At 36.7% G+C, this 115,343-nt stretch carries 103 protein-coding genes and 2 tRNA genes (2 of these 105 cut by a window edge); 53 read left to right on the forward strand and 52 right to left on the reverse strand.

The window, feature by feature from the left end; genetic code table 11:
- A protein-coding gene (locus tag ACFSQJ_RS09200; protein WP_377766665.1) for a DUF5060 domain-containing protein crosses the window boundary here: on the forward strand, nt 1-1,131 show its 3' portion. It extends 1,704 nt beyond the left edge of the window; 1,131 of the gene's 2,835 nt are visible here — the last part of the coding sequence; the start codon falls outside the window, past its left edge; its stop codon occupies nt 1,129-1,131.
- Between the two features lie 16 nt (nt 1,132-1,147).
- Nucleotides 1,148-1,981 carry a 3-keto-disaccharide hydrolase gene (locus ACFSQJ_RS09205; protein ID WP_377766666.1) on the forward strand — a complete coding sequence of 278 codons (834 nt, stop codon included), beginning with the start codon at nt 1,148-1,150 and terminating at the stop codon, nt 1,979-1,981.
- Nucleotides 1,982-2,042: 61 nt separating this feature from the next.
- Here the strand turns inward: ACFSQJ_RS09205 and ACFSQJ_RS09210 are convergent.
- Nucleotides 2,043-2,116: transfer RNA gene (locus tag ACFSQJ_RS09210), tRNA-Met, on the reverse strand.
- 136 nt (nt 2,117-2,252) lie between these two features.
- Here ACFSQJ_RS09210 and ACFSQJ_RS09215 point away from each other — a divergent pair.
- Together ACFSQJ_RS09215 and ACFSQJ_RS09220 are read left to right on the forward strand one after the other, a co-directional pair.
- The gene (locus ACFSQJ_RS09215; RefSeq protein ID WP_377766667.1) at nt 2,253-2,636 is read left to right on the forward strand and encodes an START-like domain-containing protein; all 384 of its coding nucleotides are present in this window, start codon (nt 2,253-2,255) and stop codon (nt 2,634-2,636) included.
- Between the two features lie 54 nt (nt 2,637-2,690).
- Nucleotides 2,691-3,536 (forward strand): aminotransferase class IV, encoded by an 846-nt coding sequence (locus ACFSQJ_RS09220; protein ID WP_377766668.1) that lies wholly within the window; start codon nt 2,691-2,693, stop codon nt 3,534-3,536.
- Here ACFSQJ_RS09220 and ACFSQJ_RS09225 read toward each other — a convergent pair.
- From ACFSQJ_RS09225 to ACFSQJ_RS09245, 5 genes are all read right to left on the reverse strand, one after another.
- A complete protein-coding gene (locus tag ACFSQJ_RS09225) occupies nt 3,533-4,090 on the reverse strand; it encodes a YqgE/AlgH family protein (RefSeq protein WP_377766669.1) in 558 nt (185 codons plus the stop codon). The genes ACFSQJ_RS09220 and ACFSQJ_RS09225 overlap by 4 nt on opposite strands.
- A 118-nt stretch (nt 4,091-4,208) precedes the next feature.
- A complete protein-coding gene (locus ACFSQJ_RS09230; protein WP_377766670.1) occupies nt 4,209-4,481 on the reverse strand; it encodes an HU family DNA-binding protein in 273 nt (90 codons plus the stop codon).
- 177 nt (nt 4,482-4,658) lie between these two features.
- Nucleotides 4,659-5,624 carry a methionyl-tRNA formyltransferase gene (gene fmt, locus ACFSQJ_RS09235; RefSeq protein ID WP_377766671.1) on the reverse strand — a complete coding sequence of 322 codons (966 nt, stop codon included), beginning with the start codon at nt 5,622-5,624 and terminating at the stop codon, nt 4,659-4,661.
- Nucleotides 5,611-7,506: a RecQ family ATP-dependent DNA helicase gene (locus ACFSQJ_RS09240; RefSeq protein WP_377766672.1), complete on the reverse strand. Its 1,896-nt coding sequence runs from the start codon at nt 7,504-7,506 to the stop codon at nt 5,611-5,613. Before ACFSQJ_RS09240 ends, fmt begins: the two co-directional genes overlap by 14 nt.
- Nucleotides 7,506-8,069 (reverse strand): AAA family ATPase, encoded by a 564-nt coding sequence (locus ACFSQJ_RS09245; protein WP_377766673.1) that lies wholly within the window; start codon nt 8,067-8,069, stop codon nt 7,506-7,508. Before ACFSQJ_RS09245 ends, ACFSQJ_RS09240 begins: the two co-directional genes overlap by 1 nt.
- 85 nt (nt 8,070-8,154) lie before the next feature.
- Here ACFSQJ_RS09245 and ACFSQJ_RS09250 point away from each other — a divergent pair, with 85 nt between their 5' ends.
- From ACFSQJ_RS09250 to murA, 3 genes are all read left to right on the forward strand, one after another.
- A complete protein-coding gene (locus ACFSQJ_RS09250; RefSeq protein ID WP_377766674.1) occupies nt 8,155-8,442 on the forward strand; it encodes a DUF493 family protein in 288 nt (95 codons plus the stop codon).
- Nucleotides 8,443-8,524: 82 nt separating this feature from the next.
- Nucleotides 8,525-9,184 (forward strand): DUF4290 domain-containing protein, encoded by a 660-nt coding sequence (locus ACFSQJ_RS09255; protein ID WP_377766675.1) that lies wholly within the window; start codon nt 8,525-8,527, stop codon nt 9,182-9,184.
- Nucleotides 9,185-9,206: 22 nt separating this feature from the next.
- Nucleotides 9,207-10,514 carry a UDP-N-acetylglucosamine 1-carboxyvinyltransferase gene (gene murA / locus ACFSQJ_RS09260; protein WP_377766676.1) on the forward strand — a complete coding sequence of 436 codons (1,308 nt, stop codon included), beginning with the start codon at nt 9,207-9,209 and terminating at the stop codon, nt 10,512-10,514.
- Between the two features lie 63 nt (nt 10,515-10,577).
- Here murA and ACFSQJ_RS09265 read toward each other — a convergent pair whose 3' ends face one another.
- The 10 genes from ACFSQJ_RS09265 to ACFSQJ_RS09310 form a co-directional block, all read right to left on the reverse strand.
- Nucleotides 10,578-10,955 (reverse strand): DUF2200 domain-containing protein, encoded by a 378-nt coding sequence (locus ACFSQJ_RS09265; protein ID WP_377766677.1) that lies wholly within the window; start codon nt 10,953-10,955, stop codon nt 10,578-10,580.
- Between the two features lie 252 nt (nt 10,956-11,207).
- Nucleotides 11,208-11,705, reverse strand: coding sequence for a DUF4199 domain-containing protein (locus ACFSQJ_RS09270; RefSeq protein ID WP_377766678.1), 498 nt, complete (start codon nt 11,703-11,705; stop codon nt 11,208-11,210).
- A 112-nt stretch (nt 11,706-11,817) separates the two neighbouring features.
- Entirely contained in the window at nt 11,818-12,330 is a 513-nt protein-coding gene (locus tag ACFSQJ_RS09275; RefSeq protein ID WP_377766679.1) for a response regulator transcription factor, read from the reverse strand.
- Nucleotides 12,331-12,588: 258 nt separating this feature from the next.
- On the reverse strand, nt 12,589-13,590 hold the full coding sequence (locus ACFSQJ_RS09280; protein WP_377766680.1) for a pirin family protein: 1,002 nt from the start codon (nt 13,588-13,590) through the stop codon (nt 12,589-12,591).
- 60 nt (nt 13,591-13,650) lie between these two features.
- Nucleotides 13,651-14,514 (reverse strand): VOC family protein, encoded by an 864-nt coding sequence (locus ACFSQJ_RS09285; protein WP_377766681.1) that lies wholly within the window; start codon nt 14,512-14,514, stop codon nt 13,651-13,653.
- 16 nt (nt 14,515-14,530) lie between these two features.
- Complete coding sequence (locus tag ACFSQJ_RS09290) at nt 14,531-14,698, reverse strand: Lacal_2735 family protein (RefSeq protein ID WP_377766682.1); 168 nt, start codon at nt 14,696-14,698, stop codon at nt 14,531-14,533.
- Between the two features lie 14 nt (nt 14,699-14,712).
- Nucleotides 14,713-16,137, reverse strand: a complete 1,425-nt coding sequence (locus tag ACFSQJ_RS09295; protein WP_377766683.1) for an amidohydrolase — start codon at nt 16,135-16,137, stop codon at nt 14,713-14,715.
- Nucleotides 16,138-16,192: 55 nt separating this feature from the next.
- Nucleotides 16,193-17,497, reverse strand: coding sequence for a cryptochrome/photolyase family protein (locus ACFSQJ_RS09300; protein ID WP_377766684.1), 1,305 nt, complete (start codon nt 17,495-17,497; stop codon nt 16,193-16,195).
- Nucleotides 17,497-18,189, reverse strand: coding sequence for an SDR family NAD(P)-dependent oxidoreductase (locus ACFSQJ_RS09305; protein WP_377766685.1), 693 nt, complete (start codon nt 18,187-18,189; stop codon nt 17,497-17,499). The genes ACFSQJ_RS09300 and ACFSQJ_RS09305 overlap by 1 nt, the downstream gene beginning before the upstream one ends.
- Before the next feature lies 1 nt (nt 18,190).
- Nucleotides 18,191-18,688, reverse strand: coding sequence for an SRPBCC family protein (locus ACFSQJ_RS09310; protein ID WP_377766686.1), 498 nt, complete (start codon nt 18,686-18,688; stop codon nt 18,191-18,193).
- 216 nt (nt 18,689-18,904) lie between these two features.
- On the opposite strand from ACFSQJ_RS09310, the gene ACFSQJ_RS09315 reads away from it, so the two are divergent.
- Nucleotides 18,905-19,750, forward strand: a complete 846-nt coding sequence (locus ACFSQJ_RS09315) for a DUF2911 domain-containing protein (protein WP_377766687.1) — start codon at nt 18,905-18,907, stop codon at nt 19,748-19,750.
- 7 nt (nt 19,751-19,757) lie between these two features.
- On the opposite strand, the gene ACFSQJ_RS09320 is transcribed toward ACFSQJ_RS09315, so the two are convergent.
- The 8 genes from ACFSQJ_RS09320 to ACFSQJ_RS09355 all read right to left on the reverse strand — a co-directional run bounded on the left by ACFSQJ_RS09320 (nt 19,758) and on the right by ACFSQJ_RS09355 (nt 28,199).
- Nucleotides 19,758-20,225, reverse strand: coding sequence for a hypothetical protein (locus tag ACFSQJ_RS09320; protein WP_377766688.1), 468 nt, complete (start codon nt 20,223-20,225; stop codon nt 19,758-19,760).
- Nucleotides 20,226-20,313: 88 nt separating this feature from the next.
- Nucleotides 20,314-22,047, reverse strand: coding sequence for a sodium:solute symporter (locus tag ACFSQJ_RS09325; RefSeq protein WP_377766689.1), 1,734 nt, complete (start codon nt 22,045-22,047; stop codon nt 20,314-20,316).
- A 109-nt stretch (nt 22,048-22,156) separates the two neighbouring features.
- Entirely contained in the window at nt 22,157-24,694 is a 2,538-nt protein-coding gene (locus ACFSQJ_RS09330) for a PIG-L family deacetylase (RefSeq protein ID WP_377766690.1), read from the reverse strand.
- Between the two features lie 76 nt (nt 24,695-24,770).
- A complete protein-coding gene (locus ACFSQJ_RS09335; protein WP_377766691.1) occupies nt 24,771-25,322 on the reverse strand; it encodes a mechanosensitive ion channel domain-containing protein in 552 nt (183 codons plus the stop codon).
- Nucleotides 25,319-26,278, reverse strand: a complete 960-nt coding sequence (locus ACFSQJ_RS09340) for a septum formation inhibitor Maf (protein ID WP_377766692.1) — start codon at nt 26,276-26,278, stop codon at nt 25,319-25,321. The genes ACFSQJ_RS09335 and ACFSQJ_RS09340 overlap by 4 nt, the downstream gene beginning before the upstream one ends.
- Nucleotides 26,279-26,313: 35 nt before the next feature.
- Nucleotides 26,314-26,913 (reverse strand): Maf family nucleotide pyrophosphatase, encoded by a 600-nt coding sequence (locus ACFSQJ_RS09345; RefSeq protein ID WP_377766693.1) that lies wholly within the window; start codon nt 26,911-26,913, stop codon nt 26,314-26,316.
- Nucleotides 26,906-27,433, reverse strand: coding sequence for a KdsC family phosphatase (locus ACFSQJ_RS09350; protein WP_377766694.1), 528 nt, complete (start codon nt 27,431-27,433; stop codon nt 26,906-26,908). Before ACFSQJ_RS09350 ends, ACFSQJ_RS09345 begins: the two co-directional genes overlap by 8 nt.
- Nucleotides 27,417-28,199 carry a Rossmann-like and DUF2520 domain-containing protein gene (locus tag ACFSQJ_RS09355; protein WP_377766695.1) on the reverse strand — a complete coding sequence of 261 codons (783 nt, stop codon included), beginning with the start codon at nt 28,197-28,199 and terminating at the stop codon, nt 27,417-27,419. Before ACFSQJ_RS09355 ends, ACFSQJ_RS09350 begins: the two co-directional genes overlap by 17 nt.
- Nucleotides 28,200-28,308: 109 nt before the next feature.
- On the opposite strand from ACFSQJ_RS09355, the gene ccsA reads away from it, so the two are divergent.
- The 4 genes from ccsA to bshB1 all read left to right on the forward strand — a co-directional run bounded on the left by ccsA (nt 28,309) and on the right by bshB1 (nt 35,031).
- Nucleotides 28,309-31,479, forward strand: coding sequence for a cytochrome c biogenesis protein (ccsA, locus tag ACFSQJ_RS09360; protein WP_377766696.1), 3,171 nt, complete (start codon nt 28,309-28,311; stop codon nt 31,477-31,479).
- 164 nt (nt 31,480-31,643) lie between these two features.
- Nucleotides 31,644-33,056, forward strand: a complete 1,413-nt coding sequence (locus ACFSQJ_RS09365; protein WP_377766697.1) for an MATE family efflux transporter — start codon at nt 31,644-31,646, stop codon at nt 33,054-33,056.
- An 83-nt stretch (nt 33,057-33,139) separates the two neighbouring features.
- Nucleotides 33,140-34,309: a trans-sulfuration enzyme family protein gene (locus ACFSQJ_RS09370; RefSeq protein ID WP_377766698.1), complete on the forward strand. Its 1,170-nt coding sequence runs from the start codon at nt 33,140-33,142 to the stop codon at nt 34,307-34,309.
- Nucleotides 34,309-35,031, forward strand: a complete 723-nt coding sequence (gene bshB1 / locus ACFSQJ_RS09375) for a bacillithiol biosynthesis deacetylase BshB1 (protein ID WP_377766699.1) — start codon at nt 34,309-34,311, stop codon at nt 35,029-35,031. Before ACFSQJ_RS09370 ends, bshB1 begins: the two co-directional genes overlap by 1 nt.
- Here the strand turns inward: bshB1 and ACFSQJ_RS09380 are convergent.
- Nucleotides 35,028-37,112, reverse strand: coding sequence for an ATP-binding protein (locus ACFSQJ_RS09380; protein WP_377766700.1), 2,085 nt, complete (start codon nt 37,110-37,112; stop codon nt 35,028-35,030). The genes bshB1 and ACFSQJ_RS09380 overlap by 4 nt on opposite strands.
- Nucleotides 37,113-37,244: 132 nt before the next feature.
- Nucleotides 37,245-39,248, reverse strand: coding sequence for a sensor histidine kinase (locus ACFSQJ_RS09385; RefSeq protein ID WP_377766701.1), 2,004 nt, complete (start codon nt 39,246-39,248; stop codon nt 37,245-37,247).
- 126 nt (nt 39,249-39,374) lie between these two features.
- Between ACFSQJ_RS09385 and ACFSQJ_RS09390 the strand changes: the two genes are divergently transcribed.
- Nucleotides 39,375-39,451 (forward strand) — tRNA-His (locus ACFSQJ_RS09390).
- Between the two features lie 54 nt (nt 39,452-39,505).
- Here the strand turns inward: ACFSQJ_RS09390 and ACFSQJ_RS09395 are convergent.
- Entirely contained in the window at nt 39,506-41,068 is a 1,563-nt protein-coding gene (locus ACFSQJ_RS09395; protein WP_377766702.1) for a M28 family metallopeptidase, read from the reverse strand.
- 120 nt (nt 41,069-41,188) lie between these two features.
- Here ACFSQJ_RS09395 and ACFSQJ_RS09400 point away from each other — a divergent pair, with 120 nt between their 5' ends.
- From ACFSQJ_RS09400 to ACFSQJ_RS09420, 5 genes are all read left to right on the forward strand, one after another.
- A complete protein-coding gene (locus tag ACFSQJ_RS09400; protein WP_377766703.1) occupies nt 41,189-42,103 on the forward strand; it encodes a dihydrodipicolinate synthase family protein in 915 nt (304 codons plus the stop codon).
- Nucleotides 42,100-43,686 (forward strand): aldehyde dehydrogenase (NADP(+)), encoded by a 1,587-nt coding sequence (locus ACFSQJ_RS09405; protein WP_377766704.1) that lies wholly within the window; start codon nt 42,100-42,102, stop codon nt 43,684-43,686. The genes ACFSQJ_RS09400 and ACFSQJ_RS09405 overlap by 4 nt, the downstream gene beginning before the upstream one ends.
- A gap of 7 nt (nt 43,687-43,693) precedes the next feature.
- Nucleotides 43,694-44,704 carry a 4-hydroxyproline epimerase gene (locus ACFSQJ_RS09410; protein ID WP_377766705.1) on the forward strand — a complete coding sequence of 337 codons (1,011 nt, stop codon included), beginning with the start codon at nt 43,694-43,696 and terminating at the stop codon, nt 44,702-44,704.
- Nucleotides 44,705-45,958: an NAD(P)/FAD-dependent oxidoreductase gene (locus ACFSQJ_RS09415; RefSeq protein WP_377766706.1), complete on the forward strand. Its 1,254-nt coding sequence runs from the start codon at nt 44,705-44,707 to the stop codon at nt 45,956-45,958. It begins immediately after the preceding gene.
- 81 nt (nt 45,959-46,039) lie between these two features.
- The gene (locus ACFSQJ_RS09420) at nt 46,040-46,969 is read left to right on the forward strand and encodes a hypothetical protein (protein ID WP_377766707.1); all 930 of its coding nucleotides are present in this window, start codon (nt 46,040-46,042) and stop codon (nt 46,967-46,969) included.
- Nucleotide 46,970: 1 nt separating this feature from the next.
- On the opposite strand, the gene ACFSQJ_RS09425 is transcribed toward ACFSQJ_RS09420, so the two are convergent.
- On the reverse strand, nt 46,971-47,615 hold the full coding sequence (locus ACFSQJ_RS09425; RefSeq protein WP_377766708.1) for an alpha/beta hydrolase: 645 nt from the start codon (nt 47,613-47,615) through the stop codon (nt 46,971-46,973).
- Nucleotides 47,616-47,673: 58 nt separating this feature from the next.
- On the opposite strand from ACFSQJ_RS09425, the gene ACFSQJ_RS09430 reads away from it, so the two are divergent.
- From ACFSQJ_RS09430 to ACFSQJ_RS09470, 9 genes are all read left to right on the forward strand, one after another.
- A complete protein-coding gene (locus ACFSQJ_RS09430; protein ID WP_377766709.1) occupies nt 47,674-48,096 on the forward strand; it encodes a PaaI family thioesterase in 423 nt (140 codons plus the stop codon).
- Nucleotides 48,077-49,138 (forward strand): chorismate-binding protein, encoded by a 1,062-nt coding sequence (locus tag ACFSQJ_RS09435; protein ID WP_377766710.1) that lies wholly within the window; start codon nt 48,077-48,079, stop codon nt 49,136-49,138. The genes ACFSQJ_RS09430 and ACFSQJ_RS09435 overlap by 20 nt, the downstream gene beginning before the upstream one ends.
- Before the next feature lie 53 nt (nt 49,139-49,191).
- Nucleotides 49,192-50,931: a 2-succinyl-5-enolpyruvyl-6-hydroxy-3-cyclohexene-1-carboxylic-acid synthase gene (gene menD, locus ACFSQJ_RS09440; RefSeq protein WP_377766711.1), complete on the forward strand. Its 1,740-nt coding sequence runs from the start codon at nt 49,192-49,194 to the stop codon at nt 50,929-50,931.
- 32 nt (nt 50,932-50,963) lie between these two features.
- Nucleotides 50,964-51,305 (forward strand): DUF2853 family protein, encoded by a 342-nt coding sequence (locus tag ACFSQJ_RS09445; protein WP_377766712.1) that lies wholly within the window; start codon nt 50,964-50,966, stop codon nt 51,303-51,305.
- A gap of 69 nt (nt 51,306-51,374) precedes the next feature.
- Entirely contained in the window at nt 51,375-52,208 is an 834-nt protein-coding gene (locus ACFSQJ_RS09450) for a CvfB family protein (RefSeq protein WP_377766713.1), read from the forward strand.
- 175 nt (nt 52,209-52,383) lie between these two features.
- On the forward strand, nt 52,384-52,983 hold the full coding sequence (locus ACFSQJ_RS09455; RefSeq protein WP_377766714.1) for an SPOR domain-containing protein: 600 nt from the start codon (nt 52,384-52,386) through the stop codon (nt 52,981-52,983).
- A complete protein-coding gene (gene menA / locus ACFSQJ_RS09460) occupies nt 52,984-53,892 on the forward strand; it encodes a 1,4-dihydroxy-2-naphthoate octaprenyltransferase (RefSeq protein ID WP_377766715.1) in 909 nt (302 codons plus the stop codon). It abuts the gene before it with no gap.
- 34 nt (nt 53,893-53,926) lie between these two features.
- The gene (locus ACFSQJ_RS09465) at nt 53,927-54,685 is read left to right on the forward strand and encodes a LytR/AlgR family response regulator transcription factor (RefSeq protein WP_377766716.1); all 759 of its coding nucleotides are present in this window, start codon (nt 53,927-53,929) and stop codon (nt 54,683-54,685) included.
- Nucleotides 54,686-55,309: 624 nt separating this feature from the next.
- Nucleotides 55,310-57,301, forward strand: coding sequence for a histidine kinase dimerization/phosphoacceptor domain -containing protein (locus ACFSQJ_RS09470; RefSeq protein ID WP_377766717.1), 1,992 nt, complete (start codon nt 55,310-55,312; stop codon nt 57,299-57,301).
- 1 nt (nt 57,302) lies between these two features.
- Here the strand turns inward: ACFSQJ_RS09470 and ACFSQJ_RS09475 are convergent, their stop codons facing one another.
- Nucleotides 57,303-58,097, reverse strand: coding sequence for an SDR family oxidoreductase (locus ACFSQJ_RS09475; RefSeq protein WP_377766718.1), 795 nt, complete (start codon nt 58,095-58,097; stop codon nt 57,303-57,305).
- 42 nt (nt 58,098-58,139) lie between these two features.
- Between ACFSQJ_RS09475 and ACFSQJ_RS09480 the strand changes: the two genes are divergently transcribed.
- From ACFSQJ_RS09480 to ACFSQJ_RS09505, 6 genes are all read left to right on the forward strand, one after another.
- Complete coding sequence (locus ACFSQJ_RS09480) at nt 58,140-59,192, forward strand: o-succinylbenzoate synthase (RefSeq protein WP_377766719.1); 1,053 nt, start codon at nt 58,140-58,142, stop codon at nt 59,190-59,192.
- Nucleotides 59,183-60,142, forward strand: a complete 960-nt coding sequence (locus ACFSQJ_RS09485; protein ID WP_377766720.1) for a CPBP family intramembrane glutamic endopeptidase — start codon at nt 59,183-59,185, stop codon at nt 60,140-60,142. Before ACFSQJ_RS09480 ends, ACFSQJ_RS09485 begins: the two co-directional genes overlap by 10 nt.
- A complete protein-coding gene (locus ACFSQJ_RS09490; protein WP_377766721.1) occupies nt 60,120-61,163 on the forward strand; it encodes an AMP-binding protein in 1,044 nt (347 codons plus the stop codon). Before ACFSQJ_RS09485 ends, ACFSQJ_RS09490 begins: the two co-directional genes overlap by 23 nt.
- A gap of 92 nt (nt 61,164-61,255) precedes the next feature.
- On the forward strand, nt 61,256-61,864 hold the full coding sequence (locus ACFSQJ_RS09495) for a TonB-dependent receptor plug domain-containing protein (RefSeq protein WP_377766722.1): 609 nt from the start codon (nt 61,256-61,258) through the stop codon (nt 61,862-61,864).
- Between the two features lie 70 nt (nt 61,865-61,934).
- Nucleotides 61,935-63,281, forward strand: a complete 1,347-nt coding sequence (locus tag ACFSQJ_RS09500; protein WP_377766723.1) for a M24 family metallopeptidase — start codon at nt 61,935-61,937, stop codon at nt 63,279-63,281.
- 155 nt (nt 63,282-63,436) lie between these two features.
- Nucleotides 63,437-64,558 carry a carboxypeptidase-like regulatory domain-containing protein gene (locus ACFSQJ_RS09505; protein ID WP_377766724.1) on the forward strand — a complete coding sequence of 374 codons (1,122 nt, stop codon included), beginning with the start codon at nt 63,437-63,439 and terminating at the stop codon, nt 64,556-64,558.
- A gap of 91 nt (nt 64,559-64,649) precedes the next feature.
- On the opposite strand, the gene ACFSQJ_RS09510 is transcribed toward ACFSQJ_RS09505, so the two are convergent.
- Both ACFSQJ_RS09510 and ACFSQJ_RS09515 read right to left on the reverse strand, forming a co-directional pair.
- Nucleotides 64,650-67,829 carry a TonB-dependent receptor plug domain-containing protein gene (locus ACFSQJ_RS09510; RefSeq protein WP_377766725.1) on the reverse strand — a complete coding sequence of 1,060 codons (3,180 nt, stop codon included), beginning with the start codon at nt 67,827-67,829 and terminating at the stop codon, nt 64,650-64,652.
- A 118-nt stretch (nt 67,830-67,947) separates the two neighbouring features.
- Nucleotides 67,948-69,576, reverse strand: coding sequence for an acyl-CoA carboxylase subunit beta (locus ACFSQJ_RS09515; protein WP_377766726.1), 1,629 nt, complete (start codon nt 69,574-69,576; stop codon nt 67,948-67,950).
- Nucleotides 69,577-69,641: 65 nt separating this feature from the next.
- Here ACFSQJ_RS09515 and ACFSQJ_RS09520 point away from each other — a divergent pair, with 65 nt between their 5' ends.
- The 3 genes from ACFSQJ_RS09520 (at nt 69,642) to ettA (ending at nt 72,598) form a co-directional block, all read left to right on the forward strand.
- Nucleotides 69,642-70,625: a Gfo/Idh/MocA family protein gene (locus ACFSQJ_RS09520; RefSeq protein WP_377766727.1), complete on the forward strand. Its 984-nt coding sequence runs from the start codon at nt 69,642-69,644 to the stop codon at nt 70,623-70,625.
- A 62-nt stretch (nt 70,626-70,687) separates the two neighbouring features.
- Nucleotides 70,688-70,867, forward strand: a complete 180-nt coding sequence (locus ACFSQJ_RS09525) for a CAL67264 family membrane protein (protein ID WP_377766728.1) — start codon at nt 70,688-70,690, stop codon at nt 70,865-70,867.
- Between the two features lie 39 nt (nt 70,868-70,906).
- Nucleotides 70,907-72,598 carry an energy-dependent translational throttle protein EttA gene (gene ettA, locus ACFSQJ_RS09530; RefSeq protein WP_377766729.1) on the forward strand — a complete coding sequence of 564 codons (1,692 nt, stop codon included), beginning with the start codon at nt 70,907-70,909 and terminating at the stop codon, nt 72,596-72,598.
- Here the strand turns inward: ettA and ACFSQJ_RS09535 are convergent.
- The 3 genes from ACFSQJ_RS09535 to ACFSQJ_RS09545 form a co-directional block, all read right to left on the reverse strand.
- On the reverse strand, nt 72,595-73,278 hold the full coding sequence (locus tag ACFSQJ_RS09535) for a hypothetical protein (protein ID WP_377766730.1): 684 nt from the start codon (nt 73,276-73,278) through the stop codon (nt 72,595-72,597). The two genes, ettA and ACFSQJ_RS09535, sit on opposite strands and share 4 nt — an antisense overlap.
- Before the next feature lie 38 nt (nt 73,279-73,316).
- Complete coding sequence (locus ACFSQJ_RS09540) at nt 73,317-73,880, reverse strand: DUF1643 domain-containing protein (protein WP_377766731.1); 564 nt, start codon at nt 73,878-73,880, stop codon at nt 73,317-73,319.
- A gap of 66 nt (nt 73,881-73,946) precedes the next feature.
- The gene (locus ACFSQJ_RS09545; RefSeq protein ID WP_377766732.1) at nt 73,947-74,723 is read right to left on the reverse strand and encodes an MBL fold metallo-hydrolase; all 777 of its coding nucleotides are present in this window, start codon (nt 74,721-74,723) and stop codon (nt 73,947-73,949) included.
- Nucleotides 74,724-74,891: 168 nt separating this feature from the next.
- Between ACFSQJ_RS09545 and ACFSQJ_RS09550 the strand changes: the two genes are divergently transcribed.
- Complete coding sequence (locus ACFSQJ_RS09550) at nt 74,892-75,779, forward strand: hypothetical protein (RefSeq protein ID WP_377766733.1); 888 nt, start codon at nt 74,892-74,894, stop codon at nt 75,777-75,779.
- An 81-nt stretch (nt 75,780-75,860) separates the two neighbouring features.
- Here the strand turns inward: ACFSQJ_RS09550 and fumC are convergent, their stop codons facing one another.
- Nucleotides 75,861-77,258: a class II fumarate hydratase gene (gene fumC, locus ACFSQJ_RS09555; RefSeq protein ID WP_377766734.1), complete on the reverse strand. Its 1,398-nt coding sequence runs from the start codon at nt 77,256-77,258 to the stop codon at nt 75,861-75,863.
- Between the two features lie 140 nt (nt 77,259-77,398).
- Between fumC and ACFSQJ_RS09560 the strand changes: the two genes are divergently transcribed.
- Nucleotides 77,399-77,572 carry a hypothetical protein gene (locus ACFSQJ_RS09560; RefSeq protein WP_339334685.1) on the forward strand — a complete coding sequence of 58 codons (174 nt, stop codon included), beginning with the start codon at nt 77,399-77,401 and terminating at the stop codon, nt 77,570-77,572.
- A 32-nt stretch (nt 77,573-77,604) separates the two neighbouring features.
- Here the strand turns inward: ACFSQJ_RS09560 and ACFSQJ_RS09565 are convergent, their stop codons facing one another.
- From ACFSQJ_RS09565 to prfB, 3 genes are all read right to left on the reverse strand, one after another.
- Nucleotides 77,605-80,037: a TonB-dependent receptor domain-containing protein gene (locus ACFSQJ_RS09565; protein WP_377766735.1), complete on the reverse strand. Its 2,433-nt coding sequence runs from the start codon at nt 80,035-80,037 to the stop codon at nt 77,605-77,607.
- Between the two features lies 1 nt (nt 80,038).
- Nucleotides 80,039-80,491, reverse strand: coding sequence for a hypothetical protein (locus tag ACFSQJ_RS09570; RefSeq protein ID WP_377766736.1), 453 nt, complete (start codon nt 80,489-80,491; stop codon nt 80,039-80,041).
- A 100-nt stretch (nt 80,492-80,591) separates the two neighbouring features.
- A protein-coding gene (prfB, locus tag ACFSQJ_RS09575; protein ID WP_377766737.1) for a peptide chain release factor 2 occupies nt 80,592-81,690 on the reverse strand; the annotation gives its coding sequence in 2 pieces (ribosomal slippage) (nt 80,592-81,626 and nt 81,628-81,690; 1,098 coding nt in all).
- An 85-nt stretch (nt 81,691-81,775) separates the two neighbouring features.
- Here prfB and ACFSQJ_RS09580 point away from each other — a divergent pair.
- From ACFSQJ_RS09580 to ACFSQJ_RS09590, 3 genes are all read left to right on the forward strand, one after another.
- Nucleotides 81,776-84,178: a zinc-dependent metalloprotease gene (locus ACFSQJ_RS09580; protein WP_377766738.1), complete on the forward strand. Its 2,403-nt coding sequence runs from the start codon at nt 81,776-81,778 to the stop codon at nt 84,176-84,178.
- Nucleotides 84,179-84,186: 8 nt separating this feature from the next.
- Complete coding sequence (locus ACFSQJ_RS09585) at nt 84,187-85,212, forward strand: threonine aldolase family protein (RefSeq protein ID WP_377766739.1); 1,026 nt, start codon at nt 84,187-84,189, stop codon at nt 85,210-85,212.
- Nucleotides 85,213-85,458: 246 nt separating this feature from the next.
- Nucleotides 85,459-86,559 carry an OmpA family protein gene (locus ACFSQJ_RS09590; RefSeq protein WP_377766740.1) on the forward strand — a complete coding sequence of 367 codons (1,101 nt, stop codon included), beginning with the start codon at nt 85,459-85,461 and terminating at the stop codon, nt 86,557-86,559.
- Between the two features lie 47 nt (nt 86,560-86,606).
- Here the strand turns inward: ACFSQJ_RS09590 and ACFSQJ_RS09595 are convergent, their stop codons facing one another.
- Nucleotides 86,607-87,056, reverse strand: coding sequence for a thioredoxin family protein (locus ACFSQJ_RS09595; protein ID WP_377766741.1), 450 nt, complete (start codon nt 87,054-87,056; stop codon nt 86,607-86,609).
- 35 nt (nt 87,057-87,091) lie between these two features.
- Nucleotides 87,092-87,418, reverse strand: coding sequence for a YbaB/EbfC family nucleoid-associated protein (locus tag ACFSQJ_RS09600; RefSeq protein WP_377766742.1), 327 nt, complete (start codon nt 87,416-87,418; stop codon nt 87,092-87,094).
- Between the two features lie 55 nt (nt 87,419-87,473).
- Here ACFSQJ_RS09600 and ACFSQJ_RS09605 point away from each other — a divergent pair, with 55 nt between their 5' ends.
- The 3 genes from ACFSQJ_RS09605 (at nt 87,474) to ACFSQJ_RS09615 (ending at nt 92,102) form a co-directional block, all read left to right on the forward strand.
- On the forward strand, nt 87,474-89,612 hold the full coding sequence (locus ACFSQJ_RS09605) for a S9 family peptidase (protein WP_377766743.1): 2,139 nt from the start codon (nt 87,474-87,476) through the stop codon (nt 89,610-89,612).
- 69 nt (nt 89,613-89,681) lie between these two features.
- Nucleotides 89,682-90,722, forward strand: coding sequence for a PLP-dependent cysteine synthase family protein (locus tag ACFSQJ_RS09610; protein ID WP_377766744.1), 1,041 nt, complete (start codon nt 89,682-89,684; stop codon nt 90,720-90,722).
- Between the two features lie 120 nt (nt 90,723-90,842).
- Nucleotides 90,843-92,102: an aminotransferase class I/II-fold pyridoxal phosphate-dependent enzyme gene (locus ACFSQJ_RS09615; RefSeq protein WP_377766745.1), complete on the forward strand. Its 1,260-nt coding sequence runs from the start codon at nt 90,843-90,845 to the stop codon at nt 92,100-92,102.
- A 1-nt stretch (nt 92,103) separates the two neighbouring features.
- Here the strand turns inward: ACFSQJ_RS09615 and ACFSQJ_RS09620 are convergent, their stop codons facing one another.
- From ACFSQJ_RS09620 to ACFSQJ_RS09640, 5 genes are all read right to left on the reverse strand, one after another.
- A complete protein-coding gene (locus tag ACFSQJ_RS09620) occupies nt 92,104-92,646 on the reverse strand; it encodes a DUF4287 domain-containing protein (RefSeq protein WP_377766746.1) in 543 nt (180 codons plus the stop codon).
- Between the two features lie 4 nt (nt 92,647-92,650).
- Nucleotides 92,651-93,238, reverse strand: coding sequence for an SRPBCC domain-containing protein (locus ACFSQJ_RS09625; RefSeq protein WP_377766747.1), 588 nt, complete (start codon nt 93,236-93,238; stop codon nt 92,651-92,653).
- A 60-nt stretch (nt 93,239-93,298) separates the two neighbouring features.
- Complete coding sequence (locus ACFSQJ_RS09630; protein WP_377766748.1) at nt 93,299-94,129, reverse strand: DUF6597 domain-containing transcriptional factor; 831 nt, start codon at nt 94,127-94,129, stop codon at nt 93,299-93,301.
- Nucleotides 94,130-94,215: 86 nt separating this feature from the next.
- The gene (locus ACFSQJ_RS09635; protein WP_377766749.1) at nt 94,216-95,334 is read right to left on the reverse strand and encodes a GTP cyclohydrolase; all 1,119 of its coding nucleotides are present in this window, start codon (nt 95,332-95,334) and stop codon (nt 94,216-94,218) included.
- Nucleotides 95,335-95,485: 151 nt separating this feature from the next.
- Entirely contained in the window at nt 95,486-96,448 is a 963-nt protein-coding gene (locus ACFSQJ_RS09640) for a transporter (RefSeq protein ID WP_377766750.1), read from the reverse strand.
- Nucleotides 96,449-96,533: 85 nt separating this feature from the next.
- Here ACFSQJ_RS09640 and ACFSQJ_RS09645 point away from each other — a divergent pair, with 85 nt between their 5' ends.
- From ACFSQJ_RS09645 to ACFSQJ_RS09660, 4 genes are read left to right on the forward strand one after another with little or no spacing between them, the layout of a single operon-like run.
- Complete coding sequence (locus tag ACFSQJ_RS09645) at nt 96,534-96,791, forward strand: DUF4834 family protein (RefSeq protein ID WP_377766751.1); 258 nt, start codon at nt 96,534-96,536, stop codon at nt 96,789-96,791.
- Nucleotides 96,792-96,815: 24 nt separating this feature from the next.
- Nucleotides 96,816-99,254 (forward strand): YfhO family protein, encoded by a 2,439-nt coding sequence (locus ACFSQJ_RS09650; protein ID WP_377766752.1) that lies wholly within the window; start codon nt 96,816-96,818, stop codon nt 99,252-99,254.
- Nucleotides 99,254-100,540: a glycosyltransferase family 4 protein gene (locus tag ACFSQJ_RS09655; protein WP_377766753.1), complete on the forward strand. Its 1,287-nt coding sequence runs from the start codon at nt 99,254-99,256 to the stop codon at nt 100,538-100,540. The genes ACFSQJ_RS09650 and ACFSQJ_RS09655 overlap by 1 nt, the downstream gene beginning before the upstream one ends.
- The gene (locus ACFSQJ_RS09660; RefSeq protein WP_377766754.1) at nt 100,525-101,982 is read left to right on the forward strand and encodes a lipopolysaccharide biosynthesis protein; all 1,458 of its coding nucleotides are present in this window, start codon (nt 100,525-100,527) and stop codon (nt 101,980-101,982) included. The genes ACFSQJ_RS09655 and ACFSQJ_RS09660 overlap by 16 nt, the downstream gene beginning before the upstream one ends.
- A 365-nt stretch (nt 101,983-102,347) precedes the next feature.
- Here ACFSQJ_RS09660 and ACFSQJ_RS09665 read toward each other — a convergent pair whose 3' ends face one another.
- From ACFSQJ_RS09665 to ACFSQJ_RS09680, 4 genes are all read right to left on the reverse strand, one after another.
- Complete coding sequence (locus ACFSQJ_RS09665) at nt 102,348-103,571, reverse strand: hypothetical protein (protein ID WP_377766755.1); 1,224 nt, start codon at nt 103,569-103,571, stop codon at nt 102,348-102,350.
- A gap of 88 nt (nt 103,572-103,659) precedes the next feature.
- Complete coding sequence (locus tag ACFSQJ_RS09670) at nt 103,660-104,088, reverse strand: hypothetical protein (RefSeq protein ID WP_377766756.1); 429 nt, start codon at nt 104,086-104,088, stop codon at nt 103,660-103,662.
- A gap of 2 nt (nt 104,089-104,090) precedes the next feature.
- A complete protein-coding gene (locus ACFSQJ_RS09675; protein ID WP_377766757.1) occupies nt 104,091-105,419 on the reverse strand; it encodes a BNR-4 repeat-containing protein in 1,329 nt (442 codons plus the stop codon).
- Between the two features lie 35 nt (nt 105,420-105,454).
- Nucleotides 105,455-106,510: a bestrophin family protein gene (locus ACFSQJ_RS09680; RefSeq protein WP_377766758.1), complete on the reverse strand. Its 1,056-nt coding sequence runs from the start codon at nt 106,508-106,510 to the stop codon at nt 105,455-105,457.
- 254 nt (nt 106,511-106,764) lie between these two features.
- Here ACFSQJ_RS09680 and ACFSQJ_RS09685 point away from each other — a divergent pair, with 254 nt between their 5' ends.
- Both ACFSQJ_RS09685 and ACFSQJ_RS09690 read left to right on the forward strand, forming a co-directional pair.
- On the forward strand, nt 106,765-107,781 hold the full coding sequence (locus ACFSQJ_RS09685) for an alpha/beta fold hydrolase (protein ID WP_377766759.1): 1,017 nt from the start codon (nt 106,765-106,767) through the stop codon (nt 107,779-107,781).
- A 1,405-nt stretch (nt 107,782-109,186) separates the two neighbouring features.
- Nucleotides 109,187-109,849 carry a hypothetical protein gene (locus tag ACFSQJ_RS09690; RefSeq protein ID WP_377766760.1) on the forward strand — a complete coding sequence of 221 codons (663 nt, stop codon included), beginning with the start codon at nt 109,187-109,189 and terminating at the stop codon, nt 109,847-109,849.
- Nucleotides 109,850-109,962: 113 nt separating this feature from the next.
- Here ACFSQJ_RS09690 and uvrA read toward each other — a convergent pair whose 3' ends face one another.
- Nucleotides 109,963-112,740 carry an excinuclease ABC subunit UvrA gene (uvrA, locus tag ACFSQJ_RS09695; RefSeq protein ID WP_377766761.1) on the reverse strand — a complete coding sequence of 926 codons (2,778 nt, stop codon included), beginning with the start codon at nt 112,738-112,740 and terminating at the stop codon, nt 109,963-109,965.
- A gap of 248 nt (nt 112,741-112,988) precedes the next feature.
- Between uvrA and ACFSQJ_RS09700 the strand changes: the two genes are divergently transcribed.
- Together ACFSQJ_RS09700 and ACFSQJ_RS09705 are read left to right on the forward strand one after the other, a co-directional pair.
- Entirely contained in the window at nt 112,989-113,570 is a 582-nt protein-coding gene (locus ACFSQJ_RS09700; RefSeq protein WP_377766762.1) for an RNA polymerase sigma factor, read from the forward strand.
- A gap of 71 nt (nt 113,571-113,641) precedes the next feature.
- Entirely contained in the window at nt 113,642-113,785 is a 144-nt protein-coding gene (locus ACFSQJ_RS09705; RefSeq protein WP_377766763.1) for a hypothetical protein, read from the forward strand.
- 30 nt (nt 113,786-113,815) lie between these two features.
- On the opposite strand, the gene ACFSQJ_RS09710 is transcribed toward ACFSQJ_RS09705, so the two are convergent.
- Nucleotides 113,816-114,481: an endonuclease III domain-containing protein gene (locus ACFSQJ_RS09710; protein ID WP_377766764.1), complete on the reverse strand. Its 666-nt coding sequence runs from the start codon at nt 114,479-114,481 to the stop codon at nt 113,816-113,818.
- A gap of 47 nt (nt 114,482-114,528) precedes the next feature.
- On the opposite strand from ACFSQJ_RS09710, the gene bcp reads away from it, so the two are divergent.
- Nucleotides 114,529-114,993, forward strand: coding sequence for a thioredoxin-dependent thiol peroxidase (gene bcp, locus ACFSQJ_RS09715; RefSeq protein ID WP_377766765.1), 465 nt, complete (start codon nt 114,529-114,531; stop codon nt 114,991-114,993).
- A gap of 33 nt (nt 114,994-115,026) precedes the next feature.
- Here the strand turns inward: bcp and ACFSQJ_RS09720 are convergent, their stop codons facing one another.
- Nucleotides 115,027-115,343, reverse strand: partial view of a TonB-dependent receptor gene (locus ACFSQJ_RS09720; RefSeq protein ID WP_377766766.1) — the 3' portion only. The gene runs 1,150 nt beyond the window's last position; 317 of the gene's 1,467 nt are visible here — the last part of the coding sequence; its start codon lies beyond the right edge, outside the window; the stop codon is at nt 115,027-115,029.

A 115,343-nucleotide genomic window follows, 5' to 3' on the forward strand; every position in this document is an offset into this window, starting at 1 on the left:
GGGGCTTTAAACTATTTGGCTTCTGAAGGATTGAATTCCGTTTCTTTTTTAACCAATAATATTGAAGGCGATGATCAAAATGTTTTTCCATATATAGACTATGATACTTATGATAGAATCGATGTTTCTAAAATGGATCAATGGGAAATCGTTTTTTCGCATGCCCAGAAACTAGGCCTCTTTCTTCATTTTAAAACATTGGAGGTAGAAAATCAAGGTTTGCTTGATAATGGAGGAGTTGGTGCTAACAGCAAGCTCTATTACAGGGAGTTAATAGCAAGATTTGGTCATCATTTGGCATTGAACTGGAATTTGTGTGAAGAAAATGGGGAATGGATTCCTAACCACCCCACGCCTCCACAAGATACTGAACAGCGTTTGGCCATGACCCATTATTTTAAGAAGCACGACCCGTATCATCATCATTTGGTAATACATAATGGAGTAATGTACGATGATCTTTTGGGGCCTGATAGCGGACTTACAGGGCCTTCTATACAAACGCACACCTCTGATTTTAGAACTGTGCATAAAGAGGTTTTACATTGGCTAGATGCTTCTGAAAAAGCAGGTTTTCAATGGGCGGCAGCGGTCGATGAGCCAGGCGATGCACAGCATTCGCTGCTTCCAGACGATGAAGACCCAGATCATGATGTGGCCAGAAGAAATGCATTATGGGGTACCCTTATGGCCGGTGGCTGGGGAAATGAATGGTATTTTGGATATAAACACCCCAATTCTGATATAACATGCGAAGACTATCGATCTAGAGATTTATTTTGGGATCAAGCCGTTAATGCCATTAGGTTCTTTAAAGAAAATAAAATTCCTTTCTGGCAAATGGTCAATAAGAATGCGCTGGTTGGTAATTCTGATGATAATAATAAGCTATACTGTATGGCGAAAGAGAACGAAGTTTATTTAGTATATCTCAATACAGAACCAACTGCTACACTTGATTTAAGTAGTGCCAGTGGAAAGTTTACCATATACTGGCACAACCCTAAATTGGGAGGCAAATTACAAAAGTCAAAGGTAAAAGAAGTAAACGGAGGTCAAGAGGTTGCGTTGGGCAAACCTCCTAAATCCAATCAAAAGGATTGGGTAATTTTAATACAGAAAAAAGAGTAATTCGAATTATCATAAAATGATAAAAAAGATATTGATTGTGCTTAGCATTTTAGGTCTAGTTGGTTGTAAAACAGATCTAACCCAATTAAATGACAATGGCTATATTAATTTATACAATGGGCAGGATTTAAATGATTGGAATATCATGTGTCGTGATTTTAATAAAGAACTGGCAGAAAAGGTATTTACTTCAGGAGAAAATGGAGTAATGCACGTATTCAAAGATTTTGAAGATGAATTTGGATTTAAAGAAAATCGCAATGAAACCCATTGTATGTTCTTTTCGAATAAAGAATATAGTCGCTATAGTTTTAAGTTTGAATACAAATGGGGCGCTAAAAGATTTAACAATTTTGACACGTATCAATATGATGCAGGCATGTATTATCATGTTTTTGATGCAAAGGTTTGGCCCCAAGGTTTGGAATACCAGGTTCGTTATAACCATTTAGAAGATTTGAATCACACTGGCGATATTTGGAACTCAGGAGCGCAGTTTGACTGGTATGCCCAAGAGGGAGAATCTAGTACTAAGGAGTTAAGTTATTTGTCGCCTCAAGAAGGAGGGGTTGCGCAAAAATATAGAGGTGGCGAACACCGAGCCAGCAAAAAAACTGTTTATAATGGCTTAAATGGTAGGTGGAACAAATGTGAGGTAATTGTTATGGGTAACAAATATGCTGTTCATATTTTAAACGATAAAGTTGTTAATGTGCTTAGAAATCTAAGTCATAGTAAAGGCGTAATTGGCTTACAAGCCGAAACTGCCGAAATTTTTTATCGAAATATTGAAGTAAAAGAATTTAATAGCGATATTCCAATAGAAAAGGTTTTAGAAAAGTATAAATGAAATATAATATGGCCAGTAGATTAAAAAGAAATGCCCTTACTAGAGTAGTAAGGGCATTTTGTAGCGAGAGAGGGACTTGAACCCTCGGCCTCCGGGTTATGAATCCGACGCTCTAACCAGCTGAGCTACCTCGCCGTATTGCTTTTTAGCGGCTGCAAATATAAACGTAATTTTTGGCGCAATCAAAATTCAGAATTAATTTATTATTTTGAAATTTATTTTTCTATATTACCACACATATAAATCAATCTAAAGAAAATAAATAAACAGCATGGGTGATAAAGTAAAATTTGAAATTGAGTTTGTGATTCAGTCTTCACCTCAAATGCTTTACCAATATATTTCAACTCCATCAGGTCTTTCTGAGTGGTTTGCAGATAATGTAAATTCTAGGGGAGAACTTTTTACATTTATTTGGGATGGAACAGAGGAAGTAGCAAAACTATTGAAAAAGAAGAGCGATGAGTTCGTAAAGTTTGCTTGGGAAGAAAATGAGGATGACAGCTTTTTTGAAATGAGAATAATTGTCGATGAAATTACCAAAGATGTTTCACTTTTTATCTCTGACTTTGCCGAAGAAGATGAGAAAGATGAGGCTAAAATGCTTTGGGAAAATCAAATTGCGGACCTAAAACATGTACTTGGGTCTAAGTAATAAAATCTACTTTTGATAATGTATCTTTGGCCTTGATTTTTCAAGGCTTTTTTTATGATCAATTTTAATGGAAACCTTATTTCTTCTAAAGAGAAGTTCTTAAATCACGAAAACCGCGGTTTTAAGTACGGCGATGCTCTTTTTGAAACAGTACGTATTAGTAATGGAAAGTTGCTTTTTTGGGAGGACCATTATTTTAGATTAATGTCAAGTATGCGAATTCTTCGCATGGAAATTCCGATGGAGTTCACCATGGAGTTTTTAGAAGCGGAATTTATAAAGACTTTGGAGGTAAATAAGCTTTTAGGTTCAACGGCAAGAGGCAGATTATCGGTATTTAGAAATGATGGAGGCAGGTATACGCCGAAAACCAATGAATGCTCTTTTGTATTAGAGGTAGAAGAATTAGAAGTGCCTTTTTACACCATTGACGATACTTCGTATGAAATTGAATTGTATAAAGACTTTTATGTAAATGCCGATATGCTTTCAAACCTAAAGAGTACAAACAAGTTAATACATATCGTTTCTAGTGTTTATGCTAAAGAGAATGGTTATCAAAACTGTTTATTGCTAAATGGAGCCAAGCAAGTTGTTGAAGCTATTAACGGCAATGTTTTTTTGGTTTCGGGGAAGAAAATAAAAACCCCTCCTTTAAAAGATGGCTGTTTAGATGGAATCTTACGAAAAAAACTGACTGAAATTATTTCGAAATGGGATGATTTTGATTTAGAAGAGGTTTCAATTTCTCCTTTTGAGCTACAAAAAGCAGATGAGCTTTTTATTACCAATACCATCATAGGCATACAACCAATTACAAAGTACCGTAAAAAGCAATTCGAAACTACAGTAGCAAGAAGTTTGTTAGGCAGGTTAAATGCCTCGGCGCGTTTAAGCTAGTTTAAAGTAGGGTTTTCAGGCGCATTGGACCATATCAGGTAATCACCTCCTAATTCGACCATTTTCTCTTTCCAGAATGCGCTGGCCGATTTTTGAATGATATTACTTTCATACTCATTTTTAACCACTACCCAAGAATTAGAAGAAAGTTCTTGATCAAGTTGCAAAGAGTCCCAACCAGAATAGCCCAGGAAAAAACGAATATCGTTTTCGGTGATTATTCGGTCGTTTATAAGCTGAATGGTTTTTTCAAAATTCCCGCCCCAATAGATACCATCTGAAATTTCGATACTCCCTTCGATTAATTCTGGCACTTTATGTATGAAATAAAGATTGTCTTGCTCAACCGGGCCACCATTAAAAACTTTGAAAGGAATCGTAATCTCTTTGATAAGATCACTAATGTCATATTCCAAAGGTTTATTTAAAATAAAACCTACAGAACCTTCCTCGTTATGTTCAGCCAAAAGCACCACAGAGCGATTGAAAGAGACATCGCCTGTTATGGATGGTTCGGCAATTAGAAGTTTTCCTTTTTTAGGTTTCGGGTTCACTACAAATAAACATTAGCTTCTTAAATGTAGTATTTTAATTTATATTTTCAAAAAAGGGCTAAAACAATAAAAGCGCTTCTATTGTAGAAGCGCTTTCAAAGTACCTTAAAATATAGATTTAGTTTACAGCTTTTGCCAACTCAGCTCCTGCTTTAAACTTTACAACATTTTTAGCTGCAATTTTGATAGTCTGTCCAGTTTGTGGATTTCTACCTTCTCTTGCATTTCTTCTAGAAACAGACCAAGATCCGAAACCTACTAAAGAAACTCTACCACCTTTTTTAAGAGATCCTTCAACGTTTCCTAAGAAAGATTCCAATGCCTTTTTGGCTGCTGCTTTTGTGATGCCAGCATCAGCTGCCATTGCATCGATTAATTCTGTTTTGTTCATAATTGAATTAAATTAATTGTTGTTAAAATAACTTTAATGCTGAAACAAATTTATACGGATTTGTATTGGAAGCAAGTGAAATCAGGGGAAAATGGCGTTTTTGTTAATAACTAGGGGTGTTTGTTGATAAATGTGAGGTTTTTCTACAAATTTCCTTAGCCTAGTGGTAGTAAGGCTTTAGCCGACATATGCATTTTTTGATAGTTGAAGGCCATTTAGTACCTCGTGCGTTTTCATTTTTCGCTTTCCAGGTAGTTGAATTTCCAATAGATTTAAATACCCTTCTTTGGCAGCAACCTTTAAGGTCTTTTTAGTGGCAAATATTTTACCAGAGGTGTAGTCATGGTCTTCTTTCTCTAATTCTGTTTTAAAGACCTTTAGTTGCAATTCTTCTTCTTCATTATATAAGGTAGTCCATGCAGTGGGGTAAGGGCTAAGACCTCTTATATGATTGAAAATTTCAATTAAAGATTTTGACCAGTCTATTTCGCAAGTCTCTCTATGTATTTTATGTGCGGTTTTCAAATCTTTAAAACCCGGCTGTTTCTCAAGTGCTATTTCGTTTCGTTCTATTTTATCTACCGTCTTTAATATTAGGGAAGCCCCAAGCTCCATCAACTTATCGTGAAGCTCACCGGCGGATTCGGTAAGGCCAATCTCAATACTTTCTTGCAAAATTATTTCTCCGGTATCTATCTTTTCATCAATAAAGAATGTAGTAACCCCAGTTTTTGTTTCTCCATTCATAATGGCCCAATTAATGGGTGCGGCACCGCGGTATTGTGGTAATAATGAGGCGTGAAGGTTAAAAGTGCCATATTCAGGCATTTGCCAAACCACTTTTGGCAGCATTCGAAATGCAACTACTATTTGAAGGTTGGCATTTAAGGATTTTAATTCCTCTAAAAAGGCTTCATTCTTTAGATTAGTAGGTTGTAATACCTTAATTGCTTTAGAAACTGCATATTCTTTAACAGCCGATTGCTTTAATTTTCTCCCTCTACCTGCAGGCCTATCCGGAGCGGTAATTACACCGACCACCTGGTAACCTGCGGCTACAAGTTTGTTTAAACCTGCTACGGCAAAATCTGGTGTCCCCATAAAAATAATCCGTAGATTTCTCTTTTCCTTATATTCTTTCATATTCATTCTTATGGTTTATTTGTATCAATTCGTCTTCCAATAATTCTTGTATGGTTTTCAACACTTGACTTTCCTCAGTATTTAACTCTGCTATAATTGCTCTAGAGCTTAATTTTTGGCCGCTTAAGAGTGCTAACACTTCAGACTTTAATACCGAATCCATACTTTTTGAAGTGCCATTCTTTTTGCAAATATCACATTTTCCGCAGGCGGTAGTTGTTTGCTGGCCAAAGTAGTTTAATAAGAATGTGCTTCTACATGTTGTTTTATTTTCAATGTAGTGCAACATTTGATTGAGGTTTTCGGTTTTGGTATCGTTTAGCAGTTTTATGGTTTTGGCAAATACATTGATTGTTTTATCGTCTTCCCTTGGTACCAAAAAAGAAAGTTCCAAATCGTTTTTTGTCCTTGTGTAGGTTACCAGGTTATCTTTTTCCAATTTCTCCAATACTTGCATAACCTTTTCTTGCTGAATATTGGTTTTCTTGGCAATAAGGAAAGGATTGATTTTTGTTTCAAAATCAAATAGACCACCATATGTTCTTATTATGGACTGTATAATAGGTGCAATATCAGAATGCCTTTGTAAATAATCAAAAAGAACATCTTTTTTAGTTGTAAACTTTAAGGTGGTCTTTTGCTGAAAGTTCTCAGAAAGGCTCAACACCGAATTTTGATCTAAAACTCTAAGACCGTTGTAGGTAAGTAGCTGATTCAATTCGTATTTACTACAAAAAGAATTGAAGTTTAAGCTGAAAGTCTCGCCGCTTCCTTCTCCATAAGCAATCTGAAAATGACTGTTTAAACGTTTATACAGTAACTTAACAAATGTGACATCTGGTAAGGACTGAACAAATTGTTGTTTTGCCCATTTTTTATCTTCTAAATTACTGAGAATAATAGCTTTCGCAGGTTTACCATCTCTACCGGCCCTACCGGCTTCTTGAAAATAGTTTTCAATACTATCGGGTAGTTGGTAATGAATTACAATTCTAACCTTCGGATTATCGATACCCATGCCAAAGGCGTTTGTGGCCACCATAACTTTTGTTTTACCATTTAGCCACTCCGTAAGTTTTTTCTTTTTCTCCGTTTTTGATAAACCACCGTGAAAAAAAGTAGCACTGATATTTTTATTTTGAAGTAACTCTGATATCTGTACGGTCATTTTTCGCGTTCGCACATAAACGATGCCACTCTGGTCTAGGTTCTTTAAAAGACTAATTAATTGATAGCGTTTGTCTTCAAAAATCTTTACCTCAAAAGAAAGGTTCTTTCTTTCGAAAGAATCTTTCGTAATCAAGGGGTTCTCTAATTCTAAATTTTGAATAATATCTGCGCTCACTTTTTTAGTGGCAGTTGCCGTTAAGGCTATGATTGGTTTACTTGGTGCTAAAGTCTTTAATAAAGCACATTTTAGGTAAGCCGGTCTAAAATCATGACCCCATTGCGAAATACAATGGGCCTCATCAATTGCAATAAGACTCACGTTCATTTGTTGAATACGGTCCTGTATTAATGATTGCTGAAGTCTTTCTGGGGATAAGTATAAAAATTTATAGTTGCCGTAAATACAATTATCCAATAAATCGTTTAGTTCATCAAAAGAAATTCCTCCGGTAAGTGCAATGGCTTTTATACCTTTTTCTTTTAGGCTATCAACTTGATTTTGAATTAAAGCGACCAGTGGCGAGATAACGATACAGATACCTTCTAAATGCATAGCTGGTAACTGATAACAAACAGACTTTCCGCCCCCAGTTGGCATTAAGGCGAGTACGTCTTTTTTATCAAGAATTGTGGTAATTACACTTTCTTGAGAACCTTTGAAGGAGTCAAACCCCCAATATTTTTTAAGAATAGTTTGTAGCCCTTCTTGCACTAAATGCGTTTTAGTTCATTTAAGATAAAGGAAATACGTTCAGAAACTGAAGTTTTTGGAACAGAAATAGGGGAGTATCCAAATGCTTTATAGGTATTCATTAAGTTTTTATGCAATTTTTCAGCCTCGTCAAAAGTTTCTAGACGCTCATTATCGGAAACATAGATTTCTTTCCAAGGGGGCATTATAAAAACGACATCATATTTATGGTTTTCACAGGTATTTATAAAATCTTGCCCATACGATTGTTTAAAATAGTTCATGTAGGCCAATACATCTGGCATACCTCGGTCAAAAAAACTAACTTCTGTATCTAAATCTTGAGCCTCTTTGAAATGGCTTAAGCGACCTTGCAATAAGAGTTGATTAAATTTAAGAGGGTCGTCTACAAAAGCCAAGGGGTTTGATACAGGAGTTTTCTTTGTTCCATCAAGTTTGGCTTTGGCGGTCATACTTCTGATAATTTCATGAAAACAGCGATAACCTTGATTCTCAAGGCCGTTTATTATGACTGTTTTACCCGTTCCGGGGGCACCGGTAACCACTATTTTCTTAATGCTCAAAAAAAAGTATTTATGTTACAAAGTAATGAAATCGCTTTAAGGGAAAAAAATAGAAACTTAACGGATTATATTTGTAAAAAAAAGAATGGACGCGGAGAAATCACAAGAGTTTTACGATAGACTTAAAGAACAACTTTTAGAAAATAGTTCTTGGCCATCTAAATACCTTTATAAGTTTATTGTCCCCACCAATACCAATAAGATAGAACGTATAATAGGTATCTTTGATAATATAGGCGCAGTAATTGACTCTAAACAATCTAAAAAAGGCACTTATACCAGTGTTTCTATAACCGTTACCTTAGAAAATCCGGATGCGGTAATAGAGAAATACAAAGAGGTATCAAAAGTGGAAGGCGTAATTTCGCTCTAAATCCACTATAAATGCAATAAATTTCTTAATTTGCGCGATATAACGGAGACTTCCTGTTAGTAATAATCATAAACTTTCCAGTTTGAATTTAGTAGAAAATTTAGAATACAATACCGAGCGCCCTCAATTAATTATTCCTGAGTATGGGCGACACTTTCAAAAAATGGTAGACCATGCGGTTTCCATTGAAGATAAAGAAGAACGAAATAAAGTAGCTCAAGCTATTATAAGCGTTATGGGTAATTTACAGCCTCATTTACGTGACGTGCCAGATTTTCAACACAAACTTTGGGACCAGTTGTTTATTATGTCAGATTTTAAATTGGATGTCGATTCTCCATTTCCCATTACATCAAAAGAGGTTTTAAGACAACGTCCTGAGCCTTTAGAGTATCCACAAAACCATCCAAAATACAGGTTTTATGGCAATAATATAAAACGTATGGTCGATGTTGCCGTAAGTTGGGAAAAAGGCGATTTAAGAGATGGTTTAGAATACGCGATCGCTAATCATATGAAAAAGTGTTATTTAAACTGGAATAAGGATACAGTTGATGATGCAGCTATTTTTGCCCATTTAAAAGAGCTTAGTAATGGTGAGATCGATTTGGCTCCAAGTGGCGAAAGTCTTACCGAGAGCAACCAATTTCTTAAGAATAGAGTTCAAAAATCCAATAGAAGCTATAACAACAGCAAAAAGAACTCAAGAAACAATAACAACCGTAATAAAAAGCGGTACTAATTATTAGCATTCAATCAAGTAAATGGGGACATTTAGAATAGAAGGGGGGCACCAACTTAAAGGTGAGATTACCCCTCAAGGCGCAAAAAATGAGGCACTTCAAATTCTTTGCGCGGTTTTACTTACTGATGAAAAAGTAACTATACACAATATTCCTGATATCGTAGATGTCAATAAACTAATTGCGCTTTTAGAAGACTTAGGTGTAAAAATTCAGAAGAAAGGCAAAGGTTCGTATACCTTTAAATCAGATGATATTAATCTAGATTACCTACAGTCTGATCAGTTTAAGCAAGATGGTCGCGGTCTAAGAGGTTCAATTATGCTTGTAGGCCCTCTTTTAGGGAGATTCGGAAAAGGATATATTCCTAAACCAGGTGGTGATAAAATAGGACGCCGAAGATTAGACACCCATTTTGAGGGTTTTATCAAACTAGGTGCAAAATTCAGATATAATAAAGAAGAATATTTTTACGGGGTAGAGGCAAAGAAACTAAAAGGCACCTACATGCTTTTAGATGAAGCTTCTGTAACAGGCACTGCAAATATTGTGATGGCCGCTGTTTTAGCAGAAGGTACTACTACCATTTATAATGCTGCCTGTGAGCCCTATCTGCAACAACTATGTAAGATGTTGGTGCGTATGGGAGCCAAAATCACCGGTATAGGTTCTAATCTTTTGAATATTGAAGGCGTAGACCGCTTAGGGGGTACAGACCACTCGATGCTTCCGGACATGATTGAAATTGGAAGTTGGATCGGACTTGCCGCTATGACAAAAAGTGAGCTTACCATTAAAAATGTAAGTTGGGATGATCTCGGGCAGATACCTAATGCTTTTCAGAAATTGGGTATTCAATTAGAACGACGTGATGATGATATTTATATTCCGGCCCATAAAGACGGGTATGAAGTCCAGAATTACATAGACGGCTCTATTTTGACTATTGCAGATGCGCCTTGGCCGGGTCTAACACCAGATTTGTTGAGTATTTTATTAGTAGTTGCCATACAAGCAAAAGGAGAGGTGGTGATACATCAAAAAATGTTTGAAAGCCGTCTGTTCTTTGTTGACAAATTGTTGGATATGGGTGCCAAAATCATTTTATGCGACCCGCATAGGGCGACTATTATCGGTCACAATTTTAAGTCCACTTTAAAAGCAACTACCATGACCTCACCAGATATCAGGGCCGGGGTTTCTTTATTGATTGCGGCACTGTCTGCCAAAGGAACGTCTACCATTCATAACATCGAGCAAATAGACCGCGGCTATGAGAATATTGATGAAAGGCTACGCGCTATTGGAGCTAAGATAGATAGGGTTTAATTAAACAAAATGGTTGCCTAAGGTCGGGTTTATAAACTTTGGTTTTGACTTAGAACAGACCTATTAGTATTTTTCTGTTCGAAGAATTTTTTCCATTTTACGACCTTTTGCCAATTCATCAATCAGCTTTTCCATACGTCTACATTGTTTATATACTAAAAATTCATCTTCTATTTCTTCAATTCGATAACCGCAGACAACCCCTTTGATCAAGTGAGCGTTTGAATGTATTTTGGCCTTTTGAAAAAACATTCTAAAGCTTGCTTTTTGATCAATAAGTTCTTGTAAAGCATTTTGACCAAAACCAGTAAACCATTGAATTACTTGGTCAAGTTCTTCTTTTGTTCTTCCATTTTTCTCTATCCTCTTTAGGTAATGAGGATAGATAGATGCAAATACCATGTTGGCAACTTGTTCATTTTTTTCGGCTGTTGCTCTCATTTTAATTTAAATTAATTTGTTGAAAACATCTCGCTTTATACTAGGCTACGAAAACATTGCACGAGTTGTATTCTTAGCTGTTAATCTTAAAGAAATATAGCAAAATATTTTTAACGATGGTAAGGGAATTGGACCTCCGTACCCTTACATGATATTGTTCGCCAAAGTAGTTCGCACTAGTGGACGGATAGTTATAGTATTTTGTATTATCCTACAGATTCGTCAATCTGGTAGAGCGCGAAGATGATCTTGTTACTTTTTTTTGACTATAAAGGCGCTAAATAAAGCAACTATCATTCCTATGGGAAAAACTTCCATGTAGGTAATTAAAATAGCAAACAAAGGGTTCTTGTACATTTCCTTAAAGTTTGCCATTTGAGCGGTTGTAGCTTCAACCTCATCCGGAGCAGAATTTTTTATTAAATAGTCCGCATAAACATCAATAAAATCGGGTACAAAAAAATAATAATACAATAGACCGACCACAACATAAAAGGTAGAGGCAACAAAACAAATTAGTGCTCCTGTTTTAAATGCTTTAGAAAACCCGATTTTTCCATCAAGATAATTGTTTCTGTAATTGCGTACTCCAAAATAAATTAAAGAAAACATAATGACCAATGTGGCATACCCTATTATATCGTTTCCTTTATAATCAGGATTTGAAATCATCATATTCATATGGATAATCGCATTGACACTTAATAATATGCCTATTACTGCTCCGAAAATTAGAATGATTTTTTTCATAATTGTTGGATTTAGAGTTTGCCTCGAAACTATTATTTTAAACAATAACTTACTTCATACTTTGGTACCAATTGTTGAGCTTCAGCATTTTTATACCAAAGTACTAATTCCCTCACTCGACGATTTTAATTTCTTTGGCAACCGCAATTGCCCTAAACCTGCTTTTTACATTCATTTTGGTATAAAGGTTAGAAACATGGGTTTTTATTGTGCTAAGTGAAAGAAACAATTCGTCCGCAATCTCAGAATTACTATGCCCTTGAGCTATCAGCTTTAAAATTTGGTATTCTCTGTTTGTTAAATTCAATCTTTTTAAGCCAGCCTCATTTAATTTAAATTCTTTGGCTTGCGGAATCATATTTTGTTTATCTACTAAAATAGCTTGTGCTTTTGGTTTTATTAATTGAGAAGCTATCCAGGCACCCAACAAGGTGAACATAAGGGCAATCAATCCAATATAAATATCGATTGCGTTTTCCCTAATTATAAAATTCCATTGCAACCATTTCAATCCAAAAATTAAGCTAGCGGTTGCCAAACCATATAAGATGATGTGACTTGCACCACTATCTAAATGCATTTTACATGAAACTTTCTTACGGAGATTGTAGCTTTCTTTTTTCATGACCGATATAATGTTGCGCTATGTACAATGGCTGTGTAAATAGCGTTAGGGTTTTGGCATTGGTAATTAATTCTGAGGAAATATAGCAAAATACTTTTAACGATATCATGTGAAGTAGACCTCACCCTCACACGACAGGGTTCGTGAAATAGTTCAAGTTATCAGATATATGCTAATCCCTAAATAAAGAATCAAGTATGTTGTATGACATATTGAAATACTTTCGAAAATGTTATCCCAAATGTATATGTCAAACTATTATTTTTCTACCAAGTCCCCATCTGGGTATTTTGCGAAACGTCCTTTTTCTTTCTCATGCACATTATCGGGGTAGGGCCAAGGCCAGCCACCAAATTGCGTTGTGCGGTATTCGTCCATGGCCTGCTGTATTTCAGCATCGTTGTTCATTACAAAAGGACCGTATTTTGCAACTGGTTCGCCAATAGGTTTGCCCTGTAAGATTAAAAAGTGCGCTTGCTTTTGGCCCACCTGTATGGTAGTTTCTTGGGCGCCATCTAAAACTACACCAAAATTCGGTTTTATCTTTTTGCCCTCTATTTCAATTTCATCGCCTTCATAAAAATAGAGTGTTCTAGAAACCTCAGTGCTTGCTTTGGGTAAGATAAATTCGGTCTCGGAATCGATATGAATGTTCCAGACCGCAACTTCATTTTCATTGTTTGCCGCCCAAGAGTTGGGGGCAGGGTCATTGGCTTGGTTTCCCCTGTAATTACCGGCTATCACTTTTACAGTGGCATTGATTTCTTTGATAACGGGAATATCTTCATGCCATAACATTTTAAAATGAGGGTCTACAAACTTATCGGCTTTAGGTAGATTCAACCAGATTTGAAATAACTCTAATGGATTTTCTTTATCGTCATTCAGTAAAGGAAACATTTCGGAGTGTTGCACCCCACGGCCTGCGGTCATCCATTGCACATCGCCCTCTCCAAAACGCCCAGCTGCACCTAAAGAGTCGGAATGATCACAATAGCCTTTGTTGACTATGGTAATAGTTTCAAACCCTCTATGCGGGTGGTACGGAAAACCTGGTATTGTCGTACCATGATACATACGCCAACCATCTTTTATCCTAAAGTCGTTGCCAAGGCTTCTACCTTCTAGCAATTTGGGATCTGGCCCCAATTCTCCATTTCCTTTAGGATAATGGTCTAAGTGGTATACACAAAACAAAAAGGGATCTTGTGTTTGCCATGGAAAGCCTAAGGGAAATGTTTGTACTACGGAGTTGTTCATATTTTAGTCTTTCTTATTTTAAACAATTTTAGGTTCCGCTTGAACTATGGTAGATTTTTATTAGTGCTTTGCCGTATTGATTTCGATCCAATAGCCATCAGGGTCTTGCAAATAGATTTGTTTTACCCCATCACTGCGGTCGGTAACCGAACCTTTGTCACCTGGCCAATTATAAAAATCAATGTTCTTGGCCATTATATGTGCTATAAAGCCTTCTAAGTCTTGTGTTGACAAGCACAGGTGTATGCTCTTATCTTTTTTAAAGACGATAACATCTTTTTTTATGAGATGCAACTGCGAATTCCCTCTAATTTCAAACCAGCGAAAACCTTGGGCCTTATCGGGGTGGGGTATCTCTTTTAATTTCAATACATCACGATAGAAATCACCCGTTTCGATCAGTTTGGTCACCACCAATGATTCATGGTCAAAATGAAAATCAAAACCGTTGTCAGCTTTAAATTGCGTTTCTAAATAGGTCTGTTTCCATTCTCCATTTACATAGCTGCCAACTTTAAAATTATAGGTGTTATCATCAACATACTCCCAAGCATCGGTTACTTCGGTATCGCCATAAGTGTATTGATATAAAATATCTTTTTCATTGAATGACACCGTACCCTGGGTAACCCCTCCAAAAACATCAAATTCCCAGAACCGAATGGTGTTGCTTTCTGCATCGTATTTACGAATACCGTGATTGCGATGGCCGTATTCGGTCTGTTCTTTGTTTACAAAACCCTTGGATTCTGTTACAATGGTCTTACCCTCTAAAGAATACCTAAAATCTATCTCTTGTTTGAATTTTGACCCATCGCCCCAAGTGCCTTTTGCTTTCCAGGTTTTACCAACTAAATTTTCAAATCCGTTTAAAGGATTGTCTTGGGCAGTCATAAAAGTCGGCACTAGTAGCAATGCTGTCACTGCTAACAATAAACATTTACGATGTAAGTTCTTCAATTTGTTTTTGAATTTTATCAGCTTCCGCATATTTGGTATCGCTTTCACTTCTATTGATTTTAGAAAGATCAAAGGCCTCTTTCATGAGCTTTTGATACTTTTCTTGTAATTTTTCTAATTCTGTTTTCTTTTTAAATAATCCGAACATAGCAATTTTTGGTTTTAATCTTTTCCGATAGGTGGGGGACCGTCTATCATAGCCTCATAGACTTCATCTCCTTTTCGGGTTTTGTATTCTTCTTTTACTTTTTCAACAAGTTTTGGATTTGTAAATAAATCTACCATGGTCATACCCATAGCTTTTGAGGCATAGACCATACCTTTATGGCCAATACTCATTCCGCCGCAGGCTACAACTGCCCAAGAATGCCAAGGGGTATCTTTTGGCGCAACGGTAACGCCTAAATTGATATTAGGAACGTTCCAGCTTACATCACCTACATCTGTAGAACCTCCACCAGGATTTTTTTCGGTTTCTTTTAAAGGATAAATTTTACTATCCATACCTATCTCTGGCTTGCCAGTTGCTTTTTGTATCGCTTTGCCAAAAGCCGTTTCTTCTTCCGTATAGGTAATAGGGCCTAAAAGCTCAAGGTTTTTCTGCATAATTTCACCACCGGAGCGATTTACCAAGGTTTCATAAATACCCGAAACCAAAGAGATTTTATAATCAACATTGGCCATAATAGCGGCACCCTCGGCCATTTTTTTAACGCGTTCGTAGGTGGGCAGCATAATTTTCCGTTTTGGGTCACGTACCCGCACCCATAGTTTTGCATAATCTGGCACTACATTTACGACTTGCCCGCCATCTTGAATATGATAGTGGATTCGCGAAGTGGGCAAAATATGTTCTCTATAGTAATTAATACCAGTTGTATATAGCTCTAGGGCATCAGAGGCGCTACGTCCGTTCCAGGGATCTGCGGAGGCGTGAGCGGTTTGGCCATAGAATTCTACAATAAAGTCTATTAATGACAAGCCACTTTGCACATCGGCCTCTATGCCTGAGGAGGGGTGCCAGCTAATATTAACATCTACATCGCTCCAAAGCCCAGCTTCTACCATCCAAACTTTGGCAAAGAACTTTTCTTCTGCAGGAGTTCCTAAAAATTTGACAGTACCCTTTATTTTTCCTTGGTCCATAAGTTCTTTAATGGCTATTGCCGAACCTAAGCTTGCAGTACCGAACATATTGTGGCCACAACCATGACCAGCAGCTCCGGGTTGTAAAGGCTCTTTAACCGGGGAAGCTTTCTGTGAAATACCTGGCAGGGCATCGAATTCGCCAAGAATGCTTATTACTGGCTTGCCCGAACCATAAGTGGCCGTAAAGGCCGTTGGAATATCGGCGACCCCCCGAGTAACTTTAAGTCCGTTTTTTTCAGCATAGTCAGCAAGAATACGTGAAGATTCACTTTCGTTAAAAGCGGTTTCTGCAAGTGCCCATATAGAGTCACTGATCTTTATCAATTCGGCCTGGTGTTTTTCAATAGAGGCAATGATTGCTTTTTTGTTGGGGTTTAATTTTTGGCCTATGCTTCCAATACACGTAAATAAAGCGACAAATAGGATAATTTTTTTCATTTTTATAGGTGTTGGTTACTTTAAAAAACTGAATCTCTAAAGTAATGAAAAAGTATTAGCCAACCGCTTCTTTATAAACTTGTAAGCACCTTTCCCTCGCCATTTTATGATCCACCATTTTTTCAGGGTAGCTGAGCTCTTGAAGTTCAGGCACCCATTTGTTGATATAACCTTTTTGCTTATCAAACTTATCAACTTGGGTCATGGGGTTAAAAATTCTAAAATACGGGGCAGCATCAACACCACTGCCCGCAGCCCATTGCCAGTTACCGACGTTGGCACTCATATCATAGTCTAAAAGCTTTTCGGCAAAATAGGCTTCTCCCCAGCGCCAATCTATCAATAAATGCTTGCATAAAAAGCTCGCGACCAACATTCGAACGCGGTTATGCATATAGCCTGTAGCATTTAATTCGCGCATACCGGCATCTACCAAAGCATAGCCGGTTAGGCCATTTTTCCATTTTTCGAATTCCGCTTCATTATTGCGCCATTCGATACGGTCATATTTGGGTTTAAAGGCCTTTTTATGGGTATGCGGATAATGCCATAGAATTTGCATAAAAAACTCTCGCCAAATCAGTTCGCTCCAAAAAACTTCGTTTTCTTCGGCAATTGCCTTTTTCACCATTTTTCTTGCAGAAATTGTTCCAAATCTTAAATGAGGACCTAATCTAGATGTGCCATTTTTAATGGCCGGAAAGTTTCGCGTATCCTCATAATTTTGAATCAGGTCTTTTGTTACGACAAAATCGGGCACTTCAATATCTGATTCTTGAAAGCCTAGGTCTTCTAATTTGCAATCTGGAAAGCGTTTATTTTGTAAGAGGTTAGCAAAATCTGGTTGATATTCTACCAAGTCTACTGAGGGATTAAATTGTTCTTTCCATTTATTTTTAAACGGGGTATATACAACATACGGTTTGCCGTCACCTTTGACAATCTCACTTTTTTCAAAAATTACTTGATCCTTAAAGGTCTTAAAACCGATGCCTTTGTCCGTCAAGAATTCTGCAACTTCTTTATCACGCTGTTTCGCATAAGGTTCATAATCGTGGTTGGTAAATACCGTATCGATGCTAAATTCCTTAGACATGGCATCAAAAACCTCTACAGGTTTTCCATGATAAATGCCCAAGTCGCTATTAAAGTCTGACCGTAATTTTTTTCTGATTTTCACCAGTTGTTGATGTATAAAACCAACACGCGCATCGGTTTTAGGTAGTTTTTCTAAAATTTCAGTATCAAAAATAAAAATTGGTATTACAGCAGATTCGCCTTTTAAAGCATGGTATAGCCCCACATTATCATCTAAACGCAAGTCGCGCCTATACCAAAATACACTTGCCTTTTTCGCCATTAATTTACATTTAAGGTAGATATACCACCATCAATACCAATACTTTGCCCAGTAACCCAAGAACTATCCTCTTTGAGTAAAAAGCAGGCAAGATTGGCTATATCCTTTGCTTCACCAACTCTTTTTAAAGGGTGACGCTCGTTCATAAGTTCTCTTTTCCTGTCATTGTTTAAAAGACGTTTTGCCAGGGTCGTATCTACTAATGAAGGAGCTATCGTATTTACCCTAACCTTTGGCGAATACTCTGCGGCCAAAGACTTTGCAAACCCTTCAATTGCGCCTTTTGCTGCTGCTACACTAGTGTGAAATGGCATTCCTGTAGCGACTGCAACTGTGCTAAAGAACACCATACTTGAGCCATCTGCCATTTTAGGCATAACAGTCTTCACAACCTTGACCAAAGAAAAGAAGTTAAGCTCCATATCTTCTTTAAAAGTGTCAATAGATAGCATTTTAAAAGGCTTTAGATTAATACTACCCGGGCAATACACAAACCCATGTAGCTCATTTGGTAGTTCTGAATCTTCAAAGGTATCCGTGGTAGCATCAAATGAAATGTAATTAACTTCTAAATTACCAAGTTCATCGTTGGTTCTTGAGGCAACATATATTGTAAATTGGTCTTGAAGTGCTTTAGCTATTTCAAAACCTATACCATGTGATCCACCTACGAGTAGAATATTTTTTTGCATATTATATCGATTTTAATTCTAGACTGTTCTTTTTGCCTTCAAGCTTACCGAACAACTCGTTAAGCTTTGTTTCGCGGTACTCGAAGATTTGTTGTAATTGTTTTTTTACCACCAAAGGATAGGCCAATTGCCCCAAAAACCCGAACGGAATTTTATAATCAATGATGTCTTCCATTTCTACCCCACCATCAATTTCTTTTATAAAGTGCTTGTGGTGCCATAAGGCGTAAGGTCCAAAACGCTGTTCATCTACAAAATATTCGCCTTCTTTTACATGGGTAATTTCAGTAACCCATTTGGTACTATATCCTGCGAAAGGCCTAACTATATATTGTATAATCTGGCCTTGAAACATGGGCCTGTCAGCCCCGTCCAAAATTGTAAAACCCATGTGGTCTGGTGTTATTACAGCTAAGTTTTTGGGGTCAGATAAAAAGTTCCAAGCTTCTATCTTAGAAATTGGTAAGGCCTGTTTGGCTTTTAATTGGTAAAGTTTCATAAAAGAATTTTAACAAATATAATTGTAATTTTGTTTAATTTGAAATAAGAAAAGTTAAACAAAAATTAATAAACTTTTCATCTTAGAAAAAAAGGTTGACTTGGCAAGACCTGCTCATTTTTCAAATTAAAATGGCTTGTTATTTAAGCATTTGTTAACATATCCAGCTTTTCATTATAACTAGTTTTGTTTTCTAATCGATTAAACACTGATATCATGAAAAAATTAGTATTATTTTCTTTTGTGGCCCTATTGACATGTACCTTGAGTGCACAGATAACTACGCCACAACCAAGTACCTCTTCAAAAATTTGGCAGACGGTAGGTTTAACAGAGGTTACCGTTGATTACTCTAGACCATCAATGCGTGGAAGAACAATTTATGGTGATCTGGTACCTTTTGGTAAACTGTGGAGAACGGGAGCGAATGCCTACACAAAAATTGGTTTTGATAAGGATGTAACTATTGCAAACCAAGACGTTAAAGCTGGCACATACTCAATTTTCACAAAGCCTGGAAAAGAGAATTGGGAAGTATTCTTTTACACTGATACCCAAGGTGGAGGAACCCCAAGAAATTGGGACGATGCTAAGGTAGTAGCAAAAACTACGGTTCCGGTTTATAAAATGGATATGCCCGTAGAAACATTCACAATAACTATTGATGATGTTACCAATAATGGTGCTAATCTTGGTATTATTTGGGAGAACACTTATGTGGCAGTTCCTTTCGGAGTTAAAACAGATGCCGAGGTAGTGAAGAGTATCGAAAAAGTAATGGCAGGACCTTCAGCAGGTGATTATTATGCAGCTGCCGTATACTATGCCAATGAGGGCAAAGATATTGGAAAAGCTAAAGAATGGATGGACAAGGCTATGGCGATGGTTGAAAAACCAGCTTTCTGGCAGCTAAGACAACAGTCTCTAATTCTAGCAAAGTCAGGTGATAAAAAAGGCGCAATAGCGACTGCGAAAAAATCACTTGCCGCTGCCGAAGAAGCAGGCAATATGGACTATGTTAAGATGAACAAAGATTCGCTAAAAGAGTGGGGAGCTTTATAGTTAAAACTTAATTTTCGAATTGAACCCTGGCAATTGTGTCAGGGTTTTTATTTTCCAATACATTACAGTTAAAAGTTTTCCAATTAGATTTTTTGACAATTTCGGTTTCGTTGAAACTTTCTCCATCACCTTTTTGTTCGAAAACCAGGTTCTGAACATAGCACTTATCTTCTTTATTTGCTATCATTGAGGCGCTTCTAGACCTTGCAACAATTTGCCCGTATTCGTTAAAAGTTAACGCCCATCTTTTACTTGTAATAATAACTTCAGCAACTATGAATTCTGCACCCCTTTCATTTGCAGTTTTGATAAAATCTAGTTCTAAGGTCGTATCATAGAGCACTGCATTTGGCAAAACATCGACTTTGTCATAATGTTTGGGTACAGTTACTTGTTGTGCGATAGATTCCGATTTGCCAACAGAGTTACATGAAACAAGAATTGTAATACAAAGTAATGAGACTATTTTATGCATAACTGGTTTTTTATGCTAAAGTAGTCGGGATGGTAACCCACATAAACCCTGTTTTCAGGGATTTTGATAATCGTACGCTTTTAGAATATTAAACTTCGATAGGCGGTTTACGCAAGGTTCGGTCAAAAGCTTCGATAAGGGCGGCAACAGCGATAACGAGTCCGCAACCAATGGCATTAAGCCATAGATAGCCTAGTTTTTCTTGTCCACTTTCGTAAGGGGCAATCAAAACAAAGTATAGGATAAAGATGATAATCTGGGTGATAATTGCGGCGACAAATACCGCGTTACCTTTTACAAATTTGAAGAAAAACGCCAATAAAAATATGCCCAAAACATTACCATAAAATATGGAGCCAATAATATTCACTAGCTGAATCAAGTTATCAAAAAGGTCGGCAACACAGGCAATAAGAATAGCGATAATACCCCAAATTAAAGTGAAAAATTTACTAGCGTTCAAGTAATGCTTTTGGGTAAAATCACCCTTTTTATTTCTTTTATATAAGTCCAAGGCCGTTATAGTACCAAGTGCATTTAATTCAGAAGCAGTTGAAGACATTGCTGCAGATAAAATAACCGCCAATAGCAAGCCTACAAGGCCTATTGGCAAGTTGTTTAAAATGAAATGAATAAATACATAATCTTTATCATTGGTCTGCACGTTTTCATCTGCCTTACTAATTAAGTCTTTTGCCGTGTTTCGCCCAGCCATTTCTGATTTGTTAACCGCAATAACATCTATTTTGGCCTGTTCTATCGCATTTAAATCTTTAAGCTTGAGCGCCGAAGAAAACTCGCTTTGCGCCATCTTCTTTTCTAATTGTAATTCGATATGACCTTCTTGTAACGCTTTATAATCTTCTGAATACGCTGAGTTTAAAACCGCTTCGGTAGCCGCTGGATTAAAATTTAGGGGAGAAGGATTATACTGGTAAAAGATAAATACCATAACACCCACCAAAAGAATAAAGAATTGCATGGGTATTTTAAGAATGCCGTTGAAAATTAGGCCAAGTTGACTTTCCCTAACCGATTTTCCGGATAGGTAGCGCTGTACCTGGCTCTGATCGGTGCCAAAATAGGCCAGCATTAAAAAGAAACCACCGGTAATACCGCTCCAAAAGGTATATCTATTTTTTGGATCAAAATCGAAGTTTAAAATATTCAGCTTGCCATTTGCACCAGCAAGTTTTAAAGTTTCGCTAAAGGAAATGTCGGATGGAAGACTACCTAAAATAAAAAAGAAAACAAAAAACATCCCCGTCATAATTACGAACATTTGTTGCTTGTGTGTCACGCTCACCGCTTTTGTTCCACCGGAAACGGTATATAAGATTACAAGAACTCCAATTATAATATTTAGGGTCAGTAGGTTCCAACCTAAAACTGCCGATAAAATTATGGAGGGTGCAAATATGGTTATCCCAGCGGCCAATCCACGTTGTATGAGAAAGAGAATAGCTGTTAGGGTCCTGGTTTTTAAGTCAAAACGTTTTTCTAAAAGTTCGTAGGCGGTATATACCTTAAGCTTGTGATAAATAGGTATAAATACGCCGCAAATAACAATCATTGCGATAGGAAGACCAAAATAGAACTGAACAAAGCCCATTCCATCGTGAAAAGCTTGCCCGGGGGTAGATAAAAAAGTTATAGCACTGGCCTGTGTAGCCATTACCGACAGCCCTATAGTCCACCATTTGGTATCGCTTCCGCCTTTTACATAATCTTCAACGCTTTTGCTTCCCTTTGTTTTCCATACTCCGTATCCAACTATCGTCAAAAGAGTTCCTACGAGCACGATCCAGTCCAGTAACTCCATAAACTATAAATTTCCTTTCATTAAAAAGTAGAAAACCAGAATATAAAGCATGTTGAGGACTAACACGATGGTATATTCCTTTTTCCAAATAAATGATTCGGTATTGTCGCTACTTTCCTTTGATTCCATTTTCTGTTTGATGGTTTTCTTTTCCTATGGAAAGCATATTTGCAAATAATTTATAAGCCCCGGGAACACCTGCGGGCAGCTCTCTGAAAAAGCTCAAACCGGTATAAATATAGTTCCCTTTTCCGTAAGGTGCTACCAATAAACTTCCTGTTTTTGGATTTTCTCCCTCATCGTTCATAGACAAGATAGGTGTAAATTCTTTACTCCACTCATTCGGAAAGTATAAACCACGTTCTTGTACCCATCCATCAAAATCATTTTGGGTGATTGTATTAGGAAAATTAATCAATGAATGGTTCTTGGCCAATATCTCCACTTCCGCATTTTCATTGGTCACCCTATCGCGAGATATGGTAATAGGGTAGGGGGCTATATTTTTAAATTGCTCTCTCCAGCGCCCGGCGGTGTTGTATTGAATAATTAGGTTTCCGCCCTCTTTGACATAATCGAGTAAAAAAGCTTGTTTAAATTTAAGTTCTTCAACCACATTATACGCCCTAATTCCTACTACAATGCCATCATATTTGCTTAGCGAACCTTCTTGAATATTGTTAACCGCTATAGTTTCTACGTTGTATCCTATCTGTTCTAGACTTTCAGGAACTTTATCGCCAGCACCGACGACGTATCCAATATTATTTCCACTTTTTAGAATGTTCAAACGAACAACTTTTGTTTCTGAAGGCAGTAGTATGGATTGTTTAGGAACATGGTCGTAATTAATTTCGACCAACTTTCTAGTGTACGAGTTTCCATTTACCGTTATTATTGGAAAAATACTTCCTTCACTTTCTTGTTTTGGAGGGCTTACCTTAAAAAGAAAATTTTGGACATCATTTTTTTGAGCAATTTCAAAGTCGATTGAGGACGGACTAATAGACCAACCCTTAGGATGATTCAGAACTACCGTGCCTGAAATCTTATCTCTTCCTGCCCTGATTGAAAGCGTAATCTCTTTTGCACTATTATCGGCAAATAAAACAACGTCATCTTTAAAACTGGATGTTACTTCTGGCAGCACTACAAAAGGTTCATAAATTTCACCTTTGTCCGGTTTCGAATAGTGATAGACTATTGGTTTTTTAAAGTTTAAAATGCTACCGTTAAAGTCCAACTCATAATTTACCATAAATGCTGGCGGAGTTTCTGGTTTACCGATTAAAGATTTGTCGCTTACCTCATACATGCCCAGACTTCCTTTTGTATCAAGCCAATATGGGGTCGTAAATGCCGCGTTCTTTGGAATGGTAAGATCGAGCTCTAAGTTTTCTTTCTTGTTGGTTGCCAAATTTACCGCTTGCCGAATCGAAGCACCTGTGTTTTCGATTACCACAGCATTAAGTTTAATTTTAGAATTGCTTCGGTTTAAAGCCTCAACTACAATTTTTAAGGTCTCGCCTCTGGTGGCTGAAGAGCTAGATGCATTTGCCTCTAGATAAAGCCCCGAACATGCAAAAATAATATCCTTTAAATGCTCAGATTTAAGTTCTCTCCAATGCTTATCTTCAACCTTTTGGAGTAATGTATAGGCTTCTAGTAACTTAGGAATATGCGATGAAGGGTTTCTAAAGTCAAAATTCTTTTCAACTTCATATAAAATTTCACCAATTGCCTCACCGCCTTTCACTCTGGACCAAGTCGTATTAATACCATCAAAAATATTGTTTTTATTTTCTGGCAAATCACCTTTTAATAGTTCTATGTATTCATCTTGCGAACCTCTTGTTGATATGCGACCAAAACCTTGGCAGAGATGTTGACTGCTCGCCAAAGAAGCAATTTCATTATTTGATTTACCAAATGCAGGGTAGTAAACGCCAACATCCATTTTCAACATATTAGACTTGTCCACTTTATCAAATGCTTCTTGACTGCCATAACGCCACCATGAGGTATTATAAAAAAGACGTTTAGGTTGCCAAACATCTGTACTTTCTAAATGTTCTGGATATACATCTTCACTCGCTGCCAAATCAAAAGCCTCCATACTTAATATGGCAGAAGAGGTGTGGTGTCCATGGGTTCTGCCAGCTCTTCTGTGGTCAAATCGATTTATGATTACATCTGGCTTCAAGTTTCTAATTGTCCAAATAACGTCTCCTAAAACTTGCTCTTTGTTCCAAATCTCTAGTGTTTCATCAGGATGCTTTGAATAACCAAAGTCATTTGCGCGGGTAAATCGTTGTTCACCGCCATCAACTCTTCTTGCGGCCAATAATTCTTGTGTTCTTAATACGCCAAGCAATTCACGTAGCTCGGCACCGATCAAATTCTGACCGCCATCACCTCTTGTTAGCGATAAATATGCCGTACGCGCTTTGGTGTGGTTTGCTAAATAAGATATTAGTCGGGTATTTTCATCATCTGGATGCGCAGCTAAATAGAGTGCTGTACCCAAGAAGTTAAGCTTTTTAAGTTCGTGATGAATATCGTTAGATGATAGCTTTTTTGGAGTCTGGGCCGTAATACTTATACAGAGTAATAGACAGACTAGAACAAAAGCCCTTGTATATTGCATAGTTGGTTATTTAATTATCCCCAAATATAGAAAGATTAGCTACCTAGAAGTTTAGATTTAGAACTTCTTTAACAGCCTAAAAATGCTGTTCAAGGTCTTCACCCGTAGCTACTTGTTTTTGAATGAGTACCACACCTTTTTGCAACAACAAATTGTTAGGATAGGTAAGTAGCTCGCCATCATCCTTTTTAAGATTGATATTAAAGGCTTGAATATCTATAATAATGGCTTCTTCAGGAAAGTCTTTATCGAGTATTCGAATTCTATCTCCAATTTTAAAAGGAAAATAAAAGAATAAGATAATACCGGCAGTAATATTGCTTAAAATAGACCAGCTGGCGAACAAGGCAACACCTAAAACCGCAAAGAAAGATGATAGAATAAGACCTAACTCCTTAAAATCTACTTTCCAAATAAAAAGCAATGCAATAAGAATTAAAGTAATTAGGGCAAAGGTTAGGTACCTGCCTACCAAAACAGTTCTTACCTGATTGATATCGCTTTTACGACCAATACGTCTAATCGTTTTTACCAGTAAAAAACGAAGAAAAAGAAAAACAGCAAATGCAATAAAAGTACCTGCCAACTCACTTTGAAATTCTTCAACAAAGCTTTTTAATGCAATCATAGACCTAAACTATCTCTTAAGGCGATAAATTTATTTGAATTTTGCCTCCAATAAGGTGTTTTGATACTTTTTATTTTCGTTCCTGTTGAAGAAAGGATTTTCGCACTAGGACCATAACCGCTCTTGAACTCTTCCTTCCAGCTTTCTATTGAATATGGAAAATCTGTTGTGAAATTAATGGTCAGTTTGCGAATATCGGCACCATAGTCGATAGTATAAGAACTCATTCCGTTAGACGTTGTTAAGCTGGCCTCGGCCTTTAGCGCTTGCATATCTTGGTGCTTTGTTCTAAAAAACTCTAAGGATGGTACAATGTCAATTTCCCCAATAGGAAGGTTATCTGGGTTAATTCTAATTTTGTTCCATATTTCATTTTCAAGAATAACCTTATCTAATTTTAAATTTTGGTCTGCTTCCCCCTCAAAGTAGGAATGTGATGTAAATTCAAATTCTTCCCTATTGTTAAGTTGTGAATAGACATGGCCGCACCACTCTTGAACCGACAAACTAGTTTTTAGCGCATGTTGGTTGTCATGAACGGGATAAAAAGTACTGCTCATTATAGAATAGGGGTAAATTCCGGTTAAATATTTTTTAGTAGCATTTAGTTTTAGAACAGGAACATTGCTTGCATTACTTCCATCCGCTTTCACCTGAACTTCCGGTAGAAAAGGTTCCGTTACATAAATAAGCACAGCGGTTCCTTCTCTTAGTTCGCCATACCTCGCTTGCTGCAACTTGTATGATGTTATTTCAGCATTACCGGCATACCAATACTTTTTAAACGCTTCGGACAACGGTTTTTTTGGAGATTTTTTTTCAACCTTTTTTGTTTCTTCTGTATTTAGAGCCAATTCTTTAGAAGTTGAACCAGATTTTTCTTTACAGCTTTCAAATGTCACTATGGTTAATGCGAAAAGTACTATGAGAAGTTCAAATCGAATCCACTTTTTCATAACTAATGGTTTTTGCCAAAATTAACCAACAATACCTAGGCAACAATAGCCATTAACGTTTTGTAAACTAATTGCGTAGGTAAACCGACTACATTGGTGTAAAGGCCTCTAATTTCTTCGATACCAATAAGTCCGATCCATTCTTGAATTCCGTATGCACCAGCTTTATCATAGGGCTTAAAGGTCTCGATGTAGTATGCTATTTCTTCAACGGTCAATTCGGCAAGTTTCACTTTGGTTGTAGCGCTAACTACTTTTTGTTGGGTTTTGGTAGTAAAGCATACCGAAGTAATAACTTCATGCCATTGCCCTGATAATTTTTTGAGCATTTCTTTGGCTTCAACTTCACTTTCTGCTTTGGCCAGAGATTCATTCTGATGCCATACAACGGTATCTGAAGTAACCAAAATTTCGTTGGTCTTCAATCTATCCGTGAATACAGATGATTTTAGTTTAGCCAAATAAGAGGCTATTTCTTCTCCTTTAAGTTCTTTCGGATATACTTCTTCGACCGGTTTTAATTGTACCTCAAATTCTACTCCTAAATCCTCAAAGAATTTTTTCCTTCGGGGTGAACCAGAAGCTAAAATTAGCTTGTAATCCTTTAACTTTTCTGCCAGTGGATTTTTAATCATTCGCGGCACTAAAGTTTGAATTCCAATCCCCTCGAACTTTTAAAACCTGTTCTATGATATCTCGTACACAGCCTTCCCCGCCATTTTTATGGGAAACATAATCGCAAATCGATTTTACTTCGGCTACTGCATTTTGCGGACATGTCGCCAATTGCACCATCTTCATAGGAGGTATGTCAGGTACATCATCACCCATATATAGAACGTTTTCGGGCTTAATTGAATGGATGTCTAAATATTCATCAAGAGGGTTTTGTTTATGATGCGCACCTAAATAAATATCGGTTACACCAAGGGCCTTAAATCTATTACGAACCCCTTCATTATTGCCTCCGGAGATAATACAAACATTGTAACCTTTTTGCAACGCGGTCTTTAACGCATACCCATCTTTGACATTCATTTTCCGAAGCATTTCTCCTTTAGTGGTAATGAGTAAGGTACCATCGGTAAAAACACCGTCAACATCAAAAATAAAAGTAGTTATCTGGTTGAGGTATTCTTTATAATTTTTTTTCATTTTGCTCTTTAATAGATTCGCTTATCAGCTGATATAGTTTCTTCTGTATCGGATTTTCTAGTGCGTCTAGGTGCTTTTGCATGGTTAAAATGTCATTACGTTTCGCAGGACCTGTTTGTGCTTTATCGGGACTCAAAAATCGTAATTTATTGGCAGTTTCAGATATAAGAGGTTTTAATAAGTCAAAAGGAAGTTCTTCTTTACTACAGATTTCTTGACCTATGACGTACATATGATTGGTAAAGTTATTTACAAAAACAGCTGCCAGATGTAATTTCTCTCGCTGAGCCGATGATACTAGATGTACCCTTTCGGAAATTTTGTGTGCAAGTACTTCTAAAATTTTCAAATCTTGTAAAGTATCGGCTTCGATGCAAATAGGAATACTACTAAAGTCAACCTCTTTTTTAGGCGAAAAGGTTTGTAGGGGATAAAAAACACCTTTTCTGGCTGCTACTACATTATCTTTAGAAACGCTACCAGAGGTATGTACGACCATACCTTTTTTAGTTACCAATAGCTTAGAAACTTCTGAAATGGCGTCGTCATTTACGGCAACAATATAAACATCGGCATCTATAATATTTTCAGGAACAGAAGTAACCGCACATTTAGCCTCAAAAGAAGATAGTGAGCGGATGTTTCGTCCAAAAACCTGTATTACCTGAATATCTTCTTTGGGATAGAAAGCATCAAATAGATGGTGGGCCACGTTACCAGTGCCTATAAGTACTACTGAAAGCATGCGCAAAAGTACAAATTTCATTACGGGAACACATTGAGAAAGAATTAACAATTTTGTTGAACTATTTAGTGTGGTTTGTTCATTTTCAAAAAGCAAAAACGCCGTACTTTTGCATGCCAAAGACAGATTTATGTTCGACTTGCTCAAGAAAACGCTTTTCTCCACTCGTTTAATGGCAGTTCTCTTCTTGGCTTTCGCCGTTGCTATGGGTATTGGCACTTTTATTGAAACCTGGTATAGCACTGAAACAGCAAGAATATATATTTATAATGCCACTTGGTTCGAGGTAATCATGGTGTTTTTTGTCATAAATTTTTCGGGCAATATTTTTAGGTATAATCTACTACAGTGGAAAAAATGGCCAGTTTTAATGCTGCACTTATCTTGGATTCTTATCATAGTGGGGGCAGGAATAACAAGATATTTGGGTTTTGAGGGTATGATGCCGATTCGCGAAGGTAATGCCGAAAAGGTGTTCTACTCAGATAAAACCTATTTAACTGTTTTTGTAGATGGCGAGATTAACGGTGATACGCGTCGAAGGGTTTTAGAAGACGATATTTTAGTTACCCCTGAGGGTAAACGTTCAAGTCTCCCATGGAAGAGTGATTTTAACGGACAGCCTTTTCAAATAGATTTTATTGATTTTAAATGGGGCGCTAATAAAGAATGGGTTGCGGACGAAACGGGAAAAAATTATCTAAAAATAGTGGAGGCCGGTGATGGGCAACGCCATGAACATTATTTAGAGGATGGAAAAATTGCCAACATCCACAATATTCTTTTTAGCTTAAATAAAGAGACTCAAGGCGCTATCAATATATTCACTACCGATAGTGTTTATACTATCAAGGCTGCATTTGATGGGGGTTTTATGCGAATGGCGGACCAATTTAAAGGTGAAGTCTTCAAAGATAGTCTGCAACAACTTCAATTACGGTCGCTATATACCATGGCCGGAACTCAATTCGTAATACCAGAACCGGTAACAAAAGGTAAATACATAGCAGTACCATCAACAGTTCCAACGGCTAGAGATGGGGTTAAGGATACTTTGATTCTTGAGATAACTACTAATGGAAAAACCAGCATTCAAAAATTAACTGGTGAAAAGGGCATGTCCGATTTTTCAGATAAATTTTCACTAGGTGAACTGGATTTTTCTTTGAAATATGGTTCCAAAGCTTACGAGTTACCGTTTAATGTTAAGTTGAATGATTTTATTGCTGAAAAGTATCCAGGTACTGAGAGTAGTTATAAATCTTTTATGAGTAAAATTACCGTTGAAGATGAGCGCTCTTTTGATTACGACATATTTATGAATCATGTACTTGACCATAAAGGATATCGCTTTTTTCAAGCTAGTTTTATGCCCGATGAAAAAGGGACTATTTTATCAGTAAATCATGATAGGTGGGGCACTTGGGTTACCTATGCCGGTTATTTTTTGCTATACATTGGCTTGATGGGTATTATGTTCTTTGGTAAAACGCGCTTCAAAGATTTGACTAAATTGTTGGATAAATTGAAGGCTAAAAAAGAGACTTTATCCCTAATTGTATTTTTATTCTGTTCACTTGGTATTATTGCCCAAAATGCAAATGATGCTCACGCCCACAATGGCCTACCTACACAATTTCAGATAGACTCCGTTTTAAAGGCAACAACAGTCTCTAAGGAACATGCCGATAAATTCGGAACTTTAATTATTCAAGACGAAGGCGGGCGTATGAAGCCTATTCATACTTTTTCTTCTGAATTACTACGTAGAATTAGTGGTAAAAATTCATATAAGGATTTAAACTCAAACCAAGTCTTTATCTCGATGATGCTAAACCCAGTGCTTTGGTATAACACTGAGTTTATTTCTCTAGGGGAAAAAGGAAATGATAGTATTAGAAAAATTGTTGGTGTAGCGAAAAAGCAGAAGTTTGTTAAGGCCACCGACTTTTTTGATGCTAAGGGCAATTATAAGTTACAACCTTATATTCGAGAGGCAACTTCTACGACTAATCCTAATAAATTTCAAAAAGACTTTAAGAAAGCCTCTGAGCGGTTGAGCCTGTTAGATGTCGCTTTAAGCGGAAAGATGATGAAGATATTTCCCTTATTGAACGATGAAAATAATAAATGGATTGCTGCTGTTGAATATCGTTCTGGACAGTTTCAGGTACAAGACTCCTTGTATGCCAATTTTATGAATAATGCTATTCCGTATTATTTAAATACTGTTAAAAATGCCATTGTATCAGGTGATTATACCGAGTCTAATAAATTGTTGGAAGCCTTTCATCAAAATCAGAAAAATCATGGGTCTGAGGTTTTGCCTAGCGACCAAAAGATTAAAACCGAAATAATTTATAATAAGATAGGCATTTTTAACCGTTTATACCAATACTACGTAATGGTTGGGGGGCTGCTGTTCTTCATCTTAATTTTTAGAATATTTAAAGACCGTGAGATATGGAAAGCAGCCACATACTTCTTTAAGGGCTTAATTATTTTATTATTTGTTTGGCATACAGCGGGCTTGGTTTTGCGCTGGTATATTTCTGGTCACGCACCATGGAGTGATGCTTATGAAAGTATTTTGTATGTTTCTTGGGCTACCATGGGCATGGGTCTATTGCTTGGAATTCGTAAAAGTGATTTGACACTTGCAGCAAGTGCTTTTGTAACCGCCTTGTTGTTGTGGGTCGCGCATCAAAGTTGGGTTGATCCAGAAATTGCCAATCTACAACCGGTATTAGATAGTTATTGGTTGATGATACATGTTGCGGTAATTGTAGGAAGCTACGGCCCTTTAACCGTGGGTATGATATTAGGGGTAGTATCTTTATTACTGATCACGCTTACTAACAAAAAGAATAAAAAACGTATAGACATTAATCTTAAAGAGCTCACCACCATTAATGAACTAGCTTTAACAGTTGGTTTAGTTATGCTGACCATAGGAAATTTTCTTGGAGGACAATGGGCCAACGAAAGTTGGGGTCGCTATTGGGGCTGGGATCCAAAAGAAACTTGGGCCTTAATTTCAATAATGATTTATGCTTTTGTCCTACACATGAGATTGGTACCAGGCTTAAGGGGCAGATGGACTTTTAGTTTTGCAAGTATCGTAGCTTATGCAAGTATTATGATGACTTATTTTGGGGTAAATTTTTATCTCTCTGGATTACATAGCTATGCGAGCGGAGATCAAGTTATAACGCCAAATTTTATATGGTACACAGTTCTTGGGGTTTTTATTTTAGGAGGAATTAGCCTTTGGAGGTATAAGGTCAACTATTCAAAATAGAACTGAAAATTGGAGTTTTAATTTTTTTTGCCATCTTTGTATCATTATGAAGTTATAGAAATTATGTATTCGATAGATGTCACGGCCGCAAGGCGATTTAATTAGCTGAAACACTTTTTCGGCTAAGGCATCATTTTCTTTTTACTAACATAATTTCAGTCATAATGACATCACAACAACAACCTTTATCAATAAAAAAACTATTTCATTATTTTATAAGTGCCGTAACAGGTAAAGAAACGGAGTTCACTTCTGGTAGTATTCGTAAGGCAATTTTCATGCTTTCCATCCCTATGATTCTAGAAATGATGATGGAGTCCATTTTCGCCATTGTCGATATTGCCTATGTTTCTCAAGTGAGCGTTAACGCAGTGGCCACCATTGGGTTAACGGAGTCCGTTGTAACTTTGGTATATGCCGTAGCAATAGGGTTAAGTATTGCCGCCACTGCTGTCGTAGCACGCCGAGTGGGAGAGAAAGATATTCAAGGAGCTCGAAATGCCGCAGTACAGGCAATATTTTTAGGAGTTTTAATTGCCTTGGTAGTAGGTATAATAGGTTTTTTATACCATAAAGAGATACTTGCCCTTATGGGGGCAGAACCCGATTTGATTGCCGAAGGGGCAGGGTATACCAAATGGCTTCTTGGAGGTAATATTACCATTCTTTTATTATTCTTGATCAATGCTATTTTTCGCGGTGCCGGTGACGCATCCATTGCTATGTGGACCCTTATTCTATCAAACGGATTGAATATCATTTTAGACCCATTTTTTATATTCGGATGGGGTCCTTTTCCAGAATTGGGCGTTATGGGTGCAGCTGTCGCTACCAATATTGGCCGTGGATCTGCAGTTTTGTTTCAGCTTGGCATCCTATTTTTTGGTTGGGGCAAAATTAAACTTGTGTTAAAGGATATCTCGCTAAATATTGGTGTAATGCTAAATCTAATTAAAGTTTCCCTTGGTGGTATTGCGCAATTTTTAATTGGTACATCGAGCTGGGTATTTTTAATGCGTATCATGTCAGAATTTGGCAGTGAAGTATTGGCCGGGTACACTATTGCGATTAGAGTAATACTATTTACATTAATGCCCTCTTGGGGTATGAGTAATGCTGCTGCGACTCTTGTAGGTCAGAATTTAGGTGCAAACCAACCCGAAAGGGCGGAGACCTCTGTCTGGAAAACCGGCAAGTACAATGCTATCTTTATGGGTATTGTTTCACTTGTATATCTTCTTTTTGCTGAGCAAATTGTAGGGTGGTTCAATACAAATCCGGTGGTTGTCAAAAATGGGGCCCTCTGTTTACAGATTATTGCCTTGGGCTATATATTTTATGCTTATGGTATGGTCGTTACCCAAGCTTTTAATGGTTCGGGGGATACAAGAACACCTACAAGGCTTAATTTAATTGCCTTCTGGATGTTTCAGTTACCAATGGCATATCTTTTGGCTTTAACTTTTGATTTTGGGGCAATGGGCGTTTTTATCGCTATTACGGCTGCCCAAGTATTTTTGGCCATACTTTCTATGATTTGGTTTAAGAAAGGAAGGTGGAAAACAATACAAGTCTAGTAATTCTTTTATCTCCACAAATTCATAGCAAGTTTGTTACAAATGATTTCGTTAAATTTAAAAATTCAAAAAACGATTTCCTTATGAATAAAAGTTTTAAAGGAATTAATACGATTTGCACGCATGTTGGCGAAGTAAAAGATGAACAATTTAAAGGTGCTGTTTCCCCAATATATATGTCCTCTTCCTATGCTTTTGAAGATGTTGACGTCAAAAGATATCCAAGATATTTTAATACACCCAACCAAGAAGCATTGTCCAAGAAAATTGCAGCTTTAGAGCATGCCGAGAGTGCTCTTATTTTTGGTAGCGGAATGGCAGCAATAAGTCATGCCTTAATGGCATTTTTAAAAGCCGGCGACCATGTTTTATTGCAACAAACCTTATATGGTGGCACGTATAACTTTGCTGTGACCCAGTTTGAAAAATATGGTATTGAATACTCTTTCACTGAAGGTTGGACAGTTGAAGATTTTGAAAAGAAAATAAAACCGAATACTAAAGTAATTTATATAGAAACGCCTTCAAATCCGCTTTTAACGATTACTGATATGGAAGGGGTGGCAAATTTATCTAAACAGCATGGGCTCATTTCTATGATTGATAATACGTTTGCTAGTCCTGTAAATCAGAATCCGATTGATTTTGGTATTGATATCGTCCTTCATAGTGCCACAAAGTATATGGGCGGACATTCAGATATTTGTGCCGGCGCAGTTGTGGCATCTAAAGAACACATTCATACGATTTGGGAATCCTCTATTTGTTTTGGGGGAAGTTTAAGTGACCAAACTGTTTGGTTGTTAGAACGTAGTTTGAAGACTATGGGGTTGCGGATAAAAGCCCAAAATGAGAATGCCCAGAAAATGGCAGAGTTTTTGGCTTACCATCAAGATGTTGATGCGGTTTATTATCCAGGATTGGGAAGTCATCCTGACCATGAAATCGCAAAAAAACAAATGAACGGATTTGGCGGAATGCTTTCTTTTGAATTAAAAGAAGGCATAAATGCATCGGAGTTCATGAAAAATTTACAACTAATTAAACCTTCTATGAGCTTGGCCGGAGTGGAGAGTACGGTACTTTTACCCGTATTAACTTCGCATTCATTGATGTCGACCGAGGATAGGGCCAAGCAGGGTATCAAAGATGGACTAATCCGTTTTTCTGTTGGAATAGAGGAAGTAGAAGATTTGATAACAGATATTGAGCAAGCCTTGGCGCAGCTAAAGTCAAAAAAAGTTTTGGTATAATGAAGTTAGATATTTTGGTTTTTGGAGCGCACCCAGATGATGCTGAGCTAGGGGCAGGGGCAACTATAGCAAAAGAGGTGGCCAAAGGTAAAAAAGTTGGAATAATAGATTTGACCCGAGGGGAGTTAGGTACTCGTGGCACTGCTGAAATTAGGGATTCAGAGGCCAGTGCAGCGGCAAAAGTTTTAGGTATCTCCGTACGCGAAAATCTAGGTTTTGCAGATGGTTTTTTTGTTAATGATAGAACACATCAATTAGAAATAATTAAGATACTTCGTAAGTATAGACCAGAGATTGTTTTATGCAATGCTATCGATGACCGTCATATCGATCATGGAAAAGGTAGTAAGTTGGTCAGTGATGCCTGCTTTTTAAGCGGACTAAAAAAAATAAGCACCGAGCAAGATGATAATGGAGGGCTTCAGGAGCCGTGGAGACCTAAAGTTGTATATCATTATATACAGTGGAAAGATTTGGTTCCAGATTTTGTAGTGGATGTTACAGGTTTTATCGATAAAAAAACAGACGCTATTCTTGCCTATAGCTCACAGTTCTTTGACCCAAACAGTAATGAGCCTGAAACACCCATTAGTAGTAAGAATTTTATAGATAGCGTGAATTATCGGGCCCGAGATTTAGGGCGATTGATAGGTGTTGAGTATGCCGAAGGTTTTACAGTAGAGCGTTATTTGGCCGTTGATAGCATAAGCGATTTAATCTAGCCTGCCTGTTTGTATTTAGACCTTTCTTTAGGTAGGGTGAAATAGAATATAGATCCTTTGTTAACCTTGCTGTCTACCCATATTTTACCATTATTTTTTTCAACCATTTCTCGGCATAGTGATAAACCAAGTCCGGTTCCTTTTTCGTTATTGGTACCATAGGTGGTAACATTTGAATAATCGGATAATATTTTTTCTTGCATATCCAAAGTCATTCCTACCCCCGTATCTTTTACTTGAACTTTCCAATGGTTTCCATCGTCAACCGTAGAAATAGTAATTAACCCATTTTCTGGGGTGAACTTTAAAGAATTGCTAATGAGGTTTCTAATTACAATATCTATCTGATTTTGATCTGCCCATGCATTTGGGGCATCTTTAATGTGATTAATAATTTTGATGGATTTATTCTCGGCCATTTCAGATAATAACTTTATGTTTCTATCCACAAGATTGGTAATGGAGAAGTTTTTAGGTTTTGTCAATGAACCGTTCATTTGTGACTGCCCCCAAGACAATAAGTTGTTTAAGGTGAAGAATACATTGTCTACATCTGACTTTAATTTAGGAATGAATGAGTTCAGTTCTTCCTTCTTAATATCCCCGTTAGAGAACATACGTAATAATTCTTGTAAAGCTCCGATAGGACCTCTTAAATCATGACCAATAATCGAAAAGAGTTTGTTCTTGGTTTTATTGATTTCATTTAGTTCTATTTCTCGCTTTTGAATTAAGATTGTTTTATGGTTAAGTTTTCTGTTCAAACGTTTCTGCATGTTTTGACTACGGACTACGAGGAACATGATGGCGCCAAGTATCAGAACGATCGATAAGGTTGAATAGATTATGATACGTTGCTTGGCAAGAACTTTTTCATTCTCTTCGATAAGCAACTCTTTTTGTTTTTCATAGTTTAACTTTGCCTTTAACAATGATAAACTTTTCTTATTATCATCTCTTGCTAGAGAATCCGTTAGTTTCTTATGTAACTCATGATATAGTAGCGCGTTGGTATAATCGTTATTCTTTTTACTTATCTTGTATAGGGTATTGGCGCAGTCTTTTTGACCATTAATAGAGTTTATTGCGTTGGCCACTGCGTACCCTTTTTTAGCATATACCATTGCCAAGCTATCTTTTTCAAGACCTAAATAGGTTTGTGAAATTCCATTCAACATATCAATTTGGCCTCTTTTATCATCTATTTTATCATGAATTAGATTGCTCTGCTCGTACCAATATAAGGCCCATTTGTATTTTTTCTGGTCAAGGTAAATTCGTCCTTTAACTTCATAGGCAAAAGCCAGCCAATCAAGAATTTGATGTTTTTCGAAGACCGAGATACCCTTATTTACGTTAAACATTGCATAGTCAAACCTTTTCATTTGCGAATAGGTCCATGCCATATTGCTAAAAGTCTGAGCTGAAGGAATCTCCTCGCCAATTTCCTCATTAATGGCTACTGTTTTTTCGTAGAACTTTAAAGCCTGCGCATAGTCTTTTTGAGATGTATAAAGACCGGCAATATTTTCATTTATTATTGATAATAGAAATTTATCATCTATTTCGGTGGCCAGATCTATACCTTTTAGATAACTACTTAAAGCCTTAGAATAGTCTCCTAGATACCCATATTCACTAGCAATATTGTTTATTAAGTCGAGCTCTTGACTTTTTTTCATACCAGTTCTATCAATGGAGAGGGCTTTTTCATAGTTCTCTAGAGCGATTGCACTTTTCCCTTTTTCAGAGTAGTAATTACCGTAAAGGGCGTAACCTTCAATAATACCATATTTATAATCTGTCGCTATACTTAAGTTTAAGGCCTTCTTAGAAATTGTTAAAAGGCTATCCGAATTTGAAAAACGGTAATATTGACCAAGACTAATAATAGCTTTAATATAAGAACTATCTTTCTCTGAAAACCCCTCTTTTAACCGTAATTCTCTGATAATATTGGAAACACTATCGATTTGTTGCTGTTGCGCGTGAATAGATGGCAAGACAATACCAAAGAACATACAGAAGAGAATGTTCTTTAAAATGAATTTCCAAACAGTTTTTGGAATAAGCGTATTCATATTGACCAATGGTAGGTTTCAAAAGTAAATGTACTTTACATGTCTTTGGGGTACTAACAATTGTTGTGAACTACCGAATTTTGTGTGTTTTGGCATTAAAAACCTGTATTTCGTCGATGTTTTTACTATATTTCAGGTTTTAGGAATTGTAATTATAAAGCAGCTTCCATTAGGTGAATTGGGTTCAATTTTAAGCAGACTATTATTTTTTTGAAGTAGTTCCTTACATATAGAAAGACCAAGACCTGTTCCCTTTTCATTGTTTGTTCCCTTGGTCGAATACATTTTATCCTGATTAAAAAGTTTGGAGTATGTATTTTCATCGATGCCAATGCCCGTATCGCAAATTTTAATTGTAGTATGGATTGAAGTACTGTCAGAACAAATTTCTATTTCCCCATTATTAGGAGTAAATTTAATGGCGTTGCTTATAAGGTTTCGAAAGATTATTCTAAGATGCTCACAGTCGAAATCTACAATATACTCTGCCGTTATTTTATTTCTTATTTGAATATTTTTTTTAAGGGCTTCAATGCTGAAAACAGCAATGGTATCGGCTACTATCTTTGTGATATTCATTTTAGAAGGGTCGGCCCTTATGCCGTCCATTTGGCTTTGAGCCCAATAGAGTAGGTTGTTGAGGGTAAAAGTACTATAATCTACATTGTTTTGAATTCTTGGGGTTAAGGCTATCATCTCTTTAGGCGAAATAGCTTTGTCTTTAAATAATTCAAGTAGCTCTTTTAATGTATTTAGAGGTGTTTTTAAGTCATGGCCGATAATAGAGAATATTCTGTCTTTAGTGCTATTTATCTCTTTGAGTTTTCTATTTGCTTCTTTTTGATTACTATTATTTTGACGTATGAGCATTGCTATGATCAAGGATATGATCAGTGCAAATACGATAACCCGGTTAACCGATTTCTGTTGTGAGAGTTTTTTTTCGTTTTCTAGTTTTATCCGTAGCTGTTCCTTGTCAAATTCTTGTTTAGCTCTTAAAAATTTCAGATTATTAATTTTACCAGCCACATTTATCTTTAGACTTAGGCTGTCAAAGGCCCTTTGATAGGTAATCATTTTCGGAAGATTTCCTATTTGAAACTCTAGCTCCTTCAAATAAAAATAGGACTGTTTAATGAACCTTTGGTCGTTTATTTTTTTAGCAAGCGAGTGCATTTCAAGGATATATGGCTCCGCCTTTTTTAACTCATTCTTATTGATATAAATCTTGGAAAAGAGCTCATTAGCCTGCAGCTCATCCCTTGGGTTATCTATGAGTTTAAGTATACTGTCTGATTTCTGATTCCAACTTAGAGCGGTATCGAACATACGTTTGGCAACAAAGTATCTCGCATTCACTCTATAAATTCTTGAGATCCATAAAAGATTTTGTGTTTTTGCCAAAAAGTCAATGCTTTTATCTATATAAACCCTTGCCATTTTCAAGTCTCCTTTGTCTAAGGCATTTAGAGCAATATTTGATTTTGTAATTGCCAGATCCATTGCGTCTCCAGATATATTCCAGAGACTGTCGGCAATAATATATTCTTCTTGAGCTTCATCGTACAGATTATTTGACCAATATACGTAGCCTAGATTATGCCTTAATGTTGCTTCTGTTTTTTTAAGATTATTATTCTTGGCAATACTTATCGCCTTATATGAGCTATCAAAACCTTTCTTTATGTCTTCATTAAAAAAATGGTTCAAAGACATGCTCTTTAAAAGTTCCACCAATAATTTTGGATGCTCGTTGATTAGTAATTGATTTTGAATTGATTTGTAGACCTCATCGGCTTTTTTAGGATTTCCAATATCGGAATAATAGTCTCCTTGTCTTATGCTGGCCTCTATTTCCCCATCAAAATAAGATATTCTTTGACTACTATTCAGAGCTTTATCGGCGTAAAACTTTAAACTATCAGGATTTATAAATCGGTAAGAGTGTGCAAGTTTGTTTAAAATGGAAACATATTCTGTTGTCTCTGCGGCGTTTTCAGAAAATAACTTGAGTTTTAGTTGTAAACTGTCTCTTGTATTGGTTTGCGATATTAAGTGAGAAGACGAAAAAAAGAATATCAGGATGAAAAACAGTCTTTCTTTAGCGATTGAATAAAAATTAAACAATAATATCATTAAATGAAACTCCCTATTTTACATTAAGTAAGGAAGTTAGTAATAATTACACTTAATTTTTTATTAATCCAAACTTTTATTTTGAATGATAGAACAAAAAAAATTACATTTGCAACCGTAAAAATGGTGGTTGTAGCTCAGCTGGTTAGAGCATCGGTTTGTGGTACCGAGGGTCGCCGGTTCGAACCCGGTCTTCCACCCCAATAAAAATAAAGCCTCCTAATTAGGAGGCTTTATTCGTTTTCGAAGGTTTTTACTTATTTAGAAGCTTTATCCACCTCTGGTTTTTTATCCCTATTTGCTATTTCCCAAGCAGTATGAAATACTAGTCTGGTTCTGTTTTCTAGCAGGTCGTAGTTTATTTTATCAGGCGTATCCCCGGGTTTATGATAATCGGCATGTGTACCGTTAAAATAAAAGATAATCGGAATATTGTTCTTAGCAAAGTTATAATGGTCACTTCTATAGTAAAAACGATTAGGGTCGTTTTCATCATTAAAGGTGTAATCTAATTCTATATTGGTGTATTTAGCGTTAATTTCTTCAGAAAGCTCATGAAGTTCGGTGCTAAGTTTATCTGAACCAATGAGATAAACATAGTTTCTATTACCTTCTCTTTTCGGGTCGATACGACCAATCATATCAATATTTAAATTAGCCACTGTTTGCTCAAGCGGAAAAATCGGATTGTAATCTGTGTAATATTTTGAACCTAAAAGCCCTTTTTCCTCTCCCGTGACGTGAAGAAAAACAACCGACCTCTTTGGTCCGTTACCTTCTGTTGCCGCTTTTTTGAAAGCTTCGGCAATTTCTAAGAGCGCCACACTACCAGAACCGTCATCATCAGCTCCATTATTTATCTGTCCGTCCGCGGTTACCCCGATATGGTCTAAGTGAGATGATATGATAAGATATTCGTTAGGCTTTTCAGAACCTTTGATAATTGCAGCAACATTTTCTGAGTCAATTTTATCGTTTGCACTTTGCACTTCCAATTGCAAATCTACAGGTAACTTAGCGGGTTTGTTATCGCTATTGATATCATCTTTCAATGCAGATGCCGCTTTTTCGTTTAGAAGTACGATAAAGTTTTCTGATGTCTCAGCGGCAAGGCCCATTCTACCTGCGTCATTGGTCTTCATGTAATCAAAATAGCGCTTAAAACGACTGAAATTCTGACCGTCATAATACAAGGCTCCAATGGCCCCTTTAGAAAATGCAAGGGCAGATTTTTTACCCATTGCTTCTGACATATTGCTCCAGACCGATTTTTCATCAGAACCAGAAAGCACATAAGTGCCATCATCATTCATTGGTTCACCAGACTTTATTAACAAAATTTTGCCCGTAACATCTAAATTTTTGTAATCTGAGTAGTTTTCTTCTTCAACTCCATAGCCGACATAATCTATTTCTTGAGGATTACCTTGTGCCGAAGTAAATGTTAAAAGGTCTTCACCTAACTCATAGATATTTCCATTTATTTTGATGCTGCCTGTAGGGACTTTTCCAATTTCCAAAGGCACTTTCTGAAAATAATCACCATTGGTTTGCGCCGCGGGAATACCGAGTGTTTCATAGTGTTTCTTTAAATAGGCAATTGCCTTTTTCTGCCCGGGTTTGCCTGTTTCTCGGCCTTCAAACTCATCAGATGCATATGTATACAAATGCTCTTTCAATTCATCTTCGGTAATGGTTGCTGCATATGTTACAGGGTCTGCTTGCTGCACTGTAACAATATTCTCTTTAGTAGAAATAGTTTTTTGAGAAGAATTGCATGCAGCTACTAAACCTACAGCAATTAAAAATACTTTTTTCATCAGATAAATTTAAAAATGAAGTTGGCCAAAAATAACTAAAAGATTAATAAACTGATGATTCTCAGTTAATTTACTTTTCAAAGCTTTATGTATCTTGTTAAGAATTTTAAAACTATAAAAATGTACTTCAATTGGGAGGGTGTTATGCCCGCGGTGACTACCAAATTCACGGATGATGATACCTTGGATTTAGATATGTTCGCCGTAAATATAAAGGCACAAATTGATGCAGGCGTTCATGGACTTGTACTTGGCGGAACCTTGGGTGAGGCAAGTACGCTTACAGATGATGAAAAACGTGTTTTAATTGAAACAACTGTAGGTTTAGCAGATGGAAGGTTGCCTGTAATTATAAATATAGCGGAACAGTCTACCAAAGATGCCATCAGGGCGGCTGATAACGCCGATAAATATGGTGCTGATGGATTAATGATGCTGCCTCCAATGCGATATAAATCAACTGATTACGAAACTGTAACCTATTTTGAAACGGTAGCTAAAAGCACCGATTTACCAATTATGATTTACAATAACCCAGTAGATTATAAAATTGAGGTAACCTTAGATATGTTAGATCAACTTTTAAAGCTTGACAATATTCAGGCGGTTAAAGAATCTACTCGAAATGTTTCTAACGTCACACGAATTAAAAATAAGTTCAAAAATCGTTTGAAAGTTCTCTGTGGGGTAGATACTTTGGCCTTAGAAAGTATTCTAATGGGAGCTGATGGGTGGGTTGCAGGTTTGGTTTGCGCGTTTCCAAGGGAGACGGTAGCTATTTATGAACTCGCTAAAGCGGGAAGGATAGATGAGGCGATACGTATTTACCGTTGGTTTTTACCTTTGTTAGAGCTAGATATTAATCCGCAATTGGTTCAAAATATTAAACTGGCCGAGGTAGCTACGGGTATTGGAACAGAGAATGTAAGGGCACCAAGGCTTCCTTTACAAGGACCTGAAAGAGAACGAGTACTCGAAATCATCGAACAAGGAGTTAAAACTAGACCTGATCTACCAGATTACAAATCATTATGATTACAGGAAAAAATTATATCGGAAATAAGCTTTCCAGTTCAGGAAACAAAACCTTCACCACATTCAACCCAGAATCGAATACCGAAAATTATTGGAAGCTTTATGAAGCCTCTGACGCTGAAGTTGACGAAGCTATGCGACTAGCTCATGATGCCTTTAAAGTATACAAAACTATGCCAGGGAGGCGTAAAGGTGATTTTCTAAACCATATCGCCCTTGAGATAGAAGCTTTAGGCGATAAGCTGATAAAGGTATATTGTGAAGAAACCGGTCTACCTGAGGGTAGAGCAAAAGGGGAACGCGCAAGAACGGTAGGTCAATTAAGAATGTTTGCCAATTTAGTAGAAGAAGGTTCATGGGTACAAGCAACAATTGATACAGCTTTGCCCGATAGAGCTCCTATGGCAAAGCCTGATTTACGAAAAATGATGCTGCCTCTAGGACCTGTAGTGGTTTTTGGAGCTAGTAATTTTCCTTTGGCGTATTCTACGGCCGGAGGAGATACAGCAAGTGCATTAGCATCTGGCTGTCCAGTTGTGGTGAAAAGTCACCCCATGCATGCAGGTACCGGAGAATTAGTGGCTTCGGCAATTATAAGGGCAGCAGAGAAAACAGGTATGCCAAATGGCGTTTTTTCTAACCTCAATAGTAGCGGTATCGAAGTTGGCAAGAAGTTGGTAGAACATCCACTCTCGAAAGCAATCGGTTTTACGGGAAGTATTAAGGGGGGAAGAGCACTCTATGATATGGCAGCTAATCGTGAAGAACCAATACCTGTTTTTGCCGAAATGGGAAGCGTAAATCCAGTTGTATTTCTTCCTCGGGCATTAAAAGAGAAAGGCAAAACTTTGGCAAAGACCTACGCTGGTTCGATTACTTTGGGGGCAGGGCAGTTCTGCACTAATCCTGGGTTGCTTTTTGCCATAGATAGTGTTGAGTTGGACTCATTTATTGAAGAATTGGCCACAGAAATAGTAAAAGTCAAGCCTTTTTGTATGCTAAACCCTCAAATAAAGAAGTATTACCAGGCCAATAAGTCTAAAGTTCAAAGTGAGACCGGTGTGCAAATAAAAGCTAGTTTAGATGACAGTCCAGATAATTACGCAAATCAGGCATTGGCAATAGTTTCGGGTTCTACATTTATAGTGAATAAATCATTGCAAAATGAAGTTTTTGGGCCGTTTTCGATGATTGTAAAATGCAGTAGCATAAAGGAACTCGAAAGTGCAATAACTGTTTTAGAAGGACAATTAACAGGAACTATTGTTTCTGAAAACAATGAAATTTTCTACTATAAAGAAGTAGTGGCCGCTCTTCAAAACAGGGTAGGGCGTTTAATTTTTAATGGTGTTCCTACCGGAGTAGAGGTTTGTTCGGCTATGCAACACGGTGGGCCATATCCGGCATCGACTGACAGTCGGTTCGGTGCTGTTGGTTCACAGGCCATATACCGATGGGTAAGGCCGGTAAGTTTTCAAAATTGGCCAAATGAATTACTACCGCTGGAGCTTCAAGATGATAATCCACTCGAAATCAACAGAACTTTAAATGGTGATTTGATTCAAAACAATAGTAAACGATAATTGAAGAATGACACTCCATAAATTTAAATGTATAGATGCCCACACATGTGGAAATCCAGTTCGCTTGGTTGTTGAGGGAGGACCGAATCTAATTGGTTCCTCAATGAATGAAAAGCGACTACATTTTTTAAAAGAGTTCGATTGGATAAGAACCGGGTTAATGTTTGAGCCACGAGGACATGATATGATGAGCGGAAGCATTTTATATCCACCACATAATCCCAAGAATGATGTTTCGGTATTGTTTATCGAAACATCTGGATGTTTGCCTATGTGTGGGCATGGAACTATTGGAACTATTACAATAGCTATCGAAAGAGGTCTAATTGTGCCTAAAGTTCTTGGGAGAATTAGAATGGAAGCACCGGCGGGCTTAGTGGAGATAGAATATCATAAACCAAAAGACAAAGTTGAATGGGTAAAGCTTACTAATGTAAAGAGTTACTTAGCTCATGAAGGATTGGAAGTTAACTGTCCTGAATTAGGAGAGTTAGTTTTTGATGTTGCCTATGGCGGAAATTTTTATGCCATTATTGATCCGCAAACCAATTTTAGTGGAGTACAAGATTTTTCAGCAAGCAAGTTGGTTCAGCTTTCGCAAAATATTAGAAATCTGATAAATGAAAAATACCCAGACCAATTTATTCACCCAGAAAATGATTCAATTCGCGACGTTTCCCATCTACTTTGGACCGGAAATCCCTTAAATGTAAATTCTTCAGGTAGAAACGCAGTTTTTTACGGCGATAAAGCAATCGACCGTTCGCCTTGTGGAACTGGCACTTCCGCAAGACTAGCCCAACTATATGCAAAAGGCAAGTTACAAGTAGGAGAAGAGTTTATTCATGAGAGTTATATAGGTTCTACTTTTATAGGAAAAATAGAGCGTGAGACACAATTAGACGGTGTAAAAGCTATTGTTCCTAGTATAAAAGGCTGGGCAAAAATATATGGTGAAAATACTATTACAATAGATACCGAAGATGATCCGTACGCGCACGGATTTCAAGTTATTTGAATGGGCAAAAGAATTATTATTATTGGAGGCGGAATTATCGGGCTGTGTTCGGCTTATTATCTTGAGAAAGACGGGCATGACATTACCATAATAGATAAATCTGAAATGAATTCTGGGGCATCTTATGTAAATGCAGGTTATATAACCCCAAGTCATATTATTCCCATGGCATCTCCAGGAATGATTTCGAAAGGATTACGGTATATGTTTGATTCAAGTAGTCCTTTTTACATGAAGCCAAGGCTAGATAAGGATTTTATTAAGTGGGCCTGGTATTTTAAGAAGTCGTCAACTATAGAAAAGGTTGAAAAAGCAATTCCTTTGATTAAAGACCTTAATGTGTTGAGCAGAGAGTTGTTTATGGATATTAAAGCATCCGGAGATTTAGGAAACTTCCACCTTGAGCGTAAAGGCTTGTTGATGTATTACCAAACCCAAGCTGAAGGAGACCACGAGATGCTAGTAGCCGAAAAAGCTAAATTTTTAGGTTTGGAAGTTAAGCAATTAGATGCTGCAGGGATACGGAAAATAGAACCAAATATTTCCGTTAACGCCATAGGTGCTGTGCATTATGAGTGTGACGGGCATACCACACCAAATGAGTTTATGCAAAAGATGAAGAACTATCTTGAGGGGAAAGGAGTTCGTATCTACACGAATGAAGAAGTTGTAAGTTTCAAAGCTTCGAATGAAAAAATCGCTACAGTAGAAACAACTAAAAATGTATACAAGACCGATGACCTTGTTTTTGCTGCAGGGTCATGGTCATCGAACTTGGCCAAAAAATTAGAAATTTCGCTACCAATTCAAGCAGGTAAAGGGTATCGAATCGATGTAAAAGAACCAACGGGTATTACAATGCCTGCTATACTAATGGAAGCAAAAATGGCGGTAACGCCTATGAAAGGTTTTACGCGTTTTGCGGGTACTATGGAATTTTCAGGCATAAATTCGAAGATTAGAAAGAAAAGAGTAGCGGCAATAGCAAATAATGCTTCAAACTATTTTAAAGGCCTTCAAATCTCTCAAAGTGATAGAGCAAAAGCGCAATGTGGGTTACGACCAGTGAGCCCAGATGGTCTACCTTACATCGGTAAGGCTTCTGGATATAGAAACCTTGTTATCGCTACGGGCCATGCTATGATGGGGTGGAGTTTAGGGCCCATAACAGGTAGTTTAGTCGCTCAGTTAATTTCTAACTCTAAAACTACTTTAGATATAAAAGCATTGCATCCTGAGCGAAAATTCAAGTAGAATTTATTCTATTGGGCATAATTTCGATGTTTGGCACTTCATTTGCTTTCCATTTGTTTTAAATCAGAGTATTTTTGTAGTATGATAAAAAATTACCCCTGTATCATTTTTATGTGCTTATTGTTTAGTTCTCAATCTTTTGCGCAAGACTTAAAACTTTTTGAGTTAGCCGATTTTGATTTGAACGGCAATGTAAAAACCTGTACCGTTATTACGGCTTACGGTAAAGAAGTTTTTGAATTTAACGAAGAAGGTTTTTTAATAAAGTCTACCACTGCCTACAATGAAGCCGATCAAGATATTACCACCTATAAATATGCTAATGGTTTTTTATTGGAAAAACGAATGGAGAGCTATAAAGACAATGTGTTGGATGAGGCAAGCTCAATGGCAAATTTTTATGAAATCGATACTACAGGGCAAAAAATCATAAAAGAGCAAATTATATCTTACGATAAAGAATTTTTAGAACAGCAAGAATTTATTTTCGGAGAAGAGGACAGAATTTTCAAAATCATCACTTCTCACGAAAATGCAGTAGATGAAACAAGGATTGATTATACAAGTTTTAAAAATGAACTAACTAAAACACGCTTTACAAACGGCGTCATAGAAAAATCGATTAGAACATCTACTAAAAAATCTAAATTGAAGGGAGACCAGAAAATCGTTTTGACCAAAGATTTCTTAGATGGCGAGCCCAATAAGGCAATTGAACAGCGTTTTGATGAAAGTGGTAAACTTATTTATGAAGAACTGTTTTTAAATGACCTCGTTAAAGGCAGCTTTGCTAGTCAAGAAATTCATCTTTTCGAATACGATGAAGAAGGAATTTTGAAAAAAGAAACCATCAAGCAAAAAAATGCAATAGCTACCAAAGAATTCGTTTTTCAGTTTGATGATAATGAGGAAAAAAACTGGGTAAAGAAGATAGTATTGCCCGACAATACCTATACTACACGAAAAATAGAGTACTTTCCAAAATTAGAAATAGAGGAATCTCAAGAATAAGCTATTCAAACTGTTTTAATACACTAGGTTTTATTTCATGTCCGCCTTGAAATACCTGTATTTCGTAATTATCCTTAAAAAGATAATCACTTTTTTCTTTCTCAAGCTTAAGCCGTTCCTTGGTTAAATAGTCATCCGTATCACCATAAACAAGATGAATTGTAGATTTTTTATAATCTATAAAACTGAAATCTTTGTGTTTTAATTCAGAAGGTATTCCCCCGGCATATAGAATAAGACGGTCGAAGATTATCTTTCTTTTTGCTATCCATCTTGAGGCTATTGATACCCCCTGAGAAAACCCTAAAATAATAAGTCTTTTGTCTTCTGGTATTTTTTCAGATTTCATGACTGCATCTAAATATGACAGTACATTATCCATTTCGGTTTGGGTATCTTCTTTGGTTAGCCAACTCGCGCCAACATATTTGTATTCCCCATTTAGATAATACTTTGATGGGGCCTGTGGTGCAATAATGTAGTTTTTTTTTGGATTTAATTCTTTAAAAAACCTAAGAAAATAACGACTTAAAAAACCAATACCATGAAACACAATCCAAACGTTCTCTGTCTGTGAGGTTAAATAGTTAAGAGTTTCATAAGAATTCGTATTGGTAAAGGCAACAGTTTTCTTGGTACATTCCATAGCTTAAAAATAGCCTCTTTTATTATAGGGGTAATGCTTAATTTTACAAAAAATAATAATGGATCAGCACAAAGAAAAAATACTTTCCGTTTGTAACGAAATTTGCAAAGGAACCTTAATGGAAACCTTGGCTATTGAGTTTGTGGATGTAGGAGAAAATTTTCTAATTGCAAGAATGCCTGTTAATTCTAAAGTTCATCAGCCAGACGGAGTGCTGCATGGTGGCGCAACAGTAGCTTTGGCCGAAAGTGTGGGTAGTGCAGCTTCTTATATCTTTTTAGATGGGAATAAATTTTATGTTCGAGGCATAGAAATTTCTGCTAATCATGTGAAAAGCATAAGTGAGGGTTTTGTTTATGCCAAAGCACAGATTATCCATAAAGGCAGAACCACACAACTTTGGGAAATTAAGGTGACCAATGAAGCTGATGAACTGATTTCTAACTGTAAATTAACTACAATTGCCCTCCCAAAAAAATAAAGATTTTTATCAACTCTTTGCCGAAGCCCGTTTTCAAAAAGAGAAAGACTTACCCTTTGTTATATATCAGAGGCCCAATGAACTTTTGGTAAAAGCTATACTCCCCAATACTTCTAATTTAGTGCATGCTTCAGACTTTTTTGAATCTGGTTTTGTTTTTGCACCATTCGATTCTAAAGAAAAAGCAATACTACTTTTCAGTAAAAAAATACTACAGGCGGATTATGAAATAACTCCCGTAGTACAAAATCAGATTATTGGCTCAACTGATAATGGAAAGGAATTCCATTTAGATTTGGTGAATAAGGCAATGGCTTCTATTAAAAACGGAGCTTTGAAAAAGGTGGTTGTCTCACGTAAATTAATTTCAGAAACTAAAAAAGATGCTTTTAAGTTATTTGAGGCATTGCTGAACTACTATCCTGAAGCTTTTAAATACCTTTGGTATCATCCAAAAGCAGGAATGTGGTTAGGGGCCACACCGGAAACCTTGCTCAAAATAGATGGAGCCGTTTTAACAACTACCTCACTAGCAGGAACACTTCCTGTACAAAGTAATCAAGCTCCCCAATGGAGTTCCAAAGAAGTGGAAGAGCAACAATTGGTAACCGACTACATTGTAGATGCACTTTCTGATAAACTAATTGATATCAATGTCACTGAGCCAACTTCAGTAAAAGCCGGTAAACTATGGCACTTAAAATCTCTTATAACCGGCTCCTTGCCAAAAGAACTTGGTTTGAATAGTATTATCGATGCCTTACACCCAACTCCCGCTGTTTGTGGGATGCCCAAGATTGCAGCTAAAGAATTTCTTATTGCGAACGAAAATTATGATAGGGAGTTTTATACCGGTTTTCTTGGCGAACTTAATCTTGGTGTTTCTAGAAAAACACATTTATGTGTGAATTTGCGTTCTATGAAACTAGAAGACACAAAAGCGAGCATTTTTATTGGGGGAGGTATCACGGAGGAGTCCAATGCCGAAAGCGAATGGATGGAAACCCAGCATAAAAGCAAAACAATGCTTAGTTTGCTGTAACCAAACGGGTTTTTTCTCGGTTTTAGTTATTTCAGTTCGTATTTTTGTCAGGCATGAAGCAGTCAAATATACCCTCGGCTATAGCAGTAGTTTCAGCATGTCAAGCTAGGGGGATAAAGAACATTGTTATTTCCCCAGGATCGCGAAACGCACCCCTGACTATCAGTTTCACCGAAAATCCTTTTTTTAATTGTTTTAGTATTGTAGATGAGCGTTGTGCCGCATTTTTCGCATTGGGTATGGCGCTACAGCAACAAAACCCTGTCGCCGTTGTATGTACTTCTGGAAGCGCTTTGTTAAACTATTATCCCGCAATTGCAGAGGCATTTTATAGCACGATACCATTGGTGGTAATTTCTGCTGATAGACCACCCTATAAGATTGACGTAGGTGATGGACAAACCATTCGCCAAGATCATGTTTTTCATAGACATATTGGTTATTCGGCAAATCTTAAGCTCGATGTTAGTCATGCCAAAGAGCGCATAGAGCGCTATGCTCCTCATTTGTTGGCGCAACAACAGATAGAAATCGAAAACCACAATACTTCTGAAGTAAACGAAGCGCTTTATGTAGTTTTAGATAAACAACTTCCTGTTCATATCAATGTACCTTTTGAAGAACCCCTGTATGATACTCAAAAGGTTGGCGAAGCATACCAAAACCCAAACGATGGTATACAAAGTAATGACAGTGTTTTAAATGATATCAAAAAGTATCGTGACCTTTGGAATTCTTCAAAAAAGAAAATGGTACTTGTCGGGGTCAACCATCCTAATGCAATAGAAAAAGAGCAATTGGCAGTTCTAGCTAATAATCCCTCGGTACTTGTTTTTACTGAAACAACTTCTAACCTACATCATCAAAATTGTTTTAAAAGTATAGATAGTATTATTTTTCCTATTGAAAAATCTAAAAATACGGACGAACAGTTTAAAGATTTACAGCCAGATATCTTGCTAACCTTCGGGGGCTTAGTAGTTTCAAAAAAAATCAAGGCTTTTTTAAGAACCTACGCTCCTAAGCACCATTGGCATGTAGATGAGGTAAAGGCTTATGATACCTATTTTTCTTTAACATATCATTTTAAAACCAATACGAGCGCTTTTTTAGAGGCTTTATTATTGGATAATAAACCGGTAAATAGTACTTATTTTGATAAATGGAACTCGGTTAAAAATTCATATGAAGCTAAAAGGAGTAGGTATCTTGAAGAAATTCCGTTTACCGATTTTTCTGTTTTTCATCAGGTTTTAAATAGTATCCCTAATAATTATCAAGTACATTTAGCGAACAGTTCTACTGTGCGGTATGCCCAACTTTTTGATATTAACCCTACCTTAAAATTATTTTGTAATCGCGGTACAAGCGGTATCGATGGCAGCACATCTACCGCGATAGGAGCTTCTATGTACGAGAACGGACCAACACTTTTGATTACAGGTGATCTGAGTTTTTTTTATGACAGTAATGCCCTTTGGAACAGTTATATCAAAAAGAATTTTCGAATAATTTTGATCAATAACTCCGGTGGTGGAATTTTTAGGATTTTACCAGGAGCAGAAGATTCAGAAAACTTTTCAACCTTTTTTGAGACCCGGCATGGTATGAATGCGGAGCATTTATGTAGGCAGTACGGTTTCGAATATGAAAGTGCTAAAGATGAAATTCGGCTTAAAGAAAAATTGTTAGATTTTTACGTTAACTCAGAACAACCAAAAGTATTGGAGGTTTTTACTCCTCGAGAGTTAAATGACAAAATTTTGCTTGGTTACTTTGATTTTATATCTTAGAAGAATTGTAAACTATAAGAACACTAACAATCATGAGTAAAAGAGACGAATTAATTGAAAAGTATGCCGCTGACATCAAAAGCAAATTTGGCGAAACCCCTGACATGGACTTGCTAACCAAAGTTGCTATTGGATTAGGCCCAGCGATTTACAACCTTGATGCCTCAAAGGTTTCGGGCAGTGATGACAAAGAGCTGGAGACGGTAAAGAAGAATTTTTTAATGAAAAAATTAGGTCTTGCCGATAGTCCAAAACTAATGGATGCTATCAACACTGTAATAGAAAAGTATGGCAAGTCTGAAAAGAACAAACACCGTGCAGTAATCTATTACCAATTGGCAAGACATTTTAAAAAGGAATCTGTTTATAACTAGAAACAAATTTTATAGAGATATTTGACCGCTCAGAATTTTGGGCGGTTTTTTTATTTCTACTTTTACCGAATGATACAGTTAGGAAATTTCAACACGCTAGAAATATTGAGAAGTACGAGCGTAGGTCTTTTTTTAGGCGATGACGAGGGTACTGAGATATTATTACCCAATAAATATGTGCCAGACCCTATAGAAATTGGTCAAAAATTAACGGTCTTTTGTTATTTAGATAGTAGTGAACGACCTGTATCAACAACACTGAAACCTTTTATTATTAGAAATGAGTTCGCTTTTTTAGAGGTAGCGGAGTTAAGTACTTATGGGGCATTCATGGATTGGGGTCTAGAAAAGCATTTGTTGGTTCCTTTTCGTGAACAACGCTTAAAAATGGAGCAAGGAAAAAAATACGTAGTCCATTGCTATTTAGACGAACAATCGTTTCGATTAACGGCATCTAATAGGTTGGATAAATTTCTGGATAACGAAAACATCACAAAAAATGTAAATGATGAAGTTTCACTTTTAATAAGTAGAAAAACCGATTTGGGGTGGGAAGCTGTAGTAGATAATAAGCACAAAGGCCTTTTGTTCTTTAGCGATGTATTTAAAGAAATACAAATAGGCGATAGCATCACGGGCTTCATAAAAAATATAAGGGAAGATAAAAAAATGGATGTATCCTTACTCCCCATTGGTCAAAAGATGCTAGAACCCACCGCACAACGAATACTAGAAAAGATTAAGGAAGCAGACGGATTTTTAACATTGCACGATAAGTCTTCTCCTGAAGAAATAAAACAAGAACTTCAGCTTAGCAAAAAGGCATTTAAAAAAGGGGTAGGTACACTTTACCGAGAGCGAAAAATTCTTATAGAACCTAATGGAATTCGTTTGGCTGAGTAATCTACCAGTCCTCATTTGTAGGTAAAAACCTGCTTTTTAACGGTTAATAATAGATTTAATCTGGCTTTATTTTTTTCTTGGTGCAAATATTTTACATTTGTAAGAATTTTTACATTTAAGTGATTGATAGTTATTAGTTTAGAGCCTATTAATCAAAATTAATATCCATTTATATATGCCATTTATAGAGGAGAGCGATTTACTGGATTTACACAAGGATATTGAGAAATCACAAATAATCAATGAGCGATTATTGGATCAAGTAGGTTTCAAAAATAAAGACCTTAGAAAACTTCGAATACAGCGTAATGTGTTGGCCGGTATTACTTTAGTCTTTTTGTTGTTGACATTTGGTTTTTGGGCATTTTTCTCCGGTCTTAGAACTTCGAACGAATTTAGAGGTCAAGAAGTCTTGGCTGAAGCTGAAGATAGCATAAACTCATTCAGAACCCGAATTAATTTTCTTAAAGAAAGAAATGAAGAGTTAAGCCTAGTTAAGGAGTTTTACTTGGCAAAGGAATTTTTAGAAAAAGAAAAAATATATTCGGTTCAGGTTAAGTCTTTTGTTGAAAATAACGCTACTCTAGCCTCTGAGGCACTTACGAATACTTTATTTGTAAAAACAAATCCGTTTTATGCCTATTCTTTGGGTAATTTTGAAACTTTAGAGGAAGCACGACGCTTTAGAAAACAGCTTGTAAATATGGGCTTTAAAGATGCCTTTGTTGCCTCTTATCAAGATGGAAAGCGTGTAAAAATTGAAGACCCGTTTTAATTGAATAAATTAAAAGCATGGGTAAGCGCTGCGCGTCTTAGAACTTTACCCTTATCCATTTCAGGTATTTTAGTGGGAACGGCCCTTGCGAATCTTCAAGGTTATGCTGACATGGTTGTTTTTTGCTTAGCACTGCTAACGACCATGGCTTTTCAAATCACCTCAAACTTTGCCAACGACTATGGCGATGGGGTTAAAGGCACCGATTCAGATGACCGTGTAGGCCCTAAAAGAGCTTTACAAAGTGGTGCCTTAAAAAAAGGAGAGCTTAAATCTGGAATAATAATTAGTGTTGTTTTTTGTCTTTGTCTCACGCTTCCATTAATTTATAGGGCTTTTGGTATTGAGAACTGGCTTAACCCACTTCTTTTTCTTGCCTTAGGAGGATTTAGTATTTGGGCTGCAATTCGCTACACAATGGGAAACACCCCTTATGGATATAGAGGTTTAGGAGATATTTTTGTTTTTATATTTTTTGGATTGCTAGGCGTTTTGGGCTGCTTATTTCTTTACACTAAGACGGTAAATTATTTGGCAATATTACCTGCAATAGCTATAGGGTGTTTATGTGTCGGAGTTTTAAACCTTAATAATCTTAGGGATGTTGATTCCGATAGAAATCATGGTAAAAACACATTGGTAGTTAAAATGGGTTTTCAAAATGGAAAAAAATACCACTACGCACTAATTTTAATTAGCCTTGTGGCAATGCTAACCTTCCATTTTATTAGTATTAAAAGTACTACTCAACTTTTTTATTTTGTGGCTTATATTCCTATTATCTTTCATCTAAAAAAAGTACATGTAACCAAAGTTCCTGCTCAACTAGATACTGAATTAAAGAAACTTGCGTTAAGTACATTCCTGCTATCCTTTCTGTTTTACGTAGCAGTTAATTATTTTTCGTAATTTTATTCTAAAGAATAATGTAAACCAACTTATTTTGGAACACCCCATAAAGATTCTTATTGTAGAAGATAATGTCATTATTGCAGATGACATGCAATCCATGTTAGAGGAAATAGGTTATGAAGTTGTAGACAATGTGATTGTATACGAACAGGCAGTTGAGGTTTTAAAGAACAATCATATAGATTTGGTTCTTATAGATATAATACTGGCATCTGATAAAACCGGAATAGACTTAGGTAAGCACATAAGAGACGTATATAACATACCTTTTGTATTCGTTACTTCCAATTCTGATAAGGCAACAGTGGAAAATGCTAAAACGGTTAAACCAGATGGTTATTTGGTAAAACCTTTTGAGCAACAAGATCTTTATACCTCTATTGAAATTGCCCTATCAAATTTTAATTATTCGAACAAAACAAATAATAATACCGATGTTGACAATGATGAAGGTGATAGTTTTATGTCCAATTCAGTCTTAAAAGACTCCATCTTCGTCAAAAAACAGCATCTATATTATCGAATACAGTTTGGTGACATTCAGTTTATAAAAGCTGATAATGTTTATTTAGAGGTCAATACTGTTGACAAGAAATTCTTGGTTAGATCTCCTTTAAAGGATTATTTGGAAAAGTTACCTAAGGGAAAGTTTTACAGGGCCCATAAGTCATACATCGTTAATGTGGATCATATTGATGCTATTAACTCAAAGGATATTATGATCAATAATACCTTGATTCCAATTTCTAAAGATTTTAAAGAATTTATTATTTCTTCAATGAATTCTTAAGAACAAGATATTTAAGATAGTAAAATGCCCTTTCAAGGGCATTTTTTGTTTAATGATGTTGAACAGAAATGCTTTTTAGAAGTATAAACCACATGTAATAGCAAGTTCACAACAATAATTTCTTTTCATCCTCAAGCTACAATACTTTTACTATGTAATAATTAAGAAAGTAAATTTTTTCATTTTCATATAGTGTTCTCGTAAAAGAGCCTTATCATAAGCGATAAGGCTTTTTTTTGTTTCTAAATTGTAGTATAGCTCTCAGATAGTCTTTAAAATGCATAAAACATCGATAAAATACGCTTTCACATATGACAGCGTTAGTTTCACAACATAATTTGGCACTTTCACAACATTTTCGAACCAAGGCATGGGTTTCATCCTAATTTTGATAGAAATTTATCATGTGCCAAATCTTACGACATTATAATATTTAAAGGACTATACTTTTTGTATGGTCTTTTTTTAGATATGATGTTTAAGTTGTTGTTAAAATCTCCTCAAACTAACTATTCATTAGTGCCTTTGGCATTAAACCTTAGAGATTTTAGGCGTAGAACATCATTTTTATGATGCACAAGATTAATTTGAACATGATTCATACCAAATACAAGTTATTTGAATATGAAACGTTTTCTAAAGTATAGAATGCAAATAATGCCAAAGCAAGCTAAAATATATCTTCTAATCACCCTTTTTTCATTTGGGTACATAGCTGCACAATCTATTCAAAAACAAGAGGTTGATTTGCTTGAAGCTTTTAGGGATAGTGAAAGTGCTTCAGAAAAGTTTGATTTCTTTTTTGAAACCCCTAATAGATACACACAAGATTCAGCTTATGATTGGTTAGACGATGTAAAAGTGTATTTAAATAGTGCCGAGAAAATAAATGATTCTTCCGCTATTAGACTGTACAAACTTATTAAAGCCCAGTTGTATTTTGATATTGGTGACTATAACAAGAGTATTGCTTTTGCAAAAGAATTACCGAAAAGTAAAGACACATTAGGGCAAAAGCCCCTAGAAATTTTACTGACCCTACTAGACGAAAACTATAGAGAACTTAAAATGTTCGATGAACAGATTAAGGTCAGGGAAGAAAAAATTGAATTGGGCTTTACTGAAGGTGTTGCGTTTTATGACATTTATGAAAAAATGGGGCTTTACAGACGAGCAATGAATAAATATGTTCAGACTGTTGGCCCTACAATTGCAGATAACGACCATTTAGGAAAAGCTAAATACCACAATAAGATCGGAAATTTTTTAAGGTTAGAGAAATCAGAACCGACGGCAATAGGAGAATTAAATAAAGCAAGTGGTTTTTTACAGGTTGCAGTTAATGATATCACTATCCAAAAAACGGAAAGTGATCTTTTTGATATTGAATTTTTAAATGCAGAAATTGAAGGGAATATTGGTAAGTGTTATGTCGGCCTAAAACAATACAAGGAGGCCTTACCCCATTTGCAGGCAAGTTTAAAAATTTTCGAAGAATTTAGTAACGGCAAATATGCAGATCAATTGGTTGACAATACCTTAAGTTTCGCCAATGCACATTTGCAACTTGGAAATTACAAAACGGCCAAAAAACATCTTGACAAGGTTTATCAGGTTGAGGACATTCAACAGCAATTAAACCTGAATCATTTATTGGCAAGCTATTATGATAAAACTGAAAATTATAGAACAGCTAACACTTTCTATAAAAAGAACCAACGAATTTCAGACTCTTTAAAAGCGAATGAACAGTCAATTTTAAAGCAGCAATTGGTTGCTATTGTCGGTACCTCTGACTTAGAGAATTCTCGTAGATTGGTAAATGAACAAAAGGCTTCTAATGAGAAGTTCAGAAGTGAATTACAACAACAAAGCGAACGTACAAATCTTGTAATTATCTCTTTAATTTTCACATTACTTGGCTTTGCAGGTTTAGTTTATGCTTATTTAAAGAGTATTAAAAATCAGCGATTAATAGCTCAGCAAAAGCATATTATTGAAGATTCACTAAAAGAAAAAGATTCTTTACTTAAAGAGATTCACCATAGGGTTAAGAACAACTTGCAAATGGTTTCGAGTCTGCTTAGCCTTCAAACAAAAAACACAAGGAGTAAGGCTGCGATTGAAGCACTTGAAGAAGGTAAGAGTAGGGTGAAAGCCATGGCCCTTATCCATCAAAAATTATATCAGAACGAAGACCTTTCGGTTATTGAAATGCAGGGATACATTGAAAGTCTTATTAATAGTGTGCAATCGGTATACAAGAAGGGCGGTCATAATATCAGTATTACTATCGATGCCGAGGGTACTGAGTTAGATATTGATAGAGCCATCCCTTTTGGATTAATTTTAAATGAATTGGTTTCTAATTCTTTTAAATATGCATTTCCGGAAAGTGATGAAAATGGAAAAATTTATATACACTTAAGAAAGAACGGTGATCAGGGGTATTTTGAATATACTGATAATGGAGTAGGCTTACCAGAGGATACGGATGAACGTGCAAATTCTTCAATGGGTATTCGTTTAATGAATCGTTTGGTGAATCAATTACAGTCAAAATTGAATGTGGATAAAACCGGCGAAGGTGTCCGGTTTTGGTTCAACTTTAAATAATTTATTTGACTTCGCTTTTTAAAACTAGCTTGTGAAGCAGTTTTGGAAAAAAACGTTTTACATAAACACCTTTGGTTTCTTTTCCACCTATATAAGCTTCGTAACTCTTTTTCTCGATCGCCCTTATCATTTTGCGACTTAATTTAGTAGTCGAAATTCCATTTGCAGTGGCCTTGTCATTTTTACCTTGAGCAGAACCATTACCGGTAAGCGCACTTTTTGCAATATTGGTGTTTACGAAACCTGGGCATATCATAGTTACATCGATATTGTCTTTTTCATGTTCCATACGCAAAGCGTCAAAGAAGCCGTGTAAAGCATGTTTGGCCCCACAATAACCGGAACGATAGGGAGAAGAAAATTTACCCATTAAGCTACTTACGGTGATAAAGTGACCTGATTTTTGGGCTACAAAGTACGGCAAGATGGCTTTTGTCAATGCAACCGTACCTAAATAATCGACATCTATCATTTTTTGATACACACTAAAATCGGTTTCTGCGATCAAAGACCGTTGGCTAATACCGGCGTTATTGATTAGAATATCGATCTTTCCAACGAGTTCTATGGCTTCCTTAACTTTCTTTTCCATGATAGAAAATTCAGTGACATCTAATGGAAGTACAAAGACATTACTTTTATTAATACAAGAATTTCTAACTTCTTCAAGTGCTTCTTTTCGCCTAGCGGACAAGATGAGCCTACAATTTTTAGAAGCAAGTTGATATGCTAGTTCCTCTCCAATACCTGAAGATGCTCCGGTAATCCAAACTGTTTTTCCATCAATTCTTGCCATAAGAGTTTATTTAGGCTTAAAATATAGCTAATTTTGAACTAGATGATAGCATTCTATAAACGTCATGAGCTTATTTTTAAACGCCCAAGTGGAACTTCGAGAGGTGTTTTAAAGAAAAAAGAAACTTGGTTTTTAATTTTAAAGAACGGCCAAAATTATGGAATAGGAGAGTGTGGACTTTTAAGAGGATTAAGTTTTGATGATGTTCCACATTATGAAGAAAAGTTAATCTGGGTTTGTGAAAACATAGATCTAGGTCTCAAAAATTTATTAATAGAGCTAATAGATTTTCCTTCAATACAGTTTGGTTTAGAGCAGGCTTTTTTATCGCTTCGAGCTAAAAATCCATTTCATCTTTACCCAAGTAATTTCATATTAAATGAGTCTCCTATTGAAATAAATGGACTTATTTGGATGGGTAGCAAAGAATTCATGCTCGAACAGATTTCAGAAAAGCTTGAATCTGGCTTTACCTGTATTAAAATGAAAATTGGGGCCATTGATTTCGAGACTGAACTGTCGTTGCTAAGTTCCATCAGAGAGGTATATGGCAAAGAAGAAATTGAACTGCGTGTTGATGCAAATGGCGCTTTTAAACCAATGGAAGCCTTATCTAAGTTAAAAACCTTATCCCAGTTTGAATTACATTCCATTGAACAGCCAATAAAGCCAGGTAACTTGCAAGAGATGGCCCGTTTATGCAAAACAAGCCCGTTACCTATTGCTCTAGATGAAGAATTAATCGGCGTTGTGAGTTTACAGGAAAAACGAAAAGTACTTGAATCCATAAATCCCCAATATATTATTCTTAAACCAAGTTTGATTGGCGGTTATAAAGGTTCACAAGAATGGATAGACCTAGCAGAAGCGCTTGATATAAAATGGTGGATTACGAGTGCATTAGAGAGTAATATCGGGTTAAATGCAATTGCACAATGGACATACACCCTCAAAAGTAATTTACCACAAGGATTGGGAACCGGTAGTCTCTTTACCAACAATTTTGAAAGCCCTTTGCATGTTGCAAAAGGCAAGTTGTTTTATGGAAAAGATTTATCTTGGCAGCAAGATTTAATAGAACAGTTATGTATATAGAACAGGGGTATAAAGGATTGCATGAAGGCTGGAGATACGTAGTCGGTGTTATTGCAGTTTTTTTTGGTTGGCAGTTTATAGGAGGAATCCCTTTAGTAATTGCATTAATATCAAAGTCAGGGCTTGATTCTTTAGTGACAACTCCAAGTGGAATGTCTGAATTGCTTGGAGCTAATGTTTTTCTATTCTTGATGCTACTAGCTTTTGTTTTCGGCATTTTATTCTTGTTTATTTTTGTTAAATACGTTCATAAGCAATCCTTTAAATCTTTAACAACCTCAAGAGAAAAGATAGATTGGAAAAGAATAATTTTCGCATTTTCATTATGGTCTATAGTTTCAATTTTATTTATTTTATTGGACATTTACCTATCTCCGGATGATTACGTTTTAAACTTTAAGTTTGAAAAGTTTTTGATACTGGCCGCGATTGCGATAGCATTAATTCCGATACAAACTAGTATGGAAGAATATTTTATGAGAGGTTATGTAATGCAAGGATTGGGAATCGCTGTAAAAAACAAATGGATACCTTTAATCGTAACATCTTCAGTTTTTGGATTGTTACATATTTTTAATCCTGAAGTTCAGAAACTTGGCTACGGAATACTTGTTTTTTACATAGGTACTGGTTTTTTTCTGGGAATTATGACATTAATGGATGAGGGACTCGAACTTGCTTTAGGTTTTCATGCCGCAAATAATTTAACAGCAGCACTATTGGTAACTGCAGATTGGACCGCTTTTACAACAGACTCAATATATAGAGATGTTTCTGACCCAGTACTGGGTTGGGATGTTTTAGTTCCAGTTTTTATTGTATTTCCAATTTTACTATTCATTTTTTCAAAAAAATATAAATGGACCGATTGGAAGGGAAGACTTTTCGGAAAAGTCATGAGTAAAGAAGAATTTTTAGCTGTTGAGAATGGAAATCCATCCGAAGTTTAAACTTAATGGCGAGTCGTATTCTGTTCAAGAACTTAAAGAAGTTGCATATAGTTTAGTTAAAGAAGGAAAACCTTTTGAAGTTTCTATTGGTAACTTTCTGCTCAACTGGTTGAGTACATCTAAAACACTTACGGTTTCTACTTCTGGGTCAACAGGTACAGCAAAACAAATTCAACTTCAAAAAACACAGATGGTCAATTCTGCATTGGCTACAGGAAGTTTATTCAACTTAAAAGCGGGAAATTCTGCTTTGCTTTGTTTACCATGTAATTTTATTGCAGGTAAAATGATGCTGGTAAGAGCTATGGTTCTAGGTCTGGAAATGGATAGCGTTGAACCGAGTTCAAATCCATTAAGAGAAGTTATAAAAACTTATGATTTTGGAGCTATGATTCCGCTTCAAGCTCAAAATTCACTAAAAAAATTACAACTAATTGATAAGCTTATTTTAGGTGGAACTCCACTCAATCAAAAACTGAGAAATCAACTCAGCCCTTTAAATACATCTATTTACGAAACTTATGGTATGACCGAGACTATAACACATATAGCTGTTAGAAAGCTCGAGGCTGACAAATTCGTAACCCTTCCAGATGTAACAGTTGTTCAAGATTCAAGAGAATGTTTGGTTATAAATGCCCCAAAGATTTTGACTGAAGAAGTGATTACCAATGATGTAGTAGAATTAATTTCTAATACCGAATTTAAATGGCTAGGTAGATACGACACGGTAATTAATTCCGGAGGAATTAAACTGATTCCCGAACAAATTGAACTAAAACTCTCAAAAATTATTGATAATCGTTTTTTTGTTGCCGGAATACCTGATGAAACTTTAGGTGAAAAATTGGTTTTAGTGGTTGAAAGCTCAGAAATATCAACCTTAGCAGAAAAATTGAAATTTGTAGAGGGGCTTTCAAAATTTGAACTGCCAAAAGCCATTTATTTCATTCCTGAATTTAAAGAGACCAAAAATGGAAAGTTGCATCGCTCCAAAACTATGAAACTTATAAAAAATTAGCTTTACTCATTAAGAGTGGTCTTTTACTCATTATGGCTTTTAAGGCTTTCGATACTCATGTAGGTTTGTCCAAAACAATAAATAAAACCATCATGAAAAGAATATCCATCCTTTTTTTATTTTGTCTATTGCCTTTATTCGGCGAAGCTCAAGAACAAGTTTCAGAGGAACACTCAGCTCAAATCACCATAAGATGTACATGCACGAAAATCGTCGATAATTCACCATTATATATTTTAAACGGAGAGCCAATTCAAAAAGAAGGACTTACCAGTATTTCTCCAAAAAGTATAGTTTCTATTGCTGTTATAAAAGACTTGGAGGCCTTAAATCGTTACGGTACACAGGGTGAATGCGGGGTTGTTTTAATCAAAACGAAAGAACGCAAAAATATAAAATGTAATGCTAAGGTGTATCCTTTTAAGACTTATATCATTAAAAATAATAATTGGGTACTTCAACAAGATATGTATAATGCAATTGAGGCTAACGTACCTTCAGTTAGGGTAAGCAATAGGAATAACATTACTAAAAGGCCATCTGTCGGTATAAGAGGAGATTTCAATACTACCGTAATTGTGGATGGAGTTAGGTTTAATGCATCAATCTTAAGTACATTAAATCCTAATGATATAGAATGCATTAAAGTCGCCCCATCTATTGTCGCCACTAATTACTTTTTAAATAATCTACAGAATTAATATGACTGGTTGAGAGTGTTGATGTTTTAACATAGGTTTATTTCGTATTTTTCATTATCAATTAACTCAAATGAAAAATACACTGCTAATACTTAGTTTTATTCTTCCTTTTCTTTTAACATCACAACAGATATTGCCCGAAAATGAACGGGCTAGGGTAGTAGATGAAATTTTAGAAGACCGTTTTAATAACCTTTTGCCACAATTGATGGATAAGACGGATATTGATATGTGGATTCTAATTTCAAGAGAATATAATGAAGATCCTGTATTACGTACTATGCTCCCAGCCAAGTGGTTAAATGCACGGCGCAGAACTATTTTGGTTTTTTATAGAAATAAAGAAAAGAATACAATTGATAAACTTGCCGTTGCCAGGTATAATGTTGGTAAGAGTATTCAATCTGCTTGGGACAAAGAAAAGGAGCCTAATCAATGGAAACGATTAATGGAGCTTATAGAAGAACGGAATCCTAATAAAATTGGATTAAACTTTTCTAAAGACCACAATATTGCAGATGGGTTGGATAAAACCGATTATGCTGAGTTTATTAAGAATCTTCCAAGCAAGTACAAAAACAAAGTCGTTTCAGCAGAGCAGTTAGCAGTACGTTGGATAGAGACAAGAACAGAAAGGGAAATGGTCATTTATAACCAATTGGTAGCTATTACTCATGATATTATAGCCGAAGCATTTTCCGAAAAAGTGATTACTCCTGGTATTACCACTACGACTGAAGTGGAGTGGTGGATGCGGCAAAAAGTAACGGATTTAGGCCTAGAGACATGGTTTCACCCAACAGTAGATGTACAAAGAACAAGTGAAGAATTGGTCGGTCATTTGTATTCATTTTCCGGTAGGCCCGATGATATGGTAATTCTGCCGGGCGATTTATTGCATTGTGATTTCGGAATAACTTATTTACGCCTAAATACTGATTGTCAAGAATTGGCTTATGTACTAAAACCAGAAGAGAAAAAGGCGCCAGACTTTTTGGTTAATGGTCTTAAAGATGGAAATCGAGTTCAAGACTTTTTAACCAAGAATATGATTAAGGGAAAAACAGGTAATCAAATTTTAGCAAAATCACTTTCGGAAGCTAAAGCTGCTGGCCTAAGACCAGCAATTTATACGCATCCGCTTGGTTCATATGGCCATTCTGCGGGAACTACCATAGGAATGTGGGATTCTCAAAGCGGGGTAATGAAAGATGATGGTGAAAACTATCCGTTAAATCCAAATACGGTTTATGCTATCGAATTAAATACGACCATAACAATTCCTGAATGGAAAAGAGACATTCGAATTATGCTTGAAGAAGCAGGTTTTTATGGTGAAGACGGATTTAGATATGTGAATGGCAGACAAACAGAATTATTGCTTATACCAAGAGTTAAAGCACAACAGGGCAATTAGATAGGTATATTCTTTATGCCGATTATGTTAATCAGTGAAAATTCTATTTAATGATGACATTACTTCTAGCTAAATTATGTAGGAATAGTTTTTTAGTAGCAAACCTTCTTCTTTCTTGTAATAATCTCATTGCCCAAAAAGAATACAGGGGCAAGGTGATTGATTTTAATACTAAAAAACCAATACCTTTTGTAAATATTGGCATTATTGATGCAGGAGTTGGGACAGTTAGTGATGAAAAAGGGTTATTTAAATTAACTTTAGAAGTCCAGCAATATCCTAAGGATGCACAAATTCTTTTTTCTGCTTTGGGTTATGAAACATTTTTTATTCCTACATCAAACATTGTACAATATAATGACGAATATCTAGAGGTACCACTAAAACCCTCTTTTCTAAAATTAAATGAAGTTATTGTTTCCAATAAAGACGGACGATTTATCGATGATAATGTAGGTTACAGAAACTATGGAGAGAAAAGTTTTGGTTATTGGAAAAATAATATCGCTTTAGGAGGAGAACTAGCAACAAAAATTAAAGTAAAAAAAGGTTTAAGAAGACTTAAAAAATTAGAATTTGAAGTTTGGAGCAACCCTTCGGACAGTTTATTACTAAGAATTAACTTTTACGAAGATGATGGCAATCTAGGAAAACCCAAAACTAATCTTAATACCTCTCAAAAAAATATCTATTGTACAATTACTGATAAAGATCATATTGTAAAAGTAGATTTAGAGCCATTCGACATTTATGTAAAGGATAATTTTATAACATCATTAGAGTTGTTAAAGGTTTACGGTGAAAATGAGCTGGGGCTTATTTTGGCCGCTGCCCCTCAGTACACAAAAGAGGGCGAAAATTTACAGAGAAGAGGTGTCACTTTGTTAGAGTCAGACGGTAATGGCTCTTATAGAAAATATTCAAGTCAGGATAAGTGGGAGTTCTTATCAGATTTAAATATGGCTTATTATATAGAATCCGAATTAATGGTCTCGGAAAAAGTTGCAAATCGTTTTGAGCGAAGAATGCAAAAGAAAAAAAAGAAACAACAAACTATTTCTGGTTTTACCTTATTTAATGGGAGAATGGTTTCTGGAGTTTCGATTTTTAATACCAGAACAAAAGACAATGTCATTTCAGATGATAAAGGAAGATATAAAATACCTGCAAAAGCTAAGGACACTATATCATTTTCAAAAAGAGGATTTATTAAATTGTATGTTCAGGCTACGGCTAAGCCTTCACTTAATGTAATGATGAAAGCTGAAAGTAATTAAGCTATGAATTTTAAACATTTCATCAATACCCAATATCAAGAAGCATCAGGGGGAATTAATTTATGACTCCCCTGATGGTTTTGCTTTAGATTTATTTACCTACCTGGTCCCCTATTTTTTCGAGCGATACTTTCTGGTTAAGTTTTGAGAGTTCGACCAATTTGGTTGTTGCGGTCTCGTTAGGTGAGCCATAGTTTCGGTATACGGTACATTTCACGAATATGGGAAAGTTTTCTTCTTCAATGGACTTGTTCTCGATATTGACCAACCAGGTCCCTTTTTTCGATTCCTCGATAAGGAACTGCTCGGTCTGGTAGCCATGCTCCGTTTCATTGAGCAGTCGTTCTTCGTTCTTCTCATAGGTATGGCTCCAGGTATCGAACTTTCTGTTGGGGTTTACGAACTGTACCTCAAAAGGGGCCGCAGCGACGTTCCAATCGAAAACGATACGCGTATCAAGGTTCAGGGCTTTTTCCAAAAAGGTATCCGGCAGTTCCCAGTAGGGTACCTTGGACTTATGCTTTGTGGTCAGATGTCGAATTTCTATGGTCACCGTTCTAATGATGTCGGCATCCAATGTGGCCCCTAAGATTCGGCCGGAGAGCATTTGTTTGTAAAGCCCGAAAGCTTTTTTATAGTCTTTTGTTTTCACCAATGCCCTTGCCATATCGAGGTAGCTCTGTGTTCTGTCCGGTCTGAGGTTTGCTATTTTCTTATAGAGTTCAAGGCTTTTGTCGTGCATACCCTCGCTTTCATAGAACATGGCCTTTGTTTTCATGAGTGTGATATTGGTCTCACTTTCACCTAGTTTGGCAATGGTCTTTTCTAGGGAGACATTTTTAAAGCTGGCCGCATCATTGGTATAACTGTTGCCCTGCACCAGAGCGGATGGATTTTTCGCGACTTCTTTTTGCCTACCGTTCTTCGCCTTGTTGGTCGTTTCGATAAGTATGACCCCTCCGCGGCCCAGACTCCCGTACCTATTGGTGCCCGCCAGGCCATTGATAACGGTAGCCTTGGTTATGGTATTGGGGTCGAGAAAATTCGGTGGGGTGGTGAACGGAATATCGTCTACAACGAACAAAGGGGGAGCTTCAAATTCTATGGACGTTTCGCCCCTTATCTGATAGGTCTCTTCCCCAATAAATCCCGATACTATTAGCCCGGGGAACTGCCCGGAAAGATACCTGCCGAGCGAAGTGGCACTTTTTGAGAGCTCCCTATCTTCTTTGGTTGTTACCCCAAAACCCAGGCTCCTGCTTTTTCTTTTGCCCAGGGCCGTTTCGATTTCCTCTTCACCGGCCTGCTCTAAAGTATTCTCCGTTACGGTAACCTCTTTTAGTTCGGTATATTTGGGGTCGAGCTCAAAGTCGATCACTTCTTTTGTTACCTGTAGGCTTTTCGGCTTAAGGTTAAAGAAGTTAGCGGTCAAAATGTCGCCATAATCCGCATTTATGAGATATTCACCGTTGCCGTTGGTCTCAACCTGGTCATAACTGCCCTGTACATTTATTTTAACGCCCTGTACGGGTTTGCCTTTTGAGGTGACCCTGCCACTAACCTGATTTTCGGTGGAGGCCGATACAACGGCACTCTCCGATAACGACACCGCATCATCGGTGTAGGTGTTTTTGTTTAAAAGAGAGTTTCTAAGTGTTTTTGGTCCTTTTACTGAATGAATATTGTTTATGGTGTTAATAAACAAGGTGCCATCTTTACCCCCCGCACCGAATGTTGAAGCGGCCGAAACTCCAGGTACAAACATAACACTTTCGATTATCTCTGGCGGAACAAGCATCGAAACGGATAATCCAGAATTGACCCCAGGAACACCGATAGGGGGATCGTCATTTATAAGAACACCATCGATAACTACCCTAACCTTTTGACCATCTCTACCTGAAAAAACTTCTTGGTTTAAGGGGCCTTTTACTTGAAGTGCAGGAAAGCGGCCACGTACCAATTGCCCAAAAGAGATGGCCCCTTTTGAGAGTTCATCCTTAGTTTTTATGTGTGCGGTAACGCCTATACTATTTCTAGATTTGAGGCCAAGGGGAGTAATAACTTTCTCATTGCCATAGTCTTCCTTGCGTTTTTCGGTGACGACCACTTCCTTAAGCTTTTCATACCTGGGCTGCAATTCAAAATCGACTACCGCATTGTCACCAACTTTTTTTGTTTTGGACTTAAGGGTAAAAAAATCAGTTTCCAAGACATCGCCATATTCGGCGTTAACGGCATACTCACCATTGCTATTGGTCTCGACCTGATCCAGACTGCCCTTCACCCTTATTCTAACGCCTTGAACCGGTTCTCCGTTTACGGTCACCTTGCCCGTTACCGATGCCTGTTTTTTTAAACTTTTTTGATAGTTGCCCTTAACTTCTTCTTTAGTGGTAGTTTTTGTTGCAAACGAATCGGGAAAATTTTCACGATAACCTACCTCTACCGAATAGGCCATACCCATGGCCGGGTAGGTGACCCAGTTAGATTGGCCATTGAATCTGCTAAAGACCGAGCTGCCATCATTGGACATCGCCAGTTCTATTTCTGGGGTATCTCCTTTTACCTCTATAAGTTGTAGGCTCACAATGATATCGCCTTGAGCGATAACACTTTCATCAGAAATATCAATAATTTGGTCTTCTTCATTTTTAGTTATCCAATGGGTAATTGAATTTTTTAGTAAAGATTTATTGGGTAGTTTATTTTGAATATCGTAGACATTTAGTCTTAGTTGAATACTATCGGCCAAGTTTTTGGTCACCTTAAAATATACTTTTTCGATAATAGCTTCGTCATAGGGTATATTAACTTGTGATGCCAATTCACTGCCGTTGAATAATACTTTTGTCAACGGAACACTGGCATACAAGTTTTTGGTAGTTCCACCCAGAATAGTTTTTTTATTAAAATTAGAATTCGCCTCAACAGTTTTTTCAGTTTTAATGGGTGTTAAGAGAATAAATTCTCTTTCAGAAAAGTATTGTTCGATTTTTGTAATTGGTATAGCCCAATTATAATAGCCCAAGGATGATACAACTAATATATCTTTTTCACTTAAAGATTCACTAGGCAGGTCGATTTTAAAATATCCGTCTTTATCCGCGATACCGCCCCAATCTTTTCCCTTTATTCCAATTTCCGCATGTGCAATTGGGCTTTGTTTAAATCGATCAAAGACCATCGCGTCTATTTCAATCTGTTTCTGTGCAAAACCGGTAAAAAAATTAATAAGAACTAAGGCGACTAGTATCGTGGTCTTTTTCATGGCGAAGGTGATTTTATTTCTAAATATAAGAATTATACCACAATTTTTATGCCATGAAAAGCTATTTTAATGGACTAAGTTGAACAATTATGTTTAAGCTACATTTAATCCTAAATCGTTACACCTGTAGTACTCCCAAATTAAATTGTTTTTCAATTGGAGCATGGTTGGCTGCCGCTATACCCATTGAAACCCACTTTCTGGTATCTAAGGGATCAATAATGGCGTCCGTCCATAGACGAGCCGCAGCGTAATAGGGAGAAACCTGATTATCATAGCGGTCTTTTATGCTTTTAAAGAGTTCTGCTTCTTTTTCTTGAGTAATTTTTTCACCTTTTTTTTCTAAGGAGGCCTTCTCTATTTGCAAAAGTACTTTGGCGGCTGAATTACCACTCATAACGGCTAGCTCTGCACTTGGCCACGCAGCGATTAATCTTGGGTCATAAGCTTTTCCGCACATAGCATAGTTGCCCGCTCCATAACTGTTGCCAATAATAATTGTGAATTTCGGTACAACGGAGTTACTGACCGCATTGACCATCTTCGCACCGTCTTTAATTATACCGCCGTGTTCACTTTTGCTCCCTACCATGAATCCGGTAACATCTTGTAAAAATACCAGGGGTATTTTCTTTTGGTTACAATTGGCTATAAAGCGGGTGGCCTTATCTGCAGAATCTGAATAAATAACACCGCCAAATTGCATTTCACCTTTTCCGTTTTTCACTACTTTTCTTTGATTGGCAACAATACCTACTGCCCATCCATCAATTCTGGCATAGCCGGTCAATATGGTCTTTCCGTAATCAGCTTTGTACTGCTCAAATTTTGAATCATCGACAAGCCTTTCAATAATTTCTAGCATATCATACTGGTCAGAACGCGAACTAGGCAAAATACCATAAATGTCTTCTTGCTTCTTGGCAGGCAATTTAGATGTTGTACGATTATATCCGGCTTTATCAAAATCTCCAATCTTACCCATTATATTTTTTATGGTCGATAAAGCTTCTGCATCGTCTTTCATTTTGTAATCAATTACACCACTTATTTCAGAATGAGTGGTAGCACCTCCCAAAGTTTCATTATCTATACTTTCACCGATTGCCGCTTTTACCAAATAACTTCCTGCTAAGAAAATACTACCCGTTTTGTCTACAATTAAAGCCTCATCGCTCATAATTGGTAAGTAAGCTCCCCCAGCAACGCAACTTCCCATAACGGCAGAAATTTGGGTAATTCCCATACTGCTCATAATGGCGTTGTTTCTAAAAATCCGACCGAAGTGTTCTTTATCGGGAAAAATTTCATCTTGCATGGGCAAGTAAACTCCGGCACTATCAACCAAATAAATTATGGGTAGTTTATTCTCGATAGCAATTTCTTGGGCACGTAAATTTTTCTTTCCAGTTATGGGAAACCAAGCCCCGGCCTTAACGGTCGCATCATTGGCAACTATCACACACTGTTTGCCTTGAACATAACCGATTTTTATAACAACACCACCTGATGGGCAACCACCATGCTCTTCATACATTCCTTCACCGGCAAAGGCCCCTATTTCAATCGCATCTTTAGCATTATCCAAAAGATAATCAATTCGCTCTCTTGCGGTCATTTTTCCTTTTGCATGATGTTTTTCGATACGGATTTTACCCCCACCTAGTTTGACCTTGGCAAATCGTGTTCTTAGTTCTGATACTTTTAGCTTATTTTGGTCTTCGTTTTTATTGAACTTGAGGTCCATAAATGAAATTCTTGTTACGTTTATGGCTTAAAGATAAGCACTAATACTGATTTGTTTATAGCACTATGAAAAGTAAGATAAGATGGGGAATAGTCGGTCCGGGTAAGATTGCAAAAGAGTTCGCAGATGATTTAATGCAAGTTGTTGATGCAGAACTTACTGCGGTAGGTTCTAGAAATATGGACAGGGCTATTGCTTTTGCAAATGTGTACAAGACACCTCACATTTTTGATGACTACGACCATTTATTTGCCTGTCCTGATGTTGATGTGATTTATATTGCTACCCCACATACTTTTCATAAAGATTTAGCCATTAGGGCAATGAAGGCTGGTAAGCACGTATTGTGTGAAAAGCCTTTAGGTATTAATGTTACGGAGGTTAAAGAAATGATAGCTGCCGCCTCAGAGAATAAGGTGTTTTTAATGGAGGCATTATGGTCGCGGTTTAACCCTACGATACAAAAAGTAAAAGGCATTACAGAAAGTGGAGCTCTAGGTGAGCTCCGATATATTAATGCTGATTTTGCCTTTTACGCTTTGGATAAGCCGAAGGAATCAAGGCTCCTTAATTTGGATTTGGCGGGGGGGTCTATTCTAGATATCGGAATTTATCCGGTCTTTCTTTCGTATTTACTTTTGGGCATGCCTAAAAGAATAGAAGCAATTTCAAATTTCAATGATGATGGCACCGAAATTCAAACTTCTGTTATTTTTCAATATGAAAATGCGCAGGCTATATTGCATAGTAGTTTAGCCAATGAATCGAGAATGAGCGCTGAAATTTCAGGAACAAAAGGTAGCATTGCATTAGACCCACGATTTCATGAAACTCAAGGATATCATTTAAAGGCAGCTAACGAAATTCGGCACTATGAGTTACCTACAAATGGCAAAGGCTATACTTATGAAATTATCGAGGTTAATAATTGTATAAAGGAAAACAAGACTGAAAGCACCTTATGGTCTCATAAGAATAGTCTAGAACTTATTATTTTGTTGGACACAATACGTCAAAAAACCGGTGTTAGTTTTCCTTTTGAAAATTAAAATATAACAAAAGGTTGTTCATTTTTTACGATATTTGATTTTACACATAAAATTAGAGCAAATTGAAGGATAAGAATACAGTTTTGAGTTGGGCAGTTTTTATTATGATTTTTGTGGGAATGGGAATGATTGCCTTAGGTGCCTTTAAATATGATGAAGTAGCTGGATATGGTTTTGCTGCCGTGGGCGTTGGTTTTTTTGCCATCGCTTGGGTTTTTAATGCACTAAAGGGGCGTGTATAGTTTTTAATTTTTCTTCCAATTTTAATTTCAAAATAGACAATGTCAGACGATAAAAAAGTCATTTTCTCAATGTCTGGGGTAACCAAGACATACAAAAATGCAAACACACCGGTTTTAAAAAATATTTATCTGAGCTTTTTTTATGGTGCTAAGATTGGTATTCTTGGTCTAAATGGTTCTGGTAAGTCCACCTTATTAAAAATTATAGCTGGGGTCGACAAAAACTTTCAGGGCGATGTGGTTTTTTCACCTGGTTATAAAGTGGGCTATCTTGAACAGGAGCCACAATTAGACGAGAATAAAACGGTGCTTGAAATCGTAAAAGAAGGTGCTGCCGAAACGGTTGCGATTCTAGATGAATACAACAAAATAAACGACATGTTTGGCTTGCCCGAGGTATATGAGGATGCAGACAAGATGCAAAAACTCATGGACAAACAAGCGGAACTTCAAGATAAGATTGATGCAAGTAATGCATGGGAACTTGATACTAAGCTCGAAATAGCAATGGATGCCCTGCGCACACCAGATTCAGATAAAAAGATAGGCGTGTTGTCTGGTGGTGAGCGCAGGCGTGTGGCTTTATGTAGATTATTGCTTCAAGAACCGGAAATCTTATTATTAGATGAGCCAACCAACCATTTAGATGCAGAATCTGTTCATTGGTTAGAGCATCATTTGGCGCAATATAAAGGAACCGTAATTGCAGTTACTCACGATAGGTATTTTTTGGATAATGTTGCCGGTTGGATTTTGGAGTTGGATAGGGGAGAAGGTATTCCTTGGAAAGGAAATTACTCAAGTTGGTTAGACCAAAAATCAAAACGATTGGCGCAAGAGAGCAAGCAAGCATCAAAACGTCAAAAAACTTTAGAAAGAGAATTAGAGTGGGTGCGTCAAGGAGCTAAAGGGCGGCAAACCAAGCAGAAAGCTAGGTTGAAGAATTACGACAAACTCATGAGTCAAGATCAAAAACAACTTGACGAAAAATTAGAGATTTATATTCCTAACGGCCCTAGACTTGGAACAAATGTAATCGAGGCCAAGGGAGTCAGTAAGGCCTACGACGACAAATTACTATATGAAGATTTAAATTTTAATCTTCCTCAAGCAGGTATTGTTGGTATTATTGGCCCTAATGGAGCTGGTAAAACAACAATATTTAGAATGATAATGGGAGAAGAACAAGCCGATAAGGGCGAATTTATTGTTGGTGATACCGCTCAATTGGCCTACGTAGACCAGAGTCATTCTAACATTGACCCAGATAAATCGATTTGGGAAAATTTTAGCGATGGTCAAGAGTTGGTCATGATGGGGGGCAGACAAGTGAATTCGAGAGCGTATTTAAGTCGGTTCAACTTTTCAGGAAGCGAACAGAATAAAAAAGTTAGTATGCTGTCCGGAGGAGAGCGTAACCGCCTTCATTTAGCGATGACCTTAAAGGAAGAAGGAAATGTACTTTTATTGGATGAGCCTACCAATGACCTAGATGTAAATACATTGCGAGCCTTGGAAGAGGGGCTAGAAAACTTTGCCGGTTGTGCAGTTGTTATTTCGCACGATAGATGGTTTTTAGATCGAATTTGCACACATATCTTGGCTTTCGAGGGCGATTCTCAAGTCTATTTTTTTGAAGGTTCTTTTTCCGATTATGAAGAGAACAAAAAGAAACGTTTAGGGGGCGATTTAATGCCAAAACGTATCAAGTACAAAAAACTGATTCGTTAATTTTCGGTCTTTAATTTTTCTAAAGTCTTTTGAAGTAGTTTTTTGCTTCGGTCAACGTACATTTTCTTTTGTAACTCTACTGCGCTTGATGATTTAGGTTCATCGGCATTTAGTGTTTTTAGCAATCTATTAAGTACTTGTTCTGCCGCTTGAAGGCTTTTATCCACTTTAGAAATGTATTTTGCCAATTGCAAAGTTTCCAAATCTTGGTTCTCAAGATTTGAAGAAGATACAATTGTCTCACTTGAACTTTCTTCTTCAGAATAAGACTTAGAAGTAGTATCATCCTCGCTATCAGATTTCTGTAATTCTGACATGCTACATTCGTCTAAAGCAGTTATTAATTCATTGATTAGGGACTTTGATTTTTTTGTAAAAAACCTGCCGGCATCCCAATCTATAGGTTCAATAGCTTTATTCAGGTTTTTTAAAATAGAAAAGGTTTTGTCTTCTGCTTCACTGCAACCGCAATCATTCCGTAGCGCTTCCGCTTTTTCCATCGCGATAAGTGCTCGTTCGGCGTAATACATTTGATGTTCAAAATTTGTTGCACTAAGGGCCTTATTAGAATGTGAAAGGGCATAAGTTACTTTAGAGTATAAATTATCACAGGCACTTGACTCTTTTGAATAATGGAAAAATGGATTTAAAAAGATAAAAAGAATGTAAAGATATTTCATGGGGTTTAGGCTAGCATTGCATGTTGGTTTTTATGAATTCAATCCTGTTTCATTTGATGAATGATTGGTTTTAGCTTTGTATTAACGTAGTTTTCAACATTAAATTTTTTTAACTCTGATTTTGTTGCTTTATATAACGGATGAGCAGGATGTCCTTTTTTTGTTGGAACACCGATTATTTTCCAATTTAAGTCTAGGTCTTTTAAGTTTTCATGGATGCTTAGCATACAAAGAGAAAGGTATGTGCGTGATTCTATGAGATTACCAAAGGCGAGCCATATGGTATCAATTTTTAATTCTAAAATCGATTGTTTAATGGCATAACTATTTTTCAAGCGCAAATGATGGTTTACTTCTTTATCCAAAAGGCTAGGGTCGGTACTTCGTTGCGGATATAGGTTATACATTACCCAACCGTCGTAGCCATTAAAAGCGGCAATACGTTTGACCGATTTAAGTGTATTATCTAAATCATTTGGACTTGCAGTACTGGGATTTATACCGATACAGGCAATCGTATTACTGGCTTTTTTTCCCAATACATATCTAACTGTATTGCAGGCAGAATTGCTGTATACCCATTCTATGTTTTCAAAGGCCATTTAACATAACTTGAAAAGAGTGCTCAAATAACGAACGCTGAAAATAGTATTGTAGTATATTTCTTACTAAAAATCATTATTTGGATACCAATCCAACTGCACCACTTCAATCTTTTGATTGGTTTTATGAACGAGGCTTCTGAACTTGGTCACATCACTAATATCTGGTCGGCCCCTATAATGGTATGGATAAACCTGCTTTGGTTTAAACTCAAGAACAGCATCGGCTGCACTTTCCTCAGTCATGGTATAGGGTAGGTTCATACAGATGAAGGCCATGTCTATATTCTTAAGAGCTCTCATTTCAGCAATGTCTTCAGTATCGCCGGAAAAATAAAGGCGTTTACCATCCATATTCAAGACATAACCATTACCTCTGCCTTTCGTATGAAACTTTAGGGCTTCTTCTCGCAAATTATACATTGGTATGGCTTCGACGGTAATACCGAAACGTTCTTTTGACTCCCCGTTGTTAAGCACATCGATCTGTGGAGTAAATTCTTCAGGTATTTTATCGGCAACAGCCTGGGGTACTATGATTTTAGCATTCTCGGTATTCAAAGCTTGAAGCGTTTTCAAACTAAAGTGGTCGCCGTGTATGTCAGTAATCAAAATAAGATCTGGTTCTGCATAAGGTTTAAACTTTTCGAGACCGCCAACTGGATCAATATAAATGGTAAATTTCTTCCATTCTAAGACTGCAGTTGCATGTTCTATAGGATGTATTTTCACCTCTTCTTCAACCGTCATGACCGATTTTTGAGTTGTTTTTCGAGAAGATTTCTCCTTACATCCAATCAAAAAGAAAAGAAGCAGAACGATATAGACATTAGATTTAGTCACTTTACAAAAGTTTAACATTCTCTTTAAAGGTACATTATGACTAGGTTGGAGAAAAAAAATTAACATTTTAATTATTTAAAACATCCAAAAGAAATCTTGTCACGTAAATAGACCAGAAGCAAACAACATAGGTTTGTTTTAAAAGAAAGATATTAAAATCAAATTATTATGACAGACACTAAAAGTAACAACAGTTTAAAAGTGATAGCAGGTCTACTAGGGGTTATCCTATTAGGAACTATCATTTTCGCGGTAACTCAATATAACGAGAACAAGAAGAACACCGCAGCACTTACTCAAGAAAAAGAGTTGGTAGTTGAAGATTTAAATAATCTTAAATCAGAGTATGACAAAGCAATTTTAGAAAGCAATGCAACAAACGAAGAGTTGGTAGCTGCAAGAGATAACATTGCGCAGTACATTGATTCTGTACAAAGTATGAAAGCTGATATTGCTTCACTTTCTAGATACAGAAGACAAGTAAGTGTTTTAAAAGCAGAGCGTGAAGAGTTATTGAGACAAGTTGATTCGTTGTCACAGTCTAATACTATGTTGGCTATGCAAAGAGATAGTACATTCGTTGAATTGGAGAAGCAAACCGTATTCAACGATTCTTTAGTTGTGCAGAATACACAATTAGCTGATGCCGTAGAAAGAGGTTCAGCTTTAAACTTGACTACACAAAGTGTTGATGCAGTAAAAGAAAGAAGCAGTGGTAAATTAGTTTCTACATCTAGAGCTAAAGCAACCGATAAATTTAGAGTATGTTTCACTGTAGCTCCAAATACCATTGCTCAGGCAGGAGATAGAGAATTCTTTATCGAAGTATTAGACCCACAGGGTAATATCTTAGGTGAGAGCTTGAGCAAGTCTAATGAAAGTGGCTCTTCAATTTCATATACGAAAGGAACACAATTCTATTATGAGAATGGGGCCTTAGACGTATGTGATTATGTAAATAAGCCAGCTGGAGATTTCCAAAAAGGAAACTATATGGTGAATGTATATGACGATGGATTGAAATTGTTAGGTACATCAAAATTCACGTTAAAATAAATTACGTAAACACTATCCACGTAAAAAAAAAGGGACGTCTCTAACGAGCATCCCTTTTTTCTTTGAAAACTTCTTGAAAATCTATTTAAGGCTCCCTACCATTTTTTCAGGTTTTACCCATTCATCATATTCTTCAGGTGTAACATAGCCTAGATTAACCGCTTCCTCTTTTAAGGTTGTTCCATTCTTGTGGGCGGTATTTGCAATTTCAGCAGCTTTGTAGTAGCCAATCTTTGTGTTTAATGCAGTCACCAACATTAAAGAGTTATTCAATAATGTCTTTATAGTTTCGTGATTAGGTTCTATACCCGAGGCACAGTTTACATCAAAACTTACGCAGGCATCGCCCAATAATTGTGCTGATTGTAAAATATTTGCGGCCATCATTGGTTTGAACACATTTAATTCATAATGCCCTTGGGTGCCACCTACACTAATGGCAACATCGTTTCCGATGACTTGTGCGCAGACCATCGTCAATGCCTCAGATTGTGTAGGGTTGACTTTACCAGGCATGATAGAACTACCAGGTTCGTTAGCAGGAATTATAATTTCCCCAATACCTGAACGCGGTCCAGAAGCCATCATTCTAATATCGTTGGCAATTTTATTTAAGGAAACGGCTAACTGTTTTAGTGCTCCATGACTTTCAACAATGGCATCATGGGCAGCTAAGGCCTCAAACTTATTTTCTGCAGTTACAAAGGGAAGTCCACTGAACTCGGCAATATACTTTGCAACTAGAACAGCATAGCCTTCAGGAGTGTTCAGACCCGTACCTACAGCGGTTCCACCAAGTGCTAGTTCACTCATATGGGGCAAGGTATTCTTGAGCGCCTTTAGACCATGGTCTAGTTGCGAAACATAACCTGAAAATTCTTGCCCTAAGGTCAGGGGAGTGGCATCCATTAAATGCGTACGCCCAATCTTTACTACATCTTTAAATTCGTTCACTTTTTTGGCAAGGCTATCCCGTAATTGTTGTACTCCAGGTATGGTAACTTCAATTATCTTTTTGTAGGCAGCAATATGCATTCCTGTAGGGAAGGTATCGTTTGATGATTGTGATTTGTTTACATCATCATTAGGCTGTATGGTTTTTTCTCCCTCACCAATTCTTTTACCTGCTAATTCATGCGCCCGATTGGCAATAACTTCATTCACGTTCATATTACTTTGGGTACCTGAACCAGTTTGCCAAATGACCAAAGGAAATTGGTCATCATGTTTGCCTTCTAGAATTTCATCGCATACATCAGCAATAAGGTCGCGCTTATCTTTTGGCAAAACACCTAGTTCGTGATTGGTATAAGCGGCGGCTTTTTTTAGATAAGCAAAACCATAAACAACCTCTAAGGGCATTGAGGCCGGCGCACCAATTTTAAAGTTATTTCTTGAGCGTTCCGTTTGAGCACCCCAATATTTATCTGATGGCACCTTTACTTCGCCCATCGTATCTTTTTCAATTCTATAACTCATAGTTCCGTAATTATGGTAACAAAGGTAAAGTTTAGTCCTTTTATTTTTTGGAGATTGGGTATAGTTTTAAAATTTTATTAGCAACAGATTTGCAATTTTGCACCTTTTCAAGGTATCTTTGTAGTATAAATTAAATTTTCATGGTAGAGTTTGACCAATATCTCGGATTTTTAGCTTTTTTGACCATACTTACGATTGGATTCTGGTTAATGATTTTTCTATTAACTTTTGTAGTTCCTTATTGGTTAGGTGGAAATTTACTGGAAATGTGGAAAGAAAGACGCGAGGCTAAAAGAGCTAAGCGCAACGAATAAAAAAAGGAGCCATTTGGCTCCTTTTTTGTTTATTATCCTTCAAATTCTTCTCCGCCCCCGTCGTCACCCTGTCTTCCTTGGCTTCGTTTCTTCTTTTGGTTAAAGCGATAGGTGAAAGAAAGATTATAACTTCTTACCCTCCATTGAAATTTACTATCACTGTTGAAAAATGGAGTTACTGTCTCACTAACTCTTCTTTGGCTATTAAAAACATCACTTATATTAAATGCAAGGGAAGCCTTTTCTTTAAATAAGTCTTTACTAAAGGCCAAACTCATAGAGAATATGCCCTGATTTTTTGTTTGTGCGGTTTCAGAAGGTCCTCTGTAGAACAATCTGGTTTGCCAGTCGACCTTTCCTGGCAAAGTAATCTTATTGTTCAATCTGACAAACCAACTTAAATTGTCAGCATCGAAGTTTTGACCATTAAAATCACCTCGGGTAATCAAATTGAAAAGATTTACATTACCATTAATGTTCCATTTTTTTGTTGGTCGGTAATTGGCATTCATTTCAAAACCATAACGATCATTCTTTGCTAGATTAACAGGCGTTCTTCTAATAATACTTACTTGTTCCCCGTCAAAAACAGTATCCTCTTCCGTATCTTCAGTAATGAATGTAATAACATCTGTAGCTCTTGCGAAGTAGATAGAGCTATTGAGGGTTAACTTTTTATAACGTTTTAGGTATCCAAAATCCACCTGATTAGAAAATGATGGGGTTAAGTTCGGATTCCCTTGGAAAAGATTGGTAGGGCTTGACCTGGAAGGGAAAGGATTTAAAAAGCGAGACCTGGGCCTTCTAATTCTTCTGTTATAACCGAACTGTAGGCTTTCCATTTCATTAAACTCATAGTTTAAGTTTAAAGTGGGGAAAAGACCATCAAAATTATTTCTATTAAAATCTCCTGTTTCAATTTGATTGATAATCAATCTTGTAGATTCATAACGAAGACCACTTAAGAAAGAGAATTTTTTAATTTTTGTTCCGAATTGGGTGTATACTGCATTAATGGTCTCTTTATAGTCGAGTACATTGCTTGGGTTGGTAATGCCCAGTTCAGCTATGGTCGGGCTAATAAAGACAACATCATAATCCGTATTTAGTTTATTAAAGTCCCCACGATACCCCAGTTCAAACTGGCCGTTTTCACCAATGGGAACAACATAATCAGATTGCATAAACACCCTGCGTTGATCTTCAATGGTTGCAACACTTTCACTATCAAAACCATTTTGAATAATTAAAGACTCTTCAGATTCATCACTGGTTTCGTATTGAAACGCAAAGGTCAATTTGTGGTCAGAATTGCCATTGAATTGTTTATCATAATTCAAAGAATACTGAAAAGTTTTATCATCTTCAGTTTCTGGGTCAAATCGAAATCCAGAACTTGTATCGCCCAAAGCATCGGTTTGAAAAAAGGTATTTGTTGTTTCACTGCTATTGTTAGAGCTTCTTAGAAAAATGGACTGCGTAATAGACGAAGTTTTATTTACATACCATTCAACTCCAAAATTTACGTTGTATCCTTTTCTTTCTCGTTCGATGTCGCGTTCTTCTCTGATGGAATTTGTGAAAGCGCCTGTTGCATCGAAAAAATTAGTGGCATTAAAAGAATTTCCGGGGCGTTGTCGATAGTTATACCCTGTATTTGTAAAAATATTTAGGTCTCCGGTTCTATAATTTAAATTTCCGTTTATGCCAGCGGAGTACGGATATCCTAGATTGGTGGTCAATGCTCCGTTTAAACCTTGTAGTTTGCTTCGTCTTAAAATAATGTTGATGATTCCGCCAGAACCTTCTGCATCATACCGAGCCGAAGGAGAGGTGATGACCTCGACTTTTTCTATAGATTCAGCAGGTAGTTGGCGCAAAGCATCAGTACTGTTTAGACCGGTAATAGCAGAGGGCTTACCATTGATTAAGATACGAACATCATCATTTCCCCTGAGTTGAACATTGCCTTCAACGTCTACGGAAACTGAAGGCACATTGTCTAAAACGTCGCTTACCGTACCACCACTAACGGTAAGGTCTTTGCCAACATTATAAATCTTCTTATCTAATCGTAATTCTACTGTCGTGCGTTCGGCAATGACGTCTACTTCGGCTAGTTGTTCTACATCTATGGAAAGGGTAATCGTACCTAAATCAGTGTCTGAACGGAGTAGTTGCTTCTCTTTTCTAAATGTTTTATATGAAATAAATTCAACGGATATGTTGTACATGCCAGCAGGTGCTTCTACTTCAAATACACCATCTAAATTGGTGATTCCTCCTGTTACCTCTTGTGGGTTGCGAACGCTTTGCAGTACGAGCGTGGCATATTCCAATGGATCGCCAGAACCTTTTTCGATTACCTTTCCTGTTACTTTTATGTTTGGTCTCTGGCCTTGGGGTCTTTGAGCTATTAACGTTGTTAGGTTTAAAACAAGCGTTAAAAGTAACAGTTTCTTCATATTAGGATTTTGATTTCTTTTTCTTTTTTTTCTTCTTCGCCTTGAATTGGTTCTTTTGTAAGTTCAAGTAGGCATTGTATTTTTCTTCGGGAAGTCCAGCCTTTATTTCTTCATCTTGAAGCTTTGCAAGTTTCTCATATTCTTCTTTCATTTTTTTGGGCTCGAGTTTCAGTATTTGAAGCTCCATTCTTTTCTGCACATATTTAATTAAAGTGGTACGAACCACGGCCTCTTCAAAAGGGTCAAGCTCTAATGACTCAGAAATTTTGGGCATTTGTTCATCAACTACTTCGTCTGCAGTTTTTGCTTCTGGTTCTTTTGGAGGCGTTTGAGCCTGAGGTATGGCACTTCTTCCGCCCTGTCTGCCATAGCGATTACCATAACCGTATTGTGCTTCAACGGTATAAGTGCTTAAAAGAAAAAATAAAAAAGCAAGTTGTAGTAGTGCTTTCATAATATTAAGATTTCAAAATTAGAGTAAGGTTTAAACTAGCTTGGTTAAATGTATGTTAAATGAATCGATGTGTACAAAACAATATTTGTGCCGAATCTTATTATTCCTCTGTTTTTTGCCCCATCATCATTAAAAATGCTTTTAGAAACCTATCGATATCCCCGTCCATTACGGCATCTACATTACCGGTTTCCTCAGCTGTTCTTACATCTTTGACCAACTTATAAGGGTGCATTACATAATTTCTGATTTGTGAACCCCATTCAATCTTCATTTTTGAGGATTCTATCTCTTGTCTAGCTTCTTGTTTTTTTCTCAGTTCTATTTCGTAGAGCTGCGATTTTAACATTTTCATTGCCGTAGCTCTATTGTCATGTTGCGAACGTGAATCAGAACAGGAAATTTGAATGCCAGTAGGCTTATGAACCAATTGCACCTTGGTTTCAACTTTATTTACATTCTGTCCACCAGCTCCACTAGATCTCGCAGTTGTAATTTCAATATCAGCAGGATTGATATCAATTTCTATAGTATCATCTGCTAAAGGATAAACATAAACCGATGCAAATGAAGTATGACGCTTGGCATTACTATCAAATGGCGAGATTCGGACCAAACGATGCACTCCGTTTTCCCCTTTTAACCAACCAAAGGCATAATCCCCCTCAATTTCAATGGTAACCGTTTTTATTCCGGCTACATCTCCTTCTTGATAGTTTAGCTCTTTTACTTTATAACCATTCTTTTCGCTCCACATCAAATACATACGCATCAACATGGCCGCCCAATCACAGCTTTCGGTACCTCCGGCACCTGCAGTTATCTGCAGAACAGCTGTAAGTTCGTCCCCTTCATCCGAAAGCATATTCTTGAACTCCAAATTTTCAAGAAGTTCGACCGCCTTGTCGTGTTTTTCAGAAACTTCTTCCTCACCGACCTCCCCAGCCTCTTGAAATTCCAATAAAACTTCTAAGTCGTTGATAAGGGTCTTGGCCGAGTTAAAACTTTCGACCCAATTCTTCTTAGATTTTATAGATTTCATCTGAATTTGGGCCTCTTTCGGATTGTCCCAAAAGCCAGGAGCTAAGGTTTTCTCCTCTTCGTTTTCTATCTGAATAAGCTTGGCATCAATGTCAAAGATACCTCCTTAACGCACCAAGGCGATCCATGAGATCTTTATGTTGATCTGTAGTTACCATATAAAATGTTTAGAACAAAAATAGGCTTTGCACTATGGCTAGGCAATCAATTTTATATAAATTTAGAATTCCAATAAAACCAAACATGAAAAACAGCTTGACTTTTATTTTCGCAGTGGTATTTTCAATTTCATCTGCACTTGCCCAAAGTTTTGACAAGACAAAGAATTTTCAAAAATTTAATGGCTATTTCAACTTTTACTATGATGATGGTAATGATAAGATGTACTTACAAGTAGATGATTTAGAAAAGGAATTTCTCTATGTATATTCTTTAAGTAGTGGTATCGGCAGCAATGATATTGGTTTAGATAGGGGGCAGCTCGGTAATGAGCAGGTTGTTTTTTTTAGAAAAGCAGGAACAAAATTGATGCTCGTTCAGCCGAATCTAAAGTTTAGGGCCCTCACCGAAAATGACTTAGAACGTAAATCGGTTGAACAGGCCTTCGCAAAATCTATTTTACATGGATTTAAGATTATTGAGGAACAGAAAGGAAGCTATTTAATCGATATCACTGATTTTTTAATGCGTGATGCCCATGGCGTGAGCGGCAGGTTGCAACGTAGTAAGCAAGGTTCTTATAGCCTTGATAAAAGTAAAAGCGCTTTGGCGTTAGAACGTACAAAAGCTTTCCCCAAAAATATAGAATTCGATGTCACTTTAACTTTTAAGGGACAACCCAAAGGAAATTATATCAGATCGGTTACACCCAACGCAAATTTGGTTACGGTTGCCCAGCACCATTCCTTAATTGAATTACCAGATTCGAAGTATGAAAAACGCGTATTTGACCCAAGATGTGGATCTTATCCCTTTTCATATTATGATTATGCCACTCCAGTGCAAGAGCCCATTTTAAAGCGTTACATTACAAGACATCGTTTAGAAAAGAAAAACCCTAACGCCGAGCTTAGTGAAGCTGTTGCCCCGATTATTTATTATTTAGATAATGGTACACCAGAGCCTGTGCGCTCCGCATTATTGGATGGAGGACGTTGGTGGAATCAAGCTTTTGAGGCCATTGGCTATAAAGACGCTTTTCAACTTAAAATTTTACCAGACGATGCAGATCCAATGGACGTGCGGTATAATGTAATTCAATGGGTTCATCGTTCCACACGAGGTTGGAGCTATGGCAGCAGTATAACCGACCCAAGAACAGGTGAAATCATGAAAGGGCATGTGAGTTTGGGTAGTTTACGAATACGGCAAGATTTTTTAATAGCCCAGGCGCTGATGAACAAACCTTTTGCCGAGCGTGACGATAACTACCAGCCTATGTTAGAAATGGCCTTGGCTAGAATACGTCAGCTATCTGCCCATGAGATAGGGCACACCCTAGGTTTTGCCCACAATTTTGCCGCAAGCACCAATGGCCGGGCTTCGGTTATGGATTATCCTCACCCTCAATTCAAGTTAAATGGTGATGAAATTGACTTTTCGGAGGCTTATGCCGTAAATATTGGTGATTGGGACAAAGTAACCGTGGCATATTCGTATTCCGATTTTCCAAGAAATTCTGAGCAAGAAGGATTGCAAAATATTTTGAAAGATGCTCAAAATGCAGGTTTGCGATATATATCTGACCAAGACGCAAGGCCAATGGGAGGCGCCCATGCTTTGGCACACCTCTGGGACAATGGAAATAATATAAGCATGGAACTCGAAGAGGTTTTAAAAATAAGGAAAACAGCTATCAACAATTTTTCAATAGACAATATTAGAAGGGGAGAACCAAACTCTGTCTTAGAAGATGTTTTTTCACCGCTTTATTTTTTCCATCGCTATCAAACAGAAGGCGTGGCTAAAATAATTGGAGGGTTGGATTATAATTATGCAGTCAAAGGTGATGGTCAAAAAACCGTTTCTATGGTAAACAAATCAACTCAAGAAGAAGCGCTTAAAAGTATATTAAAAACCTTAGATGCTGCACAGATTGCCATTCCTAGTGAAAAGTTAGCATTGTTTCCACCAAGGGCAATCGGGTATGGCAGGTCAAGAGAATCATTGAAAGGAAAGACTGGTGTTTCTTTCGATGCACTTTCTGCGCCAGAAACTGCCGCCGATATGACCCTGGGATTATTACTGCATCCAGAACGTGCTTCTCGACTTATTCAACAAAATGCTACGGACACTGATAATCTGGGCTTGCAGGAGGTTTTGGATGCGCTTGTTGATAGCACTATTAATAGGTCTATAAAAAACCCGTATTTAAATGAAGTTCAGCAAAACATTAATTTTAGGGTGTTGTTCCATATAATGAATTTAGCTTCGCATACAGAAGTTCATCCTCAGGTAAATGCAATAGCAAATCAAACGCTTAGAAATCTTTCTCAGAAAATTGCTTTAGCGGGATTAAAAAATCCAATTAAAGCTGAGATGTCTCGAAGAATAAGTGATTTTTATGCACATCCTGAGCAGTTTCAGGTTATTCCAACACCTACGATTCCTGATGGCTCACCTATAGGAATGGCCTGTTTTAATTAAACGGTTTTATGGAAATAAATTTAATAAGTGACACGGTCACAAAGCCAACTGCTGGAATGCTTGATGCGATGATGAATGCGGAAGTAGGGGATGACGTCTTTAAAAATGACCCTACCGTAAATCAATTGGAAGCCAAGGTTGCCGAATTGTTTGGCATGGAAGCATCCTTATTTTTTCCGAGTGGCAGTATGACCAATCAAACGGCAATAAAATTGCATACTCAACCTGGGGAACAATTGATCTGTGATAAGTATGCCCATGTATACAATTATGAGGGCGGTGGTGCTAGTTTTAATAGTGGTGTTTCCTGCAAACTTGTAGATGGAAATAGGGGAATGATGACAGCTGAGCAGGTGGAAGCCGGTATAAATCCTCCTGATTTTTATCATAGCCCTCTAACTAGTTTGGTCTGTATTGAAAACACAACCAATAAAGGTGGTGGCGCTTGTTGGAGTTTTGATGAGCTAAAGCGAATAAGAAAAGTATGTGACGACAATAATCTTAAATATCATTTGGATGGTGCCCGACTTTGGAATGCGATGGTTGCAAAAGGTGAAACGCCCAAGCAATATGGTGCATTGTTTGATTCAATCAGCGTTTGTTTGAGCAAAGGTCTTGGATGCCCAATAGGCTCCGTTTTGGTTGGTAGCGAAAAACTTATTCATGAAGCGGTAAGGGTGCGTAAAATTTTAGGAGGGGGAATGCGACAAGCTGGGTTTTTAGCCGCTGCAGGCATTTATGCTTTGGATAATCATGTTGAAAGATTGGCAGATGATCATCGACAGGCCCTAGAAATAGGTTCTGTTCTAAACAATCTTGAGGTAATAAAGAAAGTCGAGCCTATTGAAACGAATATCATCATTTTTGAGGTAGAGGAATCTTTAATTTCTGCAGATGTGTTTGTAAAAAAGCTTGAAGAAAATAATATTTCGATCATTAGTATGGGTCAGGGTAAACTAAGAATCGTCACGCACCTAGATTATACGAATACCATGCATCTTAAATTTTTAGAAATCCTTGAAGATTTATTTTAATTCTGATTTTATCGACGAAAAATCAGAAGTTAAGTGATAAACTATTGTATTTTAAATAATTACAAGTGATACTAACTTTTGATTTAAGCGATTTTTATTGAATTATTCGTAACGCATTCCTTGTACTTGATAAATTATTTTCAAATTTTGTGACTTTTTTAAGAAATAGGGTTCTTAGTTATTGATTAGGATATATATTGTATATCACTATAAATTTAATTAACTAACACAGTAACACTAACTATTATGAAAAAAGTTCTATTTCTTTTGGCAGTATTTGCCACCGCCGCAATTAATGCGCAAGATTTACCTACAAACCCAGAACCAGGTAAATGTTATGTACGTTGTACTACCCCTGATGTTTACACCAATGAAACAATGACAGTAGTAACAAAGCCTGCTTATAAGGTTTTAAAAACAGTTCCTGCAACTTACAAGACAGTTACAGAAAGAGTATTGGTAAAAGAAGAAGGTAAGAGACTTGCTGTAATTCCGGCAAAATGGGGAACTGAAACAGTATCTTATGTTTCTAAAGAAGCAGGAAATTCTTTAAGAATTACACCTGCTAGTTTTAGAGCCAGTTCTGAAACAATTGAGGTTAAACCAGCCTATGCTCAATGGGAGCTTGGTTCACCAGCCCCAGATTGTGCTTCTGGAAACCCTGATGATTGTCGCTACTGGTGTTATAAAGGTTACCCAGCAGAATACACTACGGTAAGCACTCAAGTTCTTGCAAATGATGCATCAACTGAAAAGATTGCCGGTTCAGTAAAGAATGCTACATATACCAAAAGAGTAATGTTAGAGCCAGCCAAGGTTGTTGAAGAGGTAATTCCTGCTGAATATGCTACCATTACTAAAACGGTATTGGATAAAGATGCCTACACTGTTGAAGAAACTGTGCCAGCTGTAACTAAGACGATTACTAAGGAAGTATTAAAAACTAAAGGTGGATTAACTACTTGGAAAGAAGTTGAATGTTCATTGGTCGAGTACCAAGCTTTACCTATCAACTGGAATTTAGGAAGCGCAAGCTTAACTGCTGAGGCTAAAAGAATCATCGATTCTAGATTAATGCCTGTATTACAACAAAATCCTGGTACTAAATTAGAGATCGCTTCTCATACTGATGCCAGAGGTGGCGCAACATCTAACCAAAGTCTTTCTGAAAGAAGAGCTAAGGCTGTTGCCGATTACTTAATTTCTAAAGGTGTTAACTCTAGCTTATTGGTAGCTAACGGTTACGGAGAAAGAAAATTGAAAAATAGATGTGCCGATGGCGTTTCTTGTACTGAAAGAGAGCACTCTGCAAACAGAAGAACTGAATTTAGATTGATTAATAACTAAACACTACTATTCAATCATTAAAAAGCCTCCTTTTCGGGAGGCTTTTTTTATTTGTTCTTTTTTAAAAAATCGAGGTGGTATTTTACCTCTCCATTCATGCTATACCCGGAATAATCATCAAGCAATACCCCATTAGGGCTGAGTACTGCCATTAAGGGGAAAACACCTTTTTTATTGTATTTGGGCAGTAGCTCCTTATTTTTTGCGTATTGTTCTGGTGTGAGGATATCTTTATTCCTTGGAATGTCAACATATAATAGCACATATTCTGCAGACAATTCACGAAATTCATTGGTGTCAAATAAATCTTTTTTGAGCATCTTACATGGAGGGCACCAATCACTTCCCGTAAAATATACCAATACATTCTTTTTATTTTTTTTAGCCTGTTTTAAAACAGTCTTATAATCCGTTTGCCATTCTACAGAAGTCAATTCTGTTTCCGAAACCTTCGGAACCAGAAACAGAAAAGTTAAAATATATAATAAGGTTTTCATTTCTTTTTATTTTCTATGGGCAAAAAGCTTGCCGTTTATTTAAATAACGAATCCATTCCCGGAATATTGGGCATACCTTCCTTGGCCACTGCAGCAAGCTCTGTCTCGTTTATAGCTGTTGCTTTTTCAATGGCCTTATTTAGGGTAAGCACTAAATAATCTTCTAATTGCTCCTTATCTTCCAAAAGATTGGCATCAATGCTTATATTCTTTATGAGTCTATTGGCGGTAAGCGTAACTCTTAATAACCCATCCGATGAGGCTTCATCTACCATTACCGTATCTAAACGTGCCTTTGTTGTTTTTACTTTTTCTTGGGTGTCTTTAAGCTTACCCATCATACCCATTAAATCACCAAACATAGTTTTCAAGATTAAATTCAATAACAAAATTACTAAATTGGTGAAAATTCAAATAATGAGACAAGCTATACAGCAACTACCTATTCTTTTTTTCTGCCTTATTTTTGCCGCTTCTTGTATAAATGAGAAAAAAGAAAATACTTCAATGACTTTACCGCAAGCAAAGAAAATTCCGAAAAACCTTGAAATTCATGGTGATACCCGAGTGGATAATTACTATTGGTTAAATGACCGCGAAAATGATGAAGTTATAGCGTATTTAGAGGCTGAAAACGAATATTATCAAGAGCAAACAAAGCACACCAAGTCTTTTCAAGAAGAGCTCTTTTTAGAGATGAAATCGAGAATAAAAGAAGATGACGAGTCCGTTCCTTACAAAAGAGATGGGTATTATTATCTCACGCGATATGAAAAAGGAAAAGAATATCCCATTTATTCACGAAAAAAGGAATCTTTGGATACTGAGGAAGAAATTTTGTTCAATTGCAATGAATTAGCTGCAGCACATGATTTTTTTAATCTAAGGGGAGTTTCGGTTAGTCCCGATAATAAATTAGCTGCTTTTGGTACCGATACGGTTTCTAGAAGACAGTATTTTATTCAGATCAAGAACCTGGTTACTGGAGAAATTTATCCAGATAAAACTGAGAATACAACAGGAGGCTCCGTATGGGCTGCGGATAACAAAACCCTATTTTATACCAAAAAAGACCCGATAACATTGCGTTCAGATAAAATTTACAAACATCGATTGGGTACCGACGCAGAAGAAGATGAATTGGTGTTCCATGAAGAAGATGATACGTACAATACCTTTGTTTACAAAACCAAATCGCGCAAATATATCGTTATAGGCTCTATTAGTACTTTAACTTCAGAATACAGATTTATACCAACAGATGCTCCAGATAGTGAATTTAAAATTTTCTCTCCGCGAACTAGGGGGTTAGAATATTCTATTTCTCACTATGGTGACAGTTTTTATATTTTGACGAATAAGGACGATGCCACCAATTTTAAATTGATGAAGACCTCCGAAGACAGCACAACTTCTGATAATTGGACGGAATTTATTGGCCATAGAGAAAACGTTCTTTTAGAGGACATTGATATTTTTAAAGAGTACTATGTGCTATCGGAACGTGAAAATGGTTTGAACAAAATGAAGATTGTTCGTTGGGATGGTTCTGATAGTTACTATTTGCCCTTTGATAGCGAGACCTATGTTGCGGGCGCTAGTACGAACCTTGACTTTGATACTGAAAAGCTGCGCTATTTCTATAATGCCATGACCTCGCCTTACGCCATAATCGATTTTAATATGCGTACCAAAGAGAGTGAAGTATTAAAACAACAGGAAGTGTTAGGTGGCGATTTTAATAAAGAAAACTATCGTTCAGAACGTATTTGGGCAACCGCCTCAGATGGTACAAAGATACCAGTATCAATGGTGTATCACAAGAATACTAAGCTAGATGGTAGCAGCCCATTGTTACAATATGCCTATGGGTCTTATGGCTCAACAATAGATCCTTATTTTTCTTCGGTTCGATTAAGTTTGTTGGATAGAGGATTTATCTACGCAATTGCCCATGTAAGGGGAGGTGAGTATTTGGGCAGGCCATGGTATGAAGACGGTAAGTTACTCACCAAAAAGAATACGTTTACCGACTTTGTAGATGTTTCTAAACACTTGATTACAGAAAAATATACTTCACCAGAGCATTTATATGCTATGGGTGGTTCCGCTGGAGGCTTGTTGATGGGAGCAATTGTGAATATGGCTCCAGAACTATATAATGGGGTTATTGCCGCAGTGCCTTTTGTAGATGTTATAACGACCATGTTAGATGATAGTATTCCTTTGACCACAGGGGAGTATGATGAATGGGGAAATCCTAATGATAAAACGTATTACGATTATATTAAAACCTACTCCCCATACGACAATGTAGAAGCGAAAGAATATCCCAATCTTTTAGTAACCACTGGGCTTCATGATTCTCAGGTACAGTATTGGGAGCCAGCCAAGTGGGTGGCCAAACTAAGGGAGTATAAGACTGATAACAATCAACTTTTCTTGGATACGAATATGGAAGCAGGGCATGGGGGAGCTTCCGGAAGATTTGAGGCTTTGAAGGAAACCGCCAAGGAATATGCCTTTATTTTAGATTTGGAAGGAAAAATCCGATAAAATAAAAATTGTTATTTTTGCACCTGTAATAAAGGCTTTAAGGCTTTATTTACAAGACCTTACTTAACTATGGAGAATAACATTAATGCTTATAATAGCATCTTAGATTTAGTTGGTAATACCCCTCTTATCAAACTAAATCGTATTGCTGATGCTTTAACTGGTAACTTCTACGCCAAAGTAGAAGCGTTTAACCCAGGGCATTCAGCTAAGGATAGAATTGCCGTTCATATCATTGAAGAAGCTGAAAGAAAAGGCCTTTTGAATGCTGAAAGCACCATTATCGAGACCACTTCGGGCAATACAGGATTTAGCTTGGCCATGGCAAGCATGGTTAAAGGTTACAAATGTATTTTAGCGGTTAGTTCTAAATCGTCACCCGATAAAATTGATATGTTGCGCTCTATGGGCGCTCAAGTATATGTTTGTCCTGCCCATGTCAGTGCCGATGACCCACGTTCTTACTATGAGGTCGCCAAACGTTTGCATAAAGAGACTAAAGGTTCCATTTATATCAATCAATATTTCAACGAATTAAATATTGAAGCACATTATAGAACCACGGGACCTGAAATCTGGAAACAGACCAATGGTAATATTACCCATTTGGTAGCTTGCAGTGGAACAGGTGGAACGATTTCCGGTACGGCTCGCTTTCTTAAAGAACAAAATCCGGATATCAAGGTTTTAGCAGTTGATGCCTATGGTTCGGTTCTTAAGAAATACCACGAAACAGGCGAGTTCGATCATGAAGAAATTTATCCTTACAGAATAGAAGGTCTAGGTAAAAACCTAATTCCAAGTGCTACCGACTTTAATACGATTGATCGCTATATCAAGGTTACCGATGCAGAAAGTGCGCATATGGCCCGTAAAATAGCACATACCGAGGGTATGTTTGTTGGGTACACCAGTGGTGCCGCAATGCAAGCTGTGATGCAATATGGTATGGAGGGTGAGTTTAAAAAAGATAGTAATGTGGTTGTAATTTTCCCAGATCATGGGTCACGTTACATGAGCAAGATCTATAGTGACGAGTGGATGCAAAATCAAGGGTTTTTTGATGCTAAGAATGCAGAAACTCCAACAGAAATTCAATATATCAAGTAAGTAAAAAATAAGAAGTTTAAGAGCGGTAACTTCTTTTAAGTTGCCGCTTTTTGTTTGTAATAAAGACATTGCGTCGTTAGTAAAATTGCATATTTTTGCAACTCATACAATTTAAGGTAGATGAAAGATTTATTTGAAAGAATTATAGAAAATAAAGGACCGTTAGGAAAATGGGCTTCACAAGCTGAAGGATATTTTGTATTTCCAAAGTTGGAAGGTCCTATTTCGAATAGAATGAAGTTTCAAGGAAAAGAGGTCATAACCTGGAGTATTAATGATTACCTAGGCCTCGCCAACCTACCTGAAGTTAAAAAAGTAGATGGAGAAGCAGCTCATGAACATGGTTCGGCATACCCAATGGGGGCTCGAATGATGAGTGGTCATACAGATTTTCATGAGCAATTGGAAAGAGAATTGGCAACATTTGTGAGTAAAGAAGCTTCTTACTTATTGAATTTTGGATACCAAGGCTTTATGTCAGTTGTAGATGCTTTAGTTACCAAAGACGATATCATTGTTTATGATGTAGATGCGCATGCTTGTATTATAGATGGTGTTCGTTTACATATGGGTAAGCGTTTTACTTTTATGCATAATGATGTTGAAAGTTTAGAGAAAAACTTGGAAAGGGCCACAAAAATGGCCGAGCAGACTGGTGGAGGTATTTTGGTTATCTCGGAAGGCGTTTTCGGAATGCGCGGTGAGCAAGGTATTTTGAAGGAAATTGTTGCTTTAAAGAAAAAGTTCAACTTTAGGTTGTTGGTCGATGATGCCCATGGTTTTGGCACACTAGGTAAAACTGGGGCTGGAGCAGGCGAGGAGCAAGGTGTACAAGACGATATCGATGTGTATTTGGCCACTTTCGCCAAGTCTATGGCCAGTATCGGTGCTTTTGTAGCAGCAGACCAAGAAATTATAGACTATTTAAAATACAACCTACGTTCGCAAATGTTCGCAAAATCATTGCCTATGGTTTACGTGAAAGGAGCATTAAAGCGTTTGGATATGATGCGCACTATGCCCCAACTGAAGGCAAAATTGTGGGAAAACGTAGATGCATTGCAAAACGGACTTAAAGAACGTGGTTTTGATATTGGTACTACATCCAGTTGTGTTACTCCGGTGTATTTGAACGGTAGTATTCCAGAGGCTATGGCTTTGGTAAAGGATTTACGCGAGAATTACGGTATTTTCTGTTCTATCGTTGTTTATCCGGTTATTCCTAAGGGATTGATTCTATTACGTTTAATCCCTACGGCTACGCATACGATGGAAGACATTTCAGAGACTTTAGATGCTTTTTCCAGTATTCGTGAAAGGTTGGAAAATGGAACGTACAAAAGGTTATCTGCTGCTGTTGCCGCAGCAATGGGGGAGTAGATTACATCGCTTTTTCGTAAGCCTCTTTCATCCAATTGATTAATTCAGCATCTATTTCTTTTGTTGAGGTCAATTGTACACGATGTGTGCACATTGTTCCGAAAGGACCAGAATTACCAAGCCTATCTGTGGTTGGTTTGTCTTTTAGTTTAAGGCCTAAATCTATTCTGGTTTTTGTAGCTGGTTTTATAAGTACAAATTGTCTTTTTCGAATAATGCTCACGCTTCCTTTTTTGGGCATAATGGTGATGTCGTTTCCAAAAGGTTTAATTACTTCTAATAGCTTTTCATAAATAGGAAATAAGACTTCTTTGCCCTTGTATTGCGCTTCTACCAAATTAACAGGAGCTTGATTCTCCTCTTTTGATAATGTTACAATAGTATTTGCAAAACCGTGGGTTACGTTGTGCTCTTTTTTAAGAAAATTCACCCCTTCAGAATGTTTTGTGAATGATTTTGTTTTGAGGATTGATTTCCATTCTTCTAACGATTTACCAGTTTTTTCTGGCATGTTAGAAATCATGGTTTGCAGGGCCTTGTCCATAGGTTTAGTATTTTATAGATGGTTTGCCTGTTTCTAAATATGAAATCAGGTTAAGATATGATTGTTCATTCCCTTGAATAAAAAAATTCATCAACGACATATATTTTTCATTTTTTTTATACCCCATACCATAAGAAATCACTTTTGTTTTCGATGGACTTATCTCTTCAAAAAGAATCATATTGAATAAGTCTTTTTCATCTTCTTTCATAAATTCCGGGAAATTTTTAGTGAGTTCGGCTTGTAATGTTAACATCCGTTTCGGGATGTAATTTATGATATGCAATGTAATTGTAGATTCATCTCCAACTTTTCCAAGCTTATTGTAATTAGTTTTAATGGTACCATTTATTTTAAAATCTACCTCAGCTATCGGAACCGCCCAACTTTCCCATCCTATTTTTGTGATATAGGCATTCCATAACGAATCTAAGGGAACGTTTACTTCAAAAGATTGTTTCAATACCATATTATCTGCTTTCGAGGAATCGATAACCGATTTTATTCGTGATGCAGAATTGTCATTTGGATTTTGAGCAAATAGTATGGTAGAAAAGGAAAGAAATAGTATTTGTAGTAAATGTGTCTTCATATTTCTAAAATGAGATAAGCACAAATTAAGAAAGTTATAATGAATTGTGATAGTAAAAAATTAACCTTGCCGGTCTAAAGGAAAAAAATTTGGTTCACCTTTATTGTAATCTGCTTGTAAGAACTCTTGAGGGTTAAATCCAGAAAATTCTTTAAATTCTTTAATAAAATGTGATTGGTCTGAATAGCCGAATTCATGAGCAATCTGCGACCAAAGCAAATGCTGTTTATTTTGTATTTGCTTTAGAATTTCGTTAAACCTAAAAACACGATGAAATATTTTAGGTGTCAATCCAAAATATTTTTTAAACTGACTAATCAAATGCTTCTGTGTTTTAGGGTAAGTGCTAACAATGTTATTGCCTTCAGATATGGGATTGGCCGATAATTGGTTGAGGATGGATACAAGATTTAAATCTGGCACCTTATCATAACCAAATTTATCTACCAACCAATTTTCAATAAGTTTAAATTTGCCGATTACCGCTTTCGTTTCTAAAACCTGTTCTCTTAGTTCTAAAATGCTACCACCAAAAAGTGTGTTGGCATCTACTACCAAATTATTTAGTTGATATATAGGCTTATGTAAAAAAGGATAGGCTCCGCCAGGTTTAAATTGTACTACAAGCATTTCAGAGTTTTGATGCGCCGAAATTGAAAGAAACTTTTTTTGCATGCCCGAGACCCATGCATTTTTAAAACTTCCATTTGGTTCTAATGTTTTACTATCATAAGTATGCCGCTCAATACCATCTAACTCAATTATGAGAAAAATATGCCCTGTGGGTACAACGCGCTCAATAGAGTGTTCAGGCCTATATCCCCTATAGTAAAATATAGACTCAATATAGTCTAGTAACGGTTGTTCTATATGGTGCGATTCAAATATCAAGATACCTTAAGTTTAATTTACAGTTTCTGTATTTTTTAAAGAATCAGTCCCTTGTTAAATCGAATACAATATATCGATTCCATTTGTTACAAAGCTCTTCTATAGGTTCTTCTGCGTTTATGCGTCCAAGGATTAAAATGTTTCCAGATTTGTGCAATGGCGGTATTTTCTTCTAACTCTGGCGTACGTATACATTCTACAATACCTTTTTCTGTAAAGGTTTTATGAAATTCATTAAAGATTATAGCCGTTACTCCTTTATTTTGATATTCTGGGTGAACACCAATGAGATAGAAAGTAACATTTTTACTGTGCTTTCTTGCTCGTAGTAAATGAAAGATACCAAAAGGGAATAATTTACCTTTTGCTTTTTGCAGGGCTTCTGAAAATGAGGGCATAACAATGGCAAAAGCAACAAGCTTATCATTTTTATCAATAACGAACTTGATATATTCAGGATTTATAAAACTGATGTATTTCTTTTTAAAGTATTCTTTTTGAACATCGGTAATTTTTACAAATGAGGCTAAGCTTGAGTAACTATCATTAAATAAATCGAACATACTATCGACCCATGGCATAATAGCTTTACTATTCGTAAAGTTCAATTCTCTTAATTCGTAGCGCTTTTTAATGAGCATGTTTGCCTTGGCAAAAGTCTTTGGGTCGGCATTGGCAAACAAAAATTTATTTTCTAAATACTCCTTTTCTTTTATAAAACCATGCTCCTCAAAATGAGATTGGTAATAGGGGTGGTTATACCAAGTGATCATAGTGCCAATATGGCCGAAACCATCTATCAAAACGCCTACTTTATCGAGGTTAGAGAAACCCACGGGCCCTTCCATATAGTCCAGTTGCTGCTCTTGCCCAATCTCGTTAACCTTTTGCAGTAGGGCTTTCGAAACCTCAAAATCATCTATAAAATCAAACCAGCCAAAACGCATTTTTTTAAGCTTTTGCTCTTTGACCTCTATCCAATTTACAATTGCTGCGACCCGACCTACTATCTTACCTTGTTGATAGGCAAGGAAGAATCGTGCCTCTGCATTTTTAAATGCTGGATTTTTGGTCTTATCAAAAGTTTCTAGTTCGTCTTTAATGATGGGAGGTACCCAATACTTGTTGTCCTTGTATAGCGAAAAAGGGAATTTTACAAAAGCCTTAAAATCGGCAGGGGATAGTACTTCTTTGGTGGTGACCATGCATTGTAGTTTGTGAATGCCAAATCGAGCACCGCCGAGAAGTTTTTAATATAAAATAGGTACCAATCTCGACCGCGCTTGAATTGACACTTTGATTGCCTTACAATATTAAGGATATTAGCGAAGGATGAAAAATGAATATTTCTCTGATTTAGAAGTCCAGCTCGTTTTTCTTCTTTTTCTTTTTACCTTTCTTCTTCATGCTCTTCTTCTTGATTTTACCGCTACTGTCGTCACTTTTAGTTTGGATCAATTCATCTTTATGAAAATCCAAACGATAGGAAAGTCCTGTAGAAGCAAATATGCGAGAAGGAGTGGTCTTAAAACTTCCTCCAAAATTGACATCAACTTGAAAATTGGGACTAAACAAATGCGCAATACCACCACGCAGTAATAAATCATTATATCTATCACTATTAATACCTTGATGCTCCACAAAAACACTCCACTTTGGGTTTTTAAAGGCATGCGATAATGAAACGGTATAACTTAATTCATGGAAGTCCGTAGTGATTCTATCATAGGCGATATTAGAAATTAAGACCAACCTTGGCGAAAGTGCACTTTGCATTGCAACCATACCACGATAAGAAATTGTGGCATCTTCTCTATAAAAAGGATTTTCACCCAAATTAAAGGTAGCACCGCCATAAACCGAAACTGCCGGAATCAGGTTTTTCCACTGAAATTTATTATTGGCCCTCCAACTATATAAATTAGGCTTATTGGCTTCGGGGTTTTTAAATGGATCAAAGATTAGATACTTTAAACCTATTCTATTTCGTCTAAAATCTGTTCTGGTCTCCTCTAAATTCAGATTGTTAAAAGTGATATTCTGGCTGACATAAGTACCTTCATAATTTAACTCTAGTTTTTCCAAAAGCAAGCCATATCGAAGAGAAATGTCTCCTCCAAAAATATTGGAATCGTAATTAATATCAGAATGATTCTGTATTTCATAGAGCAACCCAATTTCCGCTTGCACCACATTCTTACCAACTGCATATGCGCTAACAGAGACTCCAGGTCTATTTGAATTTATAACATCCGTGTACTGAGCAGAAACCAAAAATGGTAAAAGGAGTAATAGAAAAACTTTTTTTTGAAAGGCCATAGCACTGATTTTAATACTATTTTATGAAACTTTTTGTGGGTTTGAGATACTTACAATGTAATTTTGAATCAATAGCAACAGTAATATGGTTTTATTACAAACGATTTTAATACTAATCTTAGTATACTACGGGGTTAAATTACTTTTAAAGTGGTTAGCGCCGAAGTTACTTAACTATGCGGTCAAAAAGACGGAAGAACGTTTTGGGCAACAATTCGGTAATTTCGATACCCATACAAAATCGCAACAAAAAGCACAGACCCCAGGCCATAAAAAAAGCAGGCCAAAATCTAATCCGTCAAAAAAAGTTGGAGAATATATAGATTTTGAAGAAATTGAGTGATCTTTGGTTACTCAACAGCATTCTATGAAGCTTTCCGCTAAAGCAATCTTTACCAATTTAATTGTCATTGCACTTTTTATAATTACCGCACTGGCATACTTTAATCCGGTCTTACAGGGCAAGGCTATCTTTCAGTCAGATATTGCCCAGTACAAGGGTATGGCCAAAGAGCGTAATGACTTTAAGGCGAATTCAGGCATTGAGTCGTATTGGACCAATAGCGCATTTGGTGGTATGCCAACCTATCAATTAGGGGCAAACTATCCCCATGACTATGTAAAAAAACTAGATCGTTTAATCAGATTTTTACCACGCCCGGCAGACTATCTGTTTCTTTATTTTATTGGCTTTTATATTCTTATGCTTTGCATGAAAGTGGAATATCGGCTTGCAGTACTCGGCGCGCTGGCTTTTGGTTTCTCTACCTATCTTATTATCATTTTAGGTGTAGGGCATAATGCAAAAGCACATGCTTTGGCTTATTTACCAATGGTTTTAGGGGGAATTACGCTTGTTTTTAGAAAAAAATACCTGCTCGGATTTATTTTAACGGCTATTGCTATGGCCTTGGAAATAAGTGCCAATCATTACCAAATGACCTATTATTTTATGCTGTTGGTGTTAATACTGGGCTTGGTGTATTTGATTTACGCAATTAAGGACAAACAGCTAAAACACTTTTTTACTTCTGTTGGTATTTTAATTTTAGCGGTAATTTTAGGAATAGCTACCAATACAACCTCTTTGATGGCCACGAAAGAATATGCGGATTGGAGTACCCGCGGAAAATCGGAACTTACCATTAATCCTGATGGTTCGGCAAAAGAAATCAAAGATGGCCTGGATAGAGACTATATTACCCATTACAGCTATGGAATAACGGAATCATTGGATTTGTTGGTGCCTCGAATGTTCGGAGGTTCTAATCATGAGGATTTAGGAAAAGATTCTAAAGCTTATGAGTTCTTAATTGGGCAAGGTCTGCCACCAACACGTGCAATAGAGTTTTCAAAAGATTTGCCTTTGTATTGGGGAGACCAACCAGGTACTTCCGCCCCGGCTTATATCGGGGTTGTGCTATTTTTCTTGTTTCTTTTAGGCGTATTCTTGGTAAAGCGAAAGTTTGTTTTGTGGCTTGTTGGAGGCACCATCTTGTCCCTGTTTTTATCTTGGGGTAAAAACTTTCCAACGCTCACCAATTTTATGATAGATTATTTTCCGCTGTATAATAAATTTCGAGCGGTCTCTTCAATTCAGATTGTACTTGAATTGTGCGTTCCTATTTTAGGAATTCTAGGTTTGAGGGAGCTGTTTAAATCTTCGGTAAAAAAGAAGGCAAAAATGAATGCCTTAAAACTTTCGGGCATCGTAACTGGTGGAATACTTGTCTTAATTTTCGTAATGAAAGGGTTCTTTGATTTTGAAAGCTTTAGAGATGCCAGCATGGTACAAAGAGGTTTCCCCGAAGATTTAATGGCCATGATAGAGCGGGATAGAGAAGCTGTTTATGTTAGTGATACGATACGTTCTTTAATCTATGCGTTACTTACTGCTGGTGTCCTCTTTTTATTTTTGAGGGAGAAACTAAAAAAGAACGCAGTAGTTATTGCTTTAGGTGCCCTTATTTTGTTTGATTTGGTCGGGGTAAATCTTCGGTATGTGAATAAAGATGACTTTGTAAGGGCAAGAGTTGTTGAAAGACCTTTTCAGGCTTCTGATCTTGATAATGCCATTCGTCAGGATAAAGAAATATTCCGGGTTTTTGACCCGCAAGAAGGAGTGAACGGAGCCAGAACGTCTTATTTTCATCAGTCTCTTGGCGGTTATCATGCGGCCAAACCGGGTAAACTAGAAGATTTATTCGAGTATCACCTTTATGATAATAATGTAGAGGTACTGAATATGTTGAACGTAAAATATATTATTCAGCAAGACGATGAGGGAAGAAGCTTTCCTGCGGTCAATGATGATAGAAATGGCAATGCTTGGTTTGTCCAAAAAATTGAACCAGTCAACAATGCCGATGAAGAAATTCAAGGTTTAAAAGGACTAAATTCAAAAACGACTGCAATAGTCAACACTAGAAGCCACCCAAGAATTACAAAATTGTCTTATGAGGTGGATTCCCTGGCTACAGCTAAATTGGTGGACTACAGACCAAACTATTTAGAATACAAGACTTCCAATACGAATGAGGGGTTCGTTGTGTTTTCTGAAATGCATTATCCTAAAGGGTGGGCTGCCACAATAGATGGTAGAGAAGCAGAACATATTAAAGTCAATTATGCCCTAAGAGGGATGAAAGTTCCTGCAGGTGAACATACTATTGTTTTTCAATTCAACCCAGAGGTGGTTAAAATAGGAAGTGAAGTGGCACTAGGAAGTAATATTGCACTAGCCCTTGTAATTTTAATTGGATTGGTATTCACCTTTTGGAAACCTAAGCGTAAAGCGAAGGAATAATGCAAAAAATTCTCATCATAGCATATTATTGGCCTCCGGCTGGTGGGCCAGGGGTACAGCGTTGGTTGAAATTTGTAAAATATCTGCGAGACTTTGATATTGAACCTATTGTTTATGTTCCAGAGAACCCGAATTATCCCATAAACGATTCTTCTTTAGAAGCTGAAATTCCCGAAGGAATCAAAATACTGAAACAACCCATTTTTGAGCCTTACAAACTTGCTGCCATATTTTCAAAAAAGAAAACGCAACGCATCAGCTCGGGTATCATTCAAAAACGCAAAAAGCAATCGTTTTTAGAAAAGGTATTGTTATGGATCAGGGGAAATCTCTTTATCCCCGACGCCAGAAAATACTGGGTAAAACCATCTGTAAAGTTTCTGTCCGATTTTATTGAAAAAGAGGACATTAAAACGGTCATTACTACTGGGCCTCCACACAGTATCCATCTTATTGGGTTGGGTTTAAAGCGGCAAAAAAGTATCAGTTGGATTACTGATTTTCGTGATCCTTGGACCACTATTGGCTATCATAAGAAGCTAAAATTGACAAAATCTTCACGTCAGAAACACAAAGAATTGGAAAAGCTTGTTTTGAGTACGGCAGATAAAATTGTGGTTACAAGCAATAACACTAAAAAAGAATTTGAAAAACTTACCAATAAACCTATTCAAGTTATCACCAATGGCTACGATGGTGCCGTTGTCAAAACTGAATTGGATAAAAAGTTCAGTATTGCACACATCGGCTCGTTGCTAACGGATAGAAATCCTGAGGTACTTTGGAAGGTTTTAGGTGAATTGACCAAAGAGAATGAGGCTTTTAAGGAAGCACTTGAAGTTCGATTGGTTGGGGTAGTGGGCAAAGAAGTCTTTGCTTCGTTAAAACAACATGGCTTAGCGTCTTTTGTGGACGAATTGGGTTACTTGGCCCATACTGAGGTTTTAGAACTTCAGCCCAAATCACAAATATTGTTGTTACTGGAAATCAATTCAGCTGAAACACGTGGAATTCTACCGGGTAAACTCTTTGAATATTTAAATGCTAAAAGGCCAATACTCGCTATTGGTCCGGAAGGATGGGAAGCTGCTGAAATTATAAAAGAAACAGATTCTGGGTTAGGTTTGGTTTCTAATGATGAGTCCGCCTTAAAAAATGTACTTTTAGAATGGTTTGAGCTGTATCAAAAAGGGGAACTACGGCTTAATCCAAAAGGAATTGAAAAGTATAGTAGAAAACAATTAACCCAACAACTCGCCAATTTTATTAGATGGGAATCGTCTTAAAACAGTCGCTTAAGAATACCACCATAACCTATATCGGCTTTGCTATTGGTGCAATCAACATCCTCTTTTTATATACCAAAATACTCCCGGATGAATACTATGGTTTAGTAGGTGTTATTCTCGCCACAGGTGCTATTCTGATGCCTTTACTAGCATTTGGGGTTCACAATACTATGGTTAAGTACTACAGCAATCAGAAAGAAGAGGAGAAAGACGCTTTTCTGACCTTGATGCTGCTGAGTCCTTTGATTACCCTAATTCCGATAGCATTTACTACTTGGTTTTTTTATAATGAGATCGGTGAATTTTTAGCACAAAAAAACTCAATCGTAAAGAACTATGTTTGGCATATTTTTTTGGTAGGTTTCGCACTAGCTTATTTTGAAGTGTTCTATGCTTGGTGTAAAGTACATCTGAAATCGGTATTCGGTAATTTTCTAAAAGAAGTATTCGCACGACTCTGTATCATGATTTTGTTAGGGCTTTACTATTTCGAAATTATTTCACTTGACTTCTTTTTAATGGCCCTAGTCGGGGTTTACCTTATAAGAACTTTGATCATTAAATTTTATGCCTATAGTTTAAGAACTTTAAAACTGGATTTTAATTTCCCAAAAGAAACTAGACAAATACTGGGTTATAGCGTATTAATAATTCTTGGTGGTTCTGCGGCGCTAATCCTATTGGAAATAGACAAAGTAATGATCAATCAATTTATTGAGATTGAAAACGTTGCCTATTACAGCGTAGCGGTTTTTATTGCAACCGTTATTATTGTTCCTTCCCGGGCGATGCACAATATTACGTATCCGCTTACCGCTGAACTGTTGAATACGGCTAATTTTTCAGAATTAAAGAAGTTATATCAAAAAACGTCTTTAACGCTTTTCATCGCTTCAGGGATACTCTTTCTTTTGATTATTTTGAATTTGGAGGAACTGAATAAATTATTGCCAGAAGCATACCGAGGTGGTTTCTATATTGTTTTGCTTATAGGCCTAGCCAAGGTTTTTGATTCGTTATTGGGCAATAACAACGCCATTTTATACAATTCAAAATATTATAAAACCGTGTTGTTGTTTGGGGTATGTCTTGCTGTTTTGACCATTCTTTTAAACTTATGGCTGATTCCCAACTTAGGTCTAGAAGGTGCTGCTCTGGCAAGCTTTATCGCTATTTGTCTTTTTAACCTTTTAAAGCTTTGGTACGTGTACGAAAAATTTAAAATTCAACCGTTTACAATTGCTACAGGTAAAGTTTTCGCCACCTTAGCCGTATTGGGCACCTTGTTCAGTTATTTGTATTTTTCGTTTCATCCAATCTTAAATATCATCCTTAAATCTATGCTCCTAGTGGTGATGTACGTAGGCATTGTATATCGGCTTAGAATTTCTGAAGATGTGAATGGGGTTATTTCTAGGCTTTTTAGAAAGCGTACATAGTTATATGTTCTCAACACCAAACGGTGTCATTTCGAGCGGATTTTACGCTTTAGCGTAAAATATGTATCGAGAAATGGTTAAGCTCTTTTGTCGGGTTCTCGATATTATTTTTCGTTCCTCAAAATCACTCGAACTGGCAAAAGACCTGTAATCGTTTTCAAGATTTAATTCGATTACGCAAATCTTTTATTTGCTACCTCATAAAAAACCCCGTAGCGGATAAATCCAACTACGGGGTAACAACTAACCAACCTAAAAACTTCGATTAACCCTGTTTTGTAATTGCTTTGGCAAGAAACAAAACAGTTGGTGTTTCGAATGCTGAGCGGAGTCGAAGCATCTTTAACTCCGCTGAGCAAATTCTGTTATTGTACTCTAGAACTTCTGCTTCTAGAACTTGTAGCTGAACTTCTTTTTGAAGAAGAACTTCTACTTACTGTTTTTCTTTGAGGAGAACTACTACGTTTAACCGTCGATGTTCTTCTCTGAGGCGTACTTCTTTGAACACTTTGCGTTCTTTTCTGAGTACTTCTGTTGCTTACAACACTTCTCTTCTGCGTAGCCTGTGGCTTTCTGTACGTTGTTGTACTTCTGCTTACAGTTCTCTTTTGAGGTGTTCTAGTAACTTCCCTTTTTGTTATGGACGTACTACGTGGCGTTCTTGTTACCGATCTTTGGGTAACACTATTACCTCTATTTGATCGCTCCGTTACGCTTGTACCTCTATTTGAACGTTGTACTACATCATTTCCTCTTCGTACATCTCCTTGTCTTGTAGACTTACCTCTAGATATCGCAGATCTGTTGCTAGAGCTACGTCCGTTATCGGCAAACCTTCTATCAGATTTCGAGATTCTATTGTCATTTCTGCCATAATCACCTCTACGCCCCCTGTTTTCTCTAACCGTTACGCGATTATCATTACGGTAAATATTAGCTCTTCTAGACCTGTCGTATCGGTATTCTCTACCTCTGTTTACATAAGCCCTTCTAAAATTATCTCTATAAGGTCTGTACCATGTATAACGAACTGGGTTGTACCATCTTCTATAAGGTGTTGTCCATACATTACAGAACCCAACGGCCGGTCTGGCAAAATACCTGTGAAACGGACGGTATACATAGTTTCTGTTATAAATGTTTATGAATCCTGTATAGTGGCTAAATACACCTCCATTGTAAAAGACATTAAGACCACCGATTCTACGAACCCTATTATTTCTGTACCATACATCTACACCACCTATTTGTGATACACGACCGTAGTAGTCATAAAATACAGGTACATTTTCTACTTGAATTATGGCTCCGTAGTCATCATACTGTACAAAGGGATTGTAATTAAAGCCAGAATTGAATGTGATGCCAACATTACCAACTCTTCCTCGTACACCAACATTTACTTGATTGTCGATGTAGAAATCAAACTCTCCGTCTGGATAAACAGAGAAGGTTACTCCATTTTCTACGAAGATGAAGGAGTTATTATAACGATAAGCATTAACAACAACCTTATCTTCTAGTGTTTCAGCTTTGGTCATGGTTGTACCAAAAAAGACCGCTGCAATAATAAGTACTAACTTTTTCATACTATAAGGTTTAAATTCTGGAAGCAACTATTTACTTTCCGATTTGGTAATACCAAACAGCGTGCCAAAAAAATTAACTACTTTAAAATCAGATATTTAAGTTGTAAATAAAAAGCAAAGTATAGACTACTGCGAAGAAAACGAACAGTAGATTCATACCATAACCTCCATATTTAAAGAGTGGTTTTTGCGGAATTTGATACATGGGATAATAGGCAATTTGTGTAGCCACTTTGCCTACCCAATAAGCACCGATAAGACCTGTTAGCGCCAAAGCAAGATTGGTCTGGTTCTTTAGGTCTGAAGGGATTAAGATGGCAATAAGTCCAAAAGAGAAGTTTAATCCCTGAATATACCTACCATAAGTCTTAGCAATTTCTTGGTTTAAGGGCTTTAGCTGCTTTACATCAGTATACCAATCAAATACTTTATGTCTTATATACGGATAAACCAAGGCGGTGAAAATTTGCCCTATTCCGCCTGCAATAATAATCCAATTAGGAATTTGTATACTCATGTTTAATTTTTTAGAATACTATATTTTATGGAAGACTTAAATTTAGTGAAATGTCTATATCTCTTATTTTGCATCCAAAGGACGATTTCTTCTTTACTTTTTTTTAATCCTCTGGGAATATAGGGTCTTACGTTATCATACTTAGAATTTTTTGTAATAGCACTACTAGTCCATGATAAACCAAAGTCTTTTGTCTCCCAACGTTCTATTTCAAATACTCCATTCACTTGTTTAGAAATATAAATAATGTTTGGATTAGATGGATGTATTGTCATTCCACCAAAATAATAGGGTTCTTTTTCTTTTTTCCCCTTTTTAGTTTTAGGAAACCACTTGCCAGATTTACAAATCTCCTTATTTATCCATTTTCCATTTACTATTCTAGAATACCAATAGCGATGATTATTCTTTGCAGGACTTTTTGTATATAGTATTACTGGATTAGACAAGGAATCTTGACTAATATCTGCAATCCAAGCGCGACCTTCTTCTTTATTAAATTTATAAATAGAAGTTGTTTTAAACGGTTCAAATGGGATATTACTTAAATCTGCAATTTGTTGATCTTTGGCATTAAAAAACGCACCTCCTTTGAAATAGGTATAATAAACAGAGTTTTCTTTCTCTTCAAGTGGGTGACCATCGGTAAATACCATGTGTATTTTAGAATTCCCATCCGAAGAGTATTTTATATAAGGTCGATTACTTTTATTGTATGGTGTACGAGTTAAAAAAATACTACTTTTTGTCCAGGTAGTTCCAAAATCATCTGACCACATTAAATTTGGTTTAAAGCCAGTATACCTGCCAAAATTGAACAGTATATTATTTAATAAAATTGGATTAGCATATGTTATTGTTGGTTTACGGTATTTATATAAATCTTTTTTACTGAAAGGATATAATCTTCGTGTTTTTCCAAATTGAAAAGGACCGTTTATACTATTCAATAAATTTTGATAAAGATGTTTTTTACTGTGTTTTGTGTAGAGTGCAATTACCTCCCCATCTTTGTTAACTGCAAAGACAGGATTATTATGATCATCTTTTTCAAGTTTATGATATAACTCATATTTACTAATCTTTTTGGTATCTGTGTTAAGTTTTGCTGCTATAATTGAGCCCTTAGAATTAACCCATCCAGTAATAAGAATACTATCCACTAGTATTGCTCTTGGGTCTGAGAACCAACACCAAGCACCGTCTTTATCAAGAGTATTTACTATTTGTTGTGAAAAACCTGAACTAGAGTAAAGAAAGCATAAGAATAGTAATAAATGTATTATAGAACTATCCCTTTTGAGAATAGTTTTTTTCAGGATTTGCCTCATAGATTATTATGCAAGTTAAGACATTGTTTTAGGGACTAAAACTGTGTATCATGTTTCATTGGAAATTGCTTTGGAATGGAATCTTTGTCTTCACCTAGGTTTTGGCGTAAATCAATCTCAATTCCTCTAGCGATTGTAGAAATAGGTACATCATTGGCAGTACCCTCAAATGGATTTTCGCCTGTGCGTCCAATACGCTCCATAGTATGAAAAATCCATGCCACTATAATGTAAAAAGGAACGCATACCCAAACGAAAAGGTTACCAATAAGCGGGTACTTTTCTGCTATTTCACTACCAATCTCTCCAAATTGGGGTACTAGTGCTAGGGGTAACAATAACACAAAAATCCACATAAAAAAGTGATTTAAGGTCGCAAAATGACGAGGGTATGGGAAGTTTTTGATACGTTCACTCTTACCTTGTAGGGTAAATAATTCTTGTAAAACACCTTCGAGTTCTAAAAACGAAAACTCCCAAATTACACCTTGTTCCTTTAATTTTCTAAGATGATGCGATTGCTGGTAAAGTAATGCCGTTTGTTTGTTGTCTTTTTTTAGGATATCTGCCAAATCTTCTGAAGTCAAATAAGGAGCTAAGTCATCTTTTAAATCTACACCAAGCTCTGGTGGTTTGGTGTCCCATTCTCGGTTGGTTCTATGATTTGTAGTGGTTTCCCAGGGCTTAAGAGCCCGCATGGCGTGGCGTAATGCCGTCATCCAAGCTATATGGCGATAGGTTAGGGTCTTAATTTCAGATTGTAACACTTTATCAGCCACAGGTTTTTGGGTATGCTCATTGGTAAGCATGTCTTGAACAAACATGCCAAATGTGCGAGATGTATTTACAATACCACCCCATATTTTACGGGCCTCCCAAATTCTACCGTAGGCTGAGTTATTCTGAAAACCAATAACAAAAGCAACTGCAGTGCCAATTAGGGCTAGGGGAGTCCACGGAATTTTTAACCAGGCTAAATCTAAAAAGTAGTAAGCTGCCACCACTGCTAAAATAATAATGGTAAAAAGGAGTGTCTCATAACGAGTCCAAATTGCCATTTGAAGGGTAGAATAGGTTTTTTTAGTGTACATGTTGGTTCTTGTTTTAAAGTAAACAAGCTACGAAATTATGGGCATAAAATGGTTACTGAGATTCCTCGTCGTTTCACTTGCTCGGAATGACTATGATTAACTCGTTGTCATCTCGAAACGAATAATAAGGAGTGTAAGAAATCTAACTGTTATAAATTAATTTAGAATTAGCGACCTGTAGGTACAGATTTACTAAAATTTTTCTTCGAACTTCGTAACTAAGAGTTGTATTTGATTAGTAAAAACATTCTTGGATGCTAAAGAAAATTTCAAAAAAGATTTTTAAATATATTGGAATACTAATAGGTTTAGTTGTCTTAGCCGGCTTAGCTTTTAGAGCATTTGGTCCTGAGCTACATAAGCCTATGGGAAAGCTCGTTAATGTGAACGGGATTGATTTGCATATTCACCCAACCGGAATAGAAAATGATAAACCAACTGTTATAATAGAAGGTGGAGCGAGTTCTTCAACAGAATACTATCATTGGTTAAGTGAAGGACTAAAAGATAGTTTGCGAGTTGTGCGTTACGACCGAGCCGGAAATGGATATAGTGAACAAAGTGATGTAACACGCAGTGCAGAAACAATTGCAAGAGAATTGCACCAACTACTGGAAAAGGCGGGAGAATCACCACCTTACATTTTAGCAGGACATTCTATGGGAGGGCCATATATACGCGTTTTTGCAGAATTATATCCAGATGAAGTTGAAGCGCTAGTTTTTATAGATGCCACACATCCAGAACAGGTAGAAAGGTTAAATGCTGCGAAAAAATCATCATTCTGGTTTAAGACTACACTTTTTTTACTGGGTACGGCTTCGTTTTTGGCAGATTTAGGTATTGTAGGACTTTTTGAAAGTTTTTCAGGGTCATTATTGGCTGGAGACGGATTACCAGATGAAATTAATGCGAGAACAAGAGATTTTTTGCTTAACGGAAAGCGAACAAGAGCATATAAGAATGAAATTGAAAGCTACCATTCTGCACTAGAGCGGGCGGGCAAGACAGATGATTTTGGTACATTGCCTATTCGAGTTTTCACCGCGATAGCAATTGATAAAGAGGCTTACCGTAAAAATGGTATTGACCCCTATAAGTTCTTAAACGAGACCATAGCAGCGCAAAAAGAGTTTGCCCAGCTTTCAACGAATGGAAAACAATTTTTAGTTGATGGAAATCATCAAACTATTTTTACAAAAAAAGAGAATGCAGATATTATTACTAAAGAAATAATTAGGTTGATAGCAGAAATGCAAAGTGATAATTAGAAATTTATAGGTACACATTATAGATTTTTCAATCAAAGCTTTGCTTCTCATTTCGAAATGACTTAGGGCAGTGTTTTGGTCATTTCGAGCTGTCATACTGAGCATGGTAAAAGAATCTCAATGATTTAATTTAAACCAACTTAGCTCTCCCTCATCAGGTGAGGAGGGTTATGAATCTTGACTCGGCAGGAGAAAGGGGGAGCTTGCTTTTTGAAAAATGGCCTAATACAATCCCTTCCGTCTTGTTCGCTTTGCTACCAAGCCACCTTCCCTTGACGAAGGGAAGGAGCTTTTATCCTAGTCATTTCGAACCGACTGAAAGGAGTGTGAGAAATCTTAATAACCAAGAGGTTAGTTATTCTCTTGACTTTGAATGTTCTATTAGGTTTTTGAGATTTCTCAATCAAAGCTTTGCTTTTCATTTCGAAATGACTTAGGCGGTTTTTTGGTCATTTTGAGCTGTCATATTGAGCATGGTAAAAGAATCTCAATGATTTAATTTAAACCAACTTAGCTCTCCCTCATCAGGTGAGGAGGGGGATGAATCTTGACTCGACATGAGAAAGGGGGGGCTTGCTTTTTGAAGTATGGCCTAATACAATCCCTTCCGTCTTGTTCGCTTTGCTACCAAGCCACCTTCCCTTGACGAAGGGAAGGAGCTTTTATCCTAGTCATTTCGAACCGACTGAAAGGAGTATGAGAAATCTTAATAACCAAGGGGTTAGCTATTCTCTTGAATTTGTATGTTTTATCAGGTTTTTGAGATTTCTCAATCAAAGCTTTGCTTTTGATATCGAAATGACTTAGTGCGGTGTTTTGGTCATTTTGAGCTGTCATATTGAGCATGGTAAAAGAATTTCAATGACTTAATTTAATTCAACTTAGCTCTCCCTCATCAGGTGAGGAGGGGGATGAATCTTGACTCGACATGAGAAAGGGGGGGCTTGCTTTTTGAAATATGGCCTAATACAATCCCTTCCGTCTTGTTCGCTTTGCAATCAAGCCACCTTCCCTTGACGAAGGGAAGGAGCTTTTATCCTAGTCATTTCGAATCGACTGAAAGGAGTGTGAGAAATCTTAATAACCAAGGGGTTAGCCATTCTCTTGAATTTGTATGTTTTATTAGGTTTTTGAGATTTCTCAATCAAAGCTTTGCTTTTGATTTCGAAATGACTTAGGCGGTGTTTTGGTCATTTCGAGCTGTCACGCTGAGTACTTCGACTAGGCTCAGCACAGGCAAGTCAATGTCTAAGTCAAAACTAGTTTCAATGTCACACTGAGCCCGTCGAAGTGGACTCGAAGGAGGAAGTGAGTAATCTACCTGTTAAAAACTACTATAGAATTAGCGGCCTGTAGGTATAGATTTTCTAAAATATTTCTACGAACTTCGTTATAAGTTGCTAAAATGGAATTAAAACTCCACTTAGATTATTTATGTATCCAATTAAAAACCAAAATGACAAGAAAAAAGTTAAAGTTAAAATTCGAGCCAAATTTAGTAATTGCGATTGGTGTTCTGATTGCAAGTTTTGGTGCTTTGATTGTTTCGATGAGGCAAGCATCCATAATGAATGAACAAACTAAAATATTAATCGAGCAATCTAAATCAAATGCTTGGCCAAGCTTAAGTATAGAAATGTCCAGAGGAGTAAGGTCTGATGGTTTAACTAAATTTAATTTCCAAATATCAAACAGAGGAACTGGTCCGGCTATAATTGATAAAACCGTTATATCCTATGATGGAAAGTCATTTGAAAATTGGAATGAATTTTATAAACTGCTAAATGTTCCTGACTCAATCCCCTTAGGTCACGGTAACGATATTTTATTTAATAGAATTATATCACCTAATGAGAATTTCAACTTAATTGATTGGTCAGTAAATAAAAAACTGATGCAATTCATTTACGATAGAGCTGATAAGATAAGTGTCAAAATATGTTATAAATCAGTTTATGGCGACTTTTGGATAGTTAAAAGAAATGGTCTTCAAAACAATTTAGAGAAAAATGTTAACGAAAAAACTGATAGTTGTTCTCTAAGTGATGAAGTTGCATTTGAAGAGTAGATTATTGCAGAATATGGTATTGCTAACGGTTAGTACTAAACTGAAAATTAAGGCATATTAACCCGTAACTAACGGTTACAAGAGACAGATAACGAAACCTTAATTTTCTATTACTATAATTTCTCCGCTAAATACTTAGCTGTAAACGAAGCCTTGTTTTGTATCAATTCTTCAGGAGTACCTTCTGCCAATAAATTACCACCGTTAGCACCACCCTCTGGGCCAAGGTCAATAATATAGTCCGCACATTTAATGAGTTCTATATTATGTTCTATTACAATTACGGAATGGCCTTTGTCTATTAAAGCATCAAAAGATTTTAGCAGCTTTTTTATATCATGAAAATGCAGCCCCGTAGTAGGCTCATCAAAAATAAAGAGGGCTTTTTCTTTGGTGTTACCCTTTACCAAAAACGAAGCCAGTTTTATCCGCTGCGCCTCGCCACCAGATAGGGTAGAGGAGCTCTGCCCCAAAGTCACATAACCTAGACCTACATCTTGCAGCGGTTGTAACTTCTTTATTATTTTATCTTGTTTAAAAGTTTTAAAATGTTCAATAGCATCATCAATGGTGAGCATTAAAATGTCATTGATGCTTTTACCTTCAAACTTAACTTCTAACACTTCTTTTTTAAAGCGTTTTCCCTCGCACACATCACATTCTAAATGCACATCTGCCATAAACTGCATTTCTACCGTAATTTCACCCTCACCTTTACATTTTTCGCATCGGCCGCCATCTACATTAAATGAAAAGTGTTTTGCTTGGTAACCACGTAGCTTGCTTAATTTTTGAGAGGCAAAAAGTGCTCTTATATCATCATAGGCCTTTATATAGGTTACCGGGTTAGAACGCGAAGAACGCCCAATCGGGTTTTGGTCTACAAATTCTACATGCTTTAATTGGGTATACTTGCCTTCAATTTTGGTAAACTGCCCTGCTTTTTCTCCATAACCACCGGTCTCTTTTAAGATAGAGGGGTATAGAATCTTTTTGACCAAAGTACTTTTACCACTACCAGAAACCCCAGTAACCACGGTTAACATATTTAGTGGAAAAGTGACATTGATGTTTTTAAGATTGTTCTCACGCGCACCTTTAATTTGTATGTAATTTGGAGAATTTCGACGCGCTGCCGGCACCTCTATTTCTTTGGTGCCATTTAAATACTGCGCAGTTAGGGAATCCGATTTTAAAATGGCAGCCATAGCACCAGTTGCAACTACCTCGCCACCTAAAGTTCCTGCTTCTGGGCCAATATCGATAACTTCATCGGCAGCTTTCATGATATCTTCATCATGTTCTACCACAATTACGGTATTGCCTAAATCACGAAGTGATTTTAAAACTTCAATGAGATTCTCAGTGTCTTTTGGGTGTAGTCCAATACTAGGCTCGTCTAAAATATACATAGAGCCTACCAAACTACTCCCCAAAGAAGTTGCCAGGTTGATACGTTGGCTTTCGCCACCCGAGAGGGAATTTGACTTTCGGTTCAGGGTCAAATAACTCAACCCTACTTTAGAAAGAAAATCGAGTCTGGTATTGATTTCCTTTAAAAGTCGCTTTGCAATGGTCTGATCGTGTTCCGATAATTGCAGCTCTTCAAAGAAAACGACCAAATCTTTTATGGGCAATTCAATAATGTCGGAGATAGACTTTCCGTTGATTTTTACATAGTCGGCCTCTTTTCGAAGTCTTTTCCCTTTACAAACGGAGCATTTGGTTTTTCCGCGGTAGCGAGAAAGCATTACGCGGTTCTGTATTTTATAGCTTTTTTCCTCTAACTGCTCAAAGAACTTATGTAGTCCAATAAAATGGTCATTACCATCCCAAACCAATTGTTTTTGTTCTTCAGAAAGTTCAAACCAAGGTTTGTGTATAGGAAAGTCAAACTTATAGGCCGCATTTACCAATTGTTCTCGGTACCAACTCATACTCTCACCACGCCAAGGAAAAACTGCTTCTTCATAAACCGATAAGGCGGTGTTGGGTATAACCAAATCGGCATCGATACCGATAACATCTCCGTAGCCTTCACATTTTGGGCAAGCTCCGTAGGGGTTATTAAAACTGAACAGATGTACATTGGGTTCCAAGAACTTCATATCATCGAGCTCAAACTGATTACTAAAAACCATTTGTTTTCCAGTTTCTAGAACTTCAATTGCACATCTTCCTTTTCCTTCAAAAAACGCATTGTCCACGGCATTGCCCAATCTATTTAAAAAATCTTCATCGTCTTTGACTACAATTCGATCTACGACCAGGTCAAAGTCTTTACCTATATCTTTGGGCACTTGGTCTATGCGCAGTACCTCTCCCTTATATTTTATACGGGCATAGCCCTGTTTAGAAAATAATGCTAAGGACTTTAAACTATCCCTATCTTCCTTTATATGTATAGGTGCAAGTAGTAAAAGCTTTGTTCCTTCCTCAAACGTTTTCACATAGTTCACCACATCGGTCACCACATCTTTTTTGACTTCCTTACCTGAGATAGGCGAAATGGTCTTGCCGATTCTGGCAAAGAGCAGTTTTAAATAGTCGTATACCTCGGTAGTCGTGCCTACCGTAGAACGCGGATTGGTAGAGTTCACCTTTTGCTCAATGGCAATTGCGGGTGCTATACCTTTTATATAGTCTACTTTAGGTTTATCCAGTTTGCCCAAAAACTGGCGTGCGTATGACGAAAGACTCTCTACATAACGCCTTTGACCTTCTGCATATAAGGTGTCAAAAGCAAGGCTTGACTTGCCCGAACCTGATAATCCGGTAATGACCACAAGTTTATTTCGAGGGATAACAACATCTATATTCTTGAGGTTATGGAGTTTGGCACCCTTTATGATAATATTTTGCTTTGAGTCGACGTCTTTAAGGGAAAGCATTTACGTATATTTAATATTCAAAGATACGATTGAATGTAGTTAATGACTATATTATTAACTTTGACATCTAAAATAGCGCATATCACAACATAGTTTTTTTGAAGGACCCCCTTCTATCTATATTTGGTGTGTAATTAAAATCTGATAGGCCTATACAGCAATAATTACTTTTTTATTTAATAACTAATAACTCAGAAGCCTTTTAGCTTAAAAAGGAGGCTTTACATGTTAACCAAAAAGTAATTTGTATGGAACTGCAAATCGAAGACTCGATATTAGTAAAAGATTATATTGCTGGAGATGAAAAGGCTCTAGAAGTTTTAATCAACCGACACAACCAAAGAATTTCAAGTTTTATTTACTCTAAAGTATTGGATAGGGATGTTACTGAAGACATCTTTCAAGATACCTTCATCAAAGTGATCAAAACTTTAAAAAGAGGTTCATATAGTGAAGAAGGTAAATTTTTACCTTGGGTAATGCGTATCGCGCACAACCTTATTATTGACCACTTTCGTAAAAACAAAAGAATGCCAAAGTTTGAAGGCAGCGATGACTTCAACATCTTCTCGGTTATTCATGATGATAAACTTAACGCTGAAAAGCAATTGATAAAAGACCAAATTGATTCTGATTTGACTTTATTGATCAAAGAATTGCCAGACGATCAAAAAGAAGTTTTAGTAATGCGTATCTATAAGGATATGAGTTTTAAAGAGATTTCTGAGAATACTGGGGTAAGCATAAATACGGCTTTAGGGCGTATGCGTTATGCTTTAATTAACCTAAGAAAGATAGTAGAGCGAAATAATATCGTTTTAACGAATTAATTTGCATTAGAACGAATCCAACAATATTTCCATTTTAGCGCCGTTATCTAATTGTAACAAAACGCTAGAATATGGAAGAAATTTACTCTGAAGAACAACAAATTTGTAAAATCACAAAGGCTAGACCGGCAACGGTACAGTTTTTACTAGGATTTTCGAAATCAATGCACGTCGTTGATTACAAAAACACGCAGTTCGAAACTATTTTGAACTAAAAAGAACATTACATTTTGGAAAAAAAACCGCTATTTGGCGGTTTTTTTGTTTTTATAATAGTCGTTAAGCACCGTTTTTCTGCCTATTGCAGAAGTAATAATGTCTTTTTCCAGATTCCAACCTCGTGCTGGTGAGTATTCCCGACCGTACCAAATAATTTGTAAATGAAGACGGTTCCATATTTCTTTCGGGAACAGTCTTTTTGCATCTCTTTCTGTCTGTACTACATTTTTACCATTTGTAAATCCCCAACGGTACATTAATCGATGAATATGTGTGTCTACCGGAAATGCAGGAATACCAAAGGCTTGGGACACTACTACACTGGCCGTTTTGTGACCCACGGCAGGCAATTCTTCTAAAAGTGCTATTTCTTTGGGTACCTCACCGTCGTATTTTTCGATTAAAATTTCCGAAAGCCCATGAATACCTTTAGACTTCATAGGTGAAAGCCCCACTGGTTTGATAATTTCCCGTATTTCTTCTACAGACATTTTGACCATATCAAACGGATTGTCAGCTCGTTCAAAGAGTAGGGGAGTGATTTTGTTGACACGAACATCGGTACTTTGGGCCGATAATAGCACTGCGATAAGTAAAGTATAGGGGTCTTTGTGGTCTAACGGTATAGGTATAGTAGGATAAAGTTCGTCTAAAGTCTTAATTGTGAAGTTTACTTTTTCCTGTTTGGTCATTTTTGTTTAATTTTATCAAAAATAATTTAAACAAAATTAGATTCGATATGAACACTTTAAAAGTTGGCGATAAAGTACCTGAATTTTCAGCAAAAGACCAAGACGGAAACACGATTAGTTTATCTGATTACGCTGGTAAAAAACTTATTGTGTTTTTCTATCCAAGGGCAAATACACCTACATGTACCAATGAAGCTTGTAATTTGAACGAAAATATAAAGTATCTAAAAAAAGCTGGGTATGAAATTTTGGGAGTCAGTGAAGATTCGCAACGTAAACAAGCCAATTTTAGAGAAAAATTTGGGTTTGAGTATCCTCTTTTGGCCGATGAAGATCATACGGTGATTGATGCTTTTGGAGTTTGGGGACCTAAAAAATTTATGGGACGTGAGTTCGATGGTATTCATAGAACCACTTTTATTATCGATGAAAATGGAGTGGTTTCTAGAGTAATAAGCAAGGTAAAAGCAAAGCAACATGCCGAGCAAATACTTGAAGAAGAAAATAACTAAAGAAAAAAGCCTGACCAATCGGTCAGGCTTTTTTTATTCTTCTTCTACTTCTTCCGTTTCTGGGGCATCTTTCCGTACAAAAAGGTTCTTTTTTTGAATCATTTCGGCAATTCCTTCCGGTAGCATTTCTTCCCAACCTTCTTCATTATTGGTGATTCTTTTTAGAACATCCCTTGAGAAAATATGCATGATATCCGGATCATAATCAATAATATCCATCACCTTACCATTGTATTTAAAGAACTTGTACAGCTCTTTCATTCTAGGATGTACTTTCACATTATTACTGGTCATAATTTGCCCGGTCTGTGCGTTCTTCATGGGGTAGAGGTAAACCTTTAAATCTTTAA

The organism is Croceitalea marina (assembly GCF_042684265.1).
Taxonomy (GTDB): domain Bacteria; phylum Bacteroidota; class Bacteroidia; order Flavobacteriales; family Flavobacteriaceae; genus Croceitalea; species Croceitalea marina.

What these genes read in the sequence shown, in the direction of transcription:
- ACFSQJ_RS09570 (WP_377766736.1), bottom strand. Translation starts at nt 80,491, where the DNA reads ATGAAAGCACTACTACAACTTGCTTTTTTATTTTTTCTTTTAAGCACT.
- ACFSQJ_RS09510 (WP_377766725.1), bottom strand. Translation starts at nt 67,829, where the DNA reads ATGAAAAAGACCACGATACTAGTCGCCTTAGTTCTTATTAATTTTTTT.
- ACFSQJ_RS09250 (WP_377766674.1), top strand. Translation starts at nt 8,155, where the DNA reads ATGGACGCGGAGAAATCACAAGAGTTTTACGATAGACTTAAAGAACAA.
- ACFSQJ_RS09600 (WP_377766742.1), bottom strand. Translation starts at nt 87,418, where the DNA reads ATGTTTGGTGATTTAATGGGTATGATGGGTAAGCTTAAAGACACCCAA.
- ACFSQJ_RS09580 (WP_377766738.1), top strand. Translation starts at nt 81,776, where the DNA reads ATGAAAAACAGCTTGACTTTTATTTTCGCAGTGGTATTTTCAATTTCA.
- ACFSQJ_RS09540 (WP_377766731.1), bottom strand. Translation starts at nt 73,880, where the DNA reads ATGGCCTTTGAAAACATAGAATGGGTATACAGCAATTCTGCCTGCAAT.
- ACFSQJ_RS09330 (WP_377766690.1), bottom strand. Translation starts at nt 24,694, where the DNA reads ATGCAATATACAAGGGCTTTTGTTCTAGTCTGTCTATTACTCTGTATA.
- ACFSQJ_RS09310 (WP_377766686.1), bottom strand. Translation starts at nt 18,688, where the DNA reads ATGAAACTTTACCAATTAAAAGCCAAACAGGCCTTACCAATTTCTAAG.
- ACFSQJ_RS09585 (WP_377766739.1), top strand. Translation starts at nt 84,187, where the DNA reads ATGGAAATAAATTTAATAAGTGACACGGTCACAAAGCCAACTGCTGGA.
- ACFSQJ_RS09305 (WP_377766685.1), bottom strand. Translation starts at nt 18,189, where the DNA reads ATGCAAAAAAATATTCTACTCGTAGGTGGATCACATGGTATAGGTTTT.
- fmt (WP_377766671.1), bottom strand. Translation starts at nt 5,624, where the DNA reads ATGAAAGAATATAAGGAAAAGAGAAATCTACGGATTATTTTTATGGGG.
- ACFSQJ_RS09710 (WP_377766764.1), bottom strand. Translation starts at nt 114,481, where the DNA reads ATGACCAAACAGGAAAAAGTAAACTTCACAATTAAGACTTTAGACGAA.
- ACFSQJ_RS09635 (WP_377766749.1), bottom strand. Translation starts at nt 95,334, where the DNA reads ATGGTCACCACCAAAGAAGTACTATCCCCTGCCGATTTTAAGGCTTTT.
- ACFSQJ_RS09700 (WP_377766762.1), top strand. Translation starts at nt 112,989, where the DNA reads ATGGAACTGCAAATCGAAGACTCGATATTAGTAAAAGATTATATTGCT.
- ACFSQJ_RS09520 (WP_377766727.1), top strand. Translation starts at nt 69,642, where the DNA reads ATGAAAAGTAAGATAAGATGGGGAATAGTCGGTCCGGGTAAGATTGCA.
- ACFSQJ_RS09485 (WP_377766720.1), top strand. Translation starts at nt 59,183, where the DNA reads ATGTATATAGAACAGGGGTATAAAGGATTGCATGAAGGCTGGAGATAC.
- ACFSQJ_RS09475 (WP_377766718.1), bottom strand. Translation starts at nt 58,097, where the DNA reads ATGGCAAGAATTGATGGAAAAACAGTTTGGATTACCGGAGCATCTTCA.
- ACFSQJ_RS09410 (WP_377766705.1), top strand. Translation starts at nt 43,694, where the DNA reads ATGACACTCCATAAATTTAAATGTATAGATGCCCACACATGTGGAAAT.
- ACFSQJ_RS09340 (WP_377766692.1), bottom strand. Translation starts at nt 26,278, where the DNA reads ATGAAAAAGTGGATTCGATTTGAACTTCTCATAGTACTTTTCGCATTA.
- ACFSQJ_RS09405 (WP_377766704.1), top strand. Translation starts at nt 42,100, where the DNA reads ATGATTACAGGAAAAAATTATATCGGAAATAAGCTTTCCAGTTCAGGA.
- ACFSQJ_RS09560 (WP_339334685.1), top strand. Translation starts at nt 77,399, where the DNA reads ATGGTAGAGTTTGACCAATATCTCGGATTTTTAGCTTTTTTGACCATA.
- ACFSQJ_RS09665 (WP_377766755.1), bottom strand. Translation starts at nt 103,571, where the DNA reads ATGAAAAAGTTAGTACTTATTATTGCAGCGGTCTTTTTTGGTACAACC.
- ACFSQJ_RS09290 (WP_377766682.1), bottom strand. Translation starts at nt 14,698, where the DNA reads ATGTTCGGATTATTTAAAAAGAAAACAGAATTAGAAAAATTACAAGAA.
- ACFSQJ_RS09415 (WP_377766706.1), top strand. Translation starts at nt 44,705, where the DNA reads ATGGGCAAAAGAATTATTATTATTGGAGGCGGAATTATCGGGCTGTGT.
- ACFSQJ_RS09620 (WP_377766746.1), bottom strand. Translation starts at nt 92,646, where the DNA reads ATGGACAAGGCCCTGCAAACCATGATTTCTAACATGCCAGAAAAAACT.
- ACFSQJ_RS09590 (WP_377766740.1), top strand. Translation starts at nt 85,459, where the DNA reads ATGAAAAAAGTTCTATTTCTTTTGGCAGTATTTGCCACCGCCGCAATT.
- ACFSQJ_RS09230 (WP_377766670.1), bottom strand. Translation starts at nt 4,481, where the DNA reads ATGAACAAAACAGAATTAATCGATGCAATGGCAGCTGATGCTGGCATC.
- ACFSQJ_RS09640 (WP_377766750.1), bottom strand. Translation starts at nt 96,448, where the DNA reads ATGGCCTTTCAAAAAAAAGTTTTTCTATTACTCCTTTTACCATTTTTG.
- ACFSQJ_RS09395 (WP_377766702.1), bottom strand. Translation starts at nt 41,068, where the DNA reads ATGAAAAAAGTATTTTTAATTGCTGTAGGTTTAGTAGCTGCATGCAAT.
- ACFSQJ_RS09690 (WP_377766760.1), top strand. Translation starts at nt 109,187, where the DNA reads ATGGAATTAAAACTCCACTTAGATTATTTATGTATCCAATTAAAAACC.
- ACFSQJ_RS09370 (WP_377766698.1), top strand. Translation starts at nt 33,140, where the DNA reads ATGAATAAAAGTTTTAAAGGAATTAATACGATTTGCACGCATGTTGGC.
- ACFSQJ_RS09380 (WP_377766700.1), bottom strand. Translation starts at nt 37,112, where the DNA reads ATGAATACGCTTATTCCAAAAACTGTTTGGAAATTCATTTTAAAGAAC.
- ACFSQJ_RS09215 (WP_377766667.1), top strand. Translation starts at nt 2,253, where the DNA reads ATGGGTGATAAAGTAAAATTTGAAATTGAGTTTGTGATTCAGTCTTCA.
- ACFSQJ_RS09445 (WP_377766712.1), top strand. Translation starts at nt 50,964, where the DNA reads ATGAGTAAAAGAGACGAATTAATTGAAAAGTATGCCGCTGACATCAAA.
- ACFSQJ_RS09705 (WP_377766763.1), top strand. Translation starts at nt 113,642, where the DNA reads ATGGAAGAAATTTACTCTGAAGAACAACAAATTTGTAAAATCACAAAG.
- ACFSQJ_RS09325 (WP_377766689.1), bottom strand. Translation starts at nt 22,047, where the DNA reads ATGGAGTTACTGGACTGGATCGTGCTCGTAGGAACTCTTTTGACGATA.
- ACFSQJ_RS09645 (WP_377766751.1), top strand. Translation starts at nt 96,534, where the DNA reads ATGGTTTTATTACAAACGATTTTAATACTAATCTTAGTATACTACGGG.
- ACFSQJ_RS09270 (WP_377766678.1), bottom strand. Translation starts at nt 11,705, where the DNA reads ATGAAAAAAATCATTCTAATTTTCGGAGCAGTAATAGGCATATTATTA.
- ACFSQJ_RS09275 (WP_377766679.1), bottom strand. Translation starts at nt 12,330, where the DNA reads ATGAAAAAAGAAAGCTACAATCTCCGTAAGAAAGTTTCATGTAAAATG.
- ACFSQJ_RS09490 (WP_377766721.1), top strand. Translation starts at nt 60,120, where the DNA reads ATGGAAATCCATCCGAAGTTTAAACTTAATGGCGAGTCGTATTCTGTT.
- ACFSQJ_RS09480 (WP_377766719.1), top strand. Translation starts at nt 58,140, where the DNA reads ATGATAGCATTCTATAAACGTCATGAGCTTATTTTTAAACGCCCAAGT.
- ACFSQJ_RS09550 (WP_377766733.1), top strand. Translation starts at nt 74,892, where the DNA reads ATGACAGACACTAAAAGTAACAACAGTTTAAAAGTGATAGCAGGTCTA.
- bshB1 (WP_377766699.1), top strand. Translation starts at nt 34,309, where the DNA reads ATGAAGTTAGATATTTTGGTTTTTGGAGCGCACCCAGATGATGCTGAG.
- ACFSQJ_RS09685 (WP_377766759.1), top strand. Translation starts at nt 106,765, where the DNA reads ATGCTAAAGAAAATTTCAAAAAAGATTTTTAAATATATTGGAATACTA.
- ACFSQJ_RS09385 (WP_377766701.1), bottom strand. Translation starts at nt 39,248, where the DNA reads ATGATATTATTGTTTAATTTTTATTCAATCGCTAAAGAAAGACTGTTT.
- ACFSQJ_RS09675 (WP_377766757.1), bottom strand. Translation starts at nt 105,419, where the DNA reads ATGAGGCAAATCCTGAAAAAAACTATTCTCAAAAGGGATAGTTCTATA.
- ACFSQJ_RS09500 (WP_377766723.1), top strand. Translation starts at nt 61,935, where the DNA reads ATGAAAAATACACTGCTAATACTTAGTTTTATTCTTCCTTTTCTTTTA.
- menD (WP_377766711.1), top strand. Translation starts at nt 49,192, where the DNA reads ATGAAGCAGTCAAATATACCCTCGGCTATAGCAGTAGTTTCAGCATGT.
- ACFSQJ_RS09300 (WP_377766684.1), bottom strand. Translation starts at nt 17,497, where the DNA reads ATGGCGAAAAAGGCAAGTGTATTTTGGTATAGGCGCGACTTGCGTTTA.
- ACFSQJ_RS09315 (WP_377766687.1), top strand. Translation starts at nt 18,905, where the DNA reads ATGAAAAAATTAGTATTATTTTCTTTTGTGGCCCTATTGACATGTACC.
- ACFSQJ_RS09265 (WP_377766677.1), bottom strand. Translation starts at nt 10,955, where the DNA reads ATGAGAGCAACAGCCGAAAAAAATGAACAAGTTGCCAACATGGTATTT.
- ACFSQJ_RS09495 (WP_377766722.1), top strand. Translation starts at nt 61,256, where the DNA reads ATGAAAAGAATATCCATCCTTTTTTTATTTTGTCTATTGCCTTTATTC.
- ACFSQJ_RS09345 (WP_377766693.1), bottom strand. Translation starts at nt 26,913, where the DNA reads ATGATTAAAAATCCACTGGCAGAAAAGTTAAAGGATTACAAGCTAATT.
- ACFSQJ_RS09470 (WP_377766717.1), top strand. Translation starts at nt 55,310, where the DNA reads ATGAAACGTTTTCTAAAGTATAGAATGCAAATAATGCCAAAGCAAGCT.
- ACFSQJ_RS09535 (WP_377766730.1), bottom strand. Translation starts at nt 73,278, where the DNA reads ATGAAATATCTTTACATTCTTTTTATCTTTTTAAATCCATTTTTCCAT.
- ACFSQJ_RS09515 (WP_377766726.1), bottom strand. Translation starts at nt 69,576, where the DNA reads ATGGACCTCAAGTTCAATAAAAACGAAGACCAAAATAAGCTAAAAGTA.
- ACFSQJ_RS09205 (WP_377766666.1), top strand. Translation starts at nt 1,148, where the DNA reads ATGATAAAAAAGATATTGATTGTGCTTAGCATTTTAGGTCTAGTTGGT.
- ACFSQJ_RS09365 (WP_377766697.1), top strand. Translation starts at nt 31,644, where the DNA reads ATGACATCACAACAACAACCTTTATCAATAAAAAAACTATTTCATTAT.
- ACFSQJ_RS09430 (WP_377766709.1), top strand. Translation starts at nt 47,674, where the DNA reads ATGGATCAGCACAAAGAAAAAATACTTTCCGTTTGTAACGAAATTTGC.
- ACFSQJ_RS09670 (WP_377766756.1), bottom strand. Translation starts at nt 104,088, where the DNA reads ATGAGTATACAAATTCCTAATTGGATTATTATTGCAGGCGGAATAGGG.
- murA (WP_377766676.1), top strand. Translation starts at nt 9,207, where the DNA reads ATGGGGACATTTAGAATAGAAGGGGGGCACCAACTTAAAGGTGAGATT.
- bcp (WP_377766765.1), top strand. Translation starts at nt 114,529, where the DNA reads ATGAACACTTTAAAAGTTGGCGATAAAGTACCTGAATTTTCAGCAAAA.
- ACFSQJ_RS09655 (WP_377766753.1), top strand. Translation starts at nt 99,254, where the DNA reads ATGCAAAAAATTCTCATCATAGCATATTATTGGCCTCCGGCTGGTGGG.
- fumC (WP_377766734.1), bottom strand. Translation starts at nt 77,258, where the DNA reads ATGAGTTATAGAATTGAAAAAGATACGATGGGCGAAGTAAAGGTGCCA.
- ccsA (WP_377766696.1), top strand. Translation starts at nt 28,309, where the DNA reads ATGTTCGACTTGCTCAAGAAAACGCTTTTCTCCACTCGTTTAATGGCA.
- ACFSQJ_RS09350 (WP_377766694.1), bottom strand. Translation starts at nt 27,433, where the DNA reads ATGAAAAAAAATTATAAAGAATACCTCAACCAGATAACTACTTTTATT.
- ACFSQJ_RS09650 (WP_377766752.1), top strand. Translation starts at nt 96,816, where the DNA reads ATGAAGCTTTCCGCTAAAGCAATCTTTACCAATTTAATTGTCATTGCA.
- ACFSQJ_RS09320 (WP_377766688.1), bottom strand. Translation starts at nt 20,225, where the DNA reads ATGCATAAAATAGTCTCATTACTTTGTATTACAATTCTTGTTTCATGT.
- ACFSQJ_RS09455 (WP_377766714.1), top strand. Translation starts at nt 52,384, where the DNA reads ATGCCATTTATAGAGGAGAGCGATTTACTGGATTTACACAAGGATATT.
- ACFSQJ_RS09625 (WP_377766747.1), bottom strand. Translation starts at nt 93,238, where the DNA reads ATGAAGACACATTTACTACAAATACTATTTCTTTCCTTTTCTACCATA.
- ACFSQJ_RS09420 (WP_377766707.1), top strand. Translation starts at nt 46,040, where the DNA reads ATGATAAAAAATTACCCCTGTATCATTTTTATGTGCTTATTGTTTAGT.
- ACFSQJ_RS09295 (WP_377766683.1), bottom strand. Translation starts at nt 16,137, where the DNA reads ATGAAAAAAATTATCCTATTTGTCGCTTTATTTACGTGTATTGGAAGC.
- uvrA (WP_377766761.1), bottom strand. Translation starts at nt 112,740, where the DNA reads ATGCTTTCCCTTAAAGACGTCGACTCAAAGCAAAATATTATCATAAAG.
- ettA (WP_377766729.1), top strand. Translation starts at nt 70,907, where the DNA reads ATGTCAGACGATAAAAAAGTCATTTTCTCAATGTCTGGGGTAACCAAG.
- ACFSQJ_RS09220 (WP_377766668.1), top strand. Translation starts at nt 2,691, where the DNA reads ATGATCAATTTTAATGGAAACCTTATTTCTTCTAAAGAGAAGTTCTTA.
- ACFSQJ_RS09680 (WP_377766758.1), bottom strand. Translation starts at nt 106,510, where the DNA reads ATGTACACTAAAAAAACCTATTCTACCCTTCAAATGGCAATTTGGACT.
- ACFSQJ_RS09400 (WP_377766703.1), top strand. Translation starts at nt 41,189, where the DNA reads ATGTACTTCAATTGGGAGGGTGTTATGCCCGCGGTGACTACCAAATTC.
- ACFSQJ_RS09605 (WP_377766743.1), top strand. Translation starts at nt 87,474, where the DNA reads ATGAGACAAGCTATACAGCAACTACCTATTCTTTTTTTCTGCCTTATT.
- ACFSQJ_RS09355 (WP_377766695.1), bottom strand. Translation starts at nt 28,199, where the DNA reads ATGAAATTTGTACTTTTGCGCATGCTTTCAGTAGTACTTATAGGCACT.
- ACFSQJ_RS09450 (WP_377766713.1), top strand. Translation starts at nt 51,375, where the DNA reads ATGATACAGTTAGGAAATTTCAACACGCTAGAAATATTGAGAAGTACG.
- ACFSQJ_RS09610 (WP_377766744.1), top strand. Translation starts at nt 89,682, where the DNA reads ATGGAGAATAACATTAATGCTTATAATAGCATCTTAGATTTAGTTGGT.
- ACFSQJ_RS09425 (WP_377766708.1), bottom strand. Translation starts at nt 47,615, where the DNA reads ATGGAATGTACCAAGAAAACTGTTGCCTTTACCAATACGAATTCTTAT.
- ACFSQJ_RS09335 (WP_377766691.1), bottom strand. Translation starts at nt 25,322, where the DNA reads ATGATTGCATTAAAAAGCTTTGTTGAAGAATTTCAAAGTGAGTTGGCA.
- ACFSQJ_RS09280 (WP_377766680.1), bottom strand. Translation starts at nt 13,590, where the DNA reads ATGAACAACTCCGTAGTACAAACATTTCCCTTAGGCTTTCCATGGCAA.
- ACFSQJ_RS09565 (WP_377766735.1), bottom strand. Translation starts at nt 80,037, where the DNA reads ATGAAGAAACTGTTACTTTTAACGCTTGTTTTAAACCTAACAACGTTA.
- ACFSQJ_RS09615 (WP_377766745.1), top strand. Translation starts at nt 90,843, where the DNA reads ATGAAAGATTTATTTGAAAGAATTATAGAAAATAAAGGACCGTTAGGA.
- ACFSQJ_RS09660 (WP_377766754.1), top strand. Translation starts at nt 100,525, where the DNA reads ATGGGAATCGTCTTAAAACAGTCGCTTAAGAATACCACCATAACCTAT.
- ACFSQJ_RS09595 (WP_377766741.1), bottom strand. Translation starts at nt 87,056, where the DNA reads ATGAAAACCTTATTATATATTTTAACTTTTCTGTTTCTGGTTCCGAAG.